Origin of the sequence: Vibrio sp. CB1-14 (assembly GCF_040412085.2) — a bacterium.
In the GTDB taxonomy this organism is placed as follows: Bacteria; Pseudomonadota; Gammaproteobacteria; order Enterobacterales; family Vibrionaceae; genus Vibrio; species Vibrio chaetopteri.
Genome location: NZ_CP115920.1, coordinates 288,357 through 403,699 on the forward strand (window position 1 = coordinate 288,357; position 115,343 = coordinate 403,699).

The window sequence follows — 115,343 nt, forward strand, 5'->3', positions numbered from 1 at the left end:
CAGTTAGATCAAGATCATACCCAGATATAGTGGATCAAAAGATCCAAAACCACTTTATCAACGCAATCCACAGGGTTACTCACAGCTGGCGAAAATATAGACTGGGGTGGATAACCCTAAAAGGTGTCGGTACTTTGTTAGCACTGAATAGTGCTATTATCGAAGCTAATAAAATTATGAAAAAAACGCATGGAATACGCTTAACTTTGATGTGGCGCCATGTGTGATGAAAGTAAAGGATTAGACTCTATGGAGCAGTTTCAACACATCGATGTGCAAGCGGCACATCAGTTACTACAAGACCACGAAGACGCGAGGCTGGTGGACATTCGTGATATCCAAAGTTTCTCGGTTGCACACGCAACCAGTGCTTACCATCTCACCAATGACAGCATCGTCGATTTCATGCAGCAAGTTGAGTTTGATGCACCCGTGTTAGTGATGTGCTATCACGGTATTAGCAGCCAAGGTGCTGCTCAGTATTTGCTGAACCAAGGCTTTGAGCAGGTATATAGCGTGGATGGCGGCTTTGAAGCCTGGCACCGCGCCGCACTGCCGACAGAAAGTCACAGTTAACGAGGATAAACATGGTTAGACTTATCACCCTTCAGAACCCGAGAATGGGGCAGGCGTTTATTGACTATATGGCGTCAAGGCGCATAGATGTGCAGATGATGCCTGAGGGTGAGGGTCAATTTGCCTTGTGGTTGATGAACAGTGAAGACCAGCTTGAAGCCGAAGTAGAGCTCAAGCAATTTCTCGACAATCCATTTGACGCTAAGTATCAAGCGTCATCATGGGACATGGCCGAAACGAGACACAACTCATTTCGCTATCAAACACCCAGCTTTATGTCGATGATTAAAGCCAAAGCAGGCGTGGTGACACTGACCATCATGGTGATCTGCTCGGTTATCTTTATCCTGCAACAGCTTGGACTAGGCAATGCGATTTTTGCAGCGCTGCATTTCTCTGCGTTTGATGGTCAGCAATGGCAAATCTGGCGCTGGTTCAGTCATGCGCTGCTGCACTTCTCGGCGATGCACATCATCTTCAACCTGTTGTGGTGGTGGCAGCTTGGCGGTGATATCGAGCAGCGTCTTGGTACGAAGAAGTTGTTAGAAATCTTTTTGTTGTCGGCGGCCGTCTCCGGCACAGGTCAATATTGGGTTGAGGGCGCCAACTTTGGTGGCTTGTCGGGTGTGGTGTATGCGTTAGTCGGCTATTTATGGATGCTAACCATTAAACGCCCAGACCTTGGACTCGAGATCCAAAAACCTATCGTCGGCTTTATGTTGGTATGGCTGGTGCTCGGTTTTGTGCAGCCATTTATGGCGATCGCCAATATGGCGCATCTGTCAGGACTGGCAGCGGGCGTGTTGCTTGGACTGATGGATAGCCGACGCCTCAAACGATAAATGAAGCATCAAATTACACGCTCAGCACATCGCGCTGAGCGTTTATTGATAGAGGTATTTGGTGAAAAGCAGGTCGGCAATGACTGCTTTGCCCGTTTCTGCCAGTAGTAGGTTGTTGAGATTGCTCACTAGCGCTTGGCGAATTTCTTCTCTTCCTGCCAACGACTTAATCACATCGGCATTTTGTTTGCCAAACAGTTCGACTACCGCGTCGCGAATCAGTGGCTGGTGATGTTCTATCACTGCTAAGTCATTGACATCGGCCACCATGACATCGATACGCACTTGAACATAGCCTAGGCGCTTACCTTTGGTGTAAAAGTTGGTGGTCAGTTCTGGTTCTAGGGTGAAATAGGCGAGGCGAGGCGCTGACTCTTGGGATGCCAGTGCAGGCATCGCTGCAGTCAAGCCCATGATGAGGAAAAACTGGGTCAGGTAACGTTTACGCATATTTCTCTCTTTCAAACTCGATTTAGCCGATATTCCATGAGTCTAATTTTGTTACAATGACGTAATATCGTTGGAGTGAACGTGCTCTAACGATGGTACAATACGCCATCGAGATGAACAATGATTGTACGCGCTTAGCGCGTGTTATTGAATAGCAAAAATGAATGATTCCGCTGTCGACTATCTGAAAATATTACGCCAAGCTCAATGGCAATCCCCCGACGAGTTTCCCTCTCTCAATCACCATGCGTTGCAATGGCTGACGGAGCAGGGATCGCTTTCTCACAAATTGGCTACGCATTGTGACCATTTTTCTGTCGAGATAGTACGCAGTGAGGCCAGCCCATCACAGGACATGTTGCAAGATGAAGTCGAGCTCCTTGACCATGAGGCATGCTGGCTACGCGAAGTGGTGCTCTGTGGTGATGATACCCCTTGGGTCATCGGCCGGACTCTCATGTCACTAGAGTCGATGGATCGCAGCCAATATGACATTTCCCAGCAAGGCACTGTGCCAATTGGGGTCACGGTGTTTTCTAGCGCAGACACTAAGCGTGATGCGCTGCAAGTAGCAAGAATTGCGACGTCAAATGGCGAGCTGTTTGCTCGTCGCTCAAGATTGTGGGTGAAGGGACACCCTATTTTGGTTGCTGAGCTGTTTCTGCCCAAGGCGCCAATTTACCAACAGGAGAGTGGTCAATGACCTCAGCTATGACCTCAACTAAGGCGAAAGCCTACTGGCAATTAATGCGCATGAATAAGCCGATAGGCTCGCTGCTGCTGTTGTGGCCAACATTGTGGGCACTGGTGATTGCCGCCGAAGGCATGCCGGATTTGTTAGTACTGGTGGTGTTTACTCTTGGGGTGGTCATGATGCGCAGCGCGGGTTGTGTGATCAATGACTTTGCGGATCGAAAGGTCGATGGCCATGTTGAGCGCACCAAAGGCAGACCATTGCCTTCTGGCATGGTTTCATCAAAAGAAGCTTTGGGTCTGTTTCTGTTTTTGGCATTGGCCTCTTTTGTATTAGTGCTGACTATGAACACGCTGACGATACAACTGTCGTTTGTGGGTGTCGCGCTCGCGTTTATTTACCCGTTTATGAAGCGCTATACCCATTTGCCACAACTGTTTTTAGGTTTGGCGTTTAGCTGGTCTATCCCTATGGCTTTTGCGGCGCAGGCTAACGCTCTGCCCCCGGTGGTGTGGTTCTTGTTCGTTATCAACGCGCTGTGGACGATCGCCTATGACACCCAATACGCGATGGTGGATAGAGAAGATGATCTAAAAATAGGCATCAAGTCGACAGCGATTTTGTTTGGTAAACGCGACAAGCTGATAATAGGTGTGTTGCAGCTTACAACGTTATTGATGTTGATGGGACTCGGCTATAGCTACCAGTTGGGCGCGAGCTTCTATTGGAGCCTTTTGGCAGTGAGTGCGCTGTTTGTGTATCAGCAGTGGCTTATTCGTCATCGGGAGCGCCCACTTTGCTTCCAAGCCTTCCTCAATAACAACTATGTAGGTATGGCGGTGACGGTTGGCCTACTGAGCGCCTTCTTGCTTCAATAAACAGTGGCTTCAATGATTCAAAAGTAGAAAATACAGATAACAAAAGGGCGCGTTCATCGCAATGAACGCGCCCTTTTTAATTAGGGTTTAGCTTGTTAGGCACCTTCTGGCTCGTCGCTCGTTTCCTCTAGTAAAGGTTCGCTTTGATGTACGCTCTCTTGAATAGTGAGGCGCACTTCTGGATAAAGCAGACCGTACAGCAGGCTTGCTAGATTTTCGGTGGCGGCGATGTCGCAGTTGCCATCAATGTCTAGGTAGCCTTGCTCTTTTAGGGTGCTGAACAGCGCAGCAAACACGCCTTTATCAAAGAACTCTGGTGCGTTAATGCTGTGTAGACGACCGAGACGCTGAGCGATGTCTTGGCTTTTCTGTTCAAGATCGCTCTTACCAAGTTCAGGGTAGCTGGCTAGAAGATTCAAAGAAATCGCATAGCGCTGCAAGGTTTCTGAAATGGTGCGACCGAGTAGCATCAGCGTTTGAGTGTTCGATTGGTTCATCGACACCACACCTTGCTCTACGATCACCAGCTCTTGCCTGGTCAGTTCATTGACAATGCTATCGACCACCGATTCCAGTTCGCTCTCTTCAATACTTAAGAACAGCTCTTTTTTTAGGAACGGGTACAGTTTGCGAACATTGTACTGGATTTGCTCAAGCGATAGCTTGTGCTGACGAATCAGCATCTGCGCGATGAGTGACGGCAATGCAAACAAGTGAATGATGTTGTTGCGATAGTAGGTCATCAAGATCGACTGGTGACGATCGAGCGAGATAATGTCGCCCAAGGTATCGGACTCAATCACAAACTTATCCAGTGACTCAGCGTGTGCAACCAACTCTTCCGCAGAGGCGTTGGGTAGCGTACATGTCTTAGAGTAAGGCACCTGTTTTAGCAGCGATAGGTAACAATCAATTTGATTAACCAAGCTATCACGAGATAAGGCACGTTGACGTGAGGCCAACAGCGCTGTAGCACAGAGTGTGAGGGCGTTAGCTGCCGCCGCGTCGTTGATGTTGGTCATCATTTTAGTCGCAAGGTCGTTTACTGCAGGAACCAGCCATTGAGGCTTGCTGGTGCCCATAGGGTCGATATCTTGCGTCCAGTTCGGCGCCGCTTCGTTTAAATATTGGTTGATTTGGATCGGCTCACCAAAGTTCACGTAGCCTTGACCGAAGTTACGCAATTTACGTAACGTTTTCAGTATCTGACCGGCGTTCTCTTTTTCTTTTCGCTTACCGCGCAGCTCTTTTGCGTACGTGCTCACTTCCATTACGTGTTCATAGCCAATATAAACCGGTACTAACGTCACAGGGCGGTTAAGTCCGCGTAGCATGGCTTGGATGGTCATCGCCAGCATGCCCGTCTTAGCTTGCAGTAAGCGACCAGTACGTGAGCGACCACCTTCGCTAAAGTACTCGACCGAGTAGCCTTTGGCGAATAGCTCAGCGAGATACTCACGGAAAATTGTTGAGTACAGTTTGTTGCCTTTGAAGCTACGACGAATAAAGAACGCACCACCACGGCGGAAAATCGGACCCGCAGGGAAGAAGTTCAGGTTAATACCCGCAGCGATATGTGGTGGCACCATGCCTTCGTTGTATAGCACGTAAGACAGTAGCAGGTAATCCATATGGCTGCGGTGGCAAGGCACGTAGACAATTTCGTGGCCGTCTTGCGCTAGACGACGTACTGTCGAGGCATTGCTGACGTTGATGCCTTGATAGAGCTTATTCCAAAGCCAAGTGAGGACATGGTCACCACTCTTCACCAGTTTGTAGGAGAAGTCCGCGGCGATCTCATCCATGATTTGCTGCGCTTCTTTGCGCGCTTTCTCTTCTGGAACGTTGTTGCTCTGCGCATGATCTTTAATGGCTTGCTCAATCACTTGCGAGTTCAACAGGCGGTGGAATAACACTTGGCGGTTAGGCAGGTTGGGACCTGATGCCGCTAATTTCTGGCGAGAGAAGTGGATACGAGCCACACGTGCCAGTTTATGGGCAATGGACTCATCTGTACCGTGTGAGTCAGCCATATAGCGCAGCGAGACCACTGGGCTAAAGCGCACCATACAGTCGCGTCCTGAGGCCAACACGGCCTGAGTTTTCTGTAGGCCGTTCATTGGCTGCAAATAAGGTTTTGGCGTCTCTTCTTTGCCTGGCTTGCGCCCCCACAGTACGGTGGTTGGGATCACTTGCACGTCGAGCGTTGGGTCTTTCTCGTGCTCTTTGAGTAAGTCTGAGAACAGAGCAATAGACTCACTTGGGACATGTTGGTCGCTGTTAATCAAGGTTGGCCTTGATGCAATGAACACAAAGCGATTACGTTCTTCGCCATTAAGCACGATCGGCTCAAGTGGGTCTGGCAGCCCTACAGCAATGGCTTGCTTTTGTAGAGTGAGCAGATCAACGTTAGAGCTGAAGGGCAGTGCATATACCACAGGCTTCGAGATATCGATGTTGTGGTCTTCGATGGGGTTAGATGGAATCGCCGTCCCTTTTACTAGCACCGACATGGGCAGTTTTATAAAGGAACGGAACAGTGATTGTCCTGAAGACATAAAGGTTCACAGCCTCAATTTGTTCAAAGAAACAATGCCGAGGGGTAAGCATGGTATTACCATGTTACAGATAAATCCTAGACATTAAATTTAACGCGCGCCAAGCATACCAGAAACTGGTCTTACCTTTTATTAAAAAAAGCACCTAGCCGTTGATTTAAGAATCACCACACCACTGTGATTAGTTATGGTGCCAACTTGCTAAAAAAACAACCAATTATCGTTGCAATTAGCTAATTACTGGATATACTCACAGTTAACTGTATAAACAGACAGGTGATGTATGAAGCCGCTAACGCCCCGACAACAGCAGGTTTTTGATCTAATCAAAACCAAAATAGACGATGTAGGTATGCCACCTACGCGCGCCGAAATCGCCAAGGAACTTGGGTTCCGTTCAGCGAATGCGGCCGAAGAACACCTAAAAGCCCTCGCTCGTAAAAAAGCGATCGAAATTATCCCTGGCGCCTCGCGCGGGATCCGGATTTTGCTTGAGCAAGAACCAGCGAACGAAGATCCAGGTTTGCCTCTTATTGGTCAAGTTGCAGCGGGTGAGCCGATTTTGGCTCAAGAGCACGTTGAAGCGCACTATCAAGTCGACCCAGGCATGTTTAAGCCTCAAGCTGACTTTTTACTTCGCGTTAACGGCGAGAGTATGAAAGACATCGGCATCATGGATGGCGATTTACTCGCGGTGCACAAAACGCAAGACGTTCGTGATGGACAAGTCGTTGTAGCGCGCGTAGATGAAGACGTAACCGTGAAGCGTTTAGAGCGCAAAGGGGCAACCGTGTTGCTGCATGCTGAAAATGAAGAGTTTTCGCCGATTGAAGTGGATCTGACTGCACAACATCTTGCGATTGAAGGTATTGCAGTGGGCATTATTCGCAACACAGATTGGATGTAATGTCTCGTGGCGGTGCGGTCATCCTTGGTCGTCCGCCGATTTTCCACGATTAAATTGACTAAATTGTAGAAAAAATACCCATCTCTACTCCCCACAGTGCTCACTTTCTGGTATGTTTCGCACCCTTGTATTGATCAGGGTATCGCGAAGGAGAGGAATTGTGGAAGCTTGCCCACTGTGTTCGGGACAATCCGTCCACCATTATCATAGTGACAAAAAGCGTGATTACTTGCAGTGCACGCGTTGTGAACTGGTGTTTGTGCCAAGAGAACAGCGTCTCGATGCGGTGAGTGAAAAGGCGCACTATGACCTCCATAATAACGATCCCCAAGACCAAGGATACCGTCGCTTTTTGTCTCGATTGGCAGATCCAATTTTGCAGCGAATTGCACCCGGTTCAAAAGGACTAGACTTTGGATGTGGTCCTGGTCCAACTCTGTCACTGATGCTCACAGAGCAAGGCCATGACATGGCACTGTACGATCTGTACTATTATCCGGATAAATCTGTACTCGATACTAGTTACGATGTGGTTACCGCGACAGAGGTGATCGAGCACTTGTATGAGCCAAACCAGGTTTGGCAACAATGGTTATCGCTCATTAAGCCTGGAGGATGGTTAGGCTTAATGACAAAACTGGTCATAGATGTAGACGCATTTGATAAATGGCACTACAAAAATGACCAGACACATGTTGTTTTCTTTAGTCGAGCCACGTTCTTGTACCTCGCAGAGCGAGACGGGCTAGACATAGAATTCATTGGTAATGATGTCATTTTACTGAGGAAGCTTACGTAATGAGTCGTAAGAAAAAATCAAGAAAACCGGGTTCTAACCCTGAGCCGGTAGTTGCGGTTACGCGTAACCGTTCACAAGCGGACGTAGACGGTCGTCTTCGTAAGCGTTTGAAAAAGCGTAAGGGTCAGAAGTCGGGCAGTCGCCACTCTGAAGGTCAAGAAGTGAAGCAGGGCACAGGTTCTGCCAAACTGGATCCGCGTCTTGGTAGCAAGAAAAAGATCCCACTGATTGTTGAGCCGAACAAGAAACCAACTAAAGTTGAGCGTCGTCTTTCTGCTGAGCAAGAGCTAGAGATGCTAGAGAATGATGCACAACTGAACGTGTTGCTGGATCGCATCGAAAGTGGTGAGAACCTAGGTGCAGGCCTACAGAAATATGTTGATGAGAAGCTGGATCGCATTGAGAGGCTGATGAACCAACTGGGTCTGATGGAACCTGAGTACGACGAAGAAGAAATGTTCGAAGAGCCAGTGTCTGCACCAAACAAGAAAGCGAGCAGCGATGACGAGCTTCTGTCTCAGTTCGAAGATGTCGATATGGATCAGTTCAAAGGATAGCGAGAGGTAAAGTAGATGAATACCGTTACTCTGTTAGCCATTGTTGGCACGCTCATTATTGTGGGTTTGGCAGGTTATGCTGGGTATTTGCTACTGCAACTTAAAAAGCAAAAGGAGTTGCAACAGCAGCATCGTGATCTGGCGATTAAAAAGCGTAATGCCAACATTTTTGAAAGTGTTGATACCATTTGCTTAGCTACGATCCAAGGTCAGTGCGATTTATCCGAAGCGGCGATTCGCCTCTATAACATCATGGACTACGTTCAAGGTGAAGAGCGTGTCGACTTCGATAAGGACTTTCCTGCGACCGCTGAGCTTTATCATGTCGTCAAAGACATGCCCCGCGGTGAAGCGAGGCAAGCAATGGAAAAACAGCAGCGTATGCGTGATAATTTATCTAGGCAAAAAGCTGAAGCACGCCTCAATGACAGTATCATTGAAGAGATGAAACTGCTGCAACGCACTGTAAAGCCGCTTAACGATCAAATTGATATTAAGCTGGTGGGTTAGGGGCGTTTACCTAGCGAAGGGCGAGTGATCGCCCTAGCAAATTTGGCGATTGCTCGCCATAAACCATAGCGATTGAAACGCCCACAGTCGCTATGTTGTTTACTAGTGTGGCAAAATAGCGCCTTATCTAAAGCGTCACTGGCTCAACGTTGGGTTCGAAGGCGCAGGGTGACAGCACCGTGTTTATTGGAAGTATGACCATGTCTCAAAATCAATCCGACACTCAACAGCAAATCGTATGGGATCAAGCGATTCTCGATAAGTACAACTATTCGGGACCACGTTACACCTCCTATCCGACAGCGGTTGAGTTTCATGAAGCGTATACCATTTCTGATTTCGATATGGCATGCAGCCAATACCCAGAGCGTCCACTGTCTCTGTACGTACATATCCCATTTTGTCACAAGCTTTGTTACTACTGTGGCTGCAATAAAGTCATCACTCGTCACGCTCATAAGGCGGATGAGTACTTAGATGTGCTGGAGCACGAAATTCGTCAGCGTGCGACCTTGCTTCAAGAGCGTAAAGTCACGCAACTGCATTTTGGTGGCGGTACGCCGACGTTTTTGTCTAAGAGTCAAATCAGTCGTTTGATGGCGATACTGCGTGGTGAGTTCTTCTTTGAGCAGGGTGCAGAAATCAGTATTGAAGTCGACCCACGTGAAATCGAGCTGGATATGCTCGACCATCTTCGCGAAGAAGGCTTTAACCGCTTGAGCATCGGTGTGCAGGACTTTAATAAAGAAGTTCAAACCTTAGTTAACCGTGAGCAGGACGAAGAGTTTATCTTTGCGATGGCTAAGCGCGCTAAGGAGCTTGGTTTTCGTTCAACCAACCTCGATTTGATCTACGGCTTGCCAAAGCAAACTCAAGCGCGTTTCGCTAAGACTCTTGAGCAAGTGCTGACCATGCGTCCTGGCCGCTTGTCGGTGTTTAACTACGCTCATATGCCTAACTTGTTTGCCGCGCAGCGTAAAATCAAAGACGAAGACTTACCGCAAGCGGAAGAAAAGATGGCTATCTTGCAAGATACCATCGCGACGCTTACTGGTGCTGGCTACCAGTTTATCGGTATGGATCACTTCGCGCTTCCAGAAGATGAGCTGGCGGTCGCTCAGCGTGCGGGTGAATTGCATCGTAACTTCCAAGGCTACACCACACAGGGTGACTGTGATTTGGTCGGCTTTGGTGTGTCGGCGATCTCTATGATTGGTGATAGCTACGCACAAAATCAAAAAGAGCTGAAGAAGTACTACGCTCAGGTTAACGAATTGCGTCATGCCTTGTGGAAAGGGGTTGTATTGGATAAAGATGACTTGATCCGCCGTGAAGTGATTAAACAGCTTATCTGCAACTTTAGCCTAGACAAAAAGTTCATCGAGAACACCTTCTCTGTCGACTTTAATCAGTATTTTGCAGAAGATATGTCACTGCTGCAGACTTTCATTGACGATGAGTTGGTGAGTGTCTCTGAGCGCACGATTGATGTGACGCTCCGTGGTCGTTTGTTGATTCGTAACATCTGCATGAGCTTTGATAAGTACTTACGTCAACGCGCGCGTCAGCAGCAGTTCTCGCGAGTGATTTAACCGCTCATACCGACAGTAAAAAGTCCGCTCGATAGCGGACTTTTTTGTGCCTGTTATGTTGTTGGCTCTAAGTTGGGCTCTTGCTGCCAGTGAAGGGAAGGCCACTGTTCAAGTGGGAGCGGTGGACTGAATAAGAACCCCTGCGCATGATGACAACCCAACATACGGATAAGCTCCGCTTGCACTTGTGTTTCAACGCCTTCTGCCACCAAACTAAAACCAAAGCTTCGTGACAGTTTGCTGATTGCTGCGACGACGCTGTCATCGGCATTGTCACGCGTCAATCTATCGACGAACGCCTTATCGATCTTAATGCTATCAAACGGTAACTTGTGCAGGTAGGCCAGCGATGAGTAACCGGTGCCGAAGTCATCAATCGCAATACTCACGCCAAGCGCTTTGATTTTCGTCATATTGGCAAGGATAACAGGGTCGTTATCGGCGAGCTGTGATTCTGTGATTTCTACCGTTAATTGTGCCGCTGGAAACCTTGTTTGCTCAAGTAAACGCTGCAGTTGGCCAATATACTCATGGTCAGAGAGCTCGATGACAGAGACATTGATGTGCAGTTGAAATTGCGGTGGTAGCGTGCCTTGTTCAATGGCGCGATTGACGGTCTGCATAGCATCTGCTGCCATATGCTGACCGATGGCTTTGATAAGGCCAGAGCTCTCCGCCAGCGGAATAAAACTCAATGGTGAGATGAACTTTCCATCTTGGTCACGCAGCCTTAAAAGCGCTTCAGCGCCAAAAGGAGCGCCAGTACGGATATCGACCAAAGGCTGGAAGTAAACTTCAAACAGGTCATGGTCGAGTGCGTGTCTTAAATAAGTCAACATACGAGTCTTGTTCTTAGACTGCTCTGCCATTACTGGCGTGTAGACGCTGATCCGATTGTTATCGGTTTTGGCATGACTCAAGGCAATTCCAGCATTTCTCAAGCACATATCGGCATTATCACAGTCGTGAGCGACACCGATGGAGATATTGAGACTAAGTGGCTCCCCAGCGACAACAAACGGCGCTGCGAAAATCTGCTTTAGACGATGTTGATAACAGAGCTTTTCTTGCGAGCTAAGATTGGGCAGATAGATGGCAAATTCGTCACCACCGACACGTCCTAACACGCCACTTTCTGTGAGTACCCAAGCTTTAAGGCGCTCAGCGACAATGGTTAGCAGTACATCACCAGAGTGGTGACCCAAGCTGTCATTGATGTCACGAAACTGGTTGATACCAATCAGCAGCATGGCACCGCAGCCGTTTTGTTGCACTTTAAGTGAATCGCAGGTTTCTATAAACCCTTGGCGGCTGTAGAGCTTAGTCAGGTTGTCTCGGACAAGTTGCTCTCTGAGCGCATGAAATGAGGCTTGAAGGTGCGAGCGCATTGCCGAGAAGCTTTGCAGCAGCTGTGAAATTTCCGTGATCTGGTTGCGTTTAGGTAGCGGGTAATCCCAAGAGCCATTGGCGATCTGTTTCGCCGCTTTTGCCGTTTCTGATAATGGGACAGTGAGACGGTTGAGAACAAAGATGCCTAGTCCCATACCAGAGAGTCCAAGCAACAGGCTAACCCAAAGCGTTTGCTGGCTGACGACGGGGATATCACCCATCAGATCGGCGGCTGAGATGACGACAACCACATACCAGTTGATTTGAGTGTTGGTTTGGTAGTGACTGACCATGATGTATTGAGTCTGCTCATCTTGATGAGTCAGTAGCACAGACTGTTTACTGGCCAGCGATTCAATAGCCTGGCTAATGCGCTGCACCATTGGATCCTTGCTGTTTGTCAGCAAACGGCGCTGGCCTAAGTCATCAAGGATCGTTGTCGAATCGCTTTGCGCGATCAGCGCTTGTTCGGCATCCATCACATAGACTTTGGCTTGGTGGGTAACATTCAAACCTGCTAAAAACTGTCGGAAGGTATCGATCTGCACATCGACAGCAGCGACGCCGACTAAGGAGCGCTGTCGAGCATCCGATTGAAACACAGGGGCGAGGGCAGAAATGGTGACCTCTTGAGCAGCATCGGCGTTGGTGTAAACTTCAGACCATGCAGCTTGATGCTGCCGTCGGATTGGTAAATACCAGGGGCGTTGACGCGGGTCGTAGGCAGCAATGTTGCCAAGGATATCTGAGCCTCTGTGGTCATCGGCGTAGATCAGCAGATCGCCATTGGTGCCGGAATCTTTTACCATTAGCGAGAATTTGACCTTCTCTGCTGATCGTTCTGCCGCTCTCATGGCCAAGAACTCTCCCTGCTCGCCGCCAAATCCCATTAGATCGATTTGTGGTGACTGGATATTGAGAGTCGCGAAACTGGAACGTAGATAATCCTCAAGCTTCGCCGCGTCGTTCGGCGTGTAGAGTTTGTGATACTCAATGGCATGAGCGAGCGCTTTCACCGCGGTCATAGGTTTATCTAAGTAGATATCTAAGCTCTGTACCACATTGGTAGTTAAACTCGATAGCTGCTTTTCACTCACATCTAGCGCCAAATCATCGTAACGCTGCTTCTGTAGCCACAAAATAGTGCCAACGGAGCACAAGAACACCACAATAAAAGGCGCAATGAGTGCTTTTTTAAGAGAGAGCGTAAACAAACCAGGCATAGAGATAAGATACTTAACCGATAAAACATAATTCGAGTAGCGCGCGATATTAGGTATCGCGCTTTGTTATTTTATCGGCTAACTCAATGGGAAGTTTAGGACATTAAGGCAAGTAATCGTCTATTTTGTTGATAATCAGCACACTAACGTGGTTGATGTCGTTATCTTCCCAAAATGCCCATTGTCTGCCTCAGGTTTTCTAATAAAGCTCTTTAAGCTTGCGGGTTAGGGTGTTTCGACCCCAGCCGAGCACTTTGGCGGCATCTTGTTTGTGGCCATTGGTATGCGAGAGTGCGGCCTCAAGCAAAATGCGTTCAAAATCAGGTTGAGCGCGATTGAGGATCTCAGTTTCTCCCGATGCTAAAGCTTGTTGTGCCCATGACGAAAGCAGTTGCTGCCAATCACCGCCGCTCATTTCGGTTATACGTTTGGGTTCATCAAGTAGCTCTGGTGGCAAGTCATTGGGCAGTATTTCACTACCGCTTGCCATCACTGTTAGCCAGCGACAGGTGTTTTCTAGCTGACGTACGTTACCAGGCCAATCAAGTTGATTGAGGATCTCGACCGTATCGGCGTTGAGTGACTTGGTTTCTACGCCCAGCTCTTCCGCAGCTAATGATAGGAAGTGCAGCGTGAGCTTTTCAATATCTTGTTTACGTTCTCTTAGAGAAGGGATATGGATGCGAATAACATTTAGACGATGGAACAAGTCTTCACGAAACTCTCCTTCGTTAACCAGTTTTTCGAGGTTTTGGTGCGTAGCGGCGACGATACGCACGTCCACTTTGACCGCAGAGTGCCCACCAACACGATAGAACTGACCGTCGGCCAGTACGCGCAGTAAGCGAGTTTGAATGTCGAGTGGCATGTCGCCAATTTCATCGAGAAACAGGGTACCGCCATTGGCTTGTTCGAAGCGGCCTTGTCTAACACTGTTGGCGCCAGTAAATGCGCCTTTCTCATGGCCGAACAGCTCTGACTCAATGAGGTCTTTTGGAATTGCCGCCATGTTCAGGGCGATAAACGGCTTACTTGAGCGAGGACTATGGCGATGCAGCGCATGAGCGACGAGCTCCTTACCTGTGCCAGATTCACCGTTGATGAGCACCGAGATGGAAGAGCGTGACAGTCTGCCGATGGCGCGAAACACTTCTTGCATCGCTGGTGCTTCACCGATGATTTCTGGCGCTTCAGCGGCTATGGTCTCTTCACTGGATAGGGCGCTTTTTTGCTCCTGACTATGGGTGATAGCACGCTCGACTAAGGTGAGGGTTTCGTCGATATCGAACGGTTTCGGTAGGTACTCAAACGCCCCTTTTTGATAAGCGTTGACCGCAGCGTCTAAGTCGGAATGCGCAGTCATGATGATAACTGGCAGCTCTGGTGCGCTCTGCTGAACGCGATTGAGCAGCTCAATGCCATCGATGCCAGGCATGCGAATGTCGGACACCAACACATCTGGCGTTTCGCGCTCCAATGCCATTAGCACGCTTTCTGCATCAGCGAAGGTTTCACACTTGATGTTTGCCGACGATAGGGTTTTGTCCATTACCCATCGTATCGAGCTGTCGTCATCGACGACCCATACATATCCTTTACTCATAGCCAAACTTCCTTACAGCAAGCCATCCAATAGCCTCTTAGGGCTTTAAATGGGCAGATAAATTGTAAAAATGGTACGACCGGGCCAACTTTCTACGTCTATTTTTCCATTGTGTTGGTCGATCAAGTTTTGTGAAATGGACAAGCCAAGTCCGGTACCGCCTTCTCGGCCACTGACCATTGGGTAAAACAGTGTGTCTTGAAGGTCGGCAGGAATGCCTGGCCCATTGTCGATAATTTCTATGCGAGCCGCGAGCTTGTGGCGCTGGCCGTGAATATTGGCTTGATGCACGGTGCGGGTACGCATGGTGATCTTGCCATTCTCCTGGCGGCTGAGAATTTGCGCAGCATTGCTGGTGATATTGAGTAGCGCCTGCTCGATTTGATCCGTATCCATTAATATCGGCGGCAGGCTAGGATCGTAGTCGCGCTCGATAGCAAGACTTGTACCGGCCTCTAGCTCCACCAACTGGCGTACCTTCTCCAAAATCAGATGGAGGTTTTCTTGTTTTTTGGTGCCAGGTTTTTGTGGGCCGAGTAGCCGATCGACAAGAGCTCTTAGTCGGTCAGCTTGCTCAATAATAATGTTGGTATATTCGTTGAGAGAAGGATCGGGCAACATCTTTGACAGCAGCTGAGCGGCGCCACGTAAACCACCTAGCGGGTTCTTAATTTCATGGGCAAGGCCACGAACCAGAAGTTTTGCTGCTTGCTGCTGAGCATGTTGGTTGAGCTCTTGGGACAGTCTCTTTTGCTGGCCAATTTTGCGCATCTCTACTAATAGCATCAGCTCCTTGTTCCAAGAGAGCGGACTGACCGTCACTTCAAGTAGTAGAGGTTTGCCATCGACCACAAAGGTTACGTCGCTGTCGGTGATACTTTGGCCGCTCTGTAGCGGCTGGGTCAGCAGCGCGAGATCGAGTGATGCATGCTGGATAAACTGCGATAAATGGCAGCCAACCAAGCGTTTGGCGCTTTGAGCAAAAAGTTGTTCGGCAGCAGGGTTGGCATATTGAACCGTCAGCCCTTCGTTGAGCATCAATGTTGCAGTCACAACATTGTTGAGTATTGCATCGGTCAATTCACAATTTGCCACACGCTCTCCTTACTCTGTTCTATATTGGTGCACTGCACGAGCGAGGGTCGCCCTGTGCACTAAAATGGTGCATTGCATAAGCTAAGTATGGCGCAATTTAAACTAGAGTAAAAGCGTTAGGGCGGCTCTGCTTACTATTGCACCGATGCACGATGAAGATGCACTGTTATAGTATTGGATGATGCAATTACCTTGCCGCTTTGCTGCACTTGTATGGTTAAGGTGTGAGTACCGCGATCTATGTTGGTCAAACTCCAACTCGCCGTGGTTTGTGGTGAGCCATAAGGCCTGCCATCGAGAAGAAGCTGCAGGGTTTGTATGTCAGTTAGAGAGCCTGAGATAGAGGCACTGACTGAGAAGTCTCCGGAGTTATTTCGCAGCGTCGCATCATGCTGTGGACGCGTTATAGCCACCGCTAGCTTAGTACTTGCTTGCTTTTGACTCTGCTCCAGATACGGGCTTGATGTCCAATCTACAGGAGCCTCATTGAGGACTTGTGGGGGGGCAGGAACGTCTGGAAGCGATATAGCCTGCGCGTTTGGGCTGTCGGGAAAGTCACTAAAGTGAATGTTTCCTTGCTCGTCCTTCCAATGATAAATATCGGTGGCAGAAACGTGATGACCAGCAAGGCTCAATACGCCAACCAGGCACAGTAAAGCAACGAGATGAGTGACAGTGCGCCGCGCGGTAACCATGCAAGAGACCTTAGGTAGCGTTTAAAGAGTTTGGTTATGCTAACGCGCAGGGAGAGGATTTCGAATAGAAAAAAGGCCCACCTGCGAGGCGAGCCTAATATTTATGAAAACATGAAATTCATGCCATTTTGTCGATTAAACTGAGTAGTACAGTTCAAACTCAAGTGGGTGAGTGGTCATGTTTACTTTCTCTACGTCTTGAGACTTGAGGTCGATGTAAGAATCGATAAAGTCATCAGAGAATACACCGCCAGATGTTAGGAACTCACGGTCAGCGTCTAGACACTCTAGAGCTTCTTTTAGTGAGTAAGCCACTGTTGGGATCTCTGCCGCTTCTTCAGCTGGTAGATCGTAAAGGTCTTTATCCATTGCTTCGCCTGGGTGGATCTTGTTCTTGATACCGTCAAGACCAGCCATAAGCATTGCTGCAAAACATAGGTATGGGTTTGCAGATGGGTCACCGAAGCGTAGCTCGATACGACGTGCTTTCGGGCTTGGTACCACTGGGATACGGATAGAAGCGCTGCGGTTACGTGCAGAGTAAGCAAGCATAACTGGTGCTTCGAAGCCTGGTACAAGACGCTTGTACGAGTTAGTTGATGCGTTAGCAAATGCGTTGATTGCTTTAGCGTGCTTGATAACACCACCGATGTAGTAAATAGCCATTTCAGATAGGCCGCCGTACTTGTCGCCAGCGAACAGGTTAACACCGTCTTTCGCTAGAGATTGGTGAACGTGCATACCAGAACCGTTATCACCTACTAGAGGCTTAGGCATGAATGTTGCCGTCTTACCAAATGCGTGAGCAACGTTGTGTACAACGTACTTGTAAACTTGGATTTCGTCCGCTTTAGCCGTTAGCGTGTTGAAACGAGTTGCGATTTCGTTCTGACCCGCAGTCGCTACTTCGTGGTGGTGCGCTTCAACAACTTGACCCATTTCTTCTAGAACTAGACACATTGCTGAACGGATGTCTTGAGAAGAGTCAACTGGAGCTACTGGGAAGTAACCACCTTTAACGCCAGGACGGTGACCTTTGTTACCGCCTTCGAAATCAGTACCTGTGTTCCAAGCTGCTTCTACGTCGTCAATTTTGAAGAATGAACCAGACATGTCTGTTGCAAACTTAACGTCGTCGAATAGGAAGAATTCTGGCTCTGGACCCACTAGAACAGTATCTGCGATACCTGTTGAACGTAGGTAGTCCTCAGCGCGCTTAGCGATTGAGCGTGGATCACGGTCGTAGCCTTGCATAGTTGCAGGCTCTAGGATGTCACAACGAATGTTCAGAGTTGCGTCTTCAGTGAATGGGTCAAGAACCGCGCTTGCTGCGTCTGGCATCATCACCATGTCTGACTCGTTGATGCCTTTCCAGCCAGCAACAGAAGAACCGTCAAACATTTTACCTTCTTCAAAGAAGTCTGCGTCTACTTGGTGTGCAGGGATAGAAACGTGTTGCTCTTTACCCTTAGTATCTGTAAAGCGTAGATCTACGAATTTAACTTCGTTCTCTTGGATCAGCGATAGAACATTTTCTACTGACATCTTGGAAAACCTCCAGTGTTATTAAAGCGGTTGAGTGCTCGATTAGTGTTAATCGGCATTGATTAACGTCTGCTTAATGAAGTGCGTTAATCGATGCTGATTCTAATAAAGCCAGAACCGTGCCAAAAAATAAATCCGTTATTTTTCAATACTATAAAAAACTTAGTTCCAAATTGGAGCAAACGTTTGCACCAAAATGATCATTGATTGCACCATAAGTGTGCAATGTTAAATTCTTGCACCAAGTTGAATCAAATAGCCCATACATTCAGCATGGTTTTGGCTCACCTGTCAACCGATACGTGAAGCTTGGCTTTCGTCATGCTTTGATTTGGTGAAACAACCGCTTTATGGCGTCGTTTTACGGCAAAACCAGTCTAAAGCGACTATGTTTAAGCAAGATTTCAACGAAGAAGATCACAACTCTCGTTATTTCTGGTATATTGCGGGCGTTTTTTTAATCGAGTCAGCGGCTATCGTGCGGCGACTCTTGACTGAGTGAAAGAAATCTATGTCAACTCCACAGATTGATAAGTTAAGAAACATTGCGATTATCGCGCACGTTGACCACGGTAAAACTACCCTTGTTGACAAGCTGCTTCAGCAATCCGGTACTCTTGAGTCTCGCGGTGAAACTGAAGAGCGAGTTATGGACTCGAACGATATCGAAAAGGAACGTGGTATCACGATCCTTGCTAAAAACACAGCGATCAACTGGAACGATCACCGCATCAACATCGTTGATACTCCGGGACACGCGGATTTCGGTGGCGAAGTTGAGCGTATTATGTCGATGGTAGACTCTGTACTACTTATCGTAGACGCAGTAGATGGCCCAATGCCGCAAACTCGCTTTGTAACACAAAAAGCATTTGCTCACGGTCTTAAGCCGATTGTTGTTATCAACAAAATCGACCGTCCGGGCGCTCGCCCAGATTGGGTTATGGACCAAGTGTTTGACTTGTTCGATAACCTAGGTGCAACTGATGATCAATTGGACTTCCAAGTAGTTTATGCATCAGCACTTAATGGTTGGGCAACACTAGAAGAAGGCGAAGAAGGCGAGAACATGGAACCATTGTTCCAAGCTATCGTTGACAACGTAGATGCTCCAAACGTTGATCTTGACGGCGCACTGCAAATGCAGGTTTCTCAGCTAGATTACAGCTCATACGTGGGTGTCATTGGCGTATGTCGTGTAACTCGCGGCTCTGTTAAGCCAAACCAGCAAGTGACTGTCGTTGGTTCTGACGGTAAGAAACGCAATGGTAAAGTTGGTACAGTCCTTGGCTACCTTGGCCTTGACCGTCACGAAGTTGAGCAAGCGAATGCAGGTGACATCATTGCGATCACAGGTCTTGGTGAGCTGAAAATCTCGGACACAATCTGTGACGTCAATACTGTTGAAGCGATGACTCCACTGTCAGTGGACGAACCTACAGTAACTATGACGTTCCAAGTAAATACTTCTCCTTTCGCTGGTAAAGAAGGTAAGTTTGTTACCTCTCGTAACATCCTAGAGCGCTTAGAGAAAGAGCTAGTTCACAACGTAGCATTACGTGTTGAACAAACGGACGATCCAGACAAGTTCCGCGTTTCAGGTCGTGGTGAGCTTCACCTATCTATCCTGATCGAGAACATGCGTCGTGAAGGCTTTGAGCTAGCGGTGTCTCGTCCTGAAGTTATCATCAAAGAAGAAGATGGTCAGCTACTAGAACCATACGAGACAGTTACCATTGATGTTCTAGAAGAACACCAAGGTGGCATCATGGAAAATATCGGTCTGCGTAAAGGTGAACTAACGGACATGGCTCCGGATGGTAAAGGCCGTGTACGTATGGACTTTATGATGCCTTCACGTGGTCTTATCGGTTTCCAAACTGAATTCCTTACACTAACGTCTGGTTCAGGTCTGCTGTACCATACTTTTGATCATTACGGCCCACACAAAGGCGGCGTAATTGGTCAACGTAACAACGGTGTACTGATTTCAAACGCAACAGGTAAAGCTCTGACTTACGCGCTGTTTAACCTACAAGAACGTGGTCGCTTGTTTGCTGAGCACGCTGATGAGGTATACGAAGGCCAAATCATCGGTATTCACAACCGTTCGAACGATCTAACAGTAAACTGTTTGAAAGGTAAGCAGCTGACAAACGTTCGCGCATCAGGTACTGATGAAGCGCAGGTTCTGTCGCCACCAATTAAGCACACCCTTGAGCAAGCTCTAGAGTTCATCGATGAAGATGAGCTAGTAGAAGTTACGCCTGAGAACATTCGTATTCGTAAGAAGCTTCTTACCGAGAACGAACGTAAGCGTGCGAGCCGTCCAGCGAAAGCGTAAGCTTCGTTAGATGAAAAAAACCAGCCGATATAGGCTGGTTTTTTTGTGTCTGGAGTTTAGGTGATCGTAGCGCTATTTAATCTCTTAGGCTTAAAGCAACTGCTTCAAAACCCGATCAGCCCTAACCCGAGTAATCTTCTTCAACAATTTCTGCACCGGCAGCGGATAATTCTCAACTTTTTCAAGCTGCTTATAAGTACAAATCAACTGAGTATGCTCAAGAATATTCTCAATCTCAGCATCAAACTTCTCAACCAAGTGCGAGTAGTGATCCTGAATTAGAATTGCGTTCTCTAAATCCAAGCTCCAAGCGCGTGGGTTAAGGTTGTTACCTGTAATCAGCATGTAGCGCTTATCGACCCAAATGCCTTTTAAGTGGAAGCTGTTGGCATCGTGTTTCCAAAGGCGAATACACAGATTACGGCTGGCAATGTGTGCTTCGTTGGCTTTTGCGAAACGGCGCAGGTTCATTTCATACAGATACGGTAGACCACCTATGGTCTTAAAGTCTTCTTCTGGTGAAATGTAGAAATCGTTCGCGGTTTTATCGCCAACGACAATACGTACTTTGACGCCACGTTTTAGCGCGCGTTTGATCTCTTTCGCCACCGATTTAGGGAAGTTGAAATAAGGAGTACAAATAAAGATTTCGTCTTTAGCGCTAGCAAGAAGCTGATTGATGCTCTGATTTAGCTTGTTGCGGCGTTTGCCAATGCCCACAATCGGCGTGACCGACACTTGGTTCTCATTCGCAGGCTCGGCATCAAACTCGTAACGTGCTTGAGAGAGTGAACCACGCAGTTGGCGGATCTCCGCTTTGATTTCTTTTGTGGTTGGCTTTTGTGGCTGTGACAAGTCATTGACTGCTGGATTGGCGATCATCTCTGTGGCCACAAAGTTTGCCATGCTGTCGGCAAGCTTGGCGTTTTCGAGCACGTGATAGCGGTCGAAACGATAGCGATCTTTGTAGTTTAGGTAGATGTTATTAAGACTAGCACCGCTATAAATGACGGTATCGTCGATGATAAAGCCTTTTAGGTGCAGCACGCCGAACACTTCACGGCCGCGAACCGGTATGCCATAGACAGGGACGCCGTATTGGTGTTTTTCACGAAACTCGCGATACATCACCGCGTTGCCGTCAGATTGCTTAGCGCCAATAAGGCCGCGCTGAGCTCGATGCCAGTCAACACAGACTGCGATATCCAGGGCTGGGTTATTTTGTTTCGCTTGATAAAGCTCGCTAAGAATTTGGCGTCCTGCGTCGTCATCTTCCAAATACAGTGCGACTAGGTAGATTCTTGACTTTGCTTCGCGTATCGCTTGAATGATATGTTCGCGATAGTCGCTAGCAGAGAGCAAAACATCGAGTTTACTCGGATCCTGCGCGATTGAGGGAAGCTGTTCAAAAGAGTTCCTAAAAGCCATCATGTAGAGACTGTACCTTTGGTCATTGCAAAATTGCGAACCTAGAATTTTACCAAATTCTTGTCCTTAATGGGTAGTAAACCGTTGATAAGTTTAACTGGGATCAAGGTAACGCATCGAAACGAGTGACTTACCACCCTGAATATAGCGACAAAACAGCTGCTTAAGTGGGTTGGGCAGATCCTCTTCTGCTAGAGTTTTAAAGCCATGCTGTGCGTAAAAACTCTCAAGGTGACCCAGGGCGAAACAAAAATCGCCATCATTGAGTTCAGTTTGTTGCAGATGCGCCATCAGTTGGTGACCCAACCCCAAGCCTCGCTGCTCGGGGATAACCAGCATGCCTGTCATGAGACGATACTGCTCAATGGTGCGAAATCGAACCAAGGCACTTAGGGTTTGATTACGACTTAGCGTCAGTATGCGTTCATCGCTTTTAGGCTTACCAGCAGGGTAGTGCGCTTTGTAGAGTTTTTTTGCAATAGGGAGCTTTATCGGGTCAAGCACACCGAAATTTAACGTATCCATAGCCAATTCGGACTCCAAAAGGATAGAATAGCGGCAGTGTAAGCTATCAATCGACGCCCATGCAAATTCAAAACAACGCTCAGCTCCGCCCGTATCACACCTTTGGTATTAGTCAGCAATGTCACGCTTTAGTCGAGGTTCACTCGGTTGAAGACTTAATTGCTGTCTATCAGCGCCCAGAGTGGCAAGCTCTACCAAAACTGATGTTAGGTAAGGGCAGTAATATGCTGTTCACTGAACCATTTGAAGGGGTGGTGATCATCAATCGCTTGAGCGGTATTGAGGTGAGCGATACGGCGACCACACACAAGCTTCATATTAGCGGCGGTGAAGATTGGCCAAACCTGGTGAAGTGGTGCGTGGAGCATGGCTATGCAGGCATTGAAAATCTGGCCTTGATACCGGGCTGTTCGGGCAGTGCACCGATCCAAAATATTGGCGCTTATGGCATTGAGCTAAAAGATGTTTGTCGTTACGTTGATTATCTTTGCTTGCAAACGTTCGAAGTCAAAAGGCTTTCTCGAGATGAATGTCAGTTCGGCTATCGTGATTCCATTTTCAAACATGCGTTGAAAGATAAAGCGATCGTTACTGCTATAGGTCTAGAGCTGGATAAGCAGTGGCGACCGAACCTTAGCTATGGACCTTTGCAATCGCTGGATCTGACCACAGTAACACCTAAGCAGGTGTTTGATGTGGTTGTGAAGGTTCGCCAAGAGAAACTGCCTGATCCTGCTATTACTGGGAATGCGGGTAGCTTCTTCAAAAACCCAATTATCAGCCAAGCCCTGTATGCCTCAGTTAAATCTAGACATGACGCGGTTGTGGCTTATCCAGCTGAGGATGGGATGAAGCTTGCGGCGGGCTGGCTTATTGACCAATGTGGCCTGAAAGGGCATCAAATTGGTGGTGCTATGGTGCACCCAAACCAAGCTTTGGTTCTGGTTAATCATGATGATGCAACTGCTGACGATGTGGTGCGTCTGGCGGCGTTTGTACGTCAAAACGTGCTTGATAAGTTTGGTGTTGAACTTGAGCATGAGGTGCGCTTTATGGGCGCAAGCCATGAAGTGTATTTAAAGGACGTGCTATGAAAGAGCATCAAATGAAACTGGCCATTCTCGCTAGGCTCGCCACTGGTGGCTTCCACTCTGGTGAGGCATTGGGTGAAGAGCTCGGGATCTCGCGTGCGGCAGTGAGTAAGCACATTAAAGGCATTCAAGCGTGGGGCGTAGATATTTTCCGAGTTCAGGGCAAAGGTTATCAATTAGCTCAGCCGATGGAGCTATTGAGCGAAAAGCGCCTTGCACAGAGTGTGTCGACACCGTTTGAGCTGATCCCAATCATAGACTCAACTAACCAATACCTACTCGACAAACAAGAGTCCTTAGACTCTGGTAGCGTCGGCATCTCAGAGTATCAAGCTAAAGGTCGCGGACGCCGCGGCAGACAATGGGTGTCGCCGTTTGGCAGTAACCTGTACCTATCGATGTACTGGCGTTTAGAGGCGGGTATGGCAGCGGCGATGGGGCTGAGCCTAGTCGTGGGTGTTGCTATAGTCGAAGCGCTGCAAGAGTTGGGTATTGAGGGAGTGAAGCTCAAATGGCCGAATGATCTGTACTACCGAGATAAGAAGTTAGCAGGGATTTTGGTTGAAATGTCGGGTCAAGCGGGCGGTGCAGCAAACCTAGTGATTGGCATGGGTATGAACCTCAACATGAGTGAGCAAGTGACGGGTATCGATCAGCCTTGGACATCGCTCAGTGAAGTGGTAGACACACCGTTTAGCCGTAATGATTTAGTCGTCGCGTTTATTAAAGCGTGGCAAGCGGCATTGGAAGATTATGAACTGCGCGGTTTGCATGGTTTTGTAGAGCGCTGGAACCAGCACGATAACTTCTTAGGTAGGGAAGTGAAACTCATCATGGGTCAGCGTGAGATAAAAGGTATCGTGCAAGGTATTGATGCCACAGGTGCGGTCTTGCTTGAAACCGAGCGAGGGATTGAGTCGTACGTTGGCGGTGAAATTTCGCTACGAAAAGCTGATGTTTAATGGTGTTATGGTTCCTAGAGCTTAGGAACCATAGTTGTTATTTACTTTCTTAAATACACCGTTTCAACGCTGTGATCAGCGCCTTTTTGCAAGATCAGCTGAGCGCGCTCTTTGGTCGGTAGGATGTTTTCGACCAGGTTTAGGCCGTTGATCGACGCCCAAATGTTCTTTGCCTTTGATTCGGCTTCTGCTGCGCTCAATTGGGTATAGTGGCTGAAGTAAGAGCCAGGCTTAGTAAAGGCACCCTCACGGAACTTCATAAAGCGATTGACGTACCACTGCTCAATTTGCTCACTGTCTGCGTCGACATAGAGCGAAAAGTCGAGAAAATCGGAGATGAACACGCGGTGTGGATCGTGTGGGTAGTCCATACCGCTTTGCAGCACGTTCAGCCCTTCAATAATCAACACGTCAGGAAGGTCAACGACCTTTTCTTCCTCAGTAATATCATACGTGATGTGCGAATAGATCGGCGCCTGAACATTTCTTTTGCACGCTTTCACATCGGACACGAACTGCACTAAGCGGCGCATATCGTAAGACTCTGGAAAGCCCTTTTTACCCATCAGCCCCTTTTCGAGTAGCGTCTTATTCGGGTACAAGAAGCCGTCAGTGGTAATCAACTCAACTTTTGGGTGATTGTCCCAACGGCTTAATAGTGCTTTTAAAAGACGTGCGGTGGTGCTTTTACCGACAGCAACACTGCCCGCGATGCCTATGACAAACGGCGGCGTATGTTCGGTATTGCCTAAAAACTCACCAAGTACAGAGTTACGGCGCTGCCTTGCTGCAACATAAAGGTTAAGCAACCTAGAAAGAGGCAGGTAGACGTCAGTGGCTTCCTGCATAGTTAGCTTTTCATTGATGCCTTGAAGCTCTTTTAGGTCTTCTTCTGTGAGGGTCATGGGTACGGCGTTGCGAAGCGCTGACCATTGCTCTCGACTGAATGACATAAAGGGACTCATAGGTAACCTAACCATGGAATAAAGTGACAGAGTGCTGAACATACCTGAAGCAAGGGATAAATCAAATAATTCATGCAATGGGCTGATGCTAATTCCCCGAAATGTGTACAAAAAGTCGTCAAACAAAAAGAATGTGGTGAAAATCGGATTTTTTTTTAATTTAACGGTTGCATCGAAAAGATTCATTCAATAGAATGCGCTCCACTTATGCCGACTTAGCTCAGTAGGTAGAGCAACTGACTTGTAATCAGTAGGTCACCAGTTCGATTCCGGTAGTCGGCACCATTTTCACTTTGCCTAGGGCAATGATGACGAAAATGGTAAGTAAAATTTGGGGGGGTTCCCGAGTGGCCAAAGGGAGCAGACTGTAAATCTGCCGGCACTGCCTTCGATGGTTCGAATCCGTCCCCCCCCACCATATTCTTTAGGGAATAGCTCTCAGAGTTACGTGTTGCGGGCATCGTATAATGGCTATTACCTCAGCCTTCCAAGCTGATGATGCGGGTTCGATTCCCGCTGCCCGCTCCAACTCATTTAGAGTGCTGATATAGCTCAGGTGGTAGAGCGCATCCTTGGTAAGGATGAGGTCGGCAGTTCGAGTCTGCCTATCAGCACCAGCTCTCAAAGCAATATTTCCTTTTGATACTTTCTTTTGCCTAAACTATGTTTATTGGTTGAAGGAAGCTTTATTACCAAGATTTTTTGGTTACGTGGTCTTCAAAGCCACCAAAATCCGTACCTAGAGGGACAACTCATGTCTAAAGAAAAATTTGAACGTACGAAACCGCACGTAAACGTTGGTACTATCGGCCACGTTGACCACGGTAAAACAACTCTAACTGCAGCTATCTGTACTACTCTTGCTAAAGTGTATGGCGGTGTAGCTAAAGACTTCGCATCTATCGATAACGCTCCAGAAGAGCGTGAGCGCGGTATCACTATCGCTACTTCTCACGTAGAGTACGATACTCCAGCACGTCACTACGCACACGTAGACTGTCCAGGACACGCGGATTATGTTAAGAACATGATCACAGGTGCTGCACAGATGGACGGTGGTATCCTAGTTGTTGCTGCAACTGACGGCCCTATGCCTCAGACTCGTGAGCACATCCTACTAGGCCGTCAGGTTGGTATCCCTTACATCATCGTATTCATGAACAAATGTGACATGGTTGATGACGAAGAGCTACTTGAGCTAGTAGAAATGGAAGTTCGTGAACTTCTTTCTGAATACGATTTCCCAGGTGATGACCTACCAGTTATCCAAGGTTCTGCACTAGGCGCACTAAACGGCGAAGAGCAGTGGGAAGCGAAAATCGTTGAACTAGCTGAAGCACTAGACTCTTACATCCCAGAGCCAGAGCGTGCAGTAGACCAACCGTTCCTACTACCAATCGAAGACGTATTCTCGATCCAAGGTCGTGGTACAGTTGTAACTGGTCGTATCGAGCGCGGTATCCTACGCGTAGGTGACGAAGTAGAAATCGTTGGTATCAAAGATACAACTGTTACTACTTGTACTGGTGTTGAGATGTTCCGTAAGCTTCTTGACGAAGGTCGTGCTGGTGAGAACGTTGGTGCACTTCTACGTGGTACTAAGCGTGATGACGTTGAACGTGGTCAAGTTCTTGCAGCTCCTGGCTCAATCAACCCACACACTAAGTTCGAGTCTGAAGTATACGTACTTTCTAAAGACGAAGGCGGCCGTCATACTCCGTTCTTCAAAGGCTACCGTCCACAGTTCTACTTCCGTACAACTGACGTAACTGGTGACATCTCTCTACCAGAAGGCGTAGAAATGGTAATGCCAGGCGACAACATCCAAATGAAAGTTGAGTTAATCGCTCCAATCGCAATGGATGAAGGCCTACGTTTCGCTATCCGTGAAGGTGGCCGTACAGTAGGTGCTGGTGTTGTTGCTAAGATCTTCGACTAATTCCTAGAATTGTCGCAAGCTCTGGTAAAATCTTTGAATAAGATTTGACTAAGCAATGCTAAAAAGGGCATCATTTGATGCCCTTTTTCTGCGCTACTATTTATAGGGGCGCATAATTCACTCAATGACTGCTCAAAGAGTGAATGAATAAAGGATTTATAAGGGTTGAGTTGGAAAGCAATTTCTACCTGAGCCTTTGCATAATATGTTGGTTTGACTCAAATTTTACCAACATTAAAGGAATAAGCCCTGCAGCAGCGGGGTTGTTGTCGTCTAGTTAAGACTTGTCACAGGTTGGTTTTATGAAAGCAAACGCTGAAACTCCTGATAGCTCAAATGCAGCAGATGTAATTAAGTGGATCGTCGCTTTTGCGCTGCTAGCCGCCGCTGTTGTGGGTAATTACCTGTACGGAGAGCTATCTGTAGTTCTTCGCGCTGCAGGTGTAGTTGTATTGATTGCCGCAGCACTTGGTGTTGCAGCTACAACAACAAAAGGTAAGGCAGCTATCACGTTCGCACGTGAAGCGCGCGTAGAAGTTCGCAAAGTGGTTTGGCCAACACGCCAAGAAACGATGCAGACTACGCTAATTGTCCTTGCAGTAAGTATTGTAATGGCGCTTGCGTTATGGGGTATCGACGGCATTATGGTCCGTCTTGTTGCGTTCATAACCGGGTTATAGAGGGTGTTAATTCATGAGTGAAGCTCCGAAAAAACGCTGGTACGTTGTTCAAGCCTTTTCTGGCTTTGAAGGACGTGTGGCTCAGTCTCTTCGCGAACATATCAAAATGCACGCAATGGAAGAGTACTTTGGTGAAGTGCTAGTACCGACTGAAGAAGTTGTGGAAATGCGCGCAGGCCAACGCCGTAAAAGCGAGCGTAAGTTCTTCCCAGGCTACGTTCTTGTTCAGATGATCATGAACGATGAGTCTTGGCACTTAGTACGTAGTGTACCGCGTGTCATGGGCTTCATTGGTGGTACCTCTGACCGTCCAGCACCTATCACAGATAAAGAAGCTGACGCTATCCTTAATCGTCTAGAGAAAGCTAGCGAAGCTCCTCGTCCAAGAACTATGTTCGAAGCGGGTGAAGTGGTACGTGTTAACGAAGGTCCGTTTGCTGACTTCAACGGTACAGTTGAAGAAGTAGATTATGAGAAGAGCCGCTTGAAAGTGTCTGTATCGATCTTTGGTCGTGCAACACCGGTTGAGCTCGACTTTGGTCAAGTTGACAAACTTGATTAATACCGAATTTTTAATGGCTTAGGCCTTTAAGAATGACAGTATAAAAAAACACCATTTTAGGGTTGTTAAAGGCGCGAATTATGCTTATAATTTCGCGCCTTTTTACAGTAATGACTGTAGAAAGTTTTTTCAAAACACGGGGAGCTTTCCTATCGGATAGCGTTTGAACCCAAAATTAGGAAATATCATGGCTAAGAAAGTTGAAGCTTATATCAAACTGCAAGTTGCAGCTGGTATGGCAAACCCAAGTCCACCGGTTGGTCCTGCTCTAGGTCAACACGGTGTGAACATCATGGAATTCTGTAAAGCGTTCAACGCAAAAACAGAATCTATTGAGAAAGGTCTACCGACTCCAGTAGTAATCACTGTATACAACGACCGTTCTTTCACGTTCGTAACTAAGACTCCACCTGCTGCTGTTCTTCTTAAGAAAGCTGCTGGCGTTAAGTCTGGTTCAGGTCGTCCTAACACTGAAAAAGTGGGTACAGTGACTGACGCTCAAGTACAGGAAATCGCAGAAACTAAAGCTGCTGATATGACTGGTGCTGACATTGAAGCGATGAAGCGTTCTATTGCGGGTACTGCTCGTTCAATGGGCCTAGTGGTAGAGGGTTAAGATCATGGCAAAACTTACTAAGCGTATGCGCGTTATTCGCGAAAAAGTTGACGTAACTAAAGAATACGAAATCAACGAAGCTGTAGCTCTTCTTAAAGAACTAGCAACTGCTAAATTCGTTGAGTCTGTAGACGTTGCTGTTAACCTAGGCATCGATGCTCGTAAATCTGACCAGAACGTACGTGGTGCAACTGTACTACCTCACGGTACTGGCCGCGAAATCCGCGTTGCAGTGTTCACTCAAGGTGCAAACGCTGAAGCAGCTAAAGAAGCTGGCGCAGACATCGTAGGTATGGAAGATCTTGCTGAGCAAGTTAAGAAAGGCGAAATGAACTTCGACGTAGTTGTTGCATCTCCAGATGCAATGCGTGTTGTTGGTCAACTAGGTACTATCCTAGGTCCTCGCGGTCTTATGCCAAACCCGAAAGTTGGTACTGTAACTCCTAACGTTGCTGAAGCGGTTAAGAACGCTAAAGCTGGTCAGGTTCGTTACCGTAACGACAAGAACGGCATCGTTCACACTACTATCGGTAAAGTGAACTTCGAAGCGAACCAACTACAAGAGAACCTAGAAACTCTACTAGTTGCGCTTAAGAAAGCGAAGCCGTCTTCAGCGAAAGGTACTTTCCTGAAGAAAATTAGCATCTCTACAACTATGGGTGCTGGTGTTGCTGTAGATCTATCTACACTAGACACACAAGCTTAATTGCTTGCATAGGCGTGAAATTCTTGTATAATTTTGCGCCTATCAAAATTTGTGGTTGAGGCTGAAATCCTAGTGATTTGAGTCTCCATCCAAGACCGTAGGCGTTCTGTAAAGAACTTAATACTACCTACGTAGATGGTGCCAGATAGAAAGGAAGTTGAGCGTAACGTTTATCTTTCTTCTGGAAAGCACCGTATGAACTCCCAAAATCGTGAAGATTTCGGGTGGTGTAAAAACAACCAGGAGTAAATCCAAGATGGCTTTAAACCTTCAAGACAAAAAAGCAATTGTTGCTGAAGTCAACGAAGCAGCCAGTGGTGCACTTTCTGCAGTTGTAGCTGACTCTCGTGGCGTTGAAGTTGGCGCAATGACTTCTCTACGTAAACAAGCGCGTGAAGCGGGTGTTTACATGAAAGTTGTGCGTAACACACTTGCACGCCGTGCGGTTCAGGGTACTGACTATGAGTGTCTAACAGACAACTTCACTGGTCCTACTCTGATCGCGTTCTCTAACGAGCACCCAGGTGCTGCAGCGCGTCTTTTCAAAGACTTCGCTAAAGAGAACAAAGAATTCGAGATCAAAGCTGCTGCATTTGAAGGCGCGGTTACTGATGCTGAAGTACTAGCGACACTACCAACTTACGACGAAGCAATTGCACGCCTAATGATGTGCATGAAAGAAGCTTCTGCAGGCAAGCTGGTACGTACTATCGCTGCACTACGCGACCAAAAAGAAGAAGCTGCGGCATAAGCCTTGCTTTTCACTGGTTGCTATTTAAACTTATTGTTGACTTAAAAGAGAATTGTTATGTCTATTACTAACGAGCAAATCCTAGACGCAGTTGCAGAAATGTCTGTAATGCAAGTTGTTGAGCTTATCGAAGCTATGGAAGAGAAATTCGGCGTAACTGCTGCAGCTGCTGTTGTAGCTGGCGGTGCTGCTGGTGGCGAAGCTGCTGCTGAGCAAACTGAATTCGACGTAATCCTAACTGCTGCTGGCGGTAACAAAGTTGCTGTTATCAAAGCGGTACGTGGCGCAACAGGTCTAGGCCTTAAAGAAGCTAAAGGTCTTGTAGACTCAGCTCCTGCAGCACTTAAAGAAGGTGTTGACAAAGCTGAAGCTGAAGCTCTTAAAGCTCAGCTAGAAGAAGCTGGTGCTTCTGTTGAAGTTAAGTAATTATTGCTTAATTTCTTAGCCGAATAGGCTAATGGCTGGTGGTTTATTGACCACCGGCCTTTTTGCGCTGTAGGGCATAGATGAATTTTCCCGCTGTTTAAGCGTCTATGCACCAAGCAAAAAACGTTGCCTCGACGCTAGAGTCAACGTCACTACAGTAAACAGTTGTTAGTCACTGCCCCATACTCCACCTTAAGTAACTAGGATGGAAGGGCAGTTTGGGTCACTTATCAGCGAGCTGAGGAACCCCATGGTTTACTCTTATACCGAGAAAAAGCGCATCCGTAAGGACTTTGGTACTCGTCCACAAGTTTTGGACATTCCATACCTGCTATCGATCCAGCTTGATTCGTTCGACAAATTCATCGAACAGGATCCAGAGGGTCAGTACGGACTTGAAGCTGCGTTTCGTTCTGTATTTCCAATTCAGAGCTATAACGGCAACTCTGAGCTGCAATACGTTAGCTACCGTCTTGGTGAGCCAGTGTTTGACGTTAAAGAATGTCAAATTCGCGGCGTTACGTATTCAAAGCCACTACGCGTAAAACTACGTCTAGTTATCTTTGATAAAGACGCACCAGCAGGTACCGTAAAAGACATTAAAGAACAAGAAGTCTACATGGGCGAAATTCCGCTTATGACAGACAATGGTACCTTCGTTATCAATGGTACCGAGAGGGTTATCGTATCCCAGCTGCACCGAAGCCCAGGCGTGTTCTTCGACAGCGATAAGGGTAAGACTCACTCTTCAGGTAAAGTTCTTTATAACGCACGTGTTATTCCTTACCGTGGTTCATGGCTCGACTTCGAGTTTGACCCGAAAGATAACCTGTACGTTCGTATCGACCGTCGTCGTAAACTGCCAGCATCGATCATTCTTCGTGCACTAGGTAAGTCTACGCAAGAAATCCTCGATATCTTCTTCGAAAAAGTAAACTTCGAAGTTAAGGATCAAACTCTACTTATGGAGTTGGTTCCTGAGCGTCTACGTGGTGAGACTGCTTCTTTTGATATCGAAGCAAACGGCAATACTTATGTTGAGACTGGTCGTCGCGTTACTGCTCGTCACATCCGCCAACTAGAAAAAGATGGCGTTGAGTTCATTGAAGTACCTGTCGAGTACATCGTAGGTAAAGTAGCTTCTCAAGACTACATCAATGAAGCGACAGGTGAGATCATCGTTGGTGCAAACCAAGAGATCAGCCTAGAAGCACTAGCGAACCTATCTCAGGCCGGCGTTAAAAAACTAGAAGTTCTGTTTACGAACGATCTAGACCACGGTCCGTTCATGTCTGACACTGTTCGTGTCGACAGCACGGTAGACCGCATCTCTGCATTGGTAGAAATCTACCGCATGATGCGCCCTGGTGAGCCGCCAACAAAAGAAGCTGCAGAAGCACTTTTCGAAAGCCTATTCTTCTCAGAAGAGCGTTATGACCTATCGACCGTTGGTCGTATGAAGTTCAACAGCTCTATCATGCGTGAAGATGCTCTAGAACAGGGTACGCTGGATGAGACTGATATCATCGAAGTGATGAAGAAGCTTATCGCGATCCGTAACGGAATCGGTGAAGTCGATGATATCGACCACCTAGGTAACCGTCGTATCCGTTCTGTAGGTGAAATGGCTGAGAACCAATTCCGTGTTGGTCTTGTACGTGTTGAGCGTGCAGTGAAAGAGCGTTTGAGCCTAGGTGACCTTGATGCAATCATGCCTCAAGACCTAATCAACGCTAAGCCTATCTCTGCGGCAGTTAAAGAATTCTTCGGTTCTTCACAGCTATCTCAGTTTATGGACCAGAACAACCCGCTTTCAGAAGTGACGCACAAGCGTCGTATTTCTGCATTGGGTCCTGGCGGTCTAACTCGTGAGCGTGCTGGCTTCGAAGTACGTGACGTACACGTAACTCACTACGGTCGTCTATGTCCTATCGAAACACCTGAAGGTCCGAACATCGGTCTAATTAACTCTCTATCAGCATTCGCGCGCTGTAACGAGTACGGTTTCCTAGAAACTCCGTACCGCCGCGTCGTTGATGGTGTAGTAACTGACGAAGTTGATTACCTATCAGCAATCGAAGAAGGCCAATTCGTTATCGCACAGGCTAACGCTGCGCTAACTGAAGAAGGTACTTTCGATGACGAGCTAATCACGGCACGTCAAAAAGGTGAATCTGGTCTTCACCCACGCGACCATGTTAACTACATGGACGTTGCAACAAACCAAGTAGTATCTATCGCTGCGTCGCTTATCCCGTTCCTAGAACACGATGATGCGAACCGTGCATTGATGGGTGCGAACATGCAACGTCAGGCTGTTCCAACACTTAAGGCTGACAAGCCTCTAGTTGGTACTGGTATCGAGCGCAATGTAGCGGTTGACTCTGGTGTTACAGCAGTAGCTAAGCGTGGCGGCAGCGTTCAGTCTGTAGATGCTTCTCGTATCGTTATCAAAGTTAACGAAGACGAGCTGATCCCTGGTGAAGCGGGTATCGATATCTACAACCTGACTAAGTACACGCGTTCGAACCAGAACACTTGTATTAACCAGCGCCCAACCGTACTACCTGGTGAGCCAGTAGCACGCGGTGACGTTCTTGCTGATGGTCCTTCAACAGACCTTGGTGAGCTAGCGCTTGGTCAAAACATGCGTATCGCGTTCATGCCTTGGAACGGTTACAACTTCGAAGACTCGATCTTAGTATCTGAGCGCGTAGTTCAAGAAGACCGCTTCACGACAATCCACATCCAAGAACTATCTTGTGTGGCACGTGATACTAAGCTGGGTTCTGAAGAGATCACAGCGGATATTCCAAACGTAGGTGAGTCTGCTCTGTCTAAACTAGACGAGTCAGGTATCGTTTACATTGGTGCTGAAGTTAAGGGTGGCGACATCCTAGTTGGTAAAGTAACGCCTAAAGGTGAAACTCAGCTAACTCCAGAAGAGAAGCTACTACGTGCGATCTTCGGTGAAAAAGCATCTGACGTTAAAGATACTTCACTACGTGTACCTAACTCTATTTCAGGTACCATCATTGACGTTCAAGTTTTCACTCGCGATGGCGTAGAGAAAGACAAGCGTGCTCTAGAAATTGAGCAAATGCAGCTGAAAGAAGCGAAGAAAGACCTAACTGAAGAATTCCAGATTCTTGAGGGTGGCCTTCTAAACCGTGTTCGCGCTGTACTACTTCAAGGTGGTTACTCTGACGCTAAACTAGATACTATCGATCGTAAGAAGTGGCTAGAGCTAACGCTAGAAGACGATGCAATGCAAACTCAGCTTGAGCAACTTGCAGAGCAGTACGACGAGCTAAAAGCAGACTTTGATAAGAAGTTTGAAACTAAGCGTCGTAAGATCACTCAAGGTGATGATCTAGCACCTGGCGTTCTTAAGATTGTTAAAGTTTACCTAGCGGTTAAACGTCGTATCCAGCCTGGTGATAAGATGGCGGGTCGTCACGGTAACAAGGGTGTAATCTCTAAGATCAACCCTGTTGAAGACATGCCTTACGATGAGAAAGGTCAGCCTGTCGACATCGTACTTAACCCACTGGGTGTACCTTCGCGTATGAACATCGGTCAGATCCTTGAGGTTCACTTAGGTCTGGCAGCGAAAGGTATCGGTGACAAGATCAACCAGATGGTGAAAGAGCAGCAAGAGCTAGCGAAATTCCGCGAATTCCTGCAGAAGGTTTACGATCTAGGTGGTACTCGTCAGAACGTTGATATTGCATCACTGTCTGATGACGAAGTACGTACTCTGGTTAAGAACCTACGTGGCGGTCTACCGATTGCTACACCTGTCTTTGACGGTGCGTCTGAGAAGTCTATTAAAGAACTTCTAAAACTGGGTGACCTACCAGAATCTGGTCAGCTAACTCTGTTTGACGGTCGTACTGGTGATACGTTTGAGCGTCCTGTAACTGTTGGTTACATGTACATGCTGAAACTAAACCACCTTGTTGATGACAAGATGCACGCTCGTTCAACTGGTTCGTACAGCCTAGTAACTCAGCAACCACTTGGTGGTAAAGCTCAGTTCGGTGGTCAGCGTTTCGGTGAGATGGAAGTATGGGCACTAGAAGCATACGGTGCTGCATATACGCTTCAAGAAATGCTAACGGTTAAGTCTGATGACGTTAACGGCCGTACCAAGATGTACAAAAACATCGTCGATGGTAACCACAGCATGGAACCTGGCATGCCAGAATCGTTCAACGTACTGTTGAAAGAGATCCGCTCGCTAGGTATCAACATCGAGCTAGAAGACGAATAATCCCTCTGGATTATCTGGTAGAAAAGGGGCTCGCACAGGTTTGCTGACCTAGCGGGTTCCTTTTTAAACTCCTTACAGGAGCTGATTGTGAAAGACTTATTAAACTTTCTAAAAGCACAGCATAAGACCGAAGAATTTGATGCAATCAAAATCGGTCTATCTTCACCTGACATGATTCGTTCATGGTCTTTTGGTGAAGTTAAAAAACCAGAAACTATCAACTATCGTACGTTCAAGCCTGAGCGCGATGGTCTGTTCTGTGCGCGTATCTTTGGCCCAGTTAAAGACTACGAATGTCTTTGTGGCAAATATAAGCGTCTGAAGCACCGTGGTGTTATCTGTGAGAAGTGTGGTGTTGAAGTTACACAAACTAAAGTTCGTCGTGACCGTATGGGCCACATCGAGCTTGCGTCTCCAGTAGCTCACATCTGGTTCCTAAAATCGCTACCATCTCGTATCGGTTTGCTAATGGACATCCCGCTACGTGATATCGAGCGCGTTCTTTACTTCGAAATGTACGTAGTAACAGAACCGGGTATGACGGATCTAGAAAAATCACAGATGCTTACTGAAGAAGAGTATCTTGATCGTCTAGAAGAGTGGGGTGATGAGTTCACTGCTAAGATGGGTGCAGAAGCGATCAAAGATCTGCTGTCTACTATGGACATGCACGCTGAAGCAGAGATGATGCGCGAAGAGCTTGAGTCTACCAACTCAGAAACTAAGCGTAAGAAAATTACTAAGCGTCTGAAGCTAGTTGAAGCATTTATTCAATCAGGTAACAACCCTGAGTGGATGATCCTAACTGTGCTTCCGGTACTTCCGCCAGATCTACGTCCTCTAGTACCACTAGATGGCGGCCGTTTCGCAACGTCTGATCTGAACGACCTATACCGTCGCGTAATCAACCGTAACAACCGTTTGAAGCGTCTTCTAGAGCTAGCGGCTCCGGACATCATCGTACGTAACGAAAAGCGTATGCTGCAAGAGTCTGTTGATGCCCTTCTAGATAATGGTCGTCGCGGTCGTGCGATCACAGGTTCGAACAAGCGTCCTCTGAAATCTCTTGCTGATATGATCAAGGGTAAACAAGGTCGTTTCCGTCAGAACCTACTAGGTAAGCGTGTAGACTACTCTGGCCGTTCTGTAATCACAGTAGGTCCATACCTTCGTCTACATCAGTGTGGTCTTCCTAAGAAGATGGCACTAGAGCTATTCAAACCATTTATCTACAGTAAGCTAGAAACTCGTGGCATGGCGACGACTATCAAAGCAGCTAAGAAGATGGTAGAGCGCGAAGAAGCGATCGTTTGGGATATCCTAGACGAAGTTATCCGCGAACACCCAGTACTATTGAACCGTGCACCAACACTTCACCGTCTTGGTATTCAGGCGTTCGAACCAGTACTAATCGAAGGTAAAGCGATTCAGCTACACCCACTAGTGTGTGCGGCATACAACGCGGACTTCGATGGTGACCAAATGGCGGTTCACGTGCCTCTAACTCTAGAAGCACAGCTTGAAGCTCGTACTCTGATGATGTCGACAAACAACATTCTGTCGCCAGCATCGGGCGATCCGATCATCGTACCTTCTCAGGACGTTGTATTGGGTCTTTACTACATGACGCGTGACAAGATCAACGTTAAAGGTGAAGGTATGTACCTTGCTGGCCCTGAAGAGGCTGAGAAGGCATACCGTACTAAGAGCGCAGAGCTTCATGCTCGCGTAAAAGTACGTATCACTGAGACGGTGGTTGACGAAGATGGTAACAGCACAACAAGCACAGACATGGTAGATACTACTGTGGGTCGTGCAATGTTGTGGCAAATCGTACCAAAAGGTCTTCCATACAGCTTGGTAAACCAAAAGCTAGGTAAGAAGCAAATCTCTAACCTACTGAATGAGTGTTACCGTAAGCTTGGTCTTAAAGACACAGTAATTTTTGCTGACCAAATTATGTACGCTGGTTTCGCTTACGCGGCACTATCAGGCGTTTCAGTTGGTATCGATGACATGGTTGTACCTCAAGCGAAGTACGACGAAATCGAATCAGCAGAAGAAGAAGTTCGCGAAATTCAAGACCAGTTCCAATCAGGTCTTGTAACAGCGGGTGAGCGCTACAACAAAGTGATCGATATTTGGGCATCGACCAACGATCGCGTAGCGAAAGCGATGATGGACAACCTATCATCTGAAACGGTTACTAACCGTGACGGTGAAGAAGAGCAACAAGAGTCGTTCAACAGCATCTACATGATGGCTGACTCGGGCGCTCGTGGTTCTGCAGCTCAGATTCGTCAGCTTGCTGGTATGCGTGGTCTGATGGCACGTCCAGATGGTTCAATCATCGAGACGCCAATCACCGCGAACTTTAAAGAAGGTCTAAACGTACTTCAGTACTTTATCTCAACGCACGGTGCTCGTAAGGGTCTTGCGGATACGGCACTGAAAACAGCGAACTCGGGTTACCTAACCCGTCGTCTTGTTGACGTTGCTCAGGACGTTGTTGTTCACGATCATGACTGTGGCACCCATGAAGGTGTTGACATGATGCCTCATATCGAAGGTGGTGACGTTAAAGTTGCACTTTCTGAGCTAGCACTAGGTCGTGTTGTTGCTGAAGATGTTCTTAAGCCAGGTACTGAAGAAGTTCTGATCCCACGTAATACTCTGATTGATGAGAAGTGGTGTCAGATCATGGAAGATAACTCTGTAGACAGCATGAAAGTGCGCTCAGTAGTTACCTGTGATGCAGACTTCGGTTGTTGTGCACAGTGTTACGGTCGTGACCTAGCACGTGGTCACCTAGTGAACCAAGGTGAAGCAGTGGGCGTTATCGCTGCTCAGTCTATCGGTGAGCCGGGTACACAGCTTACGATGCGTACGTTCCACATCGGTGGTGCGGCATCTACTGCAGCAGCAGAGAACAGCATCCAAGCGAAGAACACTGGTTCTGTGAAACTTCACAACGCGAAGTTTGTTATCAACAAAGATAAGAAACTGGTTATCACCTCTCGTGCGTCAGAAATGACGATTATCGATGAGTTCGGTCGTACCAAAGAGAAGCACAAACTTCCTTACGGTTCGATGCTAACTAAAGGTGACAACGATGCAGTTCAAGCTGGTGAAACAGTAGCGAACTGGGAAGCGCACACGCTTCCAATCATCACTGAAGTAGCAGGTCGCATCCAGTTCGTAGACATGATCGACGGCGTAACTGTTTCTCGTCAAACAGATGACCTAACAGGTCTATCTTCAAGCGAAGTAACAGAAGCGGCAGCTCGCCCAGCAGCAGGTAAAGATATGCGTCCAGCAATCAAACTTGTTGATGAGCAAGGTAAAGACGTAATGATCGCCGGTACTGAAATGCCTGCACTTTACTTCCTACCTGGTAAAGCGATTGTAAACATCGAAGATGGCGCAGAAGTAGGTGTGGGTGATACGCTAGCACGTATTCCACAAAAATCTGGTGGTAACAAAGATATCACCGGTGGTCTACCTCGCGTTGCGGACCTATTTGAAGCTCGTAAGCCAAAAGAGCCAGCAATCCTTGCTGAGCACTCTGGTACCGTTTCATTCGGTAAAGAGACGAAAGGTAAGCGTCGTCTGATCATCGCTCGTGATGGCGGTGACAACTACGAAGAGATGATTCCTAAGCATCGTCAGCTTAACGTGTTCGAAGGTGAGCGCGTTGAACGTGGTGACGTAATTGCGGATGGTCCAGAAACTCCGCATGACATTCTACGTCTACGTGGTATCCACGCTGTGACTCAATACATCGCGAACGAAGTTCAAGAAGTATACCGTCTACAGGGTGTTAAGATTAACGATAAGCACATTGAGACTATCGTTCGTCAGATGCTACGTAAGTGTACAATCACGCATGCTGGTGATTCTGAGTTCCTACCTGGTGAGCAAGTTGAGTACTCTCAAGTTAAGATTGCAAACCGTGCTCTAGAAGCAGAAGGTAAAGAACTCGTTCGCTTCGAACGTGACCTACTAGGTATCACTAAGGCATCTCTAGCAACAGAATCGTTCATCTCTGCGGCATCGTTCCAAGAAACGACGCGCGTACTAACAGAGGCAGCGGTATCTGGTAAGCGTGATGACCTACGTGGTCTGAAAGAGAACGTTATCGTGGGTCGTCTGATCCCAGCGGGTACTGGTTTTGCGTATCACCAAGACCGTCAAGCTAAGCGTGACGAATCTCAGGAAGGTCCATCAGCTGAACAAGCGACGGATAACCTAGCTGCGCTACTAAACGCAGGTTTCTCTTCTGACGAGTAATCGCAGAGTGAAATGAAAAAAGGCGCCGAAAGGCGCCTTTTTTGTGTCTGAAACCCTGAACTATCGCTGTTTTTACGTGGGTTCACCACCAATAAGCTGATGAATGCTTTCAATGTGCGAACCCTAAAGCGCCCGTCATTCCACTGGCCGTGCGCCTGCGTAGGCAGGAACCTTCTAGAGGCTTGGTGCACACTTTGAGTAGACCCTTGCCTGCGCAGGGGTGACGGTCACTTTGAGTGAGGCTATTTTGGTATGATGATTATTTAGACGTGATAGCTCCACAACGCGCGTCATTCCACTGGCCGTGCGCCTGCGTAGGCAGGAATCTTCTAGAGGCTGGGTGCACACTTTGAGTAGACCCCTGCCTGTGCAGGGGTGACGGTGATTCTGGATTCAGAAGTGCTAACTATTGCACTATTACTTACGCACCCGGCGGAATCGCCAAACTGTCCGCAATCAGCTGAATCAGCTTATCTTCCACCTCAAAGCGCAGCTCAAGTATCTCACCCACCTTCGACATATCTTCCTCAAAACCAGGAAGTTCATCCTCAAACTTCACTTGCACGTACTTGTCATTAAACTCAAGCAGTGGGTCTGTAGTGAGAACGATTTTAGCGTAGGTCGCGTCGATATCTCCATTGGTTTTAAAACCAGTCGCTTTCCACTTATCCATCACCATGTCATAGATCTTAAAATGACCTTCGGAGATGTAATCCACGAGATGATCGCAGAATGAGCTAATTTCTTTGGCGGTTGGCAGCTCGATCACATTGGATTGAGCGTTGGCAGGTTGAAGTGAGCCGAGCTTACAGTACTCAACGATAAGCGCTTGTCTTGTTTCTAGCCAGTGGTCGATGACTTCGCTAGAGCCACCCCATTGTTCTTGTACTTGTTTGAATTTATTTAACATGACCATGTCCTCATGATCGGCACTGCAATTGGCAGCTGCACGCTTTGTAACGACAAAGAGTAAAGAGAAATCGTTTCTCATTTACCAGAATTAGAATTTCGAGTTTTCTAGCTGGTATGAATTTAGATTGCCAGTAAAATGGTCGAACTGCAAGTGAAGAGGATTGATGATGTTAAAAAAAAGTAAAGCAACCATTCGTCAGGCTTATTGGTGTGTGGTCTCAGGGAACGAACTTTGGCTTGCAGATGGTGACGTCCCGTTTGGCTCAGCAGAGCAATTCTCTCTACCTGCCGAGCAAGCGATTCAAGTGGGTGAGTTTGAAGACCACCCTGTGATGTGGATTAACGATGCCGACTTAGACGGCGAGCGAGAACTGACATCGTTACGCGAATTACTCCATTTGCCAGAAGCGCTGTTCTATCAACTTTCCAAAGCAATTCAATACGGCTATATGAGTCAATCTATGCGATTTTGTCCTCAGTGCGGAGGTCGCAATCATCTCAACCACAATCAGCTTGCTATGCAGTGTCAGGACTGCAGAACGCTGCATTATCCACGTATTTTTCCATGCATTATTGTTGCTGTTCGAAAAGATCAGCAAATCTTGCTCGCGCAGCACAACCGCCACGCGGGTGGCATGTACACGGTGATTGCTGGCTTTTTGGAAGTGGGCGAAACACTCGAGACTTGCGTTGCCCGTGAAGTGGAAGAAGAAACCGGGATTAAGGTGGGCAATATCCGCTATTTTGGCAGCCAGCCATGGGCATTTCCATCGAGTATGATGATGGCGTTTCTTGCTGATTACGAGAGCGGTGAGATAAAACCGGATTACACGGAACTTAAAGATGCGCAGTGGTTTAATGCCAATGAACTGCCGCTGGTGGCGCCGGAAGGGACGATTGCTAGAGCGCTGATTCATGCTACGGTCGACGCCGCTTCAGCAGAAAAATGACAAAAAAAACCCTCCGCGAGCGGAGGGGGTAAGTAAGATGTCGTTATGAGATGCTGAGTCTTAAGACTCAGTAGTATTATTGTAATTTTCGCTAGCAAACAAACTTTTAACATTCCTTTTCTCCATTGGCAAATTCACCTCAAAACTGCGTATTGATAATATGATCTGCTTTGCAAAGTGACTCTTTTTTGAGCGTTCACGCAGCATACTGGATGACCCTCAAAATTTAGTAAAAGAATTGTTATCTAAGGCTGCCAACCATGAATGAATAGCGGTAAACTAACGCCTTTCGAATTGGAGAAAAAAGAATGACGGAATTAAAGAACGATCGCTATCTTCGAGCGTTGCTAAAGCAACCTGTAGATTACACACCAGTATGGATGATGCGCCAAGCAGGTCGCTACCTTCCAGAATATCGTGAGACTCGCTCTGTGGCGGGTGATTTCATGTCACTGTGTAAGAATGCAGAGCTAGCGTCTGAGGTGACTCTTCAGCCACTACGCCGTTTCCCGCTAGATGCCGCCATTCTATTTTCTGACATCTTGACGATTCCAGATGCAATGGGTCTAGGCTTGTATTTTGAAGCGGGTGAAGGCCCTAAGTTTGAGCGTCCAATCACGTGTAAAGCAGATGTCGACAAGATTGGCCTTCCAGATCCAGAAGGTGAGCTGAAATACGTCATGAATGCGGTTCGTCAGATCCGTAAAGACCTAAACGGTGACGTACCACTTATCGGCTTCTCAGGAAGCCCGTGGACGTTGGCTACCTACATGGTTGAAGGTGGTAGCTCGAAAGCATTCACTAAGATCAAAAAGATGATGTACGCAGAGCCACAAATCCTGCATGCACTTCTGGATAAGCTAGCAGACAGCGTAATCGAATACTTAAATGCACAGATCAAAGCTGGTGCACAATCTGTAATGGTATTTGATACTTGGGGTGGCGTCCTAACGCCTCGTGACTACAACCTGTTCTCACTTCAGTACATGCACAAGATTGTGGATGGCCTGATTCGTGAAAATGAAGGTCGCCGCGTTCCTGTGACATTGTTCACTAAGAATGGTGGCATGTGGCTAGAGCAAATCGCAGCAACGGGCTGTGATGCTATCGGTCTAGACTGGACAATTAACATTGCCGATGCGAAAGCTCGCGTGGGTGACAAAGTGGCGCTTCAAGGCAACATGGATCCATCGATGCTTTACGCACAACCAGAGCGTATTCGTGAAGAAGTGGCTACCATTCTAGAAGGCTTTGGCGATGGCGGCACAGGGCACGTATTCAACCTTGGTCACGGCATTCACCTTGACGTGCCGCCAGAAAACGCAGGTGTGTTTGTTGAAGCGGTTCACGAGCTATCTAAGCCATACCACAAGTAATAAACTGCCAATTACTGACGTCTAAATAATGAGATGCCGTTATTTCCTAAAAGGGACTAACGGCATTTTTGTTGGAGTTTGACTACGCTTTAACGAGGTTTTGTGTAGTGAGGCACCCCAATGTTCAAAGTGCTTATTTCCTTTCTAGCTTCGTTGCTACTTCTCACTGGTTGTGCCTCTGACGTCGCGACCGATTACAACTCTAGCGTCAACTTCGCAGCGTTCAACACTTATCAATACCAAGAAAACGCTGGGGTGCCAGTTAGCCTAGATAGTGCCCGCATCAAACAAGCCGTTGATAACGAACTCAATGTTAGAGGTTTTTCCATGGTGGATCAGGACGCAGACCTAGTTGTGCGTTATGCCATCCTTGAGGGCACAGAATTAAGGGCAGACGGTCCTAGTTTCGGGTTTGGCATCGGAACGGGTGGGTATAACAGCGGTTATGGTGTTGGTGTTCGCACCCCAACGCGAGTCAAGGAGAAGAAGTTCGGCAAATTGGCGGTCGAGCTTGTTGACCCAAAAACGAATGACGTGGTGTGGCGCTCAGTCTCGCAGCGCCAGCTGACTGAAACAATGGAGCCAGCCGATAGAGATATATTTGTTCAGGAGCAGGTCCATAAGATGTTTGAGGAGTATCCAACTAGGTAGACTAGTTGTGTTAGGTTAGCTCACCATTCACGTCATTCCTGCGCAGGCAGGAATCTAGCTGAGGCTTGGTGCGCGCTTTGAGAAGACCTCTGCCTACGCAGGCGCGCGGCTAGTGGGGGTGACGATTAATTTGAGTGCGGTGATTCAAAAGGCTTGTCATTCCTGCGCAGGCAGGAATCTACTTGAGGCTTGGTTCGTGCGTTGAGAAGACTCCTGCCTACGCAGGCGTGCGGCTAGTGGAGTGACGACCATTTTGAGCACGATGACGAGTAAAATATTCCCGCTAATATCCACGCTCAAAATCAATCACGTTCTGCAACTGAAACCCATCTCGCCAACGCAGATAGTTCTCAGCGAAAATATCCACCACCTGCTCAGGGAAACTAATGGCCGCGATATGAGGAGTGACGGTCACATTTGGGTTGCTCCAGTAAGGGCATTCTTGTGAGATGGGCTCATCGATAAACACATCCAAAAAGGCATGAACCAGATGGCCGCGATCCAGTGCTTGGAGCAGAGCATTACCGTCCACGGTTTGACCTCGCCCGACATTGAAAAACAGGGCATGGCGACAGGCTGAGAACAAACGCTCATCAAATAGACCATCGGAGGTTGGCGTATTCGGCAGCGTATTGACAATAATGTCTGCGCTTTCAAGTGCTTTCGCCGCTTCATTGATATGGTAAGTTTCTGCAAATGCACTTTGCCTTGGTGGAATGCCGGTACGATTGATACCAACAGGGACAATACCGAGTGCCTTTACTGTGTTGGCTAAGTGGCTACCAATGGCGCCAGTGCCAAAAATGACCATACGCTTGCCGATCATCGATTGGTAGCTATGGGGTTGCCAGTCGCGTTTTTTCTGCTGCTGCTTATAAAGGTCGAAATGACGAAAATAGCCAATTGAATAACCAAGTACGTACTCGCTGATCTGTTGGCCGAAAATCCCTTTCACATTGGTCAGCTTGTAGTCTTTACGAAGCGACTCGCCGAGCAATGCATCGATACCTGCATAGGTCGACTGAACCCACTCCACCTTGTTGGCTTCATCGAGTTTCGTTGCCAACTTCGGTGGGGCGGCGAGCAAGATGGTAGCCTCGTCAAGTTGGCTAGTGAACGTTAAGTCTGGCAACTGTTTGCTTTCAAGGAGCTTTCGGTAGTGGTCATTGTTGTCCGTCACAAGTGCTAAGCGATGCTTTTGCGTCGTCATTTCTGGCTATTCCCTATCCGTTTGGTTACACTTCCGCAGACTATATTCACTACGGCAGAGCGACCATGTTAAAGAACCCTATTCAGGTACGTATCGAAAAATTTGAGCCTTGGCAGCATATCACTTTTATGACCTGTTTGTGCGAGCGTATGTACCCCAACTACGCTATGTTCTGTGAGCAAACCGAGTTTGCTGAAGCACGCGTATACCGCAATATTTTGGATGCGGTATGGGAACTGCTGACGGTGAAAACCGCTAAAATCAACTTCGAAAAGCAGCTTGAAAAGCTAGAAGAGGTCATTCCAAACTCGGAAGATTTCGATATCTACGGCGTCTATCCAGCAATTGATGCATGCTTTGCCTTGTCGACTCTACTGCATGGTTTGCTCGATCGCGATTACTTACTGGAATCAACGCTTAAGATCAGTCAACAGTCTGTCGCGACTGTGGCTCAGCTTGAGCAAGCAGAAACCGGTGTGGAAATCACTAATGAGAACCAAAAAGAAAACGAAGCCGTGTGTGAAGAGTGGGATGTTCAGTGGGCTATTTTCCGTCCGCTACGCGATTGTACCGAGCGTGATATTGAATTGATCAAAGATTTGCGCGCAGAGCTGAAAGAGCAGGGTGTGAGCAATATTGGTGTTGAGCTTTAGTAGGGCTGCGCCAGAATAACTAGAAGCGGAGCTTCGAGGCGGTATACTTAACAGAGCGCTAAAAATAGCTTTAAAAAGCCGGATTGTATAAGTGAAGACAAAACTAATCACGAGAGAAGGTTATAACAAGCTCAAAGCCGAGCATGACCATCTATGGAATGAGAAGCGTCCAGAGATTACAAAAATAGTCACGTGGGCAGCCAGTCTAGGCGATCGTTCAGAAAACGCTGACTATACTTTTAATAAGCGGCTGCTTCGTCAAATAGATCGGCGAGTCCGGTTTCTACGCAAGTTCCTATCAGAAGTGACAATTGTTGACTATTCTCCTCAACAAGAGGGAAAGGTCTTTTTTGGAGCGTGGGTTGAAATTGAAAATCAAGACGGGGATGTAAAGAGTTTTCGAATTGTTGGACCAGAAGAAATCTATGGTGACGCAAAAGATTACATCTCTATTGATTCCCCGATGGCTCGCGCACTTCTCAAAAAAGAAGTTGATGATGATGTGATGGTTCGTACGCCTGATGGAGACAAAGAATGGTTTATTAACGCTATTAGCTATAAATAAACCTAGTTTTCGTCAAATTTTCCAACACGAATTTCTTGCTTATACGTTCGTTACGATGACGTGAAGCTTTCAATGTAAACGCTAACTCAATACTCGAGTTAGCGTTTTGCTCATCTGAGCTCGAGTTATCCTGCTAGCATATCTTTAGCTACCTTAACTACATTTTCAACACTAAAACCAAACATGTCAAAAAGCTGTTGTGCTGGTGCAGATTCACCGAATGTTGTCATACCGATGACCTTGCCATCAAAGCCAACATACTTGTACCAGAAGTCTGCGATACCCGCTTCTACTGCAATACGTGCAGTCACAGAGGAAGGGAGTACGGATTCGCGATATGCTTTATCTTGCTTGTCGAATACGTCTGTTGCCGGCATAGAAACGACGCGCACTTTCCTACCGGCTTCTGTGAGCTCAGCGGCAGCGTTTACTGCTAGTTCTACTTCAGAGCCTGTTGCAATCAGAATAAGCTCAGGTGCACCGTCACAGTCTTTAAGCACATAAGCACCTTTGGAAATATCGGCAATTTGCTGAGCATCGCGCTCTTGCTGAGCAAGGTTTTGGCGCGAGAAGATAAGTGATGTAGGGCCATCTTTACGCTCGATTGCAAACTTCCACGCTACTGCCGACTCAACTTGATCACATGGACGCCATGTGCTCATATTTGGAGTAAGGCGAAGTGATGCCATCTGTTCAACGGGTTGGTGCGTTGGACCGTCTTCACCTAGACCGATAGAGTCGTGAGTGTAGACTTGAATGTTTTGCACTTTCATTAGTGCCGCCATACGCATTGCATTACGGGCATATTCCATGAACATTAGGAATGTCGCGCCGTAGGGAACAAAACCACCATGCAGTGCAATACCATTCATGATGGCTGTCATGCCGAACTCACGAACGCCATAGTGGATGTAGTTCCCTGAAGCATCTTCCGCGCTGAGTGACCTAGAGCCAGACCACATGGTTAGGTTTGATGGTGCAAGGTCCGCAGAACCGCCGAGAAGCTCCGGAAGCATAGCTCCGTAAGCTTCTAGCGCGTTTTGAGATGCCTTTCGAGACGCGATATTCGCTGGATTTGCTTGTAGGTCAGCGATGATTTGTGTCGTTTTCTGTTTCCATTCTGCGGGTAGCTCACCATTTACTCGGCGCTTGAATTCAGCCGCCAACTCTGGGTACGCTGCTTCATACGCTGCAAGCTTCTCGTTCCACGTGGCTTCCTTAGCCGCACCCGCTTCTTTTGCATCCCATTGCGCATAGACGTCTGTCGGGATTTCAAATGGACCATGTTCCCAACCTAGTTGCTTACGAGTCGCTGCAATCTCTTCTGCGCCTAATGGTGCACCGTGACAGTCATGAGAACCCGACTTGTTTGGAGAACCGAAACCAATGATGGTTTTTGTACAGATTAGGGTAGGACGAGGGTCCGATTTTGCAGCTTCGATTGCTGCATTAATTGCGTCTGAATCATGGCCGTCAATAGCGGGAATGACATGCCACCCATAAGCTTCAAAGCGCTTGGGTGTATCGTCAGAGAACCAACCTTCCACTTCGCCATCGATAGAAATACCGTTGTCATCCCAGAAAGCAATCAGTTTACCAAGGCCCAATGTACCCGCTAACGAACATGCCTCGTGAGAGATACCTTCCATCAAGCAACCATCACCCATAAATACATAGGTGTAGTGATCTACGATATCGAGACTTTCTTTGTTGAACTGTGCTGCGAGAGTTTTCTCAGCAAGCGCCATACCTACTGCATTGGTGATGCCCTGACCTAAAGGCCCTGTCGTTGTTTCGATGCCAGGTGCGTAACCGTATTCTGGGTGACCCGGTGTTTTGGAGTGAAGTTGACGGAAGTTCTTGAGCTCTTCAGTCGGTAGCTCGTAGCCTGTTAGGTGCAGTAAAGAGTAGATAAGCATTGAGCCGTGGCCGTTTGAAAGTACGAAACGATCGCGGTCAGCCCATTCTGGATTTGACGGGTTGTGGTTTAGATGAGAGCGCCAAAGCACCTCTGCGATGTCAGCCATACCCATAGGTGCGCCAGGGTGGCCGGAGTTTGCTTGTTGAACTCCGTCCATACTTAGTGCGCGAATAGCATTAGCGAGATATTTACGATCCATTATCAGTTCCGAATAAGTTTGATTCTAGAGAGAGGAAATTAAAGAGGGGAACGCAAAACGTTCCCCCTTTGAAATTGTGTTGATTAAAGCTTGGTTTCGATCATTGCTTCTAGTTTGCCTTGGTCAACAGCGAAGTTGCGAATGCCTTCTGCAAGTTTCTCGACCGCCATGGCATCTTGATTGTGATCCCATAGGAACTCAGCGTGCGTCATCGCGGCCGAGCGCTCTTTAGTGCCTTTAGAGTCAACCAATATCTCAACCACTTCGCCTTCATCGGCTTCAAGCTCAGCCAGAAGCTGTGGGCTGATTGTCAGACAGTCGCAACCAGCAAGCTCTAGGATCTCACCAGTATTGCGGAAGCTCGCTCCCATTACTACCGTATGGTAGCCATGGTCTTTGTAGTAGTTGTAGATGCGAGATACAGAGATAACGCCTGGATCTTCAGCGGCTTCGAAGTCACGGCCTTCTTTTGCTTTATACCAATCCATAATACGACCAACGAATGGAGAAATTAGGTATACGCCCGCCTCTGCACATGCACGTGCTTGTGCAAATGAAAATAGCAGCGTTAGGTTACAGTTAATGCCTTCTTTCTCTAGTACTTCAGCTGCGCGAATGCCTTCCCAGGTAGAAGCAAGCTTAATCAGGATACGGTCATTTGAGATACCAGCATCATTGTACATTTTGATTAACTGACGAGCTTTCGCGATGCTGCCTTCGGTGTCGTATGATAGGCGAGCATCGACTTCTGTTGAAATACGGCCAGGGATAGTCTTTAGGATTTCTTTACCAATGTTAACCGCTAGCATATCGCAAGTGTCTTGGACTTGCTGCGCTTTATCTGCGCTTTGAGACTTAGCGTACTCGATCGCTTGATCGATAAGCGGTGCATAGTCAGCAATTTGTGCAGCTTTCAAAATCAGAGAGGGGTTAGTGGTTGCGTCTTCTGGTTGGTACTTGCGAATGGCTTCAATATCACCGGTGTCTGCTACTACCGTTGTTAGTTTACGAAGTTGCTCTAATCTATTGGTCATTTCCGATCACTCTATTTTGTCTGGAGTTTATTCTTCATAATCAAGCTTGTCACTTTAGCAGTGGCGTAAGCACTATTGGCACAGTTACCATGTATGTTCGCAGTATAGAACTGCGAACCTGGGCTTAATGCAGAAAAGTCAGTTCGGTTAACCCTGACTTAAATGGTCTCTTGATTAGGTCATTATCTATAAGCTTGAGGGCTCAGTAGAGCCTATTAGCTGACTGAGGAGGTTGCTAAGAACGAACTGTCGTTATGATTAAGCAAAGGTCAGCGATAGGCTCTAGTGATATAGGTCGGTATGAAGATGCTTATTGCTATGCTGCTTCTTGTGCTTCAACTTGAATGAACTTTTCACCAGTTTCTTCTTCAAACTCAGAAATCATCTGTTGCCAAGAACTTTCAATGTCATCGGTTAAATTAAATAGTCCACTACGCCCAACAACATAAATATCTGGTTGCACATCATGGATCATCTTCCAATGCTCTTTATTGGTTGAACCATCCATTTCAATCAGATATTGATATCCATTGTCTTCGCGAAGTTGCCTCAACTCTGTAATCTTATGCAACATTTTCTTTAGGAACCGTTGACCAGCAAAGCCTGGGTCTACAGTCATAACTGTGACTTTATCGATAATATCGATATAAGGTAGGATCTCGCTAACAGGCGTCTCAGGGTTTAATACCACGCCAGCCTTTAGCCCAGCATCATGTATTTGGTCGATCAGCCTAAAGGCTACGCCATTGATTCTCTCAGCAGGCATACAGATCACTTCACACTTAATATCAATAAGTTGTTGCACCCAAAATACTGGGTCCGTTACCATTAGATGTGCTGACATTTCCTTATTGCTTAGTTTACGTGTTTGCTCAATAAACCATGGAGACAAGCTAAGGTTTGGAACAAAGTGTCCATCCATTATATCAATATGAAAGGAACCTACATTGCTATCTAGGAACGTGATCTGTTCTTTAAATTGATCAAGATCCATAGTCATTAGCGATGGGGAGATATGTAATTGTTTACTCATTTTAACAAAGCCCGCAATAAAGTTAGATTAATTATCAGATAGAACAACCTGCAACTGAAAGTTATACAAATTTAATGCATTCAGGTTGTTCTAATATTTTTCTAGCTACACTTTTCTAAGTGTCAATTTAATATGGCTCAATCAAAAACTAGCCAATTTTAATCTCGTTTAAATCGATATCTTCTTCTTTGTCATCGTTATTAATAACAACTTCACGTGGCACGTCTTTCTTGATAACGGCATAAATAGTACCAGTTACAAGGATATTGACTAATAACGCCATAACTCCAACCATAGGACTAGTCATTGTAGGAAGCATGAACACACCACCAAAAGGAACGGTTGAATCAGCACCAAACACCATTGTAATTGCGCCGCCACAAGCACCGCCAATAGCTGCTGCAGTAATGCCTCGAACGATGTCATTCATGACTACTGGTATTGCACCTTCAACAATGTTTACCACACCCATAGGAACGGCCGACTTTAATGTCTCGACTTCTTCATCGTTGTAGATGTTTTTCCGTAGTAGCTTACCAATGAAGTACGCTAGACCAAAACCAACAGGTGTTGCTGTGTTTACGAGCTGGAGTGCAGTAATAGGTTCATTGATACCTTGAGCTTGAAGCGTTAATACGAATGCAAAACAGGTTTTGTTGATAGGACCGCCAAAGTCAATGATACAGAGAGCTCCGATTGCAGCACCCAATAGCAGACTAGACGAAGAGCCCATGTTGGTTAGGAAGGATGTCAGAGCATCGGTAAAGATGCCAACAGGGGTTCCAATAATATAGATCATGATCAACCCGCTAAAAAGCGAGGCAAAAAACGGGACAATCAAAGTTGGCATTAAGCCTTTAGCCCAGTTTGGCACTTTAACATTTTTGATGATACCAAGAGCCATGAAACCAGCAATATAACCACCAAGAATGCCACCAATGAAACCCGCAGATATAGCGTTTGCCGCCAATCCAACAACAAAGCCAGGTGCTACGCCAGGTTTACCCGCAATAGAACCCGCAATACCACAAGCAATGACAACAGGTAATAGACCTAGTGCTTTGGCACCCATTGTGGCAAGTACAGTCCAAATATCAAACTGTCCTGAAATCAAAGTGTCTTCTACCGAACCATTAAGGGATAAGCCGATAGATATAATAAAACCAGCACCACAAACAATAGGGATTAAAAATGAAATAGCAGTTAATAGATGGCCTTTAGGGTTAGCTGCTTTCCATAAGTTTTTTATACTCATAGATGAAATCCTATTTTATATTTTCAGAATTATTGGATGATAATTACTTGGTAGTAGATTACCCATTTACGATCTCTTGGAGCTTTTCAATGAGCTTGTTAGGTGATTTAACGGCGATTGATGTAGGCACTCTAACTACCTTTCTACCAGCAAACCTCTCTTCACCTGAAACGTTGACATCAGCAGCAATAAGAACGACATCAGCTTGTGCTATCTCAGCCTCAGTGAGTTCGTTCTCGATACCAATCGTACCCTGTGTTTCTATCTTTACACTATGTCCGGCCTTTTTTGCGGCAAGTTCAATTTTCTTTTGAGCGATATATGTATGAGCGATGCCTACAGTACAAGCTGAAATTCCTACGATATTCATAATCTACCTTAATAATTTGTTTCACGATATAGGGGGTCACCGTATGGTGAATTTATAGTAATACTAATAACCAGCATACCTATGCTGCTATTTCATTGTTTTCCGAATTGAAAATGTCGATAATCTTTTCTGGGCTATTTTCTTTTAGTAGTTTTTCTATTAACTCTTCATCTGCCAAAGCTCCTGAAACTTGTGAGAGCAGTCGAATGTGAGTGGTATTTTGGTCTTCTAAACAAACTGCAAACAAGATGACACAGCGAACATCGCTATCATCCATGGTCTCCCATGGAATATCGTGTTGGGTGCGACCAAAGGCCAATGCTGTGCGACTCGCAGCAGATGATTTTCCATGCGGGATTGCTACATGGTTTTCAAAACCAGTTGAGCCCTGCTCCTCGCGTAGCCAAACATCGTTAAGAAACTGCTCCTTATTTATTACAGACCCATCTTTGACTAGTAACTCTACTAATTCTTCAATTGCTTCTTCTTTAGTTTTAGCAACCATGTCTAACTTTATGTTTTTTACATTAAGTACTGTAGAGATATCCATTGAACACCTTTGTTGAATTCAAAATAAGTTAATAAGCACAAGTTTATACCACTGATATTTTTCTGTTAATTTCAGTAGTATACTATTGTATCTTTTGGATTAGACACGAAGGCATAGTTATTTGTTGCACTATTAATTTCGTCAATCAGTGCAGCTTGGATGTTTGTCTTATAACGACTGGACAAGATTTTAATTCATTTAGATTCCAGTGCCATGCCTTCATTAGTATTTAATCTATGATTGTAAATATAAGGGAAATGCTATGCGGCCACAATACTAAATGATGTCCACTTATATGGACAATTGACAAACACGGGAGGACTTTTTTCTGAAGTGAGGTGGCTTAATACCATAAGAGATTTATGAGTTGTGATTAATGATTTGACTTATCTAGGACTAAATGGAAGATATGATGAGCACTTGGCTATAGAAGCAAAGGCTCACAAGGTACCACTAAGAGTAGAAATACAACATAGATAACTATAATTAATGATTGAATTCTACTTGAGTATTGAAGATAGCAACGATATGTCGGGGATCATTTTCTTTAAGAAGTTGCTCTGTAATATCTTCAAATGCCAGCGTACTTGATACGTGAGCTAACAATCGCAAGCTGGTCGCATCTTGTTCATCCAAACGAATGGCATATAAAATAATGCAACGAACATCGACTCCAAACTCAGCATCCCAAGTAATATCATGCTGAGTACGTCCAATTGCCAATGCTGTATGATGAACCGCAGACGATTCTCCATGTGGGAGCGCGATATAGTTATCAAACCCTGTCGGTCCAAGCTCCTCTCGTAGCAGGATATCCCGAAGAAACTCGTCTTTGTCAATAACAGAGCCATTCTGAACCAATAAATCAGTGAGCTCTTCTATGGCGTCTATTTTATTTTTAGCGACCATATTGAGTTTGATATTATTTACATTAAGTACACTTGAAATGTCCATTTTACAAACACCCAACATTAAATTGCAACAGTATGCACATTACTTGCATGATGTAACTTTTCTGTTATTAACTTTTCCGTGATGCGTTGGAGATCTGCATCATTAAGAAATGCAGTAACATACACCATGGGTGTGTCAATATCTGGAACATGGACCGTAGAGATAACAAGGTCGGGTGCTAGTTCCTGATTAGCATTTTGTAGTTTACTGGCCGGTATTGCCGCTATAATTTCCCAGTCTGGAAATGCTCGTAGAATGCGACTTTTTAACAAGTGGGATGTACCTACACCGGTTGAACACACTAATAGTACACGCTTTTGTGTGATTTGACGTTCTATAGCAGCCTGAAAGTGTACCGCTAAATAGCCTACCTCATCATCCGATACTCTTTTTTCAGTACAACGAACAAAGATATTTTCGACCGTAATGCGGGTTATCTGATATACATCTTCAAGTTCATTCTTTATATCGTCTATTAGTGGGTTGCGAATTGCTATTTCATAATGAAGTCTGTTGATTAATGGACGGATATGAACAACAAGCCCTTCATATAGTTGACTGTCATGGTTTAGGTCGATGTTTATTAACTGTGAGAATCGGTTTACTAAACTAGTTGTAACATCACGCGCTTCTTCACTAAACAGGTCTACGTGTAGTAAGCCATTGCTATTGTTTTCATCGATTAGAACACCAGAAGAAATTATGTATTGATAGATAAACCAAACTTCGTCTTCATGTAGCGATAGTCCGATATGTTCCTCGATTTTAGTAACCATCTGACTAGCTATTAAAAAAACTGAATCTTCTAGAGATTTTCGGGATACCTCTTCTTTTTCATATAGCAAGTTACCGCTGATACGACGGCGCATCATAATCAAAATATGAGTGAAAATATTGATGTAATATGCTTCGCCCAATGGGTATGCCAATGCTTGCTCCATCTCCTGTAATAGGACTTGAACAAAATCAACTTCTTCTTCACCAAAATACTGAACTAGCGCTTTATAAGTATTAGGATCCAAGCGAGAATGGTTTACTAAGCCAAAATCTTGATGGTTTATCAAACCATTTATCAACGCAGCCATTGCTTGGCGAACATTGCTTTCACTACCTTTGATGCGCGTGCCACTTTGACTACGAAATAATTGCAAGCCAAGAGGTTTTATCCATTCTTCAATAATTTTCAGGTCATTAACAACAGAGGCGTTACTTATATAATAGCGTTCTGAAAGCTTGTTAATTGATGTTTCTTTTGGCGTTTCACTAAGTAACCAAGAGGCGATCTTTACTCGCCTAGTATGACCAAGAACGCTATCAGATTCTTCAGATTCATCATTAAGTTGTAGCTCTAATTTTAATAATTCAGCTGCGTTCTCGGCTTCTAACAGCACACCAGAACCGACTTTCTTACTCACTCGTACTTCAGAGTCAGTTAGATATTCATTGATAACATTCAGATCACGTTGAATAGTCTTATTCGACACACAAAACTGTTCTGCCAGAGTTGTTAATGTGACATGCTCTCGTTGCTGTAACAGGAAACGTAATAATTTATGTTGTCTCGAAGTAATCATTCTATATCTTTACTGTTAAATGAGATTTGGTTTTGGTTGTGGCTTATTGTCTGGTTAATTAGAAAATCAATGGCTAACAAGATAGGGAAAATCTCATTCAGCCACAATACTAAATGGTGTCCACATTCGAGGACAATTGGCAAACACTATGAGCGGAGTGAATATAATTTGGATTTTTGGTCACATTATTAAGCTGGAGCTAATCTAGAAGAGACTTCCTCTATAGTCATGCCTTAAACATAGCAGAGTACTATACGATATATCCTTGTATCTTTCTGTGATGGAGCAGCAAGTTTGGAAGGCTAAGTTAAGAACGATCTAGTACCCGTAAGTAGTTCTCTTTTTGCTGGGCAGTGAAAATGTGACCAATTGGACCAATTAATATCTGTTGGCTACTAGAGGGAGGGGCTCACAGCCGGTCTTATGATGACCGGATAAGTACTAGATAACGGAAAAAGTAGAATTTGTAAGAGAGAAGTTGTCGAACAATACACACTAGGTGTATGCGTACTATCTGTCATTTGATTGTAAAGTTAAACTCAAAAACCATTTTTCGTAAGTCTAATACGGTTTTTAAGCAACACTTAAGAGTGAGCGCCAAGTAAGGTTGCCCAGGTCTCCTTTTTTGTCACTCCTGGGCGCCTTCTTATCACAATGAATCCAGTTCACACGTCAATCGGTAGTCTCTGGAGTTCGTCGTTCGCGTTGTACTTTCTGATGGTGACTTAATAAAGATAAAACTCGGCCTTCGTCGTGTAATTGTTCAAAGAATGGGTTGGCGTGCAGCGCCGTCAAATCGCATTCAAACACGCTTAATTCGCCGATTTGGTACTTCTCGGGGATATAGATGTCCGACAACAAAGTCTTGGCGTATGGCTTGACGGCAGCTAAGAGGATTTTTTTCCCATCGAACAGCTGGCAAACATGTCGATGAACCTTACGATGCAATAGCTTATCTTTCGCTAAATAGCTCAGCAAACAATCTTGGCCGTTGTCGTCTTTACCGTAGACAATGTGACCGACCATCGCCTGATGGTGCAAAGCAACAACGACATGTAGCTCTTTGATTGACATCGCAGAGATTAAGTCATCAAAGCTGATGTTGCGGTAGTGCTGCTGAGCATACTCAATTTGATCGCGAAAAAGAGCGGGTAATTGGTTCCAAGAGTAGCTAGCGAATTCTTCTATGGTACAAGGGTATACGGGATTATTACCGATAAATAGCTCATCGTATTTTTTTACCCCTTGTATTAGCCGAAGCTCTTCTTCGTTGTAGCGGTAAGGCAGTTGGAAAAAGGCTGCAACGCCGGCACGACGCATCAGTGAGGGTTGTCCATTGCCGTGCTCCCACTTGCTGAGCATAGGCTGGTTTACGCCTTGAAAGGCGCGATGAGACAAGCTGAGCGCTTCTACAAGCTCAAGTTGAGACAAACCATTAATGCTGCGCCAATACTTGAGTGCGGTGGCAAAACTGTCGCGGGAAAAATGCGGCTCCCATTGAGATGATACGGTCATTACCCCTCCTTGATGCATAGAGACTAGATATACTATTTATTAGGGTATATGAGAGCGGTGCTTTGGGCTGTGAAAACCCTATTACGAAGCGTTACAAAGCGTTAGCGAACGCTAGAAATATGACACTTTGGTTAAACGTGTTTCAGGGCAAAAAGTTTAGCAACATCCGATAAATACCATACATATCACACAGAATGGTGTCGAAGGCAGCTAATATAGACCATAATTAATAATCGCTAACAATTCTCTGCACAACTTTTGTCCAAGGAATGTTACATTTACCGCTGAACCTTTGGTTTGCTTCATAAAATAGCAGGCTGAGGGTGTAAATTGCTTTTTAGTGGTGGAATCGAATATGCAAGAAAATCACAAGATTTTAGTTGTTGATGACGATGCACGTCTACGTGCATTGCTAGAGCGTTACTTATCAGAGCAAGGATTCCAAGTACGCAGTGTTGCTAACAGTGAGCAGATGGACCGCCTGTTAACCCGTGAAAACTTTCATTTGATGGTATTGGATTTAATGCTACCAGGTGAAGATGGCCTGTCGATTTGTCGTCGTTTACGTAACGCCAACAACATGTTGCCGATTCTAATGCTGACAGCGAAAGGCGATGAAGTAGACCGTATCGTTGGCCTTGAGGTCGGTGCGGATGACTACTTACCAAAGCCGTTCAACCCGCGTGAGCTGCTAGCTCGTATTAAAGCGGTGTTGCGTCGCCAGACTATCGAAGCGCCGGGTGCGCCAAGCCAAGAAGAGTCTGTGGTTGAGTTCGGTGACTTCCGACTAAACCTTGGTACTCGTGAGATGTTCCGCGGTGAAGAGGCGATGCCTCTGACGTCTGGTGAGTTTGCGGTGCTTAAAGCATTGGTTACCAACGCGCGTGAACCTATGTCGCGTGATAAGCTGATGAACATGGCTCGTGGTCGTGAGTACTCGGCGATGGAGCGCTCCATTGATGTACAAATTTCTCGCTTGCGTCGTATGTTAGAAATCGACCCGAGTAAACCTCGCTACATTCAAACTGTGTGGGGTTTAGGTTATGTCTTCGTGCCAGACGGTAAAGAAGCATAATTGATTGATAAGGCTCTGGATGGATTCAGAGCCTTTTTTGTTTATTATCCTGTCTCGATCTTCGCTCCAAAGGAAACCTTATGCGCTTTCGTAGCTCCTTCACCCAATCTATCCTGTTGTTTTTCTCTCTGTTAGTTGCCAGCCAAGTTTTCTCATACTACGCCGTGTACAACTATGCGTTGCTGCCGAGCTTGCAGCAGTTCAACAAGATCTTGGCTCACGAGTTGGTGTTTTTCCTAGAAGATACGGAAGATGTCGATGGGCAAATTGAAATGGATGCGCCTTTGCGTAGGCAGGTGTTAGCTCAGTTGGGCGTGACCATTCATGCGGATGATGGTCCTATGGCAAGTGAGTTTAACCATGCGTTGCCTATCGACTTGATGAGCGAAGAGATGAGCGACGAGCTACAAACCGAGACTGAGGTTCGTCTGATACTTGGTGAGGAGAGCTATATTCTATGGATGCAAATCGCCGCGCTACCAAACTCCCTGATCCGTATCCCGCTCTCTGAGCTGCAAGAAGAAGACTTTGCCCCGCTGTTTCGTAATAGCTTAATTATGGCGCTGCTTGTCCTTGCTGGTGGCTGGCTGTTTATTCGCTTGCAGAACCGGCCACTGACGGCTCTGGAAAATGCGGCGAAGCTAGTAGGGAAAGGAGAAATCCCACCGCCACTGCCAGAAAAGGGGCGTCGGAGATCCGCTCAGTCACTCGAGCCTTTAACCAAATGGCAAAAGGCATCCAAGAGCTTGAACAAGACCGCACGCTATTAATGGCCGGTATCAGTCATGATATCCGCACGCCGCTGACACGTATTCGCCTTGCTACAGAGATGATGTCGCCAGAAGACAGCTACTTGGCGGAAGGCATTATCAGTGATACTGAAGAATGCAACGAAATCATCAGCCAGTTTATGGACTATCTGAAACCCGTTAACACTCAGTCGTTCGAACCGCTTAGCCTGAATGATATTGCCTCGGATATTGTCTCGTCTGAAGGGGGGTATGAGATCCAAATCGATTTTGACCCTATGGCGCGCATCAAAGACATCGAAGGGAGTCCTATCGCCATCAAACGTGCCATTACTAACCTGGTGGTGAATGCCGTGCGTTATGGGAATGGCTGGGTGAAGGTGACGACAGGTATGACCGCTGATAACAAACTTGCGTGGGTGACGGTGGAAGACAATGGTCCGGGTATCGACCCAGATCAAATCAGCCGTCTATTCGAACCTTTTACACGTGGCGATACCGCTCGTGGTAGTGAAGGTACGGGGCTGGGTCTAGCGATAGTTAAACGTATCATTAGCCAGCATCACGGCTCAGTGAGTATCTCGAATCGCAGTGAAGGCGGCTTGAAGGCGCAAGTGAGCTTTCCTGCAGTGAAGAATGGGAAGAATATGATTCCTAGGACCTAGGACCTAGGATCAAGAATCCTTACGCCTTAGCGTAAAACTCTCTATCACCTAACCAGCGGTCGATAATCTTCTTAGCGTTGTCCGGATATTGTTCATGAACATGACGGGCAATGCGCTGCACCTCTGGCACTAAGCGCTGGTCACGAACTAAGTCGGCGATCTTAAAGTCAGCCAAGCCGGTTTGTTTGGTACCAAGCAACTCGCCAGGGCCTCGAATCTCTAAATCTTTCTGAGCAATGACAAATCCGTCATTGCTTTCTCTTAGCACGCCTAAGCGCTTCTGAGCGGTTTTAGACAGTGGAGAGTGATACAACAGCACACAGTGACTTGCAACGCTGCCACGTCCCACACGGCCGCGCAGCTGGTGTAGCTGTGCCAAACCAAGGCGCTCTGGGTTTTCGATGATCATCAAGCTGGAGTTGGGAACATCCACCCCGACCTCGATCACTGTGGTAGCAACCAAAAGATGCAGCTCGTTGTTTTTAAAACGCTGCATCACATCTTGCTTCTCCGCCGGCTTCATGCGGCCATGCACTAAGCCAATCTTAAGATCGGGGAGTTTGCGTTGTAGGTCTTCGGCGGTATCCGCGGCGGCTTGCGCTTCAAGCACTTCAGACTCATCAATCAAGGTGCACACCCAATATGCCTGTTTGCCTTCATGAAGGCAGGCATTTTTGACGCGTTCAATCACATCATCACGCTTGGTATCGGGAATAGCGACCGTTTGAATCGGGGTTCGCCCCGGCGGCAGTTCGTCAATGACTGAGGTTTCTAAATCTGCATAGGCGGTCATCGCCAGAGTTCTAGGAATCGGCGTGGCCGTCATGATCAACTGGTGCGGGTAGAAGCCTTGCTTAGCGCCTTTTGCACGCAGCTCGAGTCGCTGGTGGACACCAAAGCGGTGCTGCTCATCAATGATAACGAGTGCCAAGTTGTTAAACTCGACCGATTCCTGAAACAGCGCATGGGTGCCGACAACCATTTGAGCTTCACCACTGGCAATACGTGCGAGCTCAGCTTCTTTCGCTTTGCCTTTCTGCTTACCAGCCAGCCAGCCCACTTGAATGCCCATCGACTCAAACCAGCCAGCAAAGTTAATCGCATGCTGCTCCGCGAGCAATTCAGTAGGTGCCATCATTGCCACTTGATAGCCATGCTCAATCGCGCGCACCGCAGCCAAGGCTGCGACTAGGGTTTTACCCGATCCCACATCTCCCTGTACTAAGCGCATCATAGGGGTAGGTTTTTGCAGGTCGGTTTCAATTTCTTGAACCACGCGAGCTTGAGCGCCTGTTGGTGAGAAAGGGAGTTGCTCCAAAAGCTTTTGTTTAAGCGTTTGTACCGGATCTAGTGCAATCGCAGCATCTTGTTGACCTTTACTGCGCACGGCGAGCATCGACAAGTTCTGCGCCATGAGCTCTTCAATGATCAAGCGCTGCTGAGCCGGGTGTTTGCCTTCATCAAAATCGTCGAGGTTAATGTTCGGCGGCGGGCGGTGAATAATGTGTAGCGCTTGGCTAAGCGTCATTTGCTGATTGTACAAGCCACTTGGCAGTAGCTCATCAACAGCGGCACCATCCATGAGCTCTAGCGCTTGGTCGGTTAAACTCTTAAGAGTCAGTTGTCTCAAGCCTTCAGTTGTCGGGTAGACGGGCGTCAGAGTTTGCTCGAGCTTTGGTGTTTTCCCCTCTGCATGAAACTTGTATTCAGGATGGATGATTTCAAGGCCGTGATTGCCGCGCTTCACTTCACCATAGGCAATAACAACACGCCCCTCGGAGAAGTTATTCTTCATCGCCGCTGTGAAGTTGAAAAAGCGTAGGGTAATGGTGCCATTGCCATCACTGACTTTTACAGTCAGCATTTTACGACGGCCAAAGGCGACATCACTACTCATCACTTTACCTTGCACTGACCCCCAAAGACCCGGGTGCAGTTTGACGATAGGGTAGATGCGTGTGCGGTCTTCATAGCGATGAGGCAAGTGAAACAGCAGATCTTGCACCGTGTGCAATCCTACCTTTTCAAGTTTCTCTGCGACTTTTGCCCCTACGCCAGTAAGCGAAGTTAAAGGAATTGCCGACAGTAACTGAGCCATATTCACCATCCATCAGAGTGTTAGATGGGAATATTCAAGCATTTAACTGTCTTTTTGTACAGTTTTATACAAGGGGTGGCGATTAATTTGAGTGCGGTGGTTCTAAAGGTTCGTCATTCCACTGGCCGTGCGCCTACGCAGGCAGGAATCTTGCTGAGGCTTGGTGCGCGCTTTGAGTAGACCCCTGCCTACGCAGGGGTGACGGCTAATTTGAATGCGGTGGTTCTATAGGTTCGTCATTCCACTGGCCGTGCGCCTACGCAGGCAGGAATCTTGCTGAGGCTTGGTGCGTGTTTTGAGTAGGCCCCTGCCTGCGCAGGGTGACGATCATTTTGGATGTGGGGTCTTCACGGTACATGTGTCAATTATAAAGAATCATACAAGTCCGCCCAATCAGGATTGATACTCTTAATAAGATTCTCTTTCCATTCACGCTTCCACTTCTTTACCTGCTTTTCTCGTTCAATTGCAGAATACATTGATTGATGAAGTTCAAAAAAGACCAACTTGTGAACGTGGTACTTTTTAGTAAAACCATCAACAACACCGACTTTGTGTTGCCAAACTCTTTGCTTGAGTTGAGAGGTGACACCAACATACAAAACTTTGTGGTTGTTGGAAGACAAGATGTAGACACATGCTCGCTTCATAGAAGTTGCTCAAATAGCAGAAGCTTACCACTTGAGCATTTTCGGATTGCGAGTAACTTCAAACGGGTGAGAAAACCAGTCTTAACTCAAACTTTGCTACTTCTTCTGCATCTCTTTCCACCATGACTCATCCGCCACAATCTGACCTTCATCATCCAGCGGTGGGTAAGGCATGTTCTTCTTCTTAGCGACTTTGGCGAGAACCGGGTGGCCGCGTTCGAATAAGATCCGATGGATGGTTTCTTCTGGCAGAACACTGGTATCGCGATCGTACATACCTGCAAGTTGGCGCTGTCGTTGTGCTTCGAACAGAATGAGTGCGCTAGCAACCGAGACATTGAGCGACTGAACCATACCGACCATGGGAATAATGATGTCCTGATCTGCTTCACCGAGCGCATCTTGAGTAATACCGTTCTTCTCGCCACCAAGGATGATTGCGGTAGGTTTGGTGTAATCAATGTCGCGAAAATCGACTGCAGAATCGGACAGGTTGGTCGCAAGAACTTGCATGTCTTGTGATTTGAGCTCACGAATCGCATCGGCTACCGTATCGTGCGTCTCTACTTCCACCCAGTTTCGTGCGCCGGCTGAGGTATGGCTTAAGGTGCGCATCTTCTCATCTGGCCAAACAGCATGGACTTTGTGGACGCCGGCCGCGTCGGCAGTGCGAATCACCGCAGAGACATTGTTTGGCTTGTGAACTTGCTCCAGCAGTAAAGTCAGGTCGGGTTGACGTGCTTTGAGTACTTCTTGAATACGATTGTAGCGTTCTAAATTCATTGGGGTGTTCCAAATAAAACGGGCTCGATATTCATCGAACCCGTATTAAATCAAAAAGCTGTGCTAGTTCTTACGACGTCGGACGCGAAGCGCGTGCGGCATCACGCGAATGCGCTTCATAATGCCAGCAAGGTGTACACGATCTTTGGTCGTTAGCAAAACGGTCACCGTATACAAGCGGCCATCACGCTCCTCGGTTGAGATGCCGTGAATGTTAGACCCTGTTTTGGCAATCACATTGGTCAGCTCAGCCAGCGCACCTTGGTGGTTTTGCAGATCGACTTTCAGCTCAGCAGTAAACTCCTGCTCGAAGTTGTCGCTCCACTCAACAGCCATGTACTTATCCGGCTCTTTTTGGTGACCACGAACGTTTGGACACGTCTCGCGGTGAACCACAAGGCCACGACCCGGTGACACATGCGCAATAATGTGATCGTCTGGGATCGGGTGACAGCAGTTGGCGAACGTCAGCAAAATACCTTCCGCGCCGCGGATTGGTAGCTTTTTGCCTGTCGTTGGTACCGAGCTGGTTTGCGTCAGTTCGTCAGTATCACCTAACAGGCGACGCGCAATGACGATGCTCATTAACTCGCCTAAGCCGATATCAGCCAGCAAGTCATCCACAGAGTCGAGCTTAAGATCAGTTAGCACTTCATTGATGTTATCTGGGTAGATGGTATCAATAGAATGACGACCCAACGCATGGTTGAGTAAGCGGCGACCCAGTACGATGGACTCTTCGCGGCGCATCGTCTTAAGGACCTGGCGGATCTTAGTGCGAGCACGGGATGTCACAACATAGTTTAGCCATGCAGCATTTGGACGAGCGCCCGGTGCACTGATGATCTCAACTGTTTGGCCGTTCTTAAGCGCTTTACTTAGCGGGTAAGGATTACGGTCAACACGTGCACCAACGCAGGTATTACCCACATCGGTATGAACGGCGTAAGCAAAGTCGACGGCGGTTGCGCCAAGTGGCAACTCAACAATACGACCTTTTGGTGTGAACACGTAAATTTCGTCTGGGAACAGATCGGATTTTACGTTTTCAATAAATTCAAATGAGTTACCAGCACTTTGCTGTAGCTCAAGCAGGCTTTGCATCCAGCGCTGCGCTTTAATTTGCGCCGTAGTGCCAGTGCGATCGCCGTTGCCTTTGTAAGCCCAGTGCGCCGCGACACCTTTATCCGCCATTTGATCCATATCTTCAGTACGGATCTGCACTTCAACGGGCACACCGTGAGGGCCAACCATTGAGGTGTGTAGGGATTGGTAGCCGTTCGCTTTTGGTACCGCGATGTAATCTTTCATGCGGCCAGGACGAGGCTTGTACAGGCTATGGACTTGACCAAGTACACGATAACAGGTGTCCGCCGTGTCCACGATAACGCGGAAGGCATAGATATCCATGATGGTGTGGAAACGCTGCTCTTTGGTTTTCATCTTGTTGTAGATGGAGAACAGGTTCTTTTCACGACCCAAAACGCGACAGTTCAGACCGACTTCTTCAAGACGACCTTCAATTTCGCTGTGGATACGTTGGATCATTTCCTTACGGTTACCACGAGCAGCTTTCACCACTTCTTTTAGAACGCGATAACGGTTTGGATAGAGCGCTTCAAAACCTAGCTCTTCAAGCTCGGTCTTGATGTTGTGAATACCTAGACGGTGCGCAAGCGGCGCATAAATCTCTAGGGTTTCACGAGCGATACGACGTTTCTTGTCAGGACGAAGCGCGCCCAATGTACGCATGTTATGAGTACGGTCACTGAGCTTAATCAAGATCACGCGGATGTCTTGCACCATGGCAAGCACCATCTTGCGGAAGTTCTCCGCTTGAGCTTCTTTGCGATCTCGGAATTTTAGCTTGTCGAGCTTAGAGACGCCGTCCACGAGTTCCGCGACGGTATTGCCAAACTGTTCTTCTAGCTCTTCTTTGGTGACTTCCGTATCTTCAATAACATCATGCAACAGAGCTGCTTGAAGCGTTTCAATATCCAGACGCATTTCTGCGAGGATACGAGCAACCGCAACCGGGTGGATGATGTATGGTTCACCGCTAGAGCGGGTCTGCCCTTCATGGGCATCTCTTGCTACCACATAAGATTGACGCAGAGCCTCAATTTGAGGCTCTGTTAGGTATTCTTGGGCAACGTCTTTAAGGCTATCGAATAGGTACAAATTATAGGCCCGAACGTCGATGGAACTCTGGTGGATAGGTCGAATTAACGGTTGTGAGCGATGCTGCTTACTGCCGCTAGTTCTGCAGCTTCTTGCTCTTGCTGCTCTTGACGCTCGCGTGCGTCTAGTACTTCTTTTGTGATCAAACCTTCTTCGATTTCGCGTAGAGCGATAACCGTTGGCTTATCATTTTCTTCTGGCACTAGTGCATCTTTACCACCGATTTGCATCTGACGTGCGCGGCGAGCCGAAATAAGAACTAGGTCGAAACGGTTACCAACTTTTTCAACAGCGTCTTGAACAGTTACGCGTGCCATAAGAACTCCAATAGTTAACTAAATTTTTGATGACGAGAAAGTATACAGGCTATTACATTTAGATTCTAGATCACAAATGATCCGTTTAGCTACTGTTACTTGGGTTTTAATTGCGCGCTACCTTCGAAGTAGCACACTCGTCATCCCTTTGAAAAAGGGGATCTCGTGCGGCAAGTGACTCGCATTACTTGAGCGCAATACTTGCTGATAAAGATCCTCACTTTCGTGAGGATGACGGTATATTTCTTGAACTTGGTTTGTGCTAGAGAAGTCATTACTCCGCTAGCAGCGCATCCAACATACCTTTATATTTCACCGCTTGCTTGTCTTGTTTCAAGCGCTCAGCACGTAAAATGGCTTTAAAATCAACCAGTGCGCCATCAAAGTCATCGTTGACGATAACATAGTCGTACTCGTTGTAGTGTGACATTTCTGATTTTGCTTCGCTCATGCGTTTTGCGATCACTTCATTGCTATCTTGGCCGCGAACGTTCAAACGGCGTTCTAGCTCACTGTTTGAAGGCGGTAGGATAAATACGCTTTTCGCTTGAGGCATTTGCTCACGGATTTGACGTGCGCCTTGCCAATCGATGTCTAGGAAAACATCGATGCCTTTATCTAGGGTCTCTTCAATCCACAGGCGAGACGTGCCGTAGTAGTTACCGAATACTTCGGCATACTCTAGGAAAGCGCCTTGTGCGATCAGTGATTCAAACTCTGATTTTTCAACGAAGTGATAGTGCACGCCATCTTCTTCACCAGGGCGCATGCCACGAGTGGTGTGAGAAACTGAAACCTTCATTGCGTAGGTTGGGTTTTTTTCCAACATCGCTGAAATTAGGCTCGATTTACCAGCGCCGCTAGGAGCCGATACGATATAAAGGGTGCCTTTACCAATCATTTGTCAGTGTCCGCATTCTTGGGTTGAAGGAATAGAAGCAGGTCAGTGCCTTCTTCTATTTTAGATAACACACTGGCCGAAGTGCTGAAATTTCGGCCAGAAAAATGGAGGCGAAGAGTATCACAAACCTAGATGCAGACTCAACCGTCTTGTGGATAACTTTCTAAGCAGATTGCCGTGTGGTAGTGAGCCATTTCTCCAGTGTCGCAAGGAGCATTTTTGAGTTGATGGGTTTGGTGATGTAGTCATCCATCCCCACTTCCAAGCAGCGCTCGCGATCCCCTTGCATAGCATTAGCGGTCATGGCGATGATGGTGACATTGGGGTCAACTACTTTGCTCTCGGGCTTGCGAATCATAGTGGTGGCTTCAAAACCATCCATTACAGGCATTTGGCAGTCCATAAATACAATGTCAAAGCTGCGCTCACGGAGGATATCGAGAGCTTGCTGACCATTTTCTACCACGTCGACGCTGACCTTAAATTTAGACAGTAGCGATTTGACCACCACTTGATTGGTCTTCATATCATCAACAACCAACACGTGGGCATGAAACTCAGGTGCTTGAGTCGGCGAGTGCTTGGTAATAAACAGCATACTTTGATCATCGACCCCATCAAGCGCGGCAACGCGAGACAAAACGTCGAATAGCTCTGCTTGTTGTGTCGGCTTGGTGAGATAAGCGCTGAATCCGTTGTCCTTGACCAATTTCATGTCGCCTCGCTGCACCACGGAAGAGAGCATCACCAGCCTGGTTGAACGCAAATTGTCATCCGCTTTAATGCCGCGTGCCAATTGGATACCGTTAGTCTGTGGCATCTCATAGTCAAGGATGGCAATGGAGTAGGGAGCACCAGTGTCATACGCCTTCGTGAGCATGGACATCGCTTCTTGGGCAGAGCTGGCCTGTTGATATTCGATAGCCCAGTTAGAAAGCAGTTGCCCCACCAATTGCCTATTAATCGGGTTGTCATCCACCACCAAGATACGTTGCTGCTTGAGATCCCCTTTAGGGGCATAGTGAACATCTTTTTCGGCCAGATGGGGCAGCGGTACTTCAAACCAGAAGGTTGAACCTTCGCCAATTTCGCTGTGAACGCCAATCTCACCACCCATAAGTTCAACCAGCTTTTTACTTATTGATAGCCCTAAACCTGTACCGCCATATTTTCGGGTGGTGGAACTGTCGGCTTGGGTAAACTTATCAAACAGTTTGTCTTGATGGGCTTTCTCGATACCGATCCCCGAATCGACCACAGAGAACTTTACGCTGTCGATCTGTTCATTTTTTGGTTGGACAGAAACATAAACGGCCACTTGACCTTGTTCGGTGAATTTCACTGCGTTACCAATCAGGTTGACGAGAATTTGTCTAATGCGTCCCGGATCGCCAATGTGCCATTGAGAGAGTACTGGATTGGCAGGGCAGATTAACTCCAGTTTCTTTTGAGAGGCACCTAGGTAGAGCGTCGCGCCAATGTCTTCGATAAGTTCAACGAGGTTAAATTCCAACTGCTCTAGGTCGATTTTGCCAGCTTCAAACTTAGAAAAATCCAGAATATCATTGATGATTGCCAGCAGAGACTCAGCGCTGTCTCTTGACGTTCGGGCAAGCTTGAATTGCTGCTCATCAAGTTCGGTATCGAGCAGCAGGTCAGTCATACCAATCACCCCATTCATTGGAGTGCGGATTTCATGACTCATGGTAGAGAGAAACTCGCTTTTTGCGTGCGCCGCCGAACGTGCTTCTTCCGTTGCTTGTTGTAGTTGCTGGTTATGTTCAAGCATTTGTTGCTCTTTGAGGGCTAAGGAATCCGCCATATTAATAAAGCCGGTACTCAGGCGGCTGATTTCATCGGTTTGATTAAAGTGGTGCTGAGGGAGTGATATTTTGTAATCGCCTTGACCTACATGTTTGGTGGCGTCTAGTAAAGCTTCTAATCTTTGCACCAACTGCCGAGACATAAAAAGCAACACCACTAAACAAATGATGGCCAGAGCCAGACCAAGTGCACCAAGCACTAAATTGCGATTTGTGTTCAATACGGTCTGCATCGCTTGTTGAGATATTTGCTGATTTTGTAAATCGAGAATCGAGCGGATCCGTTCGATTCGCTGTGTCGCTAATGGGAACCAAAACTCGGGGGTAATATCCTCAAGCCCATCCTCAAGTGTTCCTGATGTGACGAACGTTGATTCAATGTCATCAATTTGCTTATGGACACCCCAATTGATAATAGGCATGTAGAGGGACTCTGGCGCATGTTGACGCAGTAAGCGCAGATTCCAATCGAAACTTCGAATGTAATAACCCGCATCGATCATCTTATCGTTTGAGATGGCTTGCTCAGGCGCTGCAAAAATACCATTGAGAATGCCGCGAGATTGCCCTGCGCGCTCTTTGAGCCAAAGCAAATGGACATGATGCAGTAAATCATCAACTAAGTCTGGGGATTCGATAGAACTGACAAGGGCATCATAAATAGTTAATGCTTGCTCGATAAGCCCTGAGTAGTGCTTGAAGGAATATTCGCCGACACCATGATCAACGAACTCCCTTACCATCACGGTATGCTCAATAGCACGATCAAGTAATTGAATTTGCTCACTGAAAGCCTGTTCGATGTCGCTGTGCTTGCTGGATAAGCTCCGCCATTGCTCGCTTGCTTTATCGGCTTGCGCTCTTGCCGTAATGAGTTTTTGTTTGGTGGTTTCATCTAGATTAGATTTATAACCTTCAGATAGCCCGCGCTCGACAGCAAAGTGGTGAGCAATGTTATCAAGCGAATGAGCGACGTTGAGAAGTTCGATGGTTTTGGTGGCCTCCGCATTTCTATCCACGAGTGAGCGGATCACTTGATAGCTCATGGTTAGAACAACGATGAGTAACCCTAATACAATCAATGATGTTTGGGTTCTCAGGGTTAAGTTACGTATCGCGGTTGGCATGCATGCCCATCCTGTTTCTTAGCGTATTTCAGCAGTATAGGAGACGAACTGCTAGGTTCCGATATTTGCGTTTTTTATGAATTCAATAAGACATAAGTGGCAAACGTTTGCTTATTTATCAAGGTGTTGTTTTGTAAGGCTTTGAAGCTAGTTCGAAAAGTGTTGATTTATTCCTGTCAGCAATTAGAATTCGCGCCAATATTCTTATTGCGCATACGTTTGCGTCGGCGTGTTTTCTATCTTAAAAGGTACCACTGTGAGTGCAGAATTAGCGGGTCAGAGACAGACCAACCCTTCCTTTATCGAAGCGACCTTCAAGGTGAGTGAGCGTAAGTCTACGATTGGCACTGAGGTGTACGCAGGCTTTATTACCTTTCTAGCGATGAGCTACATTTTGGCGGTCAATCCGGCTATTTTGGGCGATATTCCTGGTATGGATCGCGGTGCAGTATTTACCGCAACGGCGCTGGCGGCGGCGTTTGCGACGCTGATTATGGGTGTGTTTGGCAACTATCCGGTGATGCTTGCTCCTGGTATGAGCATGAACGGCTTTTTCAAAGGCATGCTGTTAAGTGGTTCGGTAGCGCTGGTTTGGCATGAGGCACTGCTTGGCATCTTTTTCTCAGGCATCATCTATTTGATTTTATCGATGACTAAGATCCGTAAGGCGATGATTGAGTCGATTCCAGAAGACCTCAAGTTGGCGATTACGGTTTCACTCGGTTTGTTTATTGCGTTCTTGGGTCTTAAGAACGCAGGTATCATCGTTTCAAACCCAATCATTTTGGTGAGTATGGGCGATATTCTAAACCCTCAGGTCATGATCGCTTACATCAGTATTTTTATTGCGCTTGGTTGTATGGTTCGCGATATCAAGCTGGCGACATTTATCTCATTCATCTCCGCTATTATTTTGACTATCCTTGCCGACACTTTTATGGGCACGGCAAACGCACCAATTCCAGAACAGCTTGTGGCAATGCCGCCAAGCATGGCTGGTAGCTTTGGTGCGATCTTTGATTTTTCTGGCCTAACGGCAGAGAAGATGTTCGACTTGCTGTTTATCGTTATTATCTTCTTGATTGTCGACTTCTTTGATGGATTGAGCACGATAGTGGGCGTGGGCCGCGATGCAGGCATCATCGACAAAGATGGCAAGGTGCCAAATGCGCGCTCAGCACTCGTCGCTGACGCAGGTGGCACTGTGATGGGTTCGCTGCTTGGCACAACGTCGGTAACGGCATTCTCTGAATCGGGCATTGCCTCTTCTCAAGGTGCGAGAACTGGTCTCGCGGCGGTTGTGGTAGCAGGCTTGTTCTTTGTGTCACTGTTCCTTTACCCGCTATTCTCCTTGTTCTCAGCGGCCATGGTGGCGCCAGCAATGGTGGTGGTAGGCATTTACATGATTGGCCGCTTAGGGGATATCAAGTGGGATAAGAAAGAGTCTCGCATTGCTGCCTTCTTTACCATCATGTTTACCGTGCTGAGCTTCTCTCCTGCAAACGGCATGGCAATGGGCTTTATTAGCTATGCGTTTAGTATGGTTGTGGCAGGTAAGGGCAAAGAGGTTCACCCGGTGATCTATGTGTTGTCGGCGCTGTTTATGACTTACTTGGTGTTGTTGTAGTCACTAATAATCGGAATACTACCCCCCACAGCGCCGTCATTCCTGCGTAGGCAGAAATCTAATTGAGGCTTGGTGTGCGTGTTGAGTAGACTCCTGCCTGCGCAGGAGTGACAGCTATTTTAGTGCGGGAAATATTCAAGCAATAAAAAAGCAGGCATCAGCCTTAATGCTTGTAAGTTAAGAAGCTAACACCTTTTAGAAGGCCTAGTCGCATAGCGACTGGGCCTTCTTTTTACCGCTCTTGGATAGCTCCTATCTCGCCTTTCTGGCAACGTAAAACTCTCAGCCATATCTAGGATATAGTTCATCACCTCCGGGATTCTTCCAGGTGCGACGGCAGGAAGGAGTTGTAACTGTCCTATTAAGAACAACGAAGCTTGTTTAAAGCCTATCTGGTAAGGCATTACCTTGTTTTGGTCGTAGGCCATTTGGCACATTAAGAACCGAAGTAAGTTATAGGCCAACAGCATCCCCCACAGTTCTTGTTCTATTAGTTCGGGCTTTTTGCTTCTTAGAGTCAGGTTGTTTTGAAGCATATATTGTTTCATCTCTCGATAACCCAACTCTATCTCCCATCGATGTCCATAAAGCTCTGAGATGTCTTTTCCTGGGTAGCGCAAGGGGTCAGTCATCGAGGTTAACAACCGTACCTCCTTACCCTTAATAGTCTTAGTTATCAATCGAGCTTCCAGTGTTTCTGGTGCATCGTGCCACTTTTCCTAGCTTGAGGGGATAGCTTTAATTCGACCAACTCTTGCCCACGCCCTAACTTGCGAAGCATTGTGTATTGAGCTCCTTTACGCATTGGAATAAGCCAATGCCTCTCTACCCTGTTGTCTGCCAACGGTGCAATAGTCCTAGAGCGTAAAAACCTCTATCGAAGATAGTTAGGCTATGGTCGGGAGAGCGCTCAATGAGCTCCGTAGTTAAGTCCACTTCGCTCTTTGATGTAGAGTCGAACGATGCACTATTTAGAAGGTGACTTGTCAGCTCCATATGGCAGACCATTCGGACCTGAGGGTATTCGGACGAGCACTTTTGATTCCGAGTTCGACTGAAGCGCTCATCATTGTCTTTAGTATCAGGGGTTCGCCAGACTACACCGTCGACCGCATGAAGTGTTAAACCATGCCAGTCTGGGTGGGGCGTTTTGTCATTCCATAGTTTCTGCGTTTGAGTAAAGACGGATTTCATGACATCGGAGCCCAGCCTTTGTCTTGCCTGAATTACTGCACTCGGAGCAACAAATGGCTTCTTACCTGGGAGAAGAATATCCAGCTTCGAGACGACCTTCTCCATGGACAAATGGCGATACAGAGACATCCCAACAACACTCCAAACCATCATTTCCATTGGTAACCTTCGTCTGCGAATAGTCGTAATTCCTGTATCTTCCAAACACTGGGAAATGAGTTCTGGAGAAAGCAGATCAGATAAACCCGAAAGTTGCTCTGCAGAGAATTGATGAACTTGGTTAAGAGCCTGTCTTAAAAACATAAAAAAAATCCGAGTGCATTGAATACACTCGGATTTTGACACTTTGAATGGATCGTTCAACCGATCATTTAGTTGTTAACTGATCGGCATTAGGCATCAGCCTGCTTTTTTATCATTCAACAGAATTATTCAATATTCTGAATTTGCTCACGCATTTGCTCAATCAACACTTTAAGCTCAACGCCTGAAGCGGTGATGTCAGTGCTGATAGATTTTGAGGCTAGGGTGTTCGACTCGCGGTTGAACTCTTGCATCATAAAGTCAAGACGACGGCCTACGGCGCCACCTTTTTTCATAATGCTATTGGTTTCTTTAACGTGAGAGTCAAGGCGGTCTAGCTCTTCTGCTACATCAGATTTTTGCGCTAGAAGAATCAACTCTTGCTCAACACGAGAGGCATCTAGCTCGATTTTTGCCTCTTCAAATTTGCCCAATAGGCGTTCACGTTGCCATTCAATAATTTCTGGCATGCGAGCACGAACTCTCACGACTTCTTCAGTAATTGCATCAAGACGCTGTACGATCAACGCTTTCATGTTGTCGCCTTCACGACCACGCGCTTCAATGAAATCCGTTAGTGCGCCTTCAAAACCATCTAATAGCGCTTTGTTGATGGTGTCCATATCTTGCTCTGGTGTTTCCATCACACCTGGCCACTGCATTACTTGGAATGGATTGATGCGGCTGTCTTCGCCAGTCAGCGCCATAACTTGATTTGCTGCGCCAATCACTTGCTTAGCCAGTGTCTCATTGATGTTGAGTTCACCTTTCGCAGCTGGGTTTGCTTCAAAACGCAGATGACATTCAACCTTACCGCGCGCCAGGCGCTTACGAAAACGCTCACGAAGTACAGGCTCTAGACCACGGAACTGCTCTGGAAGACGGAAGTATGTTTCGAGATAACGTTGGTTTACAGAGCGGATTTCCCATACTGCGCTACCCCAGTCACCTTTGACCTCTTTGCGCGCGTACGCGGTCATGCTGTAGATCATGAAATGATTCCCTTGGATTCAATAAATGTGTTCAAACTGTTCTCATGTTAGCACAGCGGGGGAAGAGAAGTAATCTGGTGATTGGGGGCAGGGTAGAGAACCTAGACCCCTTTTCAGTTCTCCGCTATAATCTTCGCCCAACCTAACTCCTTCCCTAATTAAGGTAATGCCCATGCGTCCAAATGATCGCGCAGCAGACCAAGTGCGCCCAATAAAAATTACTCGCAACTACACCGCTTATGCAGAAGGTTCTGTATTGGTGGAGTTCGGCAATACCAAAGTGTTGTGTAACGCCACTGTGGAAGAGAATGTACCTCGTTGGCTAAAAGGCCAAGGTAAAGGCTGGGTGACAGCAGAATACGGCATGCTACCACGCTCGACGCACTCAAGAATGCGTCGTGAAGCAGCAAGCGGTAAGCAAGGCGGCCGTACGATGGAAATCCAACGTCTAATCGCTCGCAGTCTGCGCGCGGTAGTTGATCTAGAAGCCATGGGTGAAGTCATGGTAACGGTAGACTGTGATGTTATCCAAGCAGATGGTGGCACGCGTACTGCCTCTATTTCTGGCGCAAGTGTGGCAATGGCTGATGCGTTTGCTCACCTTGTTGCGAAAGGCAAGCTAAAGGCGAACCCAATGAAAGGCCACGTTGCCGCTGTCTCTGTGGGCATTCTTGGTGAAGATATTTTGTGTGACCTTGAGTACACAGAAGATTCTGCAGCCGATACGGATATGAATGTGGTCATGACGGAAGATGGTCGCATGATCGAAATCCAAGGCACCGCAGAAGGCGAACCGTTCAGCCATGATGAGTTGATGGCGCTACTGGCGTCAGCAAACAAAGGCATTGCCGAGATCGTAGCAGCTCAGAAGCTGGCTTTAGAAGATTGATTGATAGCTCCCGTAAGGGGGCTATTTTTTTGAGTAAGACAAAATATGGCTTGGTGAGCGCGTTGAGTAGACCCCTGCCTGCGCAGGGGTGACGAAAACCTCGAGTTTTGAGAGTAGTGGCGCGTTATTCCTGCGCAGGCAGGAATCTACTTAAAGCGATCGCTAACCTTGAATGGAACCATGTCTACCGGGGTATGGCAACAAACATACCTAAACACAACAACCGAGAGAGATAAAATGAAAGCATACCAGCGTGAATTTATTGAATTTGCATTAGAGAAAGAAGTCCTAAAATTTGGCGAGTTTACCCTTAAATCTGGTCGTAAAAGCCCTTACTTCTTCAACGCTGGGCTTTTCAATACTGGTCGTGACCTTGCTCGTCTAGGTCGCTTCTACGCAGCAGCACTGGCTGACTCAGGTATTGAGTTTGACGTGCTATTTGGCCCAGCTTACAAAGGCATCCCAATCGCAACAACAACAGCGGTAGCACTTGCTGATCACCACGATATCGACACGCCATACTGTTTTAACCGTAAGGAAGCGAAAAATCACGGTGAAGGCGGCAACCTCGTAGGTAGTGCACTCGAAGGCCGTATTATGCTGGTGGACGACGTGATCACCGCAGGCACTGCGATTCGTGAGTCGATGGAAATCATCAAAGCCAACGGCGCTGACCTAGCGGGCGTATTGGTCGCGATTGACCGCCAAGAAAAAGGCAAGGGTGAGCTATCCGCGATTCAAGAAGTTGAGCGTGACTTTGGCTGTGCGGTGATTTCAATCGTAAGTCTGACAGACCTAATTACTTATCTAGAAGAGCAAGGCGGCAACGCTGAGCATCTAGAAGCGGTAAAAGCGTACCGTGCGGAGTTTGGTATTTAATAACTCGTAACAGTTGATTAAAACAAACTGTGTTTGAATACAAAAAAAGGCCTGAATATTCAGGCCTTTTTTACTTTTGTCATTGAGGTTTATTGCTGCGGTTTGACTTTACACAGAATAGCGCCGCGGTTGTGGCTTTCAGCTATCACATCACTGCAATCAAATTGCTCTTGGTAACGTGGGAAGTCATGGGTCATTCTGTCTTTGAAGGCGATCAGATAGAATTGGTCTAGCCCTTCAAGTTGCTCTTCTGTACGCAGAACCTTTGCCTGACCATTACTGTAGTACTGACCAGAGTATGAGCGTGGATATACGTAGAAGATTTTAACTTCAGGATCCAAGCTGAGAATGAGGTGCTTATCACTACTGTCGGCAATTTTTCCCGTAGATAGCATATAGGTAGCCGCAATCAGCGCAACGGGCACGATAAGCGCAGCAATCGTCAACCAAATGGTATCTTTATTCTTCCAGAAAATCGCAATCAATAGACCAATCGCTGGTGTACCTGGTAGTACGTAGGTCGGTAGAATATTGCTTGAAACCGTGAACAAGATAAGCGGTGACAATGCCCACCAGATCGCAAAGCTCGTGAAACCGTGGTTTTGTTTTGCTTGCTCAAGGCCAAACTTAGCGCGTACCAACATGAGTACCGGTAGAATGAGTGACCACGGTAATACCGCCAGTAACCAGAAGAGCCAGATTTTACCTTTCGGCTCCTCGTGACCCGAGCCATAAAGATCACCCGTCCAGCCTGGCTCGACGAAGCGCTTGTAGTGCTCGCCCACAATGAAGTAATCGATAAATCCAGGTGTGGCGCGCTCTGCCATGATGTACCAAGGCAGCGCAATGGCTAGCATGAGCAAGGTTCCCTTGATAAGCGGGAATCGACGCCATAGCTCCACAAACGCGCCAATCAGCCCATGTTGAATGACCATCCATGGGAATACCGCCAAACCAAATAGCACAATCGCCACCGGCCCTTTTGCGAGCAGGCCAATAGCAAGACCAATAAAGCCCACATAGCCCCAAAGCGTCTCACCGCGCCAGCATTGGTAGAAACCAATCATGGCAAGTGCAAGCCCTAAGGTAAGCGCCATATCGGTCATCACAGCGCCCGCTGAGATTGAGAATACCAGCGTGGTCGATAGAACGACAGCTGCAACCAGTGGGTTGTAGCCATTCTTCTTCGCAAACCATGCAGCACCAGCCACCACAACAACGCCAGCAAGCCAGTGTGGTAAGCGCAAGGTAAATTCTGACAACCCGAAGAGCTCAACGCTAGCCGCACTCATCCACGTGAACAGTGGTGGTTTACCCCAAAACGGAACGCCATAGTCAAACAATGGTGTTAGCCAGTTACCAGTTTCCACCATCATTCGCGCCATCTCACCATAGCGTGATTCAGTTGTGTCCATTAATGGATAGAATCCAAGCGAGAGTAGACGGATTAACAACGCGGCAATGAGTAGGAACCACAGCGTTCGCTGTTTATTTATCATTTTCATATGCTCCAAAAGCGGGACTGCGGCCGAGATAAATAGTAAGGCCGATGCTGAGCAAGACGACGCTATATCATCTTGCCGAACAAAAAAACGTTCGAAGTCTCACACATTCTTCAAGTGTAGGTCAATAAAATAGCAATCAAACTATTGTTAATTTGTGTATACCGGATGACCTTACACCACCTTCTTCGTTTGTAGTGCTTGCTCAATAAGTGGTGGTACAAATTGGCTAACATCTCCTCCGTGAATAGCGACTTCGCGGACTAAAGTGGAAGAGATAAATGCATGTTCTTCTGCTGGTGTAAGGAACACACTTTCCAATCCTGGTAGCAGTCTGCGGTACATGTTCGTTAGACCAAATTCGTATTCGAAGTCAACCGTCGTGCGCAGGCCGCGGATCAGCACATTGGCCTTTTCATCTTCGGCAAAGTTAACCAATAGACCAGAAAAACCTTTTGCCGTAACGTTATCTAAGTGCTTGGTGACTTCGCGGGTGAATTGCACGCGCTCATCGAGCGTAAACATGGTGTTTTTACTTGGACTGGCAGCAATGGCGATGATGACTTCATCAAACATGGTTGAGGCACGTTCAATCAGATCTAAATGACCATTGGTTATGGGATCAAAGGTACCAGGATAAATCACACGAGATAGGCGTTTTTTCGTCACGGTATTGGCTCTTGTTAAAAGTTTGCGTCAGTGTAGCACTTTCCAGCGTTTATTAGGAATGAGGTTGCCAGAACACAATGAATTGCTATTATCCTCAAACAGCTAGGTGATAAGAGAGCAAAGATGAAAAACATACTGGTGGTTCGCAACGACAAGATAGGCGATTTTATGTTGGCATGGCCAAGCTTCGCGATGCTTAAAGCATCGATGCCGGATTGTCGAGTCACTGCCTTGGTTCCTAGCTATACCGTGGCGCTGGCAAAAGCCTGTCCGTGGATTGATGAGGTGATTGTAGATTGCGGTAAAAACGCCGACAAGCACACGCAAAAGTATCTGGTTCAAACACTAAAGGGCGCGAAGTTTGATGCATCCATCAACCTGTTCTCAACCACTTACAACGCTCTGTTAGTGTGGAAGGCGAAGATCCCGTACCGTTTGGCGCCTGCGACCAAGTTTGCTCAGCTTTTCTATAATCGACGCATCAAGCAAAAACGCTCACAAAGCGCCAAGCCAGAATACGAGTATAACCTCGATCTTGTTCGTGCATTTCTCACCGACCAGTCAATAGATATTGTGGAGCCGCGCGCACCGTATTTCTCTTTCTCTCTTGATGCGCTAGCGAAGCAAAAAGAGAAATTAGCAGTTGAGCTTGGTCTAAATAAAGCGCTGCCTTGGATTTTTGTGCATGCCGGAAGCGGCGGTTCAGCCAATAACCTCACCCTTGAGCAGTATTCTGATCTGGTTGCTGGAATCGATGGCAATTTCAATGTGGTATTAACCGCTGGGCCTGGCGAAGAAGAGAAGGCGAGGGAGCTGCAGGTTCTGTTGGCAGAGAAGCAGATAAACAGTGTGGTGTATGACAAAAATGATGGGTTGGTGGATTTTTCCTGTTCGCTTGCCTGCGCCAGTCTGTTTATCGCCGGCTCAACAGGGCCTTTGCATATCGCCGCTGCGCTTGATGTGCCAACCGTAGGTTTTTTCCCAGCTAAACGCTCTGCAACGCCACTACGCTGGAAACCCCTTAATTCAGATGGACGTCACTTGGCGTTTTCACCGCCTCAAGCCGAGGACAAAGCGAGCCAAGAGAACATGACTCGCATCGATATTGCTAAAGTGACGCAAGAACTCAACCTTTGGGCGGCTCAGTACTTGTCCTAACCCAGAGATCGGCGTATTTCACGAATGTGGAGTGCGCCGATAGCAAACATAGCAGTAAGCCTTGTTTACCATCTAAGAATCCGGCTTTGACGATGTACATTTTCACAAAGCAGGCCACAGCATGCAAAATACCCTGTGAAATGCTCGATTTCTTGCCTCGCTTTTCTCTTTGTTCAGCCCACGCCTTGGCATAACCTGCAGACTTCACCAAGTAGTGGTGAATGTCGTCATAGGTGTAATGGATAAGATCGCCTTGCAGGGTTTCAATCGTCATTGACTTGTCGGTCTCGACTTTTTCGTGCACTAAGGAGTCATTGTATTGCGTGAGCTTAGTCGGGTAGAGGCGCAATACTTTGTCTGGATACCAGCCACAGTGTTTGATGAAGCGACCAAATACCCAACTTAGTCGGGCAAACTGATAAATAGTGGTGGGAGCGTTTTTACTGACCGCTTCCAAAATGCTAACTTTGAGCTCTGGAGTGACGCGCTCATCGGCATCGAGCCAAAACACAAAGTCTGATTGGACATGACTCTGTGCGAACTGTCTCTGACGGCCAAATCCAGGCCAATCACTGTTGGTATAGAACTTAGCACCCATCTCTTCAGCAATAGCCTTTGTATCATCGCTGCTGCCGGAGTCTAAGATAACAATTTCATCCACCCAGCCTTGCACTGTCTCTAGGCAAGCGCGTAGATGCTTTGATTCATTTTTTACTATCAGCGCGACAGCAAGTGTTGGTTTGGTCACTGTTATGATCCTTGGTTGATTGTTTTTCTTGTTACTCTATTGAAGCGCTTCTGATTTCACCACATGGTCAAACATCGCAACCACGCTTTCAGCTTTAATGCGCTGCATAGCATGCTTGTCTTTAACCCGTGCACGCCATTCAAGCTCACGGCTGGCTTTCCCCGTTTCAGCGACAATCGCTTCTTCATAAGCCGACACCACATAATCCAAATAACGATACGGGCCAGTGCGCTGTGGATTATGGTGAGCATACAAACCGATCACCGGTGTCTGCATTGCATTAGCCATGTGGGTTGGTCCCGTATCTGGTGCAATCACCAAATCACCCATATCAAGCAGAGCCAGCATCTGCATCAGGCTACTTTGACCAATGACGTTGGTGATTGTGTGAGAGCACAAAGCTTCGATTTTCGCGCCAAGCTCCACTTCAATCGCGGCAGGGCTACCTGCCAAGATGACCTTCCATCCCTTCTCAACGGCATGATTAATCACAGCAACATAACCTTCCGCCGTCCAGTTTTTATAGCCTTTGCTGGCGGCAGGAACAATGATGAGATTTCGCTGTCCCACTAAAAGCGGCTCTACCCAATCAGCGTGCTGCTGACTATAGTTTAGCTGCCAACTGGGAAATTCAGCAGGAATGCCGAGGGTATCATTGAAAGCGAGTAAGCCATCCAATACATGCATTTTTTGCGGAGAAGGCACTTTAACGTTGGTGAATAACTGCTGAAAATCTTGCGCTCGATCTGCATCAAAACCTAATTTGTAATTGGCTTTAATACCCAAAGTCGCGATGCTCGCGCGCAGTGCATATTGCATGTGAAGTAGAGCATCAAATTGTTGACCATGGAGCTGGCGCCATAAATCGCGATAGCCACGCCAGCCTGCTTTTTTGTCAAATACGACGATATTGACGCCTTGAATACTTTTCAGTAGCTTGGCTTCTAATGAGCCAGTTACCCAGGTGATTTGAGTCTTAGGCCAGTGAGCTTGGATCGCTTGTACCGCAGCGATGGTGTTGCACACGTCGCCAATAGCAGAGAGGCGAAGAATGCAAATCGATTGTGGTGGAGAGGTAAACAGTGCCATAGTGCCAGCGCATTCAGTCATAGATTGGCAACGATTATGCAGCGAAGAAAATAGAATGTAAAATTTCGCCACAGTGCTAGAATCGCCGCCCTAAAACGATAGACTTTACAAATTGTTAAACTCTGTCACTCTTTGAATAGTGATTCTAAAGGATGATGTTCTATTACCATGCGGTATGAAGTGATTATGTCGGCCTATAACGACGCCGACGTCCTACAGCTGACTTTATCTGGTTATCTCAATCAGGTGGATAAGGACTTTGGTATTTGTGTGGCGGACGACGGTTCCGGACCTGATATCGAGCAGCTTGTTGAAGAGTTTCAGCGGAAGGGGCTGAGAATTCGTCATATCTGGCATGAAGATAAAGGTTTTCGGCGAACGGTTATTCTCAATAAAGCTGTGGCGAGCTCACAAGCGGAGAGAATTATTTTCACCGACAGTGATTGCATACCACACCCCTGTTTTGTTGCCGATCATAAGGCCGCTAGTCGTCCCAAAAGACTGGTAACAGGCCCAAGAGTGTATTTAGGCCCCGATATCACCCAGTGGTTAAAAAATGGAGACTCGTCGATTATCGAGTTAAACAGAACCTCGTTGTTGATTTGGCTCTCCATACGTAAGCAACTGTCGAAAATCGAGCAAGCAATCCGCTATCCTGCATGGTTACTGCCTTTCTTCAATCGAATGAAAACAGTATGGCCTTATGGCGCCAATTTTGCTGTCGATCGCCAAGACCTTCTGTTGGTCAATGGTTTTGATGAGGACTTCTTAGGCTGGGGTGGGGAGGACGTTGATCTCAGTCATCGTTTATCCTTGGTTGGTGTGACGGCGCATAGCTCTCTAGGACGAGCCGTGGTTTACCATCTTGAACATCCGATCCGAGAGGCAGACGATGGTGATGAAACGCTGACCCAACTTAAACAGCAAAAACTGAATACCACCGCTGCTTATTGTCGCAATGGCATGAATAAATGGTTAGATTAGGTATCTAACCACCTATTATCTACTCGGCTTCGGAGACCCAGTGCAACAAGTATCCCCCAATCCCAATACCATGATCTGGTATGACAGCACCTTTATCTCTGCGCCAGATGAGCAGCTTTTTTGCTCGGATTACTGGCAGAAACAAGACAAGGTACTCGGCAGTGCTCAAGGTCGTGGTACCACTTGGTTTGTGGAGACCGAACATTTACCGGCGGCGTTACGGCACTATCGTCGCGGTGGACTATTTGGCAAGCTAGTGCGTGACCAATATTGGTTTAATGGTTGGCACAATACGCGTAGTTTTCGGGAGTTCTCATTGCTAAGCAAGCTGATTGAGGCAGACGTCAATGTCCCACGCCCGCTCGCGGCAATGGCTGTGCGCAGTGGACTGTACTATCGCGCTGATCTTTTGAGTGAAAAGATTGCGAATGCACAAGATCTTGTCGCTATTTTGCAATCAGGTGCGCTAGAGAAACTGGCGTATCATCGAATCGGTGCAGAAATACGAGCAATGCATGATGTGGGGGTCAACCATACCGATCTCAATATTCATAACCTACTCATTGATGATCAAAACAAAGTTTGGATTATCGATTTTGATAAATGCGCTGAGCAGCCCGGTGAGAGCTGGAAGCAAGATAACCTCAGCCGTCTAAAACGTTCTTTTGAAAAAGAGTTAGGGCGTTACCAAATCCACTGGCAGTTAGAGGATTTTGATGAATTATTGAAAGGATATGAGCTAGGAAAGTAATTGACTGTTCAGACTTCATGAGTAATAGGATTATTATTACTCATGAAGTCTTTATCATGCCTGTATCAACTCACGTATGAGCCAAACACATTGAATGGCAGCTTAAGGAAGGCGGCGAGCAATACGTCCGCAAAATTGCTTGAATGCACGCTCAGCCCTTTTTTTATCGAGCTTTGGTTTTGAACCATGGTTTAGTGCCAGCCAATCTTCTAGATCGTATTCTAGTGAGAGGTTACCCCGTTGGTAAAATCTCTCCGTGACATCCAATTGCAATGCTTCCGGGGTGTCCACAATAATATTGTTGGCAATAAAGTCTCCCCAAAATGTTGACGGTAGATTAGCACTATCATCGGCCTTGCTGTTGATATGCAGTGGTTCCCCAAGCAAGTCACTTAACCATGATAGGGTAAGAAATTGCTCAGTTGCAGGGTAGCGTTGCTTTTTACCTGAGTTAAGTTCGAAGTGAATCTCCGGTATTGGTTTATTAGGCCATACTTTGAGTAGGTCTTCCGTCAGTCCAAAGTCAAACAAATCACTTTTATGGAAATGCACAGTTTTTCCATAGTGAGAGCCAATAAAGAACGCACTTGAGGTGATTATTCTTTGCTTAAAGTATTGAAACTTTGCTGCACGAGGCAGATCGTAGTACTTACAGTAAGTGTCAACAAACGCTCGGCCTGAGAGCAAATTGTCGCTACGAAGCTTAACGGCATATCGTGAGGAAACCGCTGCCAATCCGGCGTTCGAGCTCTTGAGTTGACGGTTGTTGTTCAGAACTAACGGGGTGCCATCATTAAACACCTTATTCGAGCCAGGGTCGACGGACTCGACCAGAACATCATAATCCAGACCTTCAATAGGCTGATTTTCCCAAGTAGACAAAATGATCGTCGAACTGGGAAAGAACTGACGAATCGATGCTAAGCAGCGCTGGGTGATGCCTTCGATTTGTTCTCTGCCTGGAGTTTGTTGCACTGGTCCCTGGACAACGAATGTAATGTCAGAATCATCAATCACGATAATACCCCCACTAAGCGTCATGCTTTAGAAAATCACTATATTCTGAAGGTACTCCGCAAAAAATCACCTCTTCTCTAGGAATCAAGTGATAGTGAATCTTTCGCGATGCTTGAATGAGTTCGTTATACAAAGGCGCGACATAGAGCTCACCTTTTTCCCATTGCTCTTGAGGCTTGGTCAAGTAGTGATAGTAAGCCTCAAGATACTGTTCTAAGGAATGGAAGTGGTAGAGGCCAGTACAACAAAGATCTGAGATTGGATTTTTTTCTGCCGTTTGAACGACCTCTGTACTGTCATCGGAGATAGGCTTGGCAAATGACCAGTTGTCTCCCTTGCCTCTAAATACCTCAAGGTACCCATCCCCTAGCGTGTTGAGATCAGGAAATTCGAAGTTTGGTCTAAAGGTATCAATATTAAAAATGGTGAGCGTCTGATCTTTTGAGCTCTGCTGAGACGCTTTCCATTTTTCAAGCCCCAAGGTTACCGTTTCAGCTTGCCCGCGCGTTTCATCATTTAAAATGACGATATCGAAGTTAGAGATGCCGAGAGTATTCGCTTGTTGTTCAACAAATGCTGGAGTGTCGTAAACATTACGAACAATAAATAGAAAGTGTTCGCTTTTAAAGTAGAGAGAGAAGCTTTCGACAGCATGATCAAACAAGGTTTTTCCATGTGCCATTAACATATATTTTGGCTTGTCATAACCGGCTTTAAAAAAGCGCGAACTCATACCAGCCATGGGAATTACTATCATTTTTCTAGCCTTTTCATTAGGAAAAACAGCCTAAAGGCATTGGAAAACAATGCTTGCTGGCGTTTTTTGTCATCGTTATGCAGAGGAAGCATCGACAGAAACAGTTGGATTTGCATTGCCATCAAGGAAACGGCAGAGATATCGAACTCATCAGCAATTAGCTCGATAAAGCGTTGTTGAATGGTTTTGTGTCTGGCGGGCTCATCAATGTGAAAATGGATCTGGTCTTGTTCTATTTCAACATCGTAATATCCAGCAATAATCCAGTCATACATCCCCAATATCGAGTGGCTAAGCTTAGCAATGTCGTAGCGGATGTCTCCGTAAATGGTCAAGGTACCATCAGGTGTCATCCCTCTCGGATCTATGGTTTTGATTCGAGCTGCGCGGAAATCATATAGAATATTACTAAAGCAGAAATCCCCGTGTAGAACCGAACTTGGCCAACCTATATTACAAGGAAGGTGTTGACTACTGTGGCTCAATACTTCGGTTAACGAAACGGGAGGTTCGTTATTAAATTGCCACTTATCTGTTAGTTTTATGCCATTATCCGCGCAATATTCATTTAGTCTTACGGCGGTTTTGTTCCCGAAAAGCTCATTTAAGTGATTGGCGGAGGTATCGGCTGGAGCGTGCTCTTTTAAACAGCTCTTTAAGAACTCAATCGAGCCCAAAAGGATCTTCTCCCAAATTGCAGGAGGTAAATCACTAAATACATAAAGTTCGTTCAGCGCGGTTTGATGGAGGTACTCTAAGCGATAAGATACTTGGTTGCTTTCTACTGTACTTCCTAAAAACTGGGGTATGAACCCTCTTAAAGAAAAGGGAAGCTTAGCAAACCAGTTCGCTTCTGCTGCAATCTTATGACTTTTAACAGAAGATTTCTCCACCCAGCTCGAGTTTATCTTTAGCTCATTAAAGGCTCTCTGAGTGGTAAACGAAGCTTTAGAACGATAGTAGGTGTTCACATGCCCAAAATCGAGCCAATGGTTTGAGAATGCAGGCGTAAGCCCTACCTGCTTATGGTAGCGATTTAGACCGTTGAGGAAATTCCAATTGCTCTGAGTGACCGATTTTATCAACTGCCTTGGTGAGCTGAACTTAAAGTAGCCATTGACGACGTTATGCGAGTTGCTTTCAATTTGGTTATGACTATCCTTTAGCCACTGCATGTCATCATTGGTGACGACCGCCCAATTGTAGCTGTCAGTTACATCGGACACGCCGACTATGTCATCGCCTCGAGGTAGTTCAGTAAAAAGTGTATCACCGAACAATACGTGCAGCGGTGTATCTAGCGAATGCTCACTAAGATTTAATGCTGCGACCAAAGATGCACCAAGAGACAGGCCATCAGGAGTCTCGAGCACGTCAACATTTTCACTTTCCAGCCATCTCTTGTCTGTACTGGATACTTGGTAAGACTCGGGTATTGAAAGATAGACTTTCACCCCTTTCGGTGCCAGTTTAACTTGATGCTGAAACAGTCTACGATTTCCTAAAGGCAAAAAGCTTGGCGGAATCATTCCAAACTCGGATTGGAGTTCTTGGCCAACGTATGCCGCAGACATAATCAGGAACATGCTTTTTCCTTTTCGAGCAGTTCATTGATTTGTTCGCGTGATAAATCCGCAAATTCAGAAGGCCTTACCGCGCGATCATCAATATAAAAGCCATCGTGTCCGCACCATGGCTTGCCAACGAGGATCTCATCGTACGGAACGTTGTGTTTATCTAACCATTCGGTAATTATCGGTAAAGTGTGAATGTTGATTTTGCCCACGTTGCCTTCATAGGTTCTCATATTACGAGCCGTTGAGATGGTAATATCAAAGCCTTGGCTCTTATACTCGCGAAGTTTTTGGATGACATCTTCGCGGGGAAGTACATTGCGGTAGTCTGATGTATTTGCCTGAGTCAGTGTTCCATCTAAGTCTACAACCAGTCTCTTCAATTTAGACTCCTTTTTATCAACAAAGCTACTTTGCACAAATAGCGAATGGGAAAACATAGTTTAAGTATTGTTTAATTTCTTGAACAGTATAACAAAACCTATCGGCTTACGCTGAAATCAGCGTATGGAATGTCTTTTGTTTAATTCATTCTCAGTCCCAGAATTGTTACTTGGAGCTAATGATTTTCTGCGTGTTTAGCTCGTATGAGGAACCCGAGTAAGATGGCGTTGGTGGTCGCGTAGAGCACGATGCCTTCATTGTGAAGGAAGTGGGCTTGAGAAACGCAAAAACCTGCTGTAGAGAGAATGTTGACTCCTCCAAGGGTTGCACAAAGCTTTGTTTCTGCGCCCTTTGCCTTAACTAGATTGCTTAAGTAGAAGATGCCAGGAACGGCTAAAAAGGCCATTAATCCGACAAAACCAATGACTCCCCGTTGCGACAGGGCATTGAGGTAGGAGTTATGAGCGTTGCCATTAAAACCACGCGCGTACTCTGATAGCTCGCCAGTGGCAACCGCTAGGTCTAAGCGAGGTTGTAATGCGTGCTCCCCCCAGCCAAGCAGAGGCTTATCTAAGAACAACTGCCATGCAAACTTCCACATTTCAATGCGTACACCAACGGATCCTTGCTCAGATTGCGCTTCGCTAGCAACGACAGCAACGCGATCTTCAATACTGAGCGGTGCAGTAACAACGACTAACAAGAGGGTAGCAAACAGCGATAAAAATGCGATAGCTAGGTAGCGGCGGGATACTTGTTTGAAAAAGACCGCTGCGGCTATCAAGTAAGTCAGTGGCGCTAGTATCCACCCGCCTCGGCTGAGTGACAATACACTCGCAGCAAGTGCTAAATTTGCGCCAAGTAGGCAAAACCACGCCAGTTTTTGCTGGGACTTGTGCCAATAGAGTGAAAGTGTAAACAAGAGTGAGGAAAACAAGATAGCGGCATTGCCTTTTTGAATTGGCATGAGCGCAGCGAAACCACGGATATGGTCAATATAGACATTAAAACCAGAGATTAGGCACCCTAGAAACGCACCTAAAGTCAACCCGTAACATAATGATTTTATTGATACTCTGGTGAATATGACCGCGTAACTGACGATACACAATAGTAAGGCTTTAGCTGGGTACTCAATTGAACTCCCAATACTTCGAGTATCAAGATCTAAATAGGCGCTTAAGGTGATGATTGCTAGGTGAATAGCAAACAAGCCAAACGTCCAATTGAGTAGTTGTAGTTCTTTTATCTTTGGCCTAGTTTCCCCTTTCCGATGATAGACCAAGGTTGCAATTGCTGTTAAAGCCAACAAGGCAGAAAACACATTGAAGCCTTCATTGAAATAAGACGCAAAAAAAAGAGCGATGAATAGGGCGCTTAACGTGTTTATCCAGGCTGGAGCGCTAGAGTAATTAGTATTCATAGTGATTCGATGTCTATTTACGGCAGATTAAACGGGTGTAGAGAGGCTGTCTAAGGTGCGGGTTAATGCTCCTTGGTTTTGACGAACCACCTGCTGGCTTGCGCTACCCATGGTTGACGCAAGAGACGGTTTTTCTATGAGTTTAGAGACAGAACAAAAAATTTGCTCAGTATTCTCGCAAACAATCGTACCCTGATTGTCAACGAGCTGTTGAGTAATCTCTTTAAAGTTAAAGTAGCTTGGCCCGATGAGACTAGGAATCCCGATGGCTGCGGGTTCAAGTAAATTGTGTCCGCCCACTTTTTTACCGAGTAAGCTACCGCCCATGAAGCACACATCGCTTGCGGCGAGATATGTCATCATTTCTCCCATGGTATCTCCTACCACAATTGAGGTTTTAGCTGTTAGCTCAGAAGCCATTTCAGAGCGTTTTTCGGTATTAAAGCCGTGATCGTGACATAGCTTAGCTACATCGTTAAATCGCTCTGGGTGTCTGGGGACAATGATCAAAAGAAGATCCGGGTGCTTATGCAGTAACTGTCGATGCACTTCGAGAATGTGCTCATCTTCTCCATTGTGTGTGCTAGCCGCAATCCAAACAGGTCGTTCTTGCCCGAAAGAGGCTCTCAATGAACCCCCTTTCTCAATTTGCTGCTCAGAAACATGGATATCAAATTTTATCGATCCGGTTACGTAAATTCGCTCCGATGCGACACCCAAGCGTTTAAAGCGATTCGCATCGTCGTCAAACTGACAGCAAAGTACAGAAATTGTAGGGGCAATGGTATTGAATAGTGGCTGTATTCTTTGATAGCGGCGACAAGAGCGCTCTGATAAGCGAGCGTTGATCACGGTGATCGGTACGCCAGCGTGCGCGACGCTGTGCAACGTATTTGGCCAAAGCTCAGTTTCGACGATGATCATTTTTGACGGCTTAATCACGCACATGAAGCGTTTGACTGCAAAACAAAAGTCGAGCGGCATATATCTGTGCTCGGCAATATGACTCAGTTTTTCAGCTTGTTCTGCACCTGTTGCAGTTGTCGTGGTGATGACTATTTGGCTGTTAGGGTTTTCTGCGGCGTATCGTTTAATAAGAGGAGTTACCGCAAGAACTTCGCCAACAGAGACAGCATGAAACCAAATGACGGGGTTACTGGAACGTTTTAAAGGAGGCGTTACGCCAAAGTGCTCACGCCATCGCTTACCGACGCTCGGCTTTCCTGGTTTGGACTTAAATAAGCCATACAGAAATACCGGAGCGACGATAGCAAGTAATAACGTATAAACGAAGCGAACTATCATTGCGATTTCACGTTCGGGCTAATTAGTGACTCTTCTATTAAGTAATGTTCGGTCTGCTGCACATAGTCAGCGTTATAGGAATACTTGATGCTGTCGTGTGAAGCGAGCAGATTCAGCACCAATAAGTAACCTAGCGCCGCTTTTAGCAATAACAAGCGCTTTTCTGGATAGGTGAACCAAGTTGCGACATATGAGGTGAACTTATAACGCTGTACAAAACGCGTTAGTTTAATTGGAGCCATGATCCCTGACTCTTTTGATACCAAGACACTACGAATCCCAATGAGGATTGGCAAAATGGCGAATGGGTACACTAAGATCAAGTGCCAATATGAGAACGTAATTGGAGACAATGCCGCACTAATGAGTACACCGACTACTGCACCAAATGCATACAATTCAAGCCATTGTTGTTTTTCTACGTTCCCACGACCTCTGAGGCAGAGTGGTTTAACACGTTTCCACCAAAGCCAGTTGAATCTAGCCGAGATGACAACGGTCGCCGCGCCAACCACAAACACAAGCGTTTTCCATAGAGTTAGCGCTGAGAGTTTCAACCATTGTATTTGGGTTAGCCAATCAAACTCCCCATAAGCAATTACTTTGTTTGAAAACAGCATTGAACCGTATCGTAGCCAGTAAAGTAGGGCTTTAAGAACCGGGTATACATGAACCAGGCCATAACCAATATAGCGGTCACTCTCGCGAGATAGTTCGTCATTGACAGCATACTCTTGTAAGTAGGGCACCAGTGATAGCACCAAAGCAATCACGGCTGAAATCGCCCCAAGCCAAGAGACTTGTCCCATTTGGCGATAGAAAAGATAAACAGAAATCACCGCTAAAATTGGCCATGAATAATGCAGTTGCATCGCCAGACCGATTGAGAGTACGTGGATAAACGTATACCCCAAAGATTTGCTTTGGCTCATTTTGGTAGCAGACCAAAGGTGCATGGCAGCAAACAGACACAAATATGACGGGTTATACAGCAGGCTATCGTATAAGAACCAAGGATTTAGCCAGTAGATCGCAAGAAATAATAATCGCGTTAGCGAGTTATCTTTTTCGGGCATCATGGTTTTAATCACATTGTCCAGAAGCACGAGAGAAACAATGCGCAGGGCAATGAGCAGCACCATTGGAGACCAAGGTGAATCCCAAACCAACAATGGTAGCCCAATAAGCCACGTCGACAGTGAGCCAGGAACATTCCCCACTGCACTAGCCGCATTACCATAGCTCAACCAGGTATCCTGGTAGGCACCCAAATAACCCTTGTAGAGCATTTGCGTTTGATCACCAGTGAGGATCTGGTTTTGTGCATACAGGAACGTAAACGCGAGACCAACGGCAAAGCCTAAAGCGTAAATCCAATGAAAATGTCGTTCTGCGATGGAATGTTGGTTCATATAAGACTCTTTAGAGCGGTTAGTGAGGTGTGGACTCTGAGGAGCCGGAATAGGTCCACACTTTGTGAATAAGATAGGTGATGATGGGTAATATAACGACGACCATCATTATACGAATGTAGCTATTCCAGTCAGAGAACAGTTCACTTATCGCTTGTGAAATCATTAAAGCGCCAAACTGCACCATAAAAAAGCGCAGCGCATTACCCAGATTGACCTTGTGTCTAAACACCAATACCGTCTGGGCAAAATAAGAAAAGACAAACGCGATTGAGAAGCCAACAATATTGGCGTATAGCACACTGTCTTTGACTAGGTGAATAAAGCTAAAGGCGACAGCAATGTGAATAGCGGTCGCCATTCCGCCCGTGAGGGCGAAACGGACAAGGCGATACTGAAGCAGTCGGTCAAGCAGCGCTCGCATCGTTACTGGCTCGGACTATCGTCTTGTGACTTAACGATTGAAGGGGAGCTAATGCTATCTTCTTCAATGATATAGGTTGGCCTGCGTTTGGATTCCATATAAAGGCGCCCGATATACTCCCCCATAACACCGATGCCAATTAACTGCACACCACCAAGGAATAGCATGATGGTGATGGTCGAGGCATAACCAGGAGCATCAATACCGTAGATAAGGGTTTTTACTACGGTGAAGCTGCCATAAATAAAAGCAAGAGCCGATATAAACGAGCCAATATAGAGCCAAATACGAAGTGGCGCAGTACTAAAGCTGGTAATACCATCAAGAGCAAAGTTCCACAGCTTCCAGCCGTTAAAGCTGGTTTCACCCGCTTCACGCGCTTCACGTTTGTACTCGACCACCGCGGTTTTAAAACCTACCCAAGAGAAAATGCCTTTCATAAAACGCTGGTTTTCAGGCAGCAGTTGAATGGCATTGACTACGCGGCGATTGATTAAGCGAAAGTCCCCGACGTTTTCAGGGATATCGACCTGAGCAACGGCGTTGTGAAATTTATAGAACATCTCAGCAGAGAATTTTTTCGCCCACGAGTCGGTGCTGCGATCGGCACGTTTTGCCACAACCACGTCATAACCTTCTCGCCACTTTTCGAGAAAATCGTGAATAAGCTCAGGTGGATCTTGCAGATCTGCATCAATTGGGATCAGCACTTCGCCACGGGCAAGATCGATACCAGCGGTCAGTGCTGCTTCTTTGCCAAAGTTTCTTGATAAATTGACGACACGGATATGGGCATCTTGCTGCTGTAGCTGCTTGATCACCGATAGTGTATTGTCTTTACTGCCATCGTTGATCAGAATTACTTCGTAGTCATACTCGGTTTGCTGTAAAACCGTAGTGATACGCTCCATAAACAAGCTCACCACTTGCTCTTCGTTATAGCAAGGGCAGATGATGGAGATGGTCGGGCTATTCGTTGTCATTCTTTTTCTCTGAACAATATTTGTTGTGTCGTTTTCATCACGATTGAATATCTAGAGCTGCAAGCTTGGCAATAACCGTACTCGGTTCTAACTGTTTTAAACAATTCATATGACCCAGTGGGCATTCACGCTTAAAACATGGTCGACACTCTATATCAGTATTGACGATCTGTACACGATCACCGAGAGGTGGCGTATAGTCTGGTGAGCTCGAGCCATAAATCGCGACAATATTACAGCCAACCGCCGCAGAGACATGCATGAGCCCCGAATCATTACTGATCACGGTGTCGCAAGCCGCCAGTAAATCCACTGCTTCAATAAGCGAGGTGTTGCCCGCCACGTTATAACAATGTTGCTGCGCCTCTGGCGTCAGAGCATTGCGAATTTTTTCAGTGACTTCGCGATCTTTTGCCGAGCCAAACAGCCAAACTTGCTTACCATTATCTATCACATGTTGTGCTACTTTGGCGTAGTGCGCATCTGGCCAGCGTTTAGCTGGACCAAACTCAGCACCCGGACACATGCCAATCGCGACTCTGTCGTTGGTTAGCGAGAACTTGGACAGCGTTTGTTTTTGAACCTGCGTATCAACAGATAGCTTAGGTCTTGGGCAAGTTTCCAATCGTACTTCATCCAACATAGCGTCTTTTGGACTCGCCAAAGCGACAAATCGTTCCACATAATATTGAAAAATACGCTTGTTCGGGCGTAAATCGGTTAGCAGGCCATAACGAGTTTCGCCTTTCCAGCCAATACGGTTAGAGATCCCAGCAAATAGCGGTATTAATGCTGATTTTGCAGAATTAGGTAGCACGTAGGCATGAGTGTAGCCATGCTGCTTGAGTTGTCGGCCAATGCGCCAACGCCCTTTTAAATCGAAAGCACCATGCCCGATAGGCATTTCAATGGAGCGATTGACTTGTGGCATTCGCCCGAGAATTGGCTCACACCAAGCGGGTGCAAGCACATCAATGGTCGCCTCTGGATAGCGGTTTTTTAGCTCAATATAGAGACTTTGCGACATCACCATATCGCCGACCCATGAGGGGCCTATGACTAGGATCTTCATGATTTCACTTTTCTAAATAGGTAATTGCCGCGCACTTTGCGCCATAGCCCAAACACATCAGTTTTCGGGAAAATAGCGATACGGCGAACTTGATAAGGGTCTTGATGAAACGCTAAAGGACCAGAGTTGGTCGCGACCGCGTATTGGTAGCCCGCTTCTTTAGCGATTTGCTTAGACGCTTGATTGTGCTCACCAAATGGGTAGGCAAACGACGTGAGTGATTTACCCAGTGTCGCCTCAAGCGCCTTCTTGTTTTCGATAATTTCGAAACGCTGCTGTTCATCGGTCAAAGTATCGAGTTTCGGGTGGGTGAGAGTGTGACCGCCAATCTCGATATGTCCTGACTCTGCCAATTGTTTGACTTGTTTAGCGTTCATCAGGGGCACGGATTTCTCAGGGTTTGATGGGTTTTCTACATCCCAGCGATTAAAGGTCTCACCAGTGACCACATACACCACGGCCTTAAAGTCATGTTTTCGTAGAACGGGAAGCATGAGCTCTAGGTTATCAACATAACCATCATCGACAGTCAGCATGATATAGCGTTTGTTGGCCTCCAACCGTCTAATTAGGCGGCCATCTTGCAAATCTTCGAATGTTAGCGTCTCAAATCCCATCTTCTTGAGCAGCGCCATATGCTTATCGAACATATCAATATGCAGATACGTACCGTGGACACCTTTGCCACTGTCATCTTTGATGAAGCGATGGTACATGATGACAGGCATTTCACGCCTTAGCGTGGTGACGTAGACGTCTTGGTAAATACGTTCAATATCATCGACAATATTGGTCAGACTATAATTGCCGCGAATGGTCTCGCTGGTGGTTTGCGAGCAATGCGAACTACTTAGCCCTTTTTCGACCAGAGCGGCAATTTGGGTAAAGTCGATATCGAGGTCAACAGGGCCAATATCACCAAAGTTCGTCGCCATGGCCTCGTCGACATTGTTTTCATCGACAATGCCAATGCAAGTCGCTTCACCAATAGCAAGCGTCGGCCTGCCGCAAAGCAGCGCTTCCATAGCGACTCGGCCTGCACCGATCACTAAATCCGCTTCACCAAGCATGGCTGGTACATCATCGGTGTAGCCCACAAAGTTGACGCTTGATGAAAACTTCTCAAATCGTGACTCAAACTTAGAACCCGTGACGACTCGAATATCGTATTTTCCGGCATCTAAACACTCATCGAGTAGGCGATAACACAGTTCACCTTTTGGACCGCTCAAACGGCCAACAATAGTGACGACAGGTTTAGTGTTGTTTGGTGCGTCAAGCCATTGGAAGCTTGACGTTTCAATGCCGTTACGGCTCACTTCCATTTGTTCCATCGGCACTGCTAAGTCGTTGTGGAGTTGGTCACGAATCGCCTCACAAACCGGTAGAGCCTTATCGCCCATAGCATGAAACTTCTTGCGTGAGGCATGCACAGGTTGGCGACCATGCACAGTTGTGACCATTGGCGTGTTAGTGATTTTGCACGCGACGTGACAGCTCCAGCTCGATGCCCGTGAGTGGGCATGAACCAACTGAATATTGTGCTTCTTGATAAGGTAGACGAGATAACCCACATGCCAGAAACGACGCGGCACACTGCGCTTATTGAAACGCAGTGAGAAAAAATCGCCTTTGTGTGGCTTGGTCAAAGTGTCAGAGACATAAAACACGTTATGACCCCGAGCAGTCAGTTCATTACCTACCGTAGTAGCGTAAACCTCAGCCCCAGTCACTTCGAGCTGGGACAGAGCCATAAGAATGTTCATGAATAAACTCTTTTAGATTGTTCTCTATTGTGTCGCTATCTCAGTGATATCGTCATTCAAATGATATCGTCATCCATGTTAGTGTCGTCATCCCTGCCAATATCGTCATCCCTGCGCAGGCAGGGATCTACCATCAGCGCACACCAAGCCTCAACTAAGATTCCTGTCTTCACAGGAATGACGCAAGCGGTTAGGCTCACATTCCAACGGTACTATCATCCAATGGATCGTCATCCCTGCGCAGGCAGGGATCTACCATCAGCGCGCACCAAGCCTCAACCAAGATTCCTGTCTTCACAGGAATGACGTAAGCTGTTAGGCTCACATTGCAACGATACTATCATCCAATGGATCGTCATCCCTGCCAATATCGTCATCCCACTAGCCGCGCGCCTGCGCAGGCAGGGATCTACCATCAGCGCACACCAAGCCTTAACCAAGATTCCTGCCTACGCAGGAATGACGGCGCTGCGTGTTTCGCACTACCAACAGATATCGTCATCCCACTAGCCGCGCGCCTGCGCAGGCAGGGATCTACCATCAGTGCGCACCAAGCCTCAACCAAGATTCCTGTCTTCACAGGAATGACGTAAGCTGTTAGGCTCACATTGCAACGATACTATCATCCAATGGATCGTCATCCCTGCCAATATCGTCATCCCTGCGCAGGCAGGGATCTACCATCAGCGCGCACCAAACCTCAACCAAGATTCCTGTCCCCCAGGAATGGCGACCTCAGCGACCCTACTTATTCACAATCGCCAAATACTCAGCCACACCCTCAGCAACCGTCTTAAACTCAACATCACAACCCGCAGCACGCAAGTTCGTCAAATCCGCCTGAGTGAACTCTTGGTATGCACCTTTTAGATGATCTGGGAAAGGAATATTCTCAATCTCACCTTTGCCGTGATGCTTAATCGCAGCCTGAGCAATAGCTTCAAATGTCTCTGCATTACCAGTACCGCAGTTATAGATACCAGACACACCATTTTCCATAAACCAAAGGTTTACTTTCGCCACATCGCCAACGTAAACAAAATCACGTTTAAAGTGCGCGCTACCTTCAAATAGTTTTGGGTTCTCACCCGCATTCATTTGATTGTTCAGATGGAATGCCACAGACGCCATACTGCCTTTGTGTTGCTCACGAGGGCCATAAACATTGAAGTAACGGAAACCTGTGATTTGAGACAGCGTCTCACCGTGCGCTTCTGCATCCGCCCATAGGCGGCGAACGTAGTTATCAAACTGCTGCTTTGAGTAACCGTAGACATTAAGTGCACCTTCATATTGGCGCTCTTCTTTGAATACGGTTGTTTCGCCATAAGTTGCAGCGGATGACGCATACAAAAATGGAATTTCACGATCTAAACAGTAATGCAGTAGCTCTTTTGAATACTCATAGTTATTTAGCATTACATATTTGCCATCCCACTCGGTTGTTGCTGAGCAAGCGCCTTCATGGAAGACCGCTTCAATGGGACCGAAGTCATCACCCGCCATAACTTGAGTAAGGAAGTCATCACGATCCATGTAGTCTGTGATGTCTAGGTCAACTAAGTTTTTGAACTTACGTCCATTTTTTAGGTTGTCGACAACCAAAATATCATTCAAGCCAGCCGCGTTAAGTGCCTTGATAATATTGCTGCCAATCATGCCAGCGCCACCAGTTACAATGATCATAAAATGTTCCAAATTGAGTGGGATAATGACTTGAAGTATATAAGATTTACTAAGGTCTTCAAAGGAGTTCCTTGGTAGCAGAGCGCAAGAACTCAGGTTGACAAAGTGTGATTGAACGCTCAAAAAATATCATTTGTCAGCAAACTGTAAAAATAATACCGTTTACAACGCTTTATACAATGGACTAACATTGGAAGTCGGTGCGTTCAATTAGATGCACTGAATTATCGATAATTGAGTAAAAGGAAATAACCATGAAAAAAATCGCATTAATCATGGCGATTGCAGCAGGTATGGCTAGCCCAGCATTTGCAGAAGCTGAAGGCGGCGCAGCAGGCGCTGGCGCAGGTGGTGCAGCAGCAGGTTCAGCTTTGACTGGCGGTATTGTAATTGGTACTGCAGCTGCAGTAGCAGTAGTTGCAGTTGCATCAGCTGATGACAACAACGCGACAACAACATCAGTTTCTACTACTAAGTAATTGTTGTTGATGCACGCTCTCTTTACTTATTGCTTGTAGAGAGAGCGTTCTTTTCTCTCAATAGTTGTTTTACTCTACTCTCTCGAGTAGAGACTTTTTACATATCGTATATAGCGCCATTGGCTTGCGCTGAACCTACTGCCGGATGATGTATTGAAGTTTAAATCCACGCTCATTATGTGCTCGTTATTGGCTTTAACGGCTTGCTCTCAACGTTTCCAAGACGTAAACGCCACCTTGTCTGAGGCTTTTTTAGGTGCCGATGATGTTGTGATGACTGCTGAGGAAATCAGGGCTCTCCCATACGCTAGTGCATACATTCGAATTAACGATGGCGCCCAGATCTTTGTCGTTTTAGCATTTGCTGAGCCGAATACGGCTACGGGTGTGACACAGTATAAATGGATGTCTTCAGACCGTGCCTTGTTCGTCTACGAAAAGGGCAGACTCGTGAAAACCATAGGTCTCTTTGGTGATAACCTTCAAGGTGTGACCAGAACAGAGCAAACCGCCAATTCTTGGCAAGTGAATTATGATTGGATGCCAGATTATCGCTATGGATATCAAGGCATTGCCAATCGATGGGGCGATGGAAATGAAACCATTAACACTTCTGTCGCCAACTATCAAACGGAAAAATACAGCGAGCGAGTGCAGTTTGATGTGCTTGACCATTCGCTAATCAATGAATACTGGCAAGACAGCAAAACGGGCAAAACCGTCCGCTCGATCGAGTACATCGTCCCGCAAATGGCCAAAGTCGAATTCACCGTATTAAAACAACCCTCGATGTAAATATTAAGATAGCAGCGCCTCCATTGTCCTTTAGTTTTAGGCGTTGATGTCGATTAAGGAAACCACATGTTCTATCACGGATGGCGAAATAAAGAATGTCTAAAAAGACGTTGTCTGTCACTGCTAATGGCTTGTCCTCTTTTTATGGTTTCAGCGATTGCTGTTACCGTTTCCCCTGCGAGCAGTGCCGAGCTATCAGTCATGCTGCCACAGCAGTCGGTTAGATTGGAATATCCCCAACCAGCGCGATTGGATAGGGTTTTAAAAGACGCTAATAACCAAGCACAGCTTGCGAGCGTGCAGCTGGATTATGTGCAAGCTCAACTGTTTTCCTCAGACAAACAAGCCAGCATTGACAGTAAAAAAGCCCAAGTGGTCGCTCAACTCAAAGCACTCCAAGCGCAAGACCCAAGCGTGGGCGCAGACAATGTCTTAGCGCAGCTTGACAGTGTTCAATTTCACTACCGCGAGTTCACCTCTCTTGATTATGACCTAGTACAATCACTTCGAGACGGCAACCCGCAACTGGTCGGCAACTATCAACTCAACATCGGCGCTCGTCATAACAAAGTAAGCTTTCTGGGGGCAGTAAAGCAGCCAGAGCGTGTTGCACATCAAGCGCAGTGGTTTCTAGCCGATTACTTCAATGCTCTAGGCGATGTTCGCTTAGACAGCGCTAGTCGCAGTGCAGCATTAGTGATTCAGCCAGACGGTAAAGTGATTGAGGTGGCCTATGGCATATGGAACTTCCAACCTCATTTTCTGGCGCCTGGAGCAATAGTCTACGTGCCTTTTAAATCCCTTCCATCAGACTTTTCAACCCTAAATCAAGAGATTGCTGATCTGCTGCGCCATAAGGTGAATCACAATGAATAATAAGCGATTAACGCCTTCGATATTATCCGCGGCAATAACCACCGTACTAAGTACAGCATCATATGGTGACGTGTTTAAACCTGCGACATTAACGCCATCACAATCGGACTTTGGTGGTGTAGGCCTTATGCAAATGCCAACAGGGCGAATGGCTGCGGAAGGGGAGTTTAGTATTAATGGTGACTGGACCGAACATTATCATAAATACAATGTTAGCCTGCAGTTAATGCCTTGGTTGGAAACCACCATTCGTTACACCCTAGTGCAGGACATACTCTACAGTAGTGACCCAAGTTTTAGCGGCGATACTAAATATACAGATAAAGGGATAGATTTTAAGATCCGCTTATTAGAAGAAGGCGACTACCTGCCAGAAACCTCGGTAGGCTTTAGAGATTTTGGCGGTACTGGACTCTTCGATGGTGAGTTTGTTGCTGCTACAAAGCGCTTTGGCAATTTTGATTTCACCTTAGGAATGGGCTGGGGCTATCTGGGCACCCGCGACAATATCGCCAACCCGTTTTGCAAAATGAGTGATGGTTATTGTACACGTCCTTCAGATACCAAAGGGTCGGGTGGTATGGTCGATTATGAACGCTGGTTTAAAGGACCAGCTGCACTATTCGGCGGCATCGAATACCAAACGCCTTGGCAGCCGCTGCGTCTAAAGCTTGAATACGACTCAAATGACTACTCGCAAGATTTTCCTGTTGTTCGTGCTGGCGTTGACATGACACCAGCAACACCTTGGAACGTTGGCGCGCTTTATCGTGTCGGTGACTGGGGTGATATTCGTGCCAGTTATCAGCGTGGCAATGCGGTTGCATTGGGTGTGACGCTTCGGACTAACTTTAACGACACAAAAGCGTATTGGTTGGATGAGCCAATGCCAGAACCCCGCCCAGCGCAAGTAGCCAATAGTGTAGATAAGGTTGATTGGGACAAACTGGCCGGTGAGTTAAATACTATTGCTGGCTATGATGATGTCGCGATTCAGCGTAGTGGCGATACCGTAACGATTGTCGGTAAGCAGAAAAAATACCGAAATCGAGACGAGGCACGTGAGCGTGCAGGCCGCATTCTAGCCAACCATTTGCCGGGAGAAATCACCACTTACAACATCATCGAAACCAATCTCAATTTGCCACAAACCGAAACTCAAATTGATGCTGACTCATTCAAGCAAATCGCACAGCAACAGCCGTTAGATCGCGAGTTGACCGATGCTATTTTAGAAAAAGAGGTAGAGGGTAAAACCAGCGCAGAAACAGAGTTTGACGGCTTTGACCGTCTCCAATATTCGTTTAGGCCAACGCTAGCACAGTCGATAGGCTCAGCCGAGAACTTCTATCTGTATGAGCTAGGTATCGATGGCACGGCGGATGTGTGGGCTACGAAAAACCTTAACCTATCTGGCACCTTGCACCTCAATGTTGTCGATAACTACGACAAGTTTAATTACATCGTCCCACCGGATGGCACAGATGTGCCGCGAGTAAGAACCCTATTTAGAGCCTATGTGTCAGACAACGCCTTGTGGGTAAAAAACCTTCAGGCGACTTACTTTCAAGAATTTGGTAATGGATTTTATGGCCAAGCCTATGGCGGTTACTTAGAAACCATGTTTGCTGGTGCTGGTGGTGAGCTACTCTATCGTCCGCTGAATAAAAACTGGGCGATCAGCGCAGACATCAACTTAGTATCGCAGCGCGACCCAAGAAGTGCTTTTGGCGTGTTCGACCAAGAAGACCAAAACATCCCTGAGTTTGGCAGACCATTTAAGGCCGCTGTCAATCAAACCACCGGCTTTGTCACCGGCTACTACATGCCGCAATGGTCTTTCCTAGATAGCACGCTATTTAAGGTTGGGTTTGGTCAGTTCCTCGCTGGCGATGTGGGAACCCGTTTAGACTTCTCAAAACAGTTTAAAAGCGGTGTGATTGCCGGTGCCTACGCAAGCTTTACTAACTTAAGCTCAGAAGAGTTTGGTGAAGGCAGCTTTACCAAAGGTTTCTATGTTTCGATTCCATTCGACATCATGACAGTGAAACCGAGTGCGAATCGTGCGTTCTTCAACTGGCAGCCACTGACTCGAGACGGCGGACAGATGCTAGGACGTAAATACGAGCTGTTCAGTGTAACGGACGCTAGATCACCTTGGACGTCAAGGCCCAGCAAAGTCGAGTAACTCGTTCTTTAATATTCTCAGACATGGATTAACTTATGACAGATATTAGCGAATGTTTAATCGGTGTCTGAGGAAGGTTGTCAGTTTCCAGATGTAGCTAATGGACAGCACATACATGAGGAACGATAAGAGGAATAGAGCGAGCATGATAGACTCTCGGATTTGCAGCATCTCTCCTGCTACTCCAACAAGAGCATGTGCGAGTGATATGCTGCCGATGATAAAAAGGCTTTGGTAGCGACCCAATTTTAGGCGCGTACAGATATGATGTAAGTGCAACCGATCGGCGGAAAATGGAGACCGTCGATTTTTCATTCTTCGCAGCATGACCATTGCCATATCCATCAGCGGCACAGCGATAAGCCAAAGTGCAGTAACTGGACGCATCATAGGCTCTGCTGAAGGGACTCCTGACGATTTGGTGGCTGCTATCATCAGCCAAATCACAGTAAACCCAATAAGGAAACTGCCAGAATCTCCCATAAAAACGCGCAGTGAGCGGTTCGGTATGATATCTAGATTACAAACAGCATAAGGCACCATAGCTAAGATGAAAAGTATGCAAAAGGATGCGAGGTTAACCTCGCCACATGCATAGAAAAGAGTTGCGAGCCCAAGAAGGGTAACGCTGGCTAGAACACTCAACAACCCATCTGCACCGTCTACCATATTGAATGCAGTAATACACCCAATTAGCGCTACTGCTGTAAAGACCACACTATATTCGTGAATGTCGAGTTTGCCTGAACCCGTAAGATCGCCAAGATTTTCAATGCTGTGTCCGCCAACATTTGCTATCCAAATTGCTAATATAATCATCAAGCAAAGACGAATACCCGCCGAAATATCATACTTGTCATCAAACATACCGACGATGACCAAGATGGCTCCTCCGATAAGGTAGTCCAAGTTAATCGGAACAAGCGTGGGCTGCACTAGACAAAGAAAAACAACGGAAACAAATAGCGAAGCACCACCAACAAGCGGAATATCACCAGAATGCCTTTTTCTGTTACAAGGGCTATCCACAAAGCCATATCGTAAAGCTGCCTTGCGCATAGATAATAGGCTCAAGGTCGATACCGTGAGCACACCAGCCGTTGTTGTAAGCACTACTTGTTCCTTGACGTTGTGTTCTATTATATTGAGTGACTAACGTGACATCTTTGTGTCACTTTATCCCATAAAAACGTTATCTGATGTAATTGTTGTCACGAAGGTAATCTACAATCTGTATCGCACATTGTTCGATACTTTTTTCGCCACACTTAACGTGTATCTCTGGAGCGTTAGGTTCCTCATAAGCCGATGAGATACCAGTGAAGTTTTTGATTTCGCCGGATCGAGCTTTTTTATATAAGCCTTTGGGATCTCGAGATTCGCAAACATCAAGAGGGGTATCAATAAAAATCTCAATAAATTGAGACGAGTCAACAAGATCCCTTGCTATCTTTCTATCGGATGTAAAAGGGGAGATAAAAGCCGTTGATACTATGATACCTGCATCAACGAAAAGTTTTGCAACTTCGCTGACACGGCGAATGTTTTCTACTCGGTCGTCATCACTAAAGCCTAGGTCACCATTTAAACCATGGCGAACATTATCGCCATCTAGAAGGTACGTTTTGATACCTAGATCAAATAACATCTTGTCAACCGCGTTTGCGATCGTAGATTTCCCAGAGCCACTAAGCCCTGTAAACCACAAAATAGCTGGCTTTTGATTTAACTGTGTCACGCGCTCTTCATGACTCACAGAAGCTAAGTGCCAAACGACATCGCTTGACTTTTCATTCTGCGCATTTTTCTCGACATAAGGTGAAGTCATAAATCCTCTAAATAAATGTTAGTAAGAGCAGGGGTTTTTAGCTTTTAGCTGTTAGCTGTTAGCTGCTAGCTTCCCCAGCTCACAACCCATAAACCGTCACAATCCCCAGAATAGCCGTAATCCCATACACTATGCTGACAGGGATGCCCACTTTAATAAAATCGATGAGTCGATACTTACCAGCGTTGAAAACCATCAAGTTTGTTTGATAGCCATAGGGGCTAATAAAGCTTGCGCTGGCACCAAAAGCAACGGCCATGATAAACGCCATACTATTTGCGCCCATAGCTTCCGCTAAGCCTACAGCCATTGGAAATATGAGTGCGGCAGCAGCGTTGTTGGTGACCAGTTCGGTTAACCACCATGTGAGCAAATAGACAATGATTAACGCGGTAAGAGCCGTCATTCCAGACAGATAGTTTTCGACTACCCCTTCCAGTACATACTGTACGCCGACATTTGTCATCGCTTGAGATAATACCAAGGCAGAAGCAATGATTAACCAAATATCGACGGGAAACCTTCGGAGCAATTCATTAACGGAGAGGCAGTGGCTTAGAAGCAAAATACCAAGCAAGATGCATAATCCCTTAAACAAGGGAATGAATCCAAATGCTGCAAGCGCTATAGTAGCAAAGAAACCTAAACAAACTAAAACTTCTTTGCCACCTGTCAGCATGGAGTCAGTTTCAACACCACTCAGGACAATAAAGTTCTTCTGGATATTTTGTCTATGGGCAAAGTCAGAACCTACAGCCAGCACAAAAGCGTCGCCTGCTTCTATTTTAACCTCACCGAGCTTTCCAGACACCCTTTGACCGTCTCGGCGAATAGCGACCACCGCGGCGTCAAATTTAGCGCGAAATCCTGCTTTTTTCAGTGTCTGACCAACGATGTGACTTTCCGGCCGGATAACGACTTCGGTTAAATTGTCTAACGGGAGGCCATTGTTGTGAGCGAAGGTTTCAAGCCCGTCAAACTGACTAAGCTGCATGACCTTTTGAATATCACCACTAAAAATAAGGCGATCATTGACCTGTAACACTTCCGTTGGTGACACCGGACTGATTAGCTGGTTTGCACGAACGATCTCGACTAAAAACAGTGATTCCAAATGCCTTAAGCCATTTTGTTCAATGCTTTTACCAACAAGGTTCGATTTTGGTAACACCTTAGCATCGATAAAGTAGCTTTGGGTCTCTTTAAACTCGCGTTCATGTATCGGCAGCCAACGGCTACACACCAATAAAGTAACACCACATGAGGCAACCAACATGAGACCAACTTTAGTGAAGTCAAAAAACTGAAGTGAAGGTAATTGAAGATCTAAAACTAAGCTGTTGACGATAAGATTGGTTGAGGTACCAACCAGCGTTAACGTTCCGCCAAGAATAGCAGCATAAGACAAAGGAAGAAGCAATTTGCTTGCAGGATGATAGGGGTTATTCCTAATCGGTGCCAACATGGTAGAAACGACCGCTGTATTGTTCAAAATAGCGGAAGCACCAACAGTAATACCAAAAAGGCGCAACCAGGTTTGTAAGTAGCTTTGGTGCAACACGCGAACGGCAATTAATCTCAACAATCGAGTCTTTTCCAACGCCAGCGAGCAAAGCATAAGTAAAACAAGCGTTAATAAGCCCTGGTTAGACATACTGTTAAGTACATCTTGTGTCGATACTGCACTCGATGCAAAAAGCACCATAAACGCAACACCAAAAACCATCGCAGGTCGACTTTGAAATCGAATCAACCCCGCAATAGTTAAAACAAAAACAATAAGAACTAGCATTCAGTTCCCTTAGAAATACAGCAGTAGGAGGAGGGGGGGGCAGCTATCAGCTATAAGCTTCCAGCTATCAGTTCTCCCAATCACAGGCTCTTACTGAAAGCTGCCAGCTATAAGCTCCCAGCTATCAGTTCCTCCGTCTCAGGCTCTTACTGAAAGCTTCCAGCTATCAGTTCCCCCAATCACAGGTTCTTACTGAAAGCTGACAGCTACAAGCTTCCAGCTATCAGTTCCCCCATCTCAGGTTCTTACTGAAAGCTGACAGCTACAAGCTTCCAGCTCCCCTTCTCAGGCTCTGACTGAAAGCTGACAGCTATAAGCTTCCAGCTATAAGCTCTCCCTAAAGCTTTTTCGCTCCCCAATGCGGGAAGTGCTTAGTTACCAGCTTATTCAGTTCAAGCTCAAACTCAGAGTACTGCTCTGGCGCTTTTGCGGCGATAACCCCTTCAACAGAGCGGCGAATCATACCTGCACCAACAGTGATGTTCGTTAATCGATCAATAATGATAAACGCGCCTGTTGCTCGGTTATCATTGTAAGCGTCGAAAGCCACTTGCTCGGTAAAGGAAACTTGGCAGTGACCAATTTCGTTGAGCGCCAGTTGGTTCGTCGGTTGTTGTTCCATGGTGTTCACATCCACTTTGTAATGAATGTTCTGTATCTCACCAAAGACCGACTTAGCACCGACCTTGATCTCATATTGACGATCAACATGTAGAGGTTCTTCTGCCATCCATACAATATCCGCGTCCACCAATTGGCTCGACTCCGGTTGCTCATGAGGGCGTACTAGCATGTCACCACGACTGACGTCGATTTCGTCTTCAAGAGTGATAGTCACCGCTTGGTTAACGTGAGCTTTTTCAAGTTCACCATCAAAAGTAACAATCGACTTTACCTTGCTTTGTTTGGTTGAAGGCAATGCCATCACTGAGTCGCCAACACGAATGTCACCAGCGGCAATCGTACCTGCGAAACCGCGGAAATCGAGGTTAGGGCGATTAACATATTGCACAGGGAAGCGGAAGGCCTCGAAGCCGTCACGATGAATATTCACAGAGTTGAGCAATTTCATCAGTGGAGAGCCAGGGTACCAAGGCATGTTCTCGCTCTCGTTCACGACGTTGTCGCCTTTAAGAGCAGAAATAGGCACAAAGCGAATGTCTGTAAACTCAAGGTCTTTGGAAAACTCGCGGTAGTCGTCTTTGATTTTCTTGTAAACATCTTGGTCGTAATCGACGATATCCATTTTGTTCACAGCTACAACGATGTGTTTAATGCCCAGTAATGAACAAATATAGCTATGACGACGAGTTTGCACTTGAACGCCATGGCGAGCATCAATCAAAATAATAGCAAGGTCACACGTGGAAGCGCCTGTCGCCATGTTACGAGTATATTGCTCGTGCCCTGGAGTATCAGCAATAATGAATTTACGCTGCTCAGTCGAGAAGTAGCGATAAGCCACATCGATGGTAATGCCTTGCTCACGCTCTGATTGCAGACCATCCACTAAGAGTGCTAAGTCAAATTCTTCGTCAGTGGTATTAAAGCGTTTTGAGTCTTTCTCAATCGCTGACATCTGATCTTCAAAAATCATTTTTGAATCATAAAGCAAACGACCGATTAGAGTCGATTTGCCATCGTCAACACTACCACACGTTAAAAAGCGCAGTAGATCTTTGTTTTCATGTACTCGAAGATATTCTTGGATATCTTCAGCAATAAGGTTGGATGTGTGTGACATTTTTAATTCCTTCTAGAAAAAGAGGCGATAAGCTGTTAGCTGTTAGCTGTTAGCTGTTAGCTGTTAGCTCGCTCCTTCCTGCTTAATACTTTTCATTAGCCCCGTCAGCATGGCTGCGATTTCTTTAGTTTCGCGAAGCCATAGGTTTGCAATTTCTTTAGGCAAATAACCTATTTGTGAGCCAATGTAGATTTGTGTTCTGGCTTCAGCTAGCGATGAACGACTGATTTCTAAAAATCGGATCTTTTCACGATCGCTTGTGCGAGTCATTCCTTCCGCTATGTTACTGGGTACAGAGAGTCCTGAGCGAGTGAGTTGATTTCTATAACCGAAATCTTTTAGCGTTTCTGTCTCTCTATAAATATTGGCAGAGAGCCTAGTTGCTCTGCGCCAAACTTCTAGTTTTTCAAAATTCATATGACCCCCTAGGTCTAATGAAAAAAGAATAACTAGTCGGACTCGAACGACCTTCGCAAACTTTGATGTTTACGACTAACTTCACACAGCTGTCAGCTAAAAGCTACGAACTTTCAGCTACTCTTAGAAGTAGCCTTCCATCTTCTTCTTCTCCATCGAACCAGCTGAATCATGGTCAATCATCCGGCCTTGGCGTTCCGAAGTGGTGCATAGCAACATCTCTTGAATGATTTCTGGCAATGTTTTTGCTTCAGATTCAACGGCTCCGGTGAGTGGGTAGCAGCCTAAAGTGCGGAAGCGAACCATCTTCATTTCTGGTACTTCGCCTTCTTCTAGTGGCATGCGATCATCATCGACCATAATCAGGGTGCCATCGCGCTCCACAACAGGGCGTGGTGCAGAAAGGTATAGAGGGACAATTTCAATGTTTTCTAGGTAGATGTATTGCCAAATATCTAGCTCGGTCCAGTTTGACAGAGGGAACACACGAATGCTTTCGCCTTTCTCTACTTTTGAGTTGTAGATGTTCCAAAGCTCAGGGCGTTGGTTTTTAGGATCCCAGCGGTGGTTTTTATCGCGGAACGAGTAAACACGTTCTTTGGCTCGAGATTTTTCTTCATCACGACGGGCACCACCAAAAGCGGCGTCAAAGCCATACTTATCTAATGCCTGCTTTAAACCTTGGGTTTTCATAATATCGGTATGCTTAGAACTGCCGTGTGTAAACGGACCGACACCCATGGCCAAGCCTTCCGGGTTTTTGTGCACGATCAAATCAAAGTCATACTCGCTCGCTAGACGATCACGAAACTCGATCATCTCCTTGAATTTCCAATCAGTATCAACATGCATGAGCGGGAAAGGGATTTTACCTGGGTAAAAGGCTTTACGCGCGAGATGAAGCAGTACTGAAGAGTCTTTGCCGATAGAGTAAAGCATGACAGGGTTGTCAAATTCAGCGGCGACTTCGCGCATAATCTGAATTGACTCGGCTTCTAACGCCTTTAGGTGTGTAAGTCTGTTGTTATCCATAGTTTGTCTCTGTGCTAAAGGTCGTAACCTGTTTGCATTCCTTCTTAGTTTTCTAGCCAGTAGCTATCATAAAATGGACTTGATAATAAGTCGAGAGAGTAGTGATAGTGAAAGCTACTATAAACTGCTATAAACATCCAAAGCTTGTTCGAGATCTTCGAAGTATTGCAATTGGCCTTGATGCAGTATCACAGCGCTATCACAAAATTGCCGTATTTCTTTCATATCATGGCTTACCATAATCACATTAGCTGTTCGAGACTTGTCTAACAGCGCTTGTTTAGCCTTGCGTTTAAATTTGGGATCCCCGACAGAGGTAGCTTCATCAATTAGGTACACGTCAAAGTCAATGGCGATGCAGCAACCAAACGCTAAGCGAGAGCGCATACCACTAGAGTAGCTTTTGACGGGTAGATCGTATTTGATGCCCAGCTCTGCAAAGTCTCTTACCTTTTCCTCGTACTCAGCTAAGTTCTTCACACCATTGACTCGGCCTATAAAACGGGTGTTTTCCCGCCCAGTCATTTGTGGATGAATACCCGTCGCGAGAGCAACTGGCCAAGAAATAGATTTATTGGTGACGACCTTACCTTTATTGGGATACTCACTACCTGCCAGTATCCTGAAGAGCGTTGACTTGCCAGCGCCGTTCGAGCCTAGGATGGCAATGTTTTTGTTGCTTGGAAAGGTGAAGTTTAGATTTTCAAAAATATACTGGTTACCAAGTTCAGAAGGGTAGAACTTGGTAAGGTTACTGGCCTTTATCATATTTACCCTTTTTACTTGCTTTCACTCTAATGGCTTTGATTATTGAACGCAGTGGAACTCCGAATTTGACTGTTATTATCAAAAGTATGAGTTGAACCGTGGTTTTTGGATAAGTACGTATGGTTTCGCGGGCTAGGCATCTCAAGTAGTCTAGGGAAATATTTCGACACTCATCACTAACGATTATTAGGTGTTTGCAAGTACTCTTGAAGTCTAATCTTTTCCAGCAATACTCTGCAGGTAATGCTTCTCTCAACAGTTCCTTCTCTTTTAAAATGTGCTTTTTGTTTTCAAATGCTTTTATGTAACCAATATGCCTAAGGTTTAGCTTGAACTTATCACCGTTAATCAAGGATAGTAGGTGGATGTTTTTTTGGTATTCGCTCCCTGATAAGGGTACATCTTGGTATAGACTAGATGAGGAAATGTAATTTTGAATAAGTTCATAGGATTGAGCGCTCAAGCTTTCGTTACTGATTTTCACTGCTTTGAAAGAGTGTTTGTAACCTACCACTTTTTCTAAAAAGTAGTGCTCTAAGCCACGCCTGTATTTACAAGCCTTCTCAAAACTATGTTCAGTAATTTTCGATTGAGGAAAAATTCGCTTTAGAGCATCGATGCGTAAGTAGTCATTGCTCATATCGCTTGCACTTAACCCTTCAAAGATATGGTGCTCTAACGTTCCACCTTTTAGGCGTTCTTGAACGACGCTGGTAATATAATTATCAACTTTTCTTTTGAAATAATGAAACTCAAAAGTTGCTCTTTTATCCGAGTTAGACTCAATCACCGTTTTGAACCTTTGAAGGTGATTTGCGTCTAAGTTTGAAATGCCCTCAGCGGATATAAGTAGGGTATCACATTTTTCAGACATTTCCCTTAGGGTAGCAATGTTATGCATGTTTGATAATGATATAATCTTGTTGTCAATCTGATTTCTTATGTTTAAGTGATAGCCGGAAGGGTTGTTACTTACCAGGTTAATTATAGGCCAAGATTGGTTTGCAGGTTTAAATCTATCGACTTCAAATTTTGGGTACGCAATACCAAAATTTAGCAATGCATCATAATTAACAAATAATGTTCTTTGAATTGAGGTAGTGCCAGTTTTGTGTAGCCCCAGGTGAACAATTATATGTTTGAACAAAGACAGCCTCCAATTACAGGTGTGTAGTTAACTTTTCGTCTAGTTTGTCAATGTCTACTTTCCACTTTATGCTGTCTTTTTCTACTTTTGTTAGTTCGTCAGAAGCAAAGTAAGCTAAGCTTTTGTGGCCAGATATTAGGTTGGCATTTATTTGATGATTCAAGCCTGGATTATATATTGTTGCAGGTAAGCAAGTTAAACCTAATGTAGTAGCATGATGGGGGATGAAAAATGAATTTAGCAAGCCAGAGCCTGGAGTTCCAGCTATAAACGTTGTATCGGATAGGATTGATTGTACTTCAGATTGCGTAAGTGTTTCTGGAGCTACTATGTCAAAACCTATATCTCTAAAATAATGCTCTACTTCAGATTCATTTTCTATTGCTCTACCTTGTACGGGGTTATTTAAGAGTTTTCTAGTTATATAAACCTTGCGACATTGACCCTGCTTTGAATGGTGGTTTCTTGATAGTAATCCATTAAGATGACTACAAACGTGTTTCGATTCATCGGCAAAGTAGCAGTTGCCATCACTAATTGAGACTGTAGTTTCAGGGACTATGATTCTCTCAAATGTGGTTGGCTTTCTTACGAATATAATATTTTCTCTTCTTATCCCTAATGCATTCAAGTACTCGGTAAGATTAGAAGAAAAGAATCTATTTTCACTTTCTAGAGAAAAGTTTTTATAAACATGAAAAACAAACTTAGTGTCAACTTCTAATAAGTTCGGTTTTTTCATAGCAAGCCAGAATCGAGTAAGCGACTCCAGGAAAAAATGGCCATAATGAGGATTTAGAAGCCCCATATAGTAATGGTTTCCGGTCAATCTTAGGCTTGGTAGGTTTCTTTTAAATGGATAAACTGGCAATTGGTTATGGTCTTTATATCCTTTTAAAACGGGTTTGTAGTGATCGGCGATAAGAATTGGGTTGAGATGTTTATCATAGCCGAGGTGCTCCATGAAACCATTTGCGGGAATGTGATAGGACTCACTAAATGGTAGAAAAAGTGCATTCTCTTCTATTTGGTACCTTGGTGTAAATTTGGTAAATGTAGATTGATATAAACGCGTATCGCTGATATCTGAACCACATATCGGAGTAATATGGTCTTTAAGTTTTAGAGAGTAATCATGCTTTACTCTTCGAGCCACAGGATCTTGGTAGTTCATTTCAATCATTTGCTTTCAATCCATTGATATCGTGCTTTTAATCGTTCACAGTCATGCTGATAAGTATTACGAGTTATTTCTTTCTTTATTTTATTACTGACCGATTGTTGATGTTTGCCATCATAGTCGATGTTTGATAAAAATGAGATCAGCTCTTTTCGCTTTTCTACATCTTTACAGACTCGATCGAATGCTCGCAATGTTTGGGCTGCCTCAAAAGGTATGGAAGAGTTGACCTTTTGGTTTGTAGATATGTCGTCAGGCAATGCGATTTCAATGTCAGAAAAAAAGCTCCGAACAAAATCTTTAGATTCACGAGTAAACTCTTTGACATAAATATTTTCGTCGCCGATATGCCTTGCCCAGGTATCGAGTTTTTCTGGGAGACGTATTTGCCCCAGTTCTCGATGACAAAAATCGAAAACATGCTCATTTTGGCGCAGTCCCCACTGCACCTTAACCGCTTGAAGGTAAGCGGATTTTAGATAGTCAGTGTAATCTCTTATTGCAAATAGTACTTTGACCTGTAAGCCACTTTTGAGCGCACTCTCCAGCATATCTCCGATATGATTTGCATTGTCTCTAATTAAAAATTCGCTAGAGACTATGGTGCTGGCATCTCTGTTAAGGGCAAATTTAAGTAGCTCCTTCCATTCCTTTTCAAAAATCGCTGGGCTAAATCCAGGATGAACAGAGGCGAAATGATTGTGTGCACCACCATAGACGCCATACGGTGAAAAACAGGCTTGTCTCGAATTGTTTGTAGGTAACTCAAGCCCTATGGTTTGAATTGCGCTTGTTGCCGTTTTACCAATGCCAGGGTGGAAAATAAGGGTTTTAGGTTGATTAAGGTTGATACTCATAGAAAGTTATTCACCAAAAAACGGGTAACGACCAAAGCTACTGATCATTGGTCCCCATTTTGCAATTAGTTGTTCGTTTAATTCATCTTTGCCGACGAGAGGGTTATCAAAGCCAGCGGCTTGCCATTTGTCGGAAGGGTTTAATATGTGTAGATTCGCCAGCCCAAAGTCACCTGGGATTTGGGCGTCGGCGACAGCATTGTCACCGATATGAACGAAACTGCCTTTGTTTTTAAGATGACCTTGCATATATGACCACATGCTGCCATTGTCTTTGCGCAGCCCCATCTCTGAAGAGACATAAAGCTGATAACCATTAGTTACACCTGCTTTACGTAGCATTAGCACGATTTGATGCTCGCTGTAATAAGTATCAGAGATTATGTAAACGGTTTTGCCCATGCCAATAAGCGTATTCAAAATGTCTACGATTTCATCTTTACTATCAATCATAGCGAGATCGTAGCCGAACTCTACCTCAGCGTATTGCCGCGCTTGTTCGGTTGACCAGCCAAAGTGCTGACCTAACTTGTTATACACTTGGAAAATATTGATGTCACCTTGGAAGTTGGTCTCTTTTCGCACTTCAAATTCGGCCTTATTGCGAAGTTTGACGAACTCATGGGCATTTGTGACTAGAGTGTCTTTTTCGAGCTGTTGCCCGAATTTAAGCTTGGCATAATCTGGGACGAAGTGGCTGCGACGAACAAGCGTGTCAAACACATCGAACGAGATAATATCAAAAGGTCTAACCTTGTCCATTAGCTGCTGCTTTGAATTCACATAATTTGAGAAGACAAAACTTTGGTCATGTGTAAAAGAGCCTAACTCTGGTACGTAGAACAGTTGTTTGTGCCCCGTTTTCTCTGCGAGCAGACCGATACAGCGTTCAAGCGCATGAAGCTCCGAACCGTCGTTTGGTAGTGGCTCGGTGGGAAAATCATCGTATTGGTAAGTTTTCTCAAGCATAGGTTTGAGAGCAGAAGGTCGAGCCCAAAACATTCCGCCTACAGGGTAAGCAAGGAAGTCGTTATGATGTTCGATTTGCCACTCGTCAAAGAATTTCTGCTTAAAAGGTTTGTTTTTAAGCCAGTGGTTTACCCAATCTGGCATCATGAAAAATGAGGTTGGGTAATAGATGCCGCAGTCTTTATCGTGTGCAAAGTAAGTGAGCATTTGAGCGACTCGGTGGGAGTCTTTGAGTAAGAACTCACCTAAATAATCGGCCCATTGTGTTTGTTGACGACCGGAGTAGAGTGACTTCTTAGAGTGCAAATGCGCAAATAAGTCATAATCCATCAGCTGTTCGCCAAACTCGACCAAGAGTGGCCCGAAATTTCGGCCATGGTTAGGGACAATAGCAACTTTCAACTTTTTAATGTTAGTGCATTGACCTAGCGTTGTTTCAGCCAGTTTTTTTGATGCTTCACTGGTCACTGATACAAAGACATCCACTGTTGTCGGGAAGGTCTTTAGGCACTCTAGATAGTAATCAAGAAAGTCATCGTAGAAAACATGCAAGCAAAGGGCGATGTTTAATGACTCAATTGCTTTCATATCTATTGAGGTATCAAGCTTGTCTGTCGGAGTCCAGTTCGGTAAAAACGGTCGTGAAGGTCGTCCTTCACTGCTGCCTGTCGCTAGGTAATGGGCTAGTGGCGGTAATCCAGAGTGATAGATATCTGGGTTGGATTTTAAGTAATGCAGGTTGTCGAATGCCGGGCTCGGACTAACCCCACAAAAGCGGCTTTTACTCAGGTAGTCACCAAATGCCTCAAGTTCACTATTAAATACTCGCTGTTGGGTATCTTCGTACCACTTGCGGTCGAACATGCCTTGTTTTTTGGCATCTTGTAACAGCTCTATTTGGTCGGTTGATAGCGCGGCGACTGTGCCTTGCAGTTGTTTGGTTTGGTTTTTAAGTTGTCGTTTGATGAGGTGAGATTCAGTTCTTACCGCCAAGCGCATTAACATTGGATTCTTACGCAGCAGTTTTTCTGCTAGTGGTAATTTGTGTTTTACCATTGCTCGGTAATTCATCGCTTTAATCCCCAAAAATCTAATGCGTCCAGTGTGCCTTCTCCTGCAATATCATCATCGAGAGCAAATACTTCCCAGCTACTCCTCGGGAACATGCCTTGTTTTTTCATGTGTGACGTTAGAATTTGCTCTACTTCTTGCTTTTCAAATGAAATATCGAGGGCTGAATGTTGCTCGATACTTTCAAGAGCGGCTTTCATTATCGCTTCCAGCGTGTGGAAGTTGTGCTGTGTTCGTACCTTTCGCCCGTAGAAAAATTGGTAGGTTTGATCTCCCGTTTGGTCGAACCGAATATCCTGAAATTGCCCCGTTGGTGCTGTGAGTACGGCCTCTAGCAGCATGGAACGATCCAGTGGTGCGTAACCTTCACCGAGCTTACTTCCCTCATGTAAGTAGCCTTTCATAGTTAATTGGTTGCCGTTTTGAGTGCGCTGTCCCGGATTAGAGGCAATCAAATAGTGTCCTACTGAGTCGACATTAAATAAGAGGCTTAGAAGTGTTTGAATGCTGCCACTGTAGCCAAGATCAACTAAATGAACCTCTTTCTGGTCGAAAAAACCAAGGCTTGCTAAATAGTGGCGATACGCCTCCATGGATGGGGCAATAATTGATGTTAGCAGTGGGAGCTTGTCTTGAAGTAACTGGGCAACCTTATCAAGGTCGTGAGGTAACACAATGTTCTTCGACTGCTGCTTCTCATCGAACAGTTTGCGAATGCTGACATCACTGAGCATAAAGCGTGTTCGCATTAGCTCATAAAGACTACCCGAGAAAGAAAAGTTCAGTGAAATGTCATAACTTTTCGGCTCAATAAGACCTAACTTGAACAGAAAAGCTCGAGATGCCAGTAAATATTGAGAGCTTGTTTTTACACCGCGTGCGGTTTGATAAGCATCATAAGCTTGTTCGAGCCAATATCCTTCACGGGCAAGAAAGAAGTAGTGGTTGGAGGGGAGTTGAGCGAGTTGCTGTGAAAAAAAAGTAAGTACAGGTGAAGCAAAGGTTTGCCCCACCTGTCGCAGTGATTCTATAGCCATATAATACATTGTCCTAGCCGTAAGCTGTGATTAGGAACGCTACCGCCCTATGGTTTCACAGTATTGACGCATCCATTTTGCGTAGTCTTTTATTTTTCTGAATAAGTTTATTGAAAACAGGAACGATAGATCTTCAATATGACACTAGAGGATACAGGATGACTTTTTCGGCTGCAATATGTCCAGCGAGTTGCTCGGACTCGAGGGCTTAATGAAAGGATTGGAAAGTTACTAACTTTGTTTCATTTGTTGGGCTTGTGTAGTCCTGGGCTGGCATTTGCCAGCTCGATGGTGCAAATCTATAAAAAGACGGCTGTTCTGTATATTGTTGATTAGGCTCACATATTTTATATTTCATGGCAATTAATATGCGCGTACGGTATCTGCCACCTGTTTCATCATGTAAAAATACCAGTCATTGTCAAAGGTTTGTGATTTTTACGTCAAAATGGAGTTGGTATGAAAACAAGGCGAATAACAGGGCAAATAGTGCCGATCGTTTGTTTGTCAGCCGTTGGGCTGGCAGGACAAGCGATTGCGGCCACAACAACTTACTTGGATATTGATCGAGGGTCGAGTCATTCTTTGTTGATTGATGGTGAAGGACGGCTATTTGGAATAGGTCGTGAACGATATTTTGTTCCTGATGCGGGTTATTACTCAGAAAGAACGACTCCTCTAACTCTAGAAAGCTATACTCCTAACGTTAGCAAGTGGATAGATGTTGCGGTTACAGAGGATAGCTCGTTTGCCATTTCAGAAAATGGCGATCTGTATTCATGGAGTGGTCACTATGAAACCTATTCGACCGACAGTGAGCATTGTGATCTAGGCCGAGGGACTGGTTTAACTGAAGAAATGGTTAATACGCCAACATTGATTGACAGTGGGCAAACATGGGAAAGCGTTTATGCAAATGGAGATTCCGTGTTTGCTATCAATGACAGTGGGAAGCTATGGGTTTGGGGTGAAGCTTATCAAGGTCGATTAGGTACCGGCTCCTCAACGGACAAATGCTCTCCTGTTGCTGTACTGCCTGATGAGACGGTTAAAAAGGTCGTCAACTATGGCAGTTCGACTCTGATAGTAACCACGGATGGCCGCTTATTTACTACAGGATATACACCGCTGCGCGATTCCTTTAACCCGCTAGAAATGGCAAGCAACCATTCGTGGATGGATATTGCGGTTGGCGATGATGTTGTCATGCTTATTGATGAGCTAGGTCAACTATATACTCATGGTAGTACGTGGTATGGCGCACTCGGGTTAGGTGATGAGATCAGGCAAACTAGTAGCCTAACAAAAGTCGATGACTCAACCGACTGGAGTAGTGTGTCTGTTGACTATCAACATGTCATTGCAACAAAAAAGGATGGCTCACTATGGACATGGGGCTACAACTCATCAGGTCAATTAGGTCAAAATAACAAGTCGACTTTATATACACCCACCAAAGTTGACACAACGATTGTCGCTAGCTCTGTACGGGCTGATCACAATTCTACCTATGTGATTGATGAGCAAGGAGTGCTCTGGGTAGCAGGGGAAGATAGTTCGGGGCATTTTGGACTGGGATCCATATCTTCCAGCTCTGTCTTTGTCACCCCGTCTTATCGTATGACCTATTCAGGTAAGTCGTTAAGTGCGGGCTCTGCACATTACTACATGTTAGATGCTGGCGGTGTTCTTTGGGGCGGGCGAGATGGCGATTACTACCGTCTCGGCATTAATGCTACCACAGATAAAGTCACGCCGACGCGTCCTTCTCTGAGTCAATGGACTTCGGTTTCTTCGGGTGTCTATGCCACCATAGCAATTAATAGTGATGGGCGTCTGTGGGGATGGGGATTGAATAGTAACCATTTGCTCAGCCCTGATGAGGATGTTGATTACTTCAAGACACCACAACCTGTTAGTGAAGATAGCTGGCAGTCTATAAGTGTTGGAGAGTATCACGCTGTTGGCATCAAAAGTGATGGTACGCTTTGGGCGAAAGGTTCTAACCGT

96 protein-coding genes, 4 tRNA genes and 2 pseudogenes (1 of these 102 only partly in view) are annotated in these 115,343 nt (G+C 46.2%); 44 read left to right on the plus strand and 58 right to left on the minus strand.

Annotated features, from left to right (window positions below; translation table 11 throughout):
* Positions 1–249: 249 nt before the first annotated feature.
* Both glpE and glpG read left to right on the plus strand, forming a co-directional pair.
* Positions 250–576: a thiosulfate sulfurtransferase GlpE gene (glpE, locus tag PG915_RS01410; protein ID WP_353497565.1), complete on the plus strand. Its 327-nt coding sequence runs from the start codon at positions 250–252 to the stop codon at positions 574–576.
* 11 nt (positions 577–587) lie between these two features.
* A complete protein-coding gene (glpG, locus tag PG915_RS01415) occupies positions 588–1,418 on the plus strand; it encodes a rhomboid family intramembrane serine protease GlpG (RefSeq protein ID WP_353497566.1) in 831 nt (276 codons plus the stop codon).
* A gap of 42 nt (positions 1,419–1,460) precedes the next feature.
* On the opposite strand, the gene PG915_RS01420 is transcribed toward glpG, so the two are convergent.
* Entirely contained in the window at positions 1,461–1,868 is a 408-nt protein-coding gene (locus PG915_RS01420; protein WP_353497567.1) for a flagellar basal body-associated protein FliL, read from the minus strand.
* A 160-nt stretch (positions 1,869–2,028) separates the two neighbouring features.
* Between PG915_RS01420 and PG915_RS01425 the strand changes: the two genes are divergently transcribed.
* Both PG915_RS01425 and ubiA read left to right on the plus strand, forming a co-directional pair.
* A complete protein-coding gene (locus tag PG915_RS01425) occupies positions 2,029–2,571 on the plus strand; it encodes a chorismate lyase (protein ID WP_353497568.1) in 543 nt (180 codons plus the stop codon).
* 8 nt (positions 2,572–2,579) lie between these two features.
* Entirely contained in the window at positions 2,580–3,440 is an 861-nt protein-coding gene (ubiA, locus tag PG915_RS01430; RefSeq protein WP_353498636.1) for a 4-hydroxybenzoate octaprenyltransferase, read from the plus strand.
* A gap of 95 nt (positions 3,441–3,535) precedes the next feature.
* Here ubiA and plsB read toward each other — a convergent pair whose 3' ends face one another.
* Positions 3,536–5,998 carry a glycerol-3-phosphate 1-O-acyltransferase PlsB gene (gene plsB / locus PG915_RS01435; RefSeq protein ID WP_353497569.1) on the minus strand — a complete coding sequence of 821 codons (2,463 nt, stop codon included), beginning with the start codon at positions 5,996–5,998 and terminating at the stop codon, positions 3,536–3,538.
* A gap of 283 nt (positions 5,999–6,281) precedes the next feature.
* On the opposite strand from plsB, the gene lexA reads away from it, so the two are divergent.
* From lexA to hemN, 5 genes are all read left to right on the plus strand, one after another.
* The gene (gene lexA, locus PG915_RS01440) at positions 6,282–6,905 is read left to right on the plus strand and encodes a transcriptional repressor LexA (RefSeq protein ID WP_353497570.1); all 624 of its coding nucleotides are present in this window, start codon (positions 6,282–6,284) and stop codon (positions 6,903–6,905) included.
* A 160-nt stretch (positions 6,906–7,065) separates the two neighbouring features.
* Positions 7,066–7,704 carry a class I SAM-dependent methyltransferase gene (locus tag PG915_RS01445; protein ID WP_353497571.1) on the plus strand — a complete coding sequence of 213 codons (639 nt, stop codon included), beginning with the start codon at positions 7,066–7,068 and terminating at the stop codon, positions 7,702–7,704.
* Positions 7,704–8,261: a Der GTPase-activating protein YihI gene (gene yihI, locus PG915_RS01450; RefSeq protein ID WP_353497572.1), complete on the plus strand. Its 558-nt coding sequence runs from the start codon at positions 7,704–7,706 to the stop codon at positions 8,259–8,261. The genes PG915_RS01445 and yihI overlap by 1 nt, the downstream gene beginning before the upstream one ends.
* 15 nt (positions 8,262–8,276) lie before the next feature.
* Entirely contained in the window at positions 8,277–8,771 is a 495-nt protein-coding gene (locus PG915_RS01455; RefSeq protein ID WP_353497573.1) for a DUF2489 domain-containing protein, read from the plus strand.
* A 200-nt stretch (positions 8,772–8,971) separates the two neighbouring features.
* Complete coding sequence (hemN, locus tag PG915_RS01460) at positions 8,972–10,363, plus strand: oxygen-independent coproporphyrinogen III oxidase (RefSeq protein ID WP_353497574.1); 1,392 nt, start codon at positions 8,972–8,974, stop codon at positions 10,361–10,363.
* 53 nt (positions 10,364–10,416) lie between these two features.
* On the opposite strand, the gene PG915_RS01465 is transcribed toward hemN, so the two are convergent.
* The 5 genes from PG915_RS01465 to glnA form a co-directional block, all read right to left on the minus strand.
* Positions 10,417–12,975, minus strand: a complete 2,559-nt coding sequence (locus PG915_RS01465) for a bifunctional diguanylate cyclase/phosphodiesterase (RefSeq protein ID WP_353497575.1) — start codon at positions 12,973–12,975, stop codon at positions 10,417–10,419.
* 199 nt (positions 12,976–13,174) lie between these two features.
* The gene (glnG, locus tag PG915_RS01470; RefSeq protein WP_353497576.1) at positions 13,175–14,578 is read right to left on the minus strand and encodes a nitrogen regulation protein NR(I); all 1,404 of its coding nucleotides are present in this window, start codon (positions 14,576–14,578) and stop codon (positions 13,175–13,177) included.
* A 45-nt stretch (positions 14,579–14,623) separates the two neighbouring features.
* On the minus strand, positions 14,624–15,673 hold the full coding sequence (gene glnL / locus PG915_RS01475; protein WP_353497577.1) for a nitrogen regulation protein NR(II): 1,050 nt from the start codon (positions 15,671–15,673) through the stop codon (positions 14,624–14,626).
* 134 nt (positions 15,674–15,807) lie between these two features.
* Positions 15,808–16,368 (minus strand): DUF4124 domain-containing protein, encoded by a 561-nt coding sequence (locus PG915_RS01480; protein WP_353497578.1) that lies wholly within the window; start codon positions 16,366–16,368, stop codon positions 15,808–15,810.
* A 135-nt stretch (positions 16,369–16,503) separates the two neighbouring features.
* Positions 16,504–17,913 carry a glutamate--ammonia ligase gene (gene glnA / locus PG915_RS01485; RefSeq protein ID WP_353497579.1) on the minus strand — a complete coding sequence of 470 codons (1,410 nt, stop codon included), beginning with the start codon at positions 17,911–17,913 and terminating at the stop codon, positions 16,504–16,506.
* Between the two features lie 511 nt (positions 17,914–18,424).
* Between glnA and typA the strand changes: the two genes are divergently transcribed.
* Complete coding sequence (gene typA / locus PG915_RS01490; protein ID WP_353497580.1) at positions 18,425–20,257, plus strand: translational GTPase TypA; 1,833 nt, start codon at positions 18,425–18,427, stop codon at positions 20,255–20,257.
* A gap of 90 nt (positions 20,258–20,347) precedes the next feature.
* Here typA and pssA read toward each other — a convergent pair whose 3' ends face one another.
* Together pssA and PG915_RS01500 are read right to left on the minus strand one after the other, a co-directional pair.
* Positions 20,348–21,688 carry a CDP-diacylglycerol--serine O-phosphatidyltransferase gene (gene pssA, locus PG915_RS01495; RefSeq protein ID WP_353497581.1) on the minus strand — a complete coding sequence of 447 codons (1,341 nt, stop codon included), beginning with the start codon at positions 21,686–21,688 and terminating at the stop codon, positions 20,348–20,350.
* A gap of 90 nt (positions 21,689–21,778) precedes the next feature.
* The gene (locus PG915_RS01500; RefSeq protein WP_353497582.1) at positions 21,779–22,210 is read right to left on the minus strand and encodes a GNAT family N-acetyltransferase; all 432 of its coding nucleotides are present in this window, start codon (positions 22,208–22,210) and stop codon (positions 21,779–21,781) included.
* Positions 22,211–22,269: 59 nt separating this feature from the next.
* Here PG915_RS01500 and murB point away from each other — a divergent pair, with 59 nt between their 5' ends.
* Positions 22,270–23,304, plus strand: a complete 1,035-nt coding sequence (gene murB / locus PG915_RS01505) for a UDP-N-acetylmuramate dehydrogenase (RefSeq protein WP_353497583.1) — start codon at positions 22,270–22,272, stop codon at positions 23,302–23,304.
* Positions 23,301–24,263 (plus strand): bifunctional biotin--[acetyl-CoA-carboxylase] ligase/biotin operon repressor BirA, encoded by a 963-nt coding sequence (gene birA / locus PG915_RS01510; RefSeq protein WP_353497584.1) that lies wholly within the window; start codon positions 23,301–23,303, stop codon positions 24,261–24,263. Before murB ends, birA begins: the two co-directional genes overlap by 4 nt.
* 41 nt (positions 24,264–24,304) lie before the next feature.
* Here birA and coaA read toward each other — a convergent pair whose 3' ends face one another.
* On the minus strand, positions 24,305–25,228 hold the full coding sequence (gene coaA / locus PG915_RS01515) for a type I pantothenate kinase (protein WP_353497585.1): 924 nt from the start codon (positions 25,226–25,228) through the stop codon (positions 24,305–24,307).
* Between the two features lie 209 nt (positions 25,229–25,437).
* Here coaA and PG915_RS01520 point away from each other — a divergent pair.
* The 13 genes from PG915_RS01520 (at position 25,438) to rpoC (ending at position 39,474) form a co-directional block, all read left to right on the plus strand.
* Positions 25,438–25,513, plus strand: a tRNA-Thr gene (locus PG915_RS01520).
* Between the two features lie 48 nt (positions 25,514–25,561).
* Positions 25,562–25,646, plus strand: a tRNA-Tyr gene (locus tag PG915_RS01525).
* Between the two features lie 35 nt (positions 25,647–25,681).
* Positions 25,682–25,756 (plus strand) — tRNA-Gly (locus PG915_RS01530).
* A gap of 13 nt (positions 25,757–25,769) precedes the next feature.
* Positions 25,770–25,845: transfer RNA gene (locus PG915_RS01535), tRNA-Thr, on the plus strand.
* Positions 25,846–25,982: 137 nt separating this feature from the next.
* On the plus strand, positions 25,983–27,167 hold the full coding sequence (tuf, locus tag PG915_RS01540) for an elongation factor Tu (RefSeq protein WP_353497269.1): 1,185 nt from the start codon (positions 25,983–25,985) through the stop codon (positions 27,165–27,167).
* Between the two features lie 302 nt (positions 27,168–27,469).
* Positions 27,470–27,847, plus strand: a complete 378-nt coding sequence (gene secE, locus PG915_RS01545) for a preprotein translocase subunit SecE (RefSeq protein WP_042478967.1) — start codon at positions 27,470–27,472, stop codon at positions 27,845–27,847.
* Positions 27,848–27,860: 13 nt separating this feature from the next.
* Positions 27,861–28,409 (plus strand): transcription termination/antitermination protein NusG, encoded by a 549-nt coding sequence (gene nusG, locus PG915_RS01550; protein WP_042503218.1) that lies wholly within the window; start codon positions 27,861–27,863, stop codon positions 28,407–28,409.
* Positions 28,410–28,596: 187 nt separating this feature from the next.
* The gene (gene rplK / locus PG915_RS01555; RefSeq protein WP_112460208.1) at positions 28,597–29,025 is read left to right on the plus strand and encodes a 50S ribosomal protein L11; all 429 of its coding nucleotides are present in this window, start codon (positions 28,597–28,599) and stop codon (positions 29,023–29,025) included.
* A gap of 4 nt (positions 29,026–29,029) precedes the next feature.
* Positions 29,030–29,731: a 50S ribosomal protein L1 gene (rplA, locus tag PG915_RS01560; RefSeq protein WP_353497586.1), complete on the plus strand. Its 702-nt coding sequence runs from the start codon at positions 29,030–29,032 to the stop codon at positions 29,729–29,731.
* 256 nt (positions 29,732–29,987) lie between these two features.
* A complete protein-coding gene (gene rplJ, locus PG915_RS01565; protein ID WP_338165614.1) occupies positions 29,988–30,482 on the plus strand; it encodes a 50S ribosomal protein L10 in 495 nt (164 codons plus the stop codon).
* Between the two features lie 57 nt (positions 30,483–30,539).
* On the plus strand, positions 30,540–30,908 hold the full coding sequence (gene rplL / locus PG915_RS01570; protein WP_353497587.1) for a 50S ribosomal protein L7/L12: 369 nt from the start codon (positions 30,540–30,542) through the stop codon (positions 30,906–30,908).
* Positions 30,909–31,158: 250 nt separating this feature from the next.
* Entirely contained in the window at positions 31,159–35,184 is a 4,026-nt protein-coding gene (gene rpoB, locus PG915_RS01575; protein WP_353497588.1) for a DNA-directed RNA polymerase subunit beta, read from the plus strand.
* Between the two features lie 87 nt (positions 35,185–35,271).
* A complete protein-coding gene (gene rpoC, locus PG915_RS01580) occupies positions 35,272–39,474 on the plus strand; it encodes a DNA-directed RNA polymerase subunit beta' (RefSeq protein WP_353497589.1) in 4,203 nt (1,400 codons plus the stop codon).
* A gap of 421 nt (positions 39,475–39,895) precedes the next feature.
* Here rpoC and rsd read toward each other — a convergent pair whose 3' ends face one another.
* Positions 39,896–40,390, minus strand: coding sequence for a sigma D regulator (gene rsd, locus PG915_RS01585; RefSeq protein ID WP_353498637.1), 495 nt, complete (start codon positions 40,388–40,390; stop codon positions 39,896–39,898).
* Between the two features lie 163 nt (positions 40,391–40,553).
* Between rsd and nudC the strand changes: the two genes are divergently transcribed.
* The 3 genes from nudC to PG915_RS01600 all read left to right on the plus strand — a co-directional run bounded on the left by nudC (position 40,554) and on the right by PG915_RS01600 (position 43,363).
* Complete coding sequence (nudC, locus tag PG915_RS01590; protein WP_353498638.1) at positions 40,554–41,336, plus strand: NAD(+) diphosphatase; 783 nt, start codon at positions 40,554–40,556, stop codon at positions 41,334–41,336.
* Positions 41,337–41,644: 308 nt separating this feature from the next.
* Positions 41,645–42,712 (plus strand): uroporphyrinogen decarboxylase, encoded by a 1,068-nt coding sequence (hemE, locus tag PG915_RS01595; protein WP_353497590.1) that lies wholly within the window; start codon positions 41,645–41,647, stop codon positions 42,710–42,712.
* A 120-nt stretch (positions 42,713–42,832) separates the two neighbouring features.
* Positions 42,833–43,363, plus strand: a complete 531-nt coding sequence (locus PG915_RS01600) for a DUF4136 domain-containing protein (protein WP_353497591.1) — start codon at positions 42,833–42,835, stop codon at positions 43,361–43,363.
* A gap of 283 nt (positions 43,364–43,646) precedes the next feature.
* Here the strand turns inward: PG915_RS01600 and PG915_RS01605 are convergent, their stop codons facing one another.
* On the minus strand, positions 43,647–44,573 hold the full coding sequence (locus tag PG915_RS01605; protein WP_353497592.1) for a D-2-hydroxyacid dehydrogenase: 927 nt from the start codon (positions 44,571–44,573) through the stop codon (positions 43,647–43,649).
* Positions 44,574–44,638: 65 nt separating this feature from the next.
* Between PG915_RS01605 and PG915_RS01610 the strand changes: the two genes are divergently transcribed.
* On the plus strand, positions 44,639–45,226 hold the full coding sequence (locus PG915_RS01610) for a YjaG family protein (RefSeq protein ID WP_353497593.1): 588 nt from the start codon (positions 44,639–44,641) through the stop codon (positions 45,224–45,226).
* 91 nt (positions 45,227–45,317) lie between these two features.
* Positions 45,318–45,791 (plus strand): transcription elongation factor GreB, encoded by a 474-nt coding sequence (gene greB, locus PG915_RS01615; RefSeq protein ID WP_353497594.1) that lies wholly within the window; start codon positions 45,318–45,320, stop codon positions 45,789–45,791.
* 125 nt (positions 45,792–45,916) lie between these two features.
* On the opposite strand, the gene tkt is transcribed toward greB, so the two are convergent.
* The 9 genes from tkt to PG915_RS01660 form a co-directional block, all read right to left on the minus strand.
* A complete protein-coding gene (gene tkt / locus PG915_RS01620; RefSeq protein ID WP_353497595.1) occupies positions 45,917–47,911 on the minus strand; it encodes a transketolase in 1,995 nt (664 codons plus the stop codon).
* Between the two features lie 83 nt (positions 47,912–47,994).
* Positions 47,995–48,945 (minus strand): transaldolase, encoded by a 951-nt coding sequence (gene tal / locus PG915_RS01625; RefSeq protein WP_353497596.1) that lies wholly within the window; start codon positions 48,943–48,945, stop codon positions 47,995–47,997.
* A 316-nt stretch (positions 48,946–49,261) separates the two neighbouring features.
* On the minus strand, positions 49,262–49,978 hold the full coding sequence (gene alsE, locus PG915_RS01630) for a D-allulose 6-phosphate 3-epimerase (protein ID WP_353497597.1): 717 nt from the start codon (positions 49,976–49,978) through the stop codon (positions 49,262–49,264).
* A gap of 148 nt (positions 49,979–50,126) precedes the next feature.
* Positions 50,127–51,233: a PTS fructose transporter subunit IIC gene (locus tag PG915_RS01635; RefSeq protein WP_353497598.1), complete on the minus strand. Its 1,107-nt coding sequence runs from the start codon at positions 51,231–51,233 to the stop codon at positions 50,127–50,129.
* Positions 51,234–51,291: 58 nt separating this feature from the next.
* Positions 51,292–51,603, minus strand: a complete 312-nt coding sequence (locus PG915_RS01640; protein WP_353497599.1) for a PTS fructose transporter subunit IIB — start codon at positions 51,601–51,603, stop codon at positions 51,292–51,294.
* 79 nt (positions 51,604–51,682) lie between these two features.
* Positions 51,683–52,153, minus strand: a complete 471-nt coding sequence (locus tag PG915_RS01645; protein WP_353497600.1) for a PTS sugar transporter subunit IIA — start codon at positions 52,151–52,153, stop codon at positions 51,683–51,685.
* Positions 52,154–52,639: 486 nt separating this feature from the next.
* Positions 52,640–53,107, minus strand: a complete 468-nt coding sequence (locus tag PG915_RS01650) for a PTS sugar transporter subunit IIA (protein WP_353497601.1) — start codon at positions 53,105–53,107, stop codon at positions 52,640–52,642.
* A 17-nt stretch (positions 53,108–53,124) separates the two neighbouring features.
* Positions 53,125–54,681, minus strand: coding sequence for a BglG family transcription antiterminator (locus PG915_RS01655; protein WP_353497602.1), 1,557 nt, complete (start codon positions 54,679–54,681; stop codon positions 53,125–53,127).
* A gap of 672 nt (positions 54,682–55,353) precedes the next feature.
* Positions 55,354–56,196, minus strand: coding sequence for a helix-turn-helix domain-containing protein (locus tag PG915_RS01660; RefSeq protein WP_353497603.1), 843 nt, complete (start codon positions 56,194–56,196; stop codon positions 55,354–55,356).
* A 355-nt stretch (positions 56,197–56,551) separates the two neighbouring features.
* Here PG915_RS01660 and ompR point away from each other — a divergent pair, with 355 nt between their 5' ends.
* Positions 56,552–57,271 carry a two-component system response regulator OmpR gene (ompR, locus tag PG915_RS01665; RefSeq protein ID WP_006071277.1) on the plus strand — a complete coding sequence of 240 codons (720 nt, stop codon included), beginning with the start codon at positions 56,552–56,554 and terminating at the stop codon, positions 57,269–57,271.
* Between the two features lie 80 nt (positions 57,272–57,351).
* Positions 57,352–58,685, plus strand: a pseudogene (envZ, locus tag PG915_RS01670) (two-component system sensor histidine kinase EnvZ).
* A 19-nt stretch (positions 58,686–58,704) separates the two neighbouring features.
* On the opposite strand, the gene recG reads toward envZ, so the two are convergent.
* The 7 genes from recG to PG915_RS01705 form a co-directional block, all read right to left on the minus strand.
* Positions 58,705–60,783: an ATP-dependent DNA helicase RecG gene (gene recG / locus PG915_RS01675; protein ID WP_353497604.1), complete on the minus strand. Its 2,079-nt coding sequence runs from the start codon at positions 60,781–60,783 to the stop codon at positions 58,705–58,707.
* 365 nt (positions 60,784–61,148) lie between these two features.
* A complete protein-coding gene (locus tag PG915_RS01680) occupies positions 61,149–61,433 on the minus strand; it encodes a GIY-YIG nuclease family protein (protein WP_353497605.1) in 285 nt (94 codons plus the stop codon).
* Positions 61,434–61,529: 96 nt separating this feature from the next.
* A complete protein-coding gene (gene trmH / locus PG915_RS01685; RefSeq protein ID WP_353497606.1) occupies positions 61,530–62,216 on the minus strand; it encodes a tRNA (guanosine(18)-2'-O)-methyltransferase TrmH in 687 nt (228 codons plus the stop codon).
* Positions 62,217–62,279: 63 nt separating this feature from the next.
* Complete coding sequence (gene spoT / locus PG915_RS01690; RefSeq protein ID WP_353497607.1) at positions 62,280–64,397, minus strand: bifunctional GTP diphosphokinase/guanosine-3',5'-bis pyrophosphate 3'-pyrophosphohydrolase; 2,118 nt, start codon at positions 64,395–64,397, stop codon at positions 62,280–62,282.
* Positions 64,398–64,441: 44 nt separating this feature from the next.
* Positions 64,442–64,714 carry a DNA-directed RNA polymerase subunit omega gene (gene rpoZ, locus PG915_RS01695; protein WP_006071268.1) on the minus strand — a complete coding sequence of 91 codons (273 nt, stop codon included), beginning with the start codon at positions 64,712–64,714 and terminating at the stop codon, positions 64,442–64,444.
* A gap of 274 nt (positions 64,715–64,988) precedes the next feature.
* On the minus strand, positions 64,989–65,612 hold the full coding sequence (gene gmk, locus PG915_RS01700; protein WP_353498639.1) for a guanylate kinase: 624 nt from the start codon (positions 65,610–65,612) through the stop codon (positions 64,989–64,991).
* Positions 65,613–65,778: 166 nt separating this feature from the next.
* Complete coding sequence (locus PG915_RS01705) at positions 65,779–68,565, minus strand: response regulator (RefSeq protein ID WP_353497608.1); 2,787 nt, start codon at positions 68,563–68,565, stop codon at positions 65,779–65,781.
* 256 nt (positions 68,566–68,821) lie between these two features.
* Between PG915_RS01705 and PG915_RS01710 the strand changes: the two genes are divergently transcribed.
* Entirely contained in the window at positions 68,822–70,192 is a 1,371-nt protein-coding gene (locus PG915_RS01710) for an NCS2 family permease (protein WP_353497609.1), read from the plus strand.
* Between the two features lie 185 nt (positions 70,193–70,377).
* On the opposite strand, the pseudogene PG915_RS01715 reads toward PG915_RS01710, so the two are convergent.
* Positions 70,378–71,689, minus strand: a pseudogene (locus PG915_RS01715) (IS4 family transposase).
* A gap of 125 nt (positions 71,690–71,814) precedes the next feature.
* Positions 71,815–72,681: a YicC/YloC family endoribonuclease gene (locus tag PG915_RS01720; protein WP_353497610.1), complete on the minus strand. Its 867-nt coding sequence runs from the start codon at positions 72,679–72,681 to the stop codon at positions 71,815–71,817.
* 172 nt (positions 72,682–72,853) lie between these two features.
* Here PG915_RS01720 and rph point away from each other — a divergent pair, with 172 nt between their 5' ends.
* Together rph and pyrE are read left to right on the plus strand one after the other, a co-directional pair.
* Positions 72,854–73,570, plus strand: a complete 717-nt coding sequence (rph, locus tag PG915_RS01725) for a ribonuclease PH (protein ID WP_353497611.1) — start codon at positions 72,854–72,856, stop codon at positions 73,568–73,570.
* Positions 73,571–73,807: 237 nt separating this feature from the next.
* Complete coding sequence (gene pyrE, locus PG915_RS01730; protein WP_353497612.1) at positions 73,808–74,449, plus strand: orotate phosphoribosyltransferase; 642 nt, start codon at positions 73,808–73,810, stop codon at positions 74,447–74,449.
* 89 nt (positions 74,450–74,538) lie between these two features.
* Here the strand turns inward: pyrE and PG915_RS01735 are convergent, their stop codons facing one another.
* Both PG915_RS01735 and coaD read right to left on the minus strand, forming a co-directional pair.
* Positions 74,539–75,945, minus strand: a complete 1,407-nt coding sequence (locus tag PG915_RS01735) for an ArnT family glycosyltransferase (protein ID WP_353498640.1) — start codon at positions 75,943–75,945, stop codon at positions 74,539–74,541.
* Between the two features lie 180 nt (positions 75,946–76,125).
* Positions 76,126–76,620 carry a pantetheine-phosphate adenylyltransferase gene (gene coaD / locus PG915_RS01740; protein ID WP_112478478.1) on the minus strand — a complete coding sequence of 165 codons (495 nt, stop codon included), beginning with the start codon at positions 76,618–76,620 and terminating at the stop codon, positions 76,126–76,128.
* A 123-nt stretch (positions 76,621–76,743) separates the two neighbouring features.
* Here coaD and PG915_RS01745 point away from each other — a divergent pair, with 123 nt between their 5' ends.
* Positions 76,744–77,778 (plus strand): glycosyltransferase family 9 protein, encoded by a 1,035-nt coding sequence (locus tag PG915_RS01745; protein ID WP_353497613.1) that lies wholly within the window; start codon positions 76,744–76,746, stop codon positions 77,776–77,778.
* Here the strand turns inward: PG915_RS01745 and PG915_RS01750 are convergent.
* Together PG915_RS01750 and PG915_RS01755 are read right to left on the minus strand one after the other, a co-directional pair.
* On the minus strand, positions 77,747–78,532 hold the full coding sequence (locus PG915_RS01750; protein WP_353498641.1) for a glycosyltransferase family 2 protein: 786 nt from the start codon (positions 78,530–78,532) through the stop codon (positions 77,747–77,749). The two genes, PG915_RS01745 and PG915_RS01750, sit on opposite strands and share 32 nt — an antisense overlap.
* A gap of 30 nt (positions 78,533–78,562) precedes the next feature.
* Positions 78,563–79,615 (minus strand): glycosyltransferase family 9 protein, encoded by a 1,053-nt coding sequence (locus PG915_RS01755; protein ID WP_353498642.1) that lies wholly within the window; start codon positions 79,613–79,615, stop codon positions 78,563–78,565.
* A 186-nt stretch (positions 79,616–79,801) separates the two neighbouring features.
* Between PG915_RS01755 and PG915_RS01760 the strand changes: the two genes are divergently transcribed.
* Together PG915_RS01760 and PG915_RS01765 are read left to right on the plus strand one after the other, a co-directional pair.
* Positions 79,802–80,599 (plus strand): glycosyltransferase, encoded by a 798-nt coding sequence (locus PG915_RS01760; protein ID WP_353497614.1) that lies wholly within the window; start codon positions 79,802–79,804, stop codon positions 80,597–80,599.
* A gap of 70 nt (positions 80,600–80,669) precedes the next feature.
* On the plus strand, positions 80,670–81,350 hold the full coding sequence (locus tag PG915_RS01765) for a 3-deoxy-D-manno-octulosonic acid kinase (protein WP_353498643.1): 681 nt from the start codon (positions 80,670–80,672) through the stop codon (positions 81,348–81,350).
* Between the two features lie 102 nt (positions 81,351–81,452).
* Here the strand turns inward: PG915_RS01765 and PG915_RS01770 are convergent, their stop codons facing one another.
* The 11 genes from PG915_RS01770 to PG915_RS01820 all read right to left on the minus strand — a co-directional run bounded on the left by PG915_RS01770 (position 81,453) and on the right by PG915_RS01820 (position 93,467).
* Positions 81,453–82,373, minus strand: coding sequence for a WavE lipopolysaccharide synthesis family protein (locus PG915_RS01770; protein WP_353498644.1), 921 nt, complete (start codon positions 82,371–82,373; stop codon positions 81,453–81,455).
* Positions 82,374–82,380: 7 nt separating this feature from the next.
* Positions 82,381–83,124 (minus strand): glycosyltransferase family 2 protein, encoded by a 744-nt coding sequence (locus tag PG915_RS01775; RefSeq protein ID WP_353497615.1) that lies wholly within the window; start codon positions 83,122–83,124, stop codon positions 82,381–82,383.
* Positions 83,121–84,710, minus strand: coding sequence for a capsular biosynthesis protein (locus tag PG915_RS01780; RefSeq protein ID WP_353497616.1), 1,590 nt, complete (start codon positions 84,708–84,710; stop codon positions 83,121–83,123). Before PG915_RS01780 ends, PG915_RS01775 begins: the two co-directional genes overlap by 4 nt.
* On the minus strand, positions 84,701–85,081 hold the full coding sequence (locus PG915_RS01785) for an HAD-IIIC family phosphatase (protein ID WP_353497617.1): 381 nt from the start codon (positions 85,079–85,081) through the stop codon (positions 84,701–84,703). Before PG915_RS01785 ends, PG915_RS01780 begins: the two co-directional genes overlap by 10 nt.
* Before the next feature lie 176 nt (positions 85,082–85,257).
* Positions 85,258–86,505 (minus strand): O-antigen ligase family protein, encoded by a 1,248-nt coding sequence (locus tag PG915_RS01790; protein ID WP_353497618.1) that lies wholly within the window; start codon positions 86,503–86,505, stop codon positions 85,258–85,260.
* Positions 86,506–86,532: 27 nt separating this feature from the next.
* Positions 86,533–87,810 carry a lipid IV(A) 3-deoxy-D-manno-octulosonic acid transferase gene (gene waaA, locus PG915_RS01795; protein WP_353497619.1) on the minus strand — a complete coding sequence of 426 codons (1,278 nt, stop codon included), beginning with the start codon at positions 87,808–87,810 and terminating at the stop codon, positions 86,533–86,535.
* Positions 87,807–89,222, minus strand: coding sequence for a 3-deoxy-D-manno-octulosonic acid transferase (locus tag PG915_RS01800; RefSeq protein WP_353497620.1), 1,416 nt, complete (start codon positions 89,220–89,222; stop codon positions 87,807–87,809). The genes waaA and PG915_RS01800 overlap by 4 nt, the downstream gene beginning before the upstream one ends.
* A 19-nt stretch (positions 89,223–89,241) precedes the next feature.
* A complete protein-coding gene (locus PG915_RS01805) occupies positions 89,242–89,646 on the minus strand; it encodes a GtrA family protein (protein ID WP_353497621.1) in 405 nt (134 codons plus the stop codon).
* Positions 89,647–89,648: 2 nt separating this feature from the next.
* Positions 89,649–90,629 carry a glycosyltransferase family 2 protein gene (locus PG915_RS01810; protein WP_353497622.1) on the minus strand — a complete coding sequence of 327 codons (981 nt, stop codon included), beginning with the start codon at positions 90,627–90,629 and terminating at the stop codon, positions 89,649–89,651.
* 37 nt (positions 90,630–90,666) lie between these two features.
* Positions 90,667–91,701: a lipopolysaccharide heptosyltransferase II gene (gene waaF / locus PG915_RS01815; protein WP_353497623.1), complete on the minus strand. Its 1,035-nt coding sequence runs from the start codon at positions 91,699–91,701 to the stop codon at positions 90,667–90,669.
* A complete protein-coding gene (locus PG915_RS01820; protein WP_353497624.1) occupies positions 91,698–93,467 on the minus strand; it encodes a polysaccharide deacetylase family protein in 1,770 nt (589 codons plus the stop codon). Before PG915_RS01820 ends, waaF begins: the two co-directional genes overlap by 4 nt.
* Before the next feature lie 347 nt (positions 93,468–93,814).
* On the opposite strand from PG915_RS01820, the gene PG915_RS01825 reads away from it, so the two are divergent.
* Positions 93,815–94,060, plus strand: a complete 246-nt coding sequence (locus PG915_RS01825) for a hypothetical protein (protein ID WP_353497625.1) — start codon at positions 93,815–93,817, stop codon at positions 94,058–94,060.
* 151 nt (positions 94,061–94,211) lie between these two features.
* Here PG915_RS01825 and rfaD read toward each other — a convergent pair whose 3' ends face one another.
* Positions 94,212–95,153, minus strand: coding sequence for an ADP-glyceromanno-heptose 6-epimerase (rfaD, locus tag PG915_RS01830; RefSeq protein WP_353497626.1), 942 nt, complete (start codon positions 95,151–95,153; stop codon positions 94,212–94,214).
* Positions 95,154–95,407: 254 nt separating this feature from the next.
* On the opposite strand from rfaD, the gene PG915_RS01835 reads away from it, so the two are divergent.
* From PG915_RS01835 to PG915_RS01850, 4 genes are all read left to right on the plus strand, one after another.
* Positions 95,408–95,632 carry a hypothetical protein gene (locus PG915_RS01835; protein WP_353497627.1) on the plus strand — a complete coding sequence of 75 codons (225 nt, stop codon included), beginning with the start codon at positions 95,408–95,410 and terminating at the stop codon, positions 95,630–95,632.
* A 153-nt stretch (positions 95,633–95,785) separates the two neighbouring features.
* Complete coding sequence (locus PG915_RS01840) at positions 95,786–96,427, plus strand: YjbF family lipoprotein (RefSeq protein WP_353497628.1); 642 nt, start codon at positions 95,786–95,788, stop codon at positions 96,425–96,427.
* A 66-nt stretch (positions 96,428–96,493) separates the two neighbouring features.
* The gene (locus tag PG915_RS01845; protein ID WP_353497629.1) at positions 96,494–97,303 is read left to right on the plus strand and encodes a capsule biosynthesis GfcC family protein; all 810 of its coding nucleotides are present in this window, start codon (positions 96,494–96,496) and stop codon (positions 97,301–97,303) included.
* Entirely contained in the window at positions 97,296–99,491 is a 2,196-nt protein-coding gene (locus PG915_RS01850) for a YjbH domain-containing protein (RefSeq protein ID WP_353497630.1), read from the plus strand. Before PG915_RS01845 ends, PG915_RS01850 begins: the two co-directional genes overlap by 8 nt.
* Before the next feature lie 45 nt (positions 99,492–99,536).
* Here the strand turns inward: PG915_RS01850 and wecA are convergent, their stop codons facing one another.
* The 12 genes from wecA to PG915_RS01910 all read right to left on the minus strand — a co-directional run bounded on the left by wecA (position 99,537) and on the right by PG915_RS01910 (position 113,333).
* Entirely contained in the window at positions 99,537–100,604 is a 1,068-nt protein-coding gene (gene wecA, locus PG915_RS01855; protein ID WP_353497631.1) for a UDP-N-acetylglucosamine--undecaprenyl-phosphate N-acetylglucosaminephosphotransferase, read from the minus strand.
* Between the two features lie 79 nt (positions 100,605–100,683).
* Complete coding sequence (gene cysC / locus PG915_RS01860; RefSeq protein WP_353497632.1) at positions 100,684–101,319, minus strand: adenylyl-sulfate kinase; 636 nt, start codon at positions 101,317–101,319, stop codon at positions 100,684–100,686.
* 79 nt (positions 101,320–101,398) lie between these two features.
* Positions 101,399–103,111, minus strand: coding sequence for an SLC13 family permease (locus PG915_RS01865; protein ID WP_353497633.1), 1,713 nt, complete (start codon positions 103,109–103,111; stop codon positions 101,399–101,401).
* Positions 103,112–103,448: 337 nt separating this feature from the next.
* Positions 103,449–104,855, minus strand: a complete 1,407-nt coding sequence (gene cysN, locus PG915_RS01870; protein WP_353497634.1) for a sulfate adenylyltransferase subunit CysN — start codon at positions 104,853–104,855, stop codon at positions 103,449–103,451.
* A gap of 63 nt (positions 104,856–104,918) precedes the next feature.
* Positions 104,919–105,272, minus strand: a complete 354-nt coding sequence (locus tag PG915_RS01875; protein ID WP_353497635.1) for a four helix bundle protein — start codon at positions 105,270–105,272, stop codon at positions 104,919–104,921.
* A 123-nt stretch (positions 105,273–105,395) separates the two neighbouring features.
* Positions 105,396–106,304: a sulfate adenylyltransferase subunit CysD gene (cysD, locus tag PG915_RS01880; protein WP_353497636.1), complete on the minus strand. Its 909-nt coding sequence runs from the start codon at positions 106,302–106,304 to the stop codon at positions 105,396–105,398.
* A gap of 117 nt (positions 106,305–106,421) precedes the next feature.
* A complete protein-coding gene (locus PG915_RS01885; protein ID WP_353497637.1) occupies positions 106,422–107,072 on the minus strand; it encodes an ABC transporter ATP-binding protein in 651 nt (216 codons plus the stop codon).
* Positions 107,056–108,219, minus strand: a complete 1,164-nt coding sequence (locus PG915_RS01890; RefSeq protein WP_353497638.1) for a hypothetical protein — start codon at positions 108,217–108,219, stop codon at positions 107,056–107,058. Before PG915_RS01890 ends, PG915_RS01885 begins: the two co-directional genes overlap by 17 nt.
* Before the next feature lie 13 nt (positions 108,220–108,232).
* Positions 108,233–109,402 (minus strand): glycosyltransferase family 61 protein, encoded by a 1,170-nt coding sequence (locus PG915_RS01895; RefSeq protein ID WP_353497639.1) that lies wholly within the window; start codon positions 109,400–109,402, stop codon positions 108,233–108,235.
* A complete protein-coding gene (locus PG915_RS01900) occupies positions 109,399–110,256 on the minus strand; it encodes a hypothetical protein (RefSeq protein WP_353497640.1) in 858 nt (285 codons plus the stop codon). Before PG915_RS01900 ends, PG915_RS01895 begins: the two co-directional genes overlap by 4 nt.
* Positions 110,257–110,262: 6 nt before the next feature.
* Positions 110,263–112,296: a rhamnan synthesis F family protein gene (locus PG915_RS01905; RefSeq protein WP_353497641.1), complete on the minus strand. Its 2,034-nt coding sequence runs from the start codon at positions 112,294–112,296 to the stop codon at positions 110,263–110,265.
* Entirely contained in the window at positions 112,293–113,333 is a 1,041-nt protein-coding gene (locus PG915_RS01910; protein ID WP_353497642.1) for a hypothetical protein, read from the minus strand. The genes PG915_RS01905 and PG915_RS01910 overlap by 4 nt, the downstream gene beginning before the upstream one ends.
* A gap of 459 nt (positions 113,334–113,792) precedes the next feature.
* Between PG915_RS01910 and PG915_RS01915 the strand changes: the two genes are divergently transcribed.
* Positions 113,793–115,343, plus strand: partial view of a hypothetical protein gene (locus PG915_RS01915; RefSeq protein ID WP_353497643.1) — the beginning only. It continues 3,018 nt past the right edge of the window; 1,551 of the gene's 4,569 nt are visible here — the first part of the coding sequence; its start codon is at positions 113,793–113,795; the stop codon falls past the right edge of the window.

What these genes read in the sequence shown, in the direction of transcription:
- glpE (WP_353497565.1), top strand. Translation starts at nt 250, where the DNA reads ATGGAGCAGTTTCAACACATCGATGTGCAAGCGGCACATCAGTTACTA.
- glpG (WP_353497566.1), top strand. Translation starts at nt 588, where the DNA reads ATGGTTAGACTTATCACCCTTCAGAACCCGAGAATGGGGCAGGCGTTT.
- PG915_RS01420 (WP_353497567.1), bottom strand. Translation starts at nt 1,868, where the DNA reads ATGCGTAAACGTTACCTGACCCAGTTTTTCCTCATCATGGGCTTGACT.
- PG915_RS01425 (WP_353497568.1), top strand. Translation starts at nt 2,029, where the DNA reads ATGAATGATTCCGCTGTCGACTATCTGAAAATATTACGCCAAGCTCAA.
- ubiA (WP_353498636.1), top strand. Translation starts at nt 2,580, where the DNA reads ATGACCTCAACTAAGGCGAAAGCCTACTGGCAATTAATGCGCATGAAT.
- plsB (WP_353497569.1), bottom strand. Translation starts at nt 5,998, where the DNA reads ATGTCTTCAGGACAATCACTGTTCCGTTCCTTTATAAAACTGCCCATG.
- lexA (WP_353497570.1), top strand. Translation starts at nt 6,282, where the DNA reads ATGAAGCCGCTAACGCCCCGACAACAGCAGGTTTTTGATCTAATCAAA.
- yihI (WP_353497572.1), top strand. Translation starts at nt 7,704, where the DNA reads ATGAGTCGTAAGAAAAAATCAAGAAAACCGGGTTCTAACCCTGAGCCG.
- PG915_RS01455 (WP_353497573.1), top strand. Translation starts at nt 8,277, where the DNA reads ATGAATACCGTTACTCTGTTAGCCATTGTTGGCACGCTCATTATTGTG.
- hemN (WP_353497574.1), top strand. Translation starts at nt 8,972, where the DNA reads ATGTCTCAAAATCAATCCGACACTCAACAGCAAATCGTATGGGATCAA.
- PG915_RS01465 (WP_353497575.1), bottom strand. Translation starts at nt 12,975, where the DNA reads ATGCCTGGTTTGTTTACGCTCTCTCTTAAAAAAGCACTCATTGCGCCT.
- glnG (WP_353497576.1), bottom strand. Translation starts at nt 14,578, where the DNA reads ATGAGTAAAGGATATGTATGGGTCGTCGATGACGACAGCTCGATACGA.
- PG915_RS01480 (WP_353497578.1), bottom strand. Translation starts at nt 16,368, where the DNA reads ATGGTTACCGCGCGGCGCACTGTCACTCATCTCGTTGCTTTACTGTGC.
- glnA (WP_353497579.1), bottom strand. Translation starts at nt 17,913, where the DNA reads ATGTCAGTAGAAAATGTTCTATCGCTGATCCAAGAGAACGAAGTTAAA.
- typA (WP_353497580.1), top strand. Translation starts at nt 18,425, where the DNA reads ATGTCAACTCCACAGATTGATAAGTTAAGAAACATTGCGATTATCGCG.
- pssA (WP_353497581.1), bottom strand. Translation starts at nt 21,688, where the DNA reads ATGATGGCTTTTAGGAACTCTTTTGAACAGCTTCCCTCAATCGCGCAG.
- PG915_RS01500 (WP_353497582.1), bottom strand. Translation starts at nt 22,210, where the DNA reads ATGGATACGTTAAATTTCGGTGTGCTTGACCCGATAAAGCTCCCTATT.
- murB (WP_353497583.1), top strand. Translation starts at nt 22,270, where the DNA reads ATGCAAATTCAAAACAACGCTCAGCTCCGCCCGTATCACACCTTTGGT.
- birA (WP_353497584.1), top strand. Translation starts at nt 23,301, where the DNA reads ATGAAAGAGCATCAAATGAAACTGGCCATTCTCGCTAGGCTCGCCACT.
- coaA (WP_353497585.1), bottom strand. Translation starts at nt 25,228, where the DNA reads ATGAGTCCCTTTATGTCATTCAGTCGAGAGCAATGGTCAGCGCTTCGC.
- tuf (WP_353497269.1), top strand. Translation starts at nt 25,983, where the DNA reads ATGTCTAAAGAAAAATTTGAACGTACGAAACCGCACGTAAACGTTGGT.
- secE (WP_042478967.1), top strand. Translation starts at nt 27,470, where the DNA reads ATGAAAGCAAACGCTGAAACTCCTGATAGCTCAAATGCAGCAGATGTA.
- nusG (WP_042503218.1), top strand. Translation starts at nt 27,861, where the DNA reads ATGAGTGAAGCTCCGAAAAAACGCTGGTACGTTGTTCAAGCCTTTTCT.
- rplK (WP_112460208.1), top strand. Translation starts at nt 28,597, where the DNA reads ATGGCTAAGAAAGTTGAAGCTTATATCAAACTGCAAGTTGCAGCTGGT.
- rplA (WP_353497586.1), top strand. Translation starts at nt 29,030, where the DNA reads ATGGCAAAACTTACTAAGCGTATGCGCGTTATTCGCGAAAAAGTTGAC.
- rplJ (WP_338165614.1), top strand. Translation starts at nt 29,988, where the DNA reads ATGGCTTTAAACCTTCAAGACAAAAAAGCAATTGTTGCTGAAGTCAAC.
- rplL (WP_353497587.1), top strand. Translation starts at nt 30,540, where the DNA reads ATGTCTATTACTAACGAGCAAATCCTAGACGCAGTTGCAGAAATGTCT.
- rpoB (WP_353497588.1), top strand. Translation starts at nt 31,159, where the DNA reads ATGGTTTACTCTTATACCGAGAAAAAGCGCATCCGTAAGGACTTTGGT.
- rsd (WP_353498637.1), bottom strand. Translation starts at nt 40,390, where the DNA reads ATGGTCATGTTAAATAAATTCAAACAAGTACAAGAACAATGGGGTGGC.
- nudC (WP_353498638.1), top strand. Translation starts at nt 40,554, where the DNA reads ATGTTAAAAAAAAGTAAAGCAACCATTCGTCAGGCTTATTGGTGTGTG.
- hemE (WP_353497590.1), top strand. Translation starts at nt 41,645, where the DNA reads ATGACGGAATTAAAGAACGATCGCTATCTTCGAGCGTTGCTAAAGCAA.
- PG915_RS01600 (WP_353497591.1), top strand. Translation starts at nt 42,833, where the DNA reads ATGTTCAAAGTGCTTATTTCCTTTCTAGCTTCGTTGCTACTTCTCACT.
- PG915_RS01605 (WP_353497592.1), bottom strand. Translation starts at nt 44,573, where the DNA reads ATGACGACGCAAAAGCATCGCTTAGCACTTGTGACGGACAACAATGAC.
- PG915_RS01610 (WP_353497593.1), top strand. Translation starts at nt 44,639, where the DNA reads ATGTTAAAGAACCCTATTCAGGTACGTATCGAAAAATTTGAGCCTTGG.
- tkt (WP_353497595.1), bottom strand. Translation starts at nt 47,911, where the DNA reads ATGGATCGTAAATATCTCGCTAATGCTATTCGCGCACTAAGTATGGAC.
- tal (WP_353497596.1), bottom strand. Translation starts at nt 48,945, where the DNA reads ATGACCAATAGATTAGAGCAACTTCGTAAACTAACAACGGTAGTAGCA.
- alsE (WP_353497597.1), bottom strand. Translation starts at nt 49,978, where the DNA reads ATGAGTAAACAATTACATATCTCCCCATCGCTAATGACTATGGATCTT.
- PG915_RS01635 (WP_353497598.1), bottom strand. Translation starts at nt 51,233, where the DNA reads ATGAGTATAAAAAACTTATGGAAAGCAGCTAACCCTAAAGGCCATCTA.
- PG915_RS01640 (WP_353497599.1), bottom strand. Translation starts at nt 51,603, where the DNA reads ATGAATATCGTAGGAATTTCAGCTTGTACTGTAGGCATCGCTCATACA.
- PG915_RS01645 (WP_353497600.1), bottom strand. Translation starts at nt 52,153, where the DNA reads ATGGATATCTCTACAGTACTTAATGTAAAAAACATAAAGTTAGACATG.
- PG915_RS01650 (WP_353497601.1), bottom strand. Translation starts at nt 53,107, where the DNA reads ATGGACATTTCAAGTGTACTTAATGTAAATAATATCAAACTCAATATG.
- PG915_RS01655 (WP_353497602.1), bottom strand. Translation starts at nt 54,681, where the DNA reads ATGATTACTTCGAGACAACATAAATTATTACGTTTCCTGTTACAGCAA.
- PG915_RS01660 (WP_353497603.1), bottom strand. Translation starts at nt 56,196, where the DNA reads ATGACCGTATCATCTCAATGGGAGCCGCATTTTTCCCGCGACAGTTTT.
- ompR (WP_006071277.1), top strand. Translation starts at nt 56,552, where the DNA reads ATGCAAGAAAATCACAAGATTTTAGTTGTTGATGACGATGCACGTCTA.
- recG (WP_353497604.1), bottom strand. Translation starts at nt 60,783, where the DNA reads ATGGCTCAGTTACTGTCGGCAATTCCTTTAACTTCGCTTACTGGCGTA.
- PG915_RS01680 (WP_353497605.1), bottom strand. Translation starts at nt 61,433, where the DNA reads ATGAAGCGAGCATGTGTCTACATCTTGTCTTCCAACAACCACAAAGTT.
- trmH (WP_353497606.1), bottom strand. Translation starts at nt 62,216, where the DNA reads ATGAATTTAGAACGCTACAATCGTATTCAAGAAGTACTCAAAGCACGT.
- rpoZ (WP_006071268.1), bottom strand. Translation starts at nt 64,714, where the DNA reads ATGGCACGCGTAACTGTTCAAGACGCTGTTGAAAAAGTTGGTAACCGT.
- PG915_RS01705 (WP_353497608.1), bottom strand. Translation starts at nt 68,565, where the DNA reads ATGCCAACCGCGATACGTAACTTAACCCTGAGAACCCAAACATCATTG.
- PG915_RS01720 (WP_353497610.1), bottom strand. Translation starts at nt 72,681, where the DNA reads ATGATCTACAGCATGACCGCGTACGCGCGCAAAGAGGTCAAAGGTGAC.
- rph (WP_353497611.1), top strand. Translation starts at nt 72,854, where the DNA reads ATGCGTCCAAATGATCGCGCAGCAGACCAAGTGCGCCCAATAAAAATT.
- pyrE (WP_353497612.1), top strand. Translation starts at nt 73,808, where the DNA reads ATGAAAGCATACCAGCGTGAATTTATTGAATTTGCATTAGAGAAAGAA.
- PG915_RS01745 (WP_353497613.1), top strand. Translation starts at nt 76,744, where the DNA reads ATGAAAAACATACTGGTGGTTCGCAACGACAAGATAGGCGATTTTATG.
- PG915_RS01755 (WP_353498642.1), bottom strand. Translation starts at nt 79,615, where the DNA reads ATGGCACTGTTTACCTCTCCACCACAATCGATTTGCATTCTTCGCCTC.
- PG915_RS01760 (WP_353497614.1), top strand. Translation starts at nt 79,802, where the DNA reads ATGTCGGCCTATAACGACGCCGACGTCCTACAGCTGACTTTATCTGGT.
- PG915_RS01765 (WP_353498643.1), top strand. Translation starts at nt 80,670, where the DNA reads ATGATCTGGTATGACAGCACCTTTATCTCTGCGCCAGATGAGCAGCTT.
- PG915_RS01775 (WP_353497615.1), bottom strand. Translation starts at nt 83,124, where the DNA reads ATGATAGTAATTCCCATGGCTGGTATGAGTTCGCGCTTTTTTAAAGCC.
- PG915_RS01780 (WP_353497616.1), bottom strand. Translation starts at nt 84,710, where the DNA reads ATGTTCCTGATTATGTCTGCGGCATACGTTGGCCAAGAACTCCAATCC.
- PG915_RS01790 (WP_353497618.1), bottom strand. Translation starts at nt 86,505, where the DNA reads ATGAATACTAATTACTCTAGCGCTCCAGCCTGGATAAACACGTTAAGC.
- waaA (WP_353497619.1), bottom strand. Translation starts at nt 87,810, where the DNA reads ATGATAGTTCGCTTCGTTTATACGTTATTACTTGCTATCGTCGCTCCG.
- PG915_RS01800 (WP_353497620.1), bottom strand. Translation starts at nt 89,222, where the DNA reads ATGAACCAACATTCCATCGCAGAACGACATTTTCATTGGATTTACGCT.
- PG915_RS01805 (WP_353497621.1), bottom strand. Translation starts at nt 89,646, where the DNA reads ATGCGAGCGCTGCTTGACCGACTGCTTCAGTATCGCCTTGTCCGTTTC.
- PG915_RS01810 (WP_353497622.1), bottom strand. Translation starts at nt 90,629, where the DNA reads ATGACAACGAATAGCCCGACCATCTCCATCATCTGCCCTTGCTATAAC.
- waaF (WP_353497623.1), bottom strand. Translation starts at nt 91,701, where the DNA reads ATGAAGATCCTAGTCATAGGCCCCTCATGGGTCGGCGATATGGTGATG.
- PG915_RS01820 (WP_353497624.1), bottom strand. Translation starts at nt 93,467, where the DNA reads ATGAACATTCTTATGGCTCTGTCCCAGCTCGAAGTGACTGGGGCTGAG.
- PG915_RS01825 (WP_353497625.1), top strand. Translation starts at nt 93,815, where the DNA reads ATGGATCGTCATCCCTGCCAATATCGTCATCCCACTAGCCGCGCGCCT.
- rfaD (WP_353497626.1), bottom strand. Translation starts at nt 95,153, where the DNA reads ATGATCATTGTAACTGGTGGCGCTGGCATGATTGGCAGCAATATTATC.
- PG915_RS01835 (WP_353497627.1), top strand. Translation starts at nt 95,408, where the DNA reads ATGAAAAAAATCGCATTAATCATGGCGATTGCAGCAGGTATGGCTAGC.
- PG915_RS01845 (WP_353497629.1), top strand. Translation starts at nt 96,494, where the DNA reads ATGTTCTATCACGGATGGCGAAATAAAGAATGTCTAAAAAGACGTTGT.
- PG915_RS01850 (WP_353497630.1), top strand. Translation starts at nt 97,296, where the DNA reads ATGAATAATAAGCGATTAACGCCTTCGATATTATCCGCGGCAATAACC.
- cysC (WP_353497632.1), bottom strand. Translation starts at nt 101,319, where the DNA reads ATGACTTCACCTTATGTCGAGAAAAATGCGCAGAATGAAAAGTCAAGC.
- PG915_RS01865 (WP_353497633.1), bottom strand. Translation starts at nt 103,111, where the DNA reads ATGCTAGTTCTTATTGTTTTTGTTTTAACTATTGCGGGGTTGATTCGA.
- cysN (WP_353497634.1), bottom strand. Translation starts at nt 104,855, where the DNA reads ATGTCACACACATCCAACCTTATTGCTGAAGATATCCAAGAATATCTT.
- PG915_RS01875 (WP_353497635.1), bottom strand. Translation starts at nt 105,272, where the DNA reads ATGAATTTTGAAAAACTAGAAGTTTGGCGCAGAGCAACTAGGCTCTCT.
- cysD (WP_353497636.1), bottom strand. Translation starts at nt 106,304, where the DNA reads ATGGATAACAACAGACTTACACACCTAAAGGCGTTAGAAGCCGAGTCA.
- PG915_RS01885 (WP_353497637.1), bottom strand. Translation starts at nt 107,072, where the DNA reads ATGATAAAGGCCAGTAACCTTACCAAGTTCTACCCTTCTGAACTTGGT.
- PG915_RS01895 (WP_353497639.1), bottom strand. Translation starts at nt 109,402, where the DNA reads ATGATTGAAATGAACTACCAAGATCCTGTGGCTCGAAGAGTAAAGCAT.
- PG915_RS01900 (WP_353497640.1), bottom strand. Translation starts at nt 110,256, where the DNA reads ATGAGTATCAACCTTAATCAACCTAAAACCCTTATTTTCCACCCTGGC.
- PG915_RS01905 (WP_353497641.1), bottom strand. Translation starts at nt 112,296, where the DNA reads ATGAATTACCGAGCAATGGTAAAACACAAATTACCACTAGCAGAAAAA.
- PG915_RS01910 (WP_353497642.1), bottom strand. Translation starts at nt 113,333, where the DNA reads ATGGCTATAGAATCACTGCGACAGGTGGGGCAAACCTTTGCTTCACCT.